Source organism: Enterococcus bulliens (assembly GCF_053761865.1).
This window is the reverse complement of record NZ_JBSMXK010000002.1, coordinates 1-115,343: the sequence shown is the minus strand read 5'-3', so window position 1 is coordinate 115,343 and position 115,343 is coordinate 1. Positions and strand designations below refer to the sequence as shown.

Below are 115,343 nucleotides of genomic sequence, written 5' to 3'. Positions count from 1 at the left end.
ACTTCATCTTGAATCCGCTGCAATAAAAAGAACTCCGCAGAATTTCGCGCCAAATCAATCGTATCTAAGTTTGGACCAAATAATAATTCACTGGTTTTATGTTGATCGTTTTTAGCTAATCCTGCAATTGGAATATCGATTCCTAATTGATTTTCCAAAACATCACGTGCCACATCGACTTGCCCTTTCCCTCCATCGATGATGATCAGATCTGGAAATGGCAATTGGTCTTTGATAACACGAGAATAACGACGATAGATCACTTCACGCATCGATGCATAATCATCGGGACCTTTCACTGTTTTGATCTTATATTTACGGTATTCTTTTTTTAATGGCTTCCCATCTACAAATACGACCATTGCGGAAACTGGGTCAGTTCCCATAATATTTGAGTTATCAAATGCCTCAATCCGAATCGGTGTGGGAATATTCATTGCTTGACCTAATTTTTCGATTGCTCCGATCGTACGTTCATTTTTACGTTGGATCAGCTCGAATTTTTCAGTTAACGAAACCCGTGCATTTTTATTGGCTAGTTCGACTAATTTTTTCTTTTCACCACGCTTAGGCTGTGTAATTCGTGTTTCAACGATCGCTTCGACACTCATTTGATCGATCGTATCTGGAATCAGTACTTCACGTGGAATAAAATGGTGATTTTCTTGATAAAATTGACCGATGAACGTCAAAAAATCTTCTTCTGCTTCATTATAAAATGGAAACATCGAAACATCTCGTTCAATAACTTTTCCTTGGCGCACGAAAAAGACCTGTACACACATCCAACCATTTTCAATCGCATATCCAAATACATCTCGATCCAATAGATCCGTTTGCGTCATTTTTTGTTTGGTCATAATCGTATCGATCGCTTGGATTTGATCACGGTATTCACCCGCTTGTTCAAATTCCATTTTTTCTGCCGCTTGGTGCATTTTCTGTTCCAATTCTTTTTGGATCGAAGTGTGTCCTCCATTTAAAAATCTTCTGATTTCTGCGGTCATTTGCGTATAAGTATCTTTAGGGACATCAAAAACACAAGGTGCCAAACATTGACCCATATGGTAATACAAGCAAACTTCTTTTGGTAACACTTTACATTTTCGCAATGGAAATAAACGATCCAATAGCTTTTTGGTCTCATTTGCAGCCCGTACATCAGGATATGGTCCAAAATAAGATGCTTTATCCTTCATTACTTTTCTGGTAATCAGTAGTCTTGGATAGCGTTCATTGGTCACTTTGATAAATGGATACGATTTATCATCTTTTAACATAATATTGTATTTTGGATCATTTTGTTGAATCAGATTAATTTCTAATACCAATGCTTCAATATCCGATTCGGTAATGATGTATTCAAAATCCTCGATTTCACTTACCAATCGTTCCGTTTTCGTATTATGGCTTCCCGTAAAATAAGAACGGACTCGATTTTTTAAGATTTTGGCTTTTCCAACATAAATAATCGTTCCATTTTTATCTTTCATCAAATAACATCCAGGTTGATCGGGAAGCAAGGCGAGTTTATGTTGAATCCGTTCGTTCATCGACTTCTTCCTTTCCAAATTCGACAAAAAAAGATACCGATTGATTCATCAGTATCTTTTATGCTTATTGATGTGCTGCAATGACTGCTTCTAATTGATCTTTAGTGTGAACACCAACAAGTTTTTCAACGACTTGACCGTCTTTTTTAAATAGGAGTGTTGGAATACTCATGATCCCAAATGATGATGGTGTTTCTGGATTTTCATCTACATCCATCTTCACGATTTTTAGTGTATCTTCATCGTATTCAGCTGATAATTGATCCAAAATCGGTGCTTGCATACGGCAAGGACCACACCAAGTTGCCCAAAAATCAATCAAAACTAATCCTTTATCTGTTTCTTGTGCAAATGTTGCATCTGTAATATTGTTTGCCATGTAAATTACCCCCATCAAGTTTATATACCTATTATAACACCGCTTTTTTTTTTCTAACACTAACTTGCTTAGTGTTATTTGAAGATGACGATGGTTGCGCCATTTCCACCTTGATTATTTGGCGCAAAGCCAAAACTTTTTACACTACGATGATTTTGTAAATAATTTACGATTCCTTGGCGTAATGCTCCTGTTCCTTTACCGTGAACGATCTTCACTTGCGGATAATTAGCTAAGATAGCCGCATCAAGATACTGATCGACTTCATTTAAAGCTTCTTCATAGCGTTTTCCTCTTAAGTCGAGTTGAGGTGAAACGTGTGCTTGTTGACTATTTTGTACCGTATGAACAGTGCGTGGTTTCGCACTTTTTTCTTGTTGCAAGACTTCGATATCTTCTTCATCGATCGTCATCTTCAAGATTCCCATTTGCACTTGCCATTGACCTTTGCCTAACGACTTGATCAATTCACCGCGTTGTCCATAAGACGTTACTTTGACTTCATCGCCTACTTTTAATGTTTTAGCAGCTTTTGCTTTTTTTAATACTTTATTTTTCTGCAACACTTCGGCATGTTGCAATTGATTCATCTGCGTTTTCGCATCGATCAATTGATGTTCTTTGATAACTTGATTTTTCCCTTCTAGTTGCATCTTGCGCAACTGACGGATCAGTTTGTCCGATTCTTCTTGAGCTTCTTTTACGATTCGATTGGCTTCTTTTTTCGCTTCTTCAATTTGAGCGTCACGTTCTGCATAAAAATAAGCTGTAGCATCATCCAGTTCTTTTTTCAAACGATTTGCTTCTTTAACCTCATCACGCAATTGAATATACTCGATTTCCGCCATTTTGCGTCGTTCTTCTAGATCAGCAATCATCTCATTTAGATCTTGACTCTCTCCATCTAAGATTTGATGGGCTTGGTCAATAATCTCATTTGGCAACCCTAAGCGTTTTGAAATCTCAAACGCGTTACTTCGACCAGGTACGCCGATCAATAAACGATACGTCGGACTGAGTGTATCGACGTCAAATTCCATCGACGCATTGATTGTTTGCGCACGATTATAGCCGTAAACTTTTAATTCTGGATAGTGTGTCGTCGCCATTACATATGCATTTTTTGCACCAATCGCATCCAAAATCGAAATCGCTAAAGCTGCTCCTTCTTGAGGATCGGTTCCTGCTCCCAATTCATCAAATAATACTAAGCTGTGTTCATCTACTTGATCAATGATGGATACGATATTGGTCATATGTGAAGAAAACGTCGACAAGCTTTGTTCGATCGACTGCTCATCACCGATATCTGCAAAAATCTGTTCAAAAATCCCCATTTGACTTTCAGCAGCTACAGGTAGTGCTAAACCAGATTGTCCCATCAGTTGCAATAATCCCAATGTTTTTAGTGTGATCGTTTTCCCACCGGTATTTGGCCCTGTGATCACGACAGCTTGATAGTCTTTACCAATCAAAATATCATTAGGTACGACTTGGGTTTGGTCGATCAAAGGATGACGTGCACTTAAAAATGCGACTTCGTTTGCTTGACTGATCGTTGGAATAGTCGCTTTCAATTGTTTTGCGTACTGCGCTTTAGCATTCATAAAATCAAATTGACCTAATACGTAAGCATTGTGATGGATCTCTTTTTGATACGGAACCAATTCTGCAGATAATTCCGCAAGAATCCGTAAGATTTCATTTTTCTCAGCCAACTGCGCTTGTCGTAATTTATTGTTTAGTGAGACGATTTGTTTTGGTTCCACAAATAGCGTTTGACCAGAAGCACTTTGATCATGAACGACTCCACCAAAAACACCTCGGTACTCTTGTTTGACTGGAATCACGTAACGTTCATTTCGAATCGTCACGATCGCATCACTTAGATATTTTGTATTATTTCCACGGATCAAGCCATCTAAAGTCTCACGAATCACTTTTTCATTGCGGCGAATCGTTTGTCTAATTTGGCGTAATTCTTCCGAGGCATCATCGGTCACACGTCCATCATCTTCAATGGCTATTTTGAGGCGCTTGGTTAATTCAGGTAATACGACCAGTTCATGATGAAACGCATATGCTCGTTCTAATTCGATCTCTAATTCCATCAGTTCTTCGAAAAAGCGCGTCACTTCACTAGTCGTACTTAACACACGTGTCACTTGAGCTAGTTCTACACCATTTAGATCCGCACCAATTTGAATACGTTTTAAATGTGGATCAATATTTTCTAATTTGGGGATCGGGATCCCGCCACGTAAGCGTTGAAGCGTTAACGCGTCGCTAGTCTCTGCTAAGCGTTGGGCAATCTTTTTTTGATTAGTCAGCGGAAATAGCTTGGCTAATATTTTTTTTCCTTGATCTGTAACCAAGTAAGAAACTAACTGTTTTTTTACTTGATCAAATTCTAACACGTCTAATATACGTGAATTCATATGTTCACCTTCTATAGTTAAATTGCGATTATATAAAAAAGCAGTCGTTTATCAACGTCCTGCCTTTTCAATTGGTCCATTTTATATAATATTGGTAATCAATAATTGATAAAACCATTTCGAGAGTATCGGAGTATGTTTTACAATGCCATATCCTAGTTCACCTTTTGCAAACCATTGTTGGATAAACGCTAACGGTACAAATGAGAGAATGTATAATAAACCAAAGAATAAGACATAGATCATCAGTACGTTGAGTATGCCAGAGACGATCCAGTCATAGCGGTTTAATAATGTAAATTCGCGCAATTTCAAAAAGAAAATGGCAATAAATTTTGTAATCAGCCAACCGAAAAACAAAAGACCGAAAAAGGCGACGGCTGCATAGTAGGCGTGCCCCAGTTCAAATCCTTGTTCCATAGAATAAAAAGCAAACGATGAATCAGGAGTGACTGACATATACGGTACATACAGTTCAATATGTTTTCCAAGGTCCTTATATTTGCTTAAGGCAATCATAAAGGAAATACTAAAGCCTACTAAGTGAATCAGTTGTAACGCAACGCCTCGTCTAGCACCATTGTAAAATGAAAATAGACAAATTAATAAAAAAAGTACTCCTAACATCATTTATCCTTTCTATCATCCCTGAGAAGATTTTTCTTTGATTGAGCGTTTACGCTCTTCATTTAAAATGCTTTGTGCCTCTAAATGATTTTGAATGACGGGATCTTTTTTACCATTCTTTTCTAACACTTGACGTGCTTCTTGTTCGATCGCTTCGATTCGTTTTAAACGATTTTCTAGTTCCACTGCTTTAATAGCAGTCTGTTTTAACTCTTCTACTTGATTCGTTAGACGCAAGATTTTTTCTTGTTTAGTCAATTGATCGGATACCGCATTGATCGCCATCAAAATTGCCGCTTGCTCTTTATCTAATTGTGGCGATAAACGATGCAATTCGGTTAATTGTTCATTGACTATTGATGTAACTAAATCCATGTGTTTGGTACTTTGTGTCCCAATGATCGTATAGGATTGATGATCAATGACCGCTTTATAACGCTTTTTTTGAATCGCCATTTTGTTAACTTCCTCCTAAAGTACCCAAAAAAAGGATACCATTCTACAACTGTTATCTATTATAATAGATAAAGGAGTTTTTTTACAGTAATATTTCCTAATAATTAAGAAACGAGTGATCCTTTTGGAAACGATAGTCTTAAAATTAACCCCGTCTGAAATCACAGCTTTAATCGACTATTATCAGGCCAGCGAAACAACGACAAAAGCACAATATGTGACGTTTAGTGCAAAATACAATCACACCACCATCACAGTATATACTTCTAACAAAGTTATGTTTCAAGGCCAACATGCACAAATTGAAGCCAAACGTTGGAAGTCTGAACTACCTGAAAAAAAAGCCGAAAAAACCAATACCACATCCACTGCTACGCTTCCTAAAAATCTTGCGACGCTCCCATTGATCGGCAGTGATGAAGTTGGAAACGGAAGCTACTTTGGCCCCTTAGTCGTATGCGCAACTTTTGTTGGACCCGAACAGTTTGACACATTGAAACAATGGGGAGTAAAAGATTCTAAGCTATTAACGGATGCACAAATTTTAGCGCTCGCACCAAAATTAAAAGCATTTCTTTTGCACCAAGAACTTGTAGTATTACCAGAAAAATACAATCAAATCCAACCCAAATACAATGCTGTGCGAATGAAAGTCGCCTTGCATAACCAAGCGATCGCTTTATTAGAAAACAAAGTGCCCGAAGCTAAAGGAGTATTGATCGATCAATTTACTCCAGAAAAAACCTATCGTAAGTATCTTGCTTTAGAAAAAAAACAAGCTAATCTCCCATTGTATTTTTTAACAAAAGGTGAACAATATCACCTTGCTGTAGCCAGTGCTTCGATTATTTGCCGTGCGACATTTTTAACAACACTAGCAGAATTATCGACACAAGCAAACATTACTTTGCCTTCTGGTGCTGGAAAAGCATCAGATGATGTCGCAGCTAGGATTATAAAAACAAAAGGGATCGATGCACTCAGATATTTCGCTAAATTACATTTCGCAAATACACAAAAAGCCATACAGCAAGCACAAAACAAAAAGTAGAGAACGAATTCTCTACTTTTTGTTTGTTTCTAAATCAGTTTCACGAACAAGATAAACTGGGCGTCGTTTGACTTCTAAGTAGATTTTTCCAATATATTGTCCTAAAATCCCCATGAAAAATAATTGAATACCACCTAAAAATAAAATGATCGAGACCATTGAAGGCCATCCGGAAGTTGGGTCGCCAAAAATCAATGTACGAATGACAATTCCAATCATCATAACGATCGCGATAATACACGAAATCACACCACCGATTGCAGACAATTGCAATGGAAAATTCGAAAAATTAATGATTCCCTCAAATGAATAGCTTAACAATTGCCAAAATGACCATGAAGTACTCCCTGCCACTCGTTCTTGGTTCTCATAAGCTAAATACGTTGTTTTAAAGCCTACCCAGCTAAAAATTCCTTTTGAAAAACGATTGTATTCAGACATTTCTAAAATCGCATTGATCATTTGACGTGTCATCAAGCGAAAATCACGTGCACCATCGACCATTTCAGTCTGTGAGATCTTATTGATAATCTTATAAAAACTTTTAGCAAAAAAACTTCTCAATGCTGGTTCGCCTTCACGATCTGCTCGTCTAGTACCGACACAGTCGTAGCCTTCTGTTGTAATCAAACGATACATTTCTGGTAATAAAGATGGTGGATCTTGTAAGTCTGCATCCATCAATGTGACCAAATCGCCTGTTGAAGCTTGAAGACCTGCATAAATCGCAGCTTCTTTACCAAAATTACGTGAAAAATCGATATAGTGGACCCTAGCTGGATCAAGCTGATGTAATCTTTTCAATTCTTTTAATGTTTGATCAGAAGAACCATCATTTACAAAAATATATTCAGGTTCGATAGGCATCTGATTTACGACCTCTTCAACCGCTTCATAAAATAATGGCAAACTCTCTTGCTCATTATAACACGGAACTACAATTGATAATTTCATTCGTTGAATCCTTTCTCATTCATTTAATTTACTAAACTAGTGCTATCATATCATCTTTTCAAAGTTTCTAGTAGTTCCATTGTCTTACTTTTAGACAATTTTGACAGCTTTCTTAAAATATGGCATGCTTTTCATGAAAAAGGAGTGGACAATATGAAAAAAATCGCAATTATCGGTGGCGGAATCATCGGTGCGGTGACAGCTTATTATTTAACGAAAGCCAACTATGCAGTAGAAGTATACGATGAAGGTATCGGACAAGCGACAAAAGCTAGTGCCGGAATTATTGCGCCTTGGCTTTCAAAAAGACGCAACAAAAAATGGTATGCTTTAGCGAAAGATGGTGCTGCTTTTTATGCAAAATTCGTGCACGATTTAGCACTAGATGAAACGATCTATCATCAAACTGGGGCTTTATTGGTGCGCCCAAAAGACAAACTCGAATCACTCGCTGAACTTGCACAAACAAGGCGGAAAGAAGCGCCAGAAATCGGAGATATCACCTTACTTGATCCAACGCGCGTTTCAACTATTTTTCCGCTCCTAAATGCACAAGCGGCTTTAATGATCTCAGGTGGCGCCAAATTGAATGGGCACGCTCTATTGATTCATCTTTACCGTCAGATTGAAGCCAATGGTGGAAAGATCATTCAGAAAAAAGCTCACTTTAAAAAAAATACTACTGGCTATCAGGTGATGACCGATACAACGACGTCTACGGTCGAGTTGATTTGTTTAACTAGTGGACCTAGAGTCAAAGAATTATTAGCACCTTTAGAGTATCACGTAGATATTCGCCCGCAAAAAGGGCAATTGATCGTCTTTGAAACGGATTTAGCAACTAAACATCTTCCTGTAGCATTATTGGACGGTGAAGCGGATTTGATTCCTTTGGCAAATGGAAAAATCTTACTGGGGGCAACTCATGAAAATGATGCGAAGTACGATCTTACGCCAACGAGCGAGGCTTTTACAAACTTGACACAATCGATTGCTCGTTTTTTAAGCTCTCCTGAAGGTCTGTTTAACACCCCATATCGCTATCAAGTCGGCACACGTGCATACACATCAGATTTTGCACCATTTTTCGATCAGCTTCCTCATGAAGAAATCTTTGTGGCTAGTGGCCTTGGCTCTTCTGGTCTAACGACAGGACCATTGATCGGCTACTTACTGGCTCAAAAAATTCAAGGGCAATCACTTGATTTGACTCGATATCAAAAACCACTAGATACCTATATCACTAAAAGCTAGAAAATCCTTTTAGCCTATTCATAGAGTGTGACAGAAGTCGTTCCTTCTTAAATAAGCCGCATCATTACAGAAAATAGTTGAATCTATTATCTGTAATGATGCGGCTTATTTTTTTAGAGATGCCCACTTTTGTCACAATCTCATTTTAATAGGGAATATTTGCTTGTAGTAAAGTTCGATCTAGAATCAAAATTTTTCGTTCGACACTTTTGATAATGTGCTCTTGTCGTAACTTTTGCATCATTCGATTGACACTACTAGCAGAAGTGATCCCACAAAAACGTGCGATTTCCTCATTCGTCACTTCAAAATCAATTAATGTCCCTTCAGGAGTTTGAACACCAAATTGTTCGCACAACTCTTCTAACTCTGCACAAATCGCGCCAAATTTACCATTCATCAACATCTGTTGCATTTTTTTCATAGTATACATCAAATAGACCCGATAGTATTCTTTGACATATTGTTGTAGTGCTGGATCTTGATTGACATCACGCCAAAATTGTTCACGCTCAATCTTATACAACGTTGCCTCAGCTGATTCGACACGAATATTAAACGGTGCTTCCACTAAAGGTGAATACTCATCTTTAAATAAAGAAACGATTTCCATGTCATTGATGTATTTTAAATTAAACTCCCTACCCTCTTTTGAAATCATACTTGTTTTCACGATGCCTTCTTTTAAGATGTAGACATAGCGATCCTTGATCCCTTCGTAAGTAAGATAGTGTTTTTTCTTTTTTTGAACAAGTAAAAACTCATGTTGCTTCAAATAGTCTTCTAAAACTGCTTTTTTCACTCTTTTTCCCCCTAAAATCTTTACTGAGTGTTTTTGCTACTCCTAGTTAACAAGAGTTTGACTAAAAAAACAATACCATTTGTTACTATTTTTTGGTAGTGATCTTATTCAATAGATTCGATCATACACAAAATCGCATGTTTGTTTCTGAAAATTTCATTATAGTAAACACATTCCAAAATACAAACAAAGGATGGATGATGATGGAAGAAAGTAGTTCACGTTTATTTAATAAGGGATTTATGTTGATCACCCTAATTAATTTTATTGTCTTTTTGATTTACTACTGTTTTGTAGTAATTACGGCTCAATTTGCCAGCCAAGAATTAAATGCTTCAAGCGCACAAGCGGGATTGGCTACGGGGATCTTTATTATCGGGACACTAGTCGCGCGACTTTATATCGGAAAAACGCTCGAATTGACTGGTCGTAAATTGATTTTACGGCTAGGCGCTTTGCTTTATGTGCTTACCACGATTGGCTATTTATTCTCGTCAACTGTCTTGTTACTTGATGGGGTACGGTTTCTAAACGGATTTGCTTATGGTATGGTATCCACTGCTGCAAATGCGATCGTGACAAGCTATATTCCTGAGAGTAAACATGGTGAAGGCATCAATTATTATGGATTGAGTACAAGTTTAGCTGCTGCTGTTGGGCCGTTTATTGGAATGCTCTTACTGCCGCTTTTTGGTTTTCGTTTTATTATTTGGGTGGCCATTTTATTATCGCTTCTCACGTTGATTTTATGCTTTACCTTCCCCGTAAAAAATATCACGTTATCGCCAAAAGAAAAAGCTGCGCTCACTGGTTGGACTTGGGATCGGTTGATTGAAAAAAAAGTATTGTTTATCTCAACGATCGCCTTTTTTATAGGTTTAGCTTATTCTAGTGTCTTAACATTTTTATCTACTTATGCAACAGAATTGAATTTAATTTCTGCTAGTGCTTTTTTCTTTGTCGTATATGCGCTATCCGTAACGTTTACTCGTCCGATGACTGGCCGATTGTTTGATGCTAAAGGTGTCGATTCTGTGATGTATCCTAGTTTTATTTTCTTGACGCTAGGATTAGGTTTATTAGCTTTTACAACAACTAGTTGGATGCTTTTAGTGTCTGGTGCGTGTATTGGTTTGGGATATGGTACTTTTATGTCTAATGGTCAAGCTGTCTGTTTGAAATCAGTCGACTTATCAAAAATCGGAATCGCACTTTCTACTTACTTCATTGGACTTGATCTAGGTTTAGGCGTTGGCCCTTACATTTTAGGGATATTGCATTCGGTGTTGTCTTATCAAGGATTATATTTATTATGTGCCTTGATTCCCGTTATTATCGCTATCATTTATCGTTTGTTTTATCATCCTGTATTTCAAGAAAGAAAGGAAACTGTCTTATGAACCAAAATGAAGAAATGATGCTATTATTGACTACACTTACACATGAGATCCATGCATTACATGAAGAGATCCATCAAATCAGAACGATCAATGCAAATTTGCAAAAAGAGCACACCCTAGTCGATCACGAACTACGATCGATCAAATTGGCTATTTTAAATGATAATATTATGGGATAAAGCAATGGATATTCGTTGCTTTATCTAAAAGAAAGCGCTATAGTAATAAAAAAGAAGATTGGAGTGTTTTGCATGACAGATTATGAGAAAAAAGAAGATCACGTACTTGACCATATCGCAAATGCGGTATTGAAATTAGAAGATGAATTGACCAAATTGGATTCGTTAGAAGAAGACGATGCCAAGAAACACGAAATCAAAAAATGGTACACTGAAAAGAAAGCCTTACATGAAATCAAGAAAATTCTTCATGAAGCTGGAAAATACGACAAATATGAAGAAAAAGAATTGGAACATTTAGATAAATATTTAGATAAATTAGACTAAAAAAGACGGTGACAGAAGTAACCCTAAAAAATAAGCCACATCATCCCGGTAGTAGGTTCACCTATTTCGGTGAGGATGCGGCTTATTTTTTAGACCACTTTTTATTAGATTATATGACAGTTTGCTGTTATATCATTTTTTAACGAAACGTTTTTTTAGTGTCATCGTCAAAATAAATACAAATGCACTAAAACATAACACAGTCGACACAGCAAAAGTCACGTGCATGCCATTGACAAATGCACCTTTATCACTGGTCAAACTAGCAATCGGCTTGTTTGCAAAAGCATGGACAGCTAGTGTTAAAATCGTCGTAGACAATCCGACACCTAATACCATTCCTAGGTTTCTTGAAAGTGCATTTAATGCACCTGCGATTCCTAAGAACCGTTTTTCGACAGCATTCATAATAATCGTATTATTTGGAGCTTGAAATAATGAATTTCCAGTTGACGATAAAATAATAGATGGAATAATGACACTTAATGGACTAGTGACTTGCCAAAATAAATAGGTCACTTGGCCACAAGTCAATAATGCCAATCCAATAATCGTCAGCACACGTTTATTAAAACGATCTGCCAAATATCCTGCCACTGGGGCTAAGATTACTTGGACAATTGGAAATACCATCATGATCAACCCTGCTTGACTGGTCGAAAATCCTTTGATCTCTTGTAAGTAAAATGGCATGATCATCGTGAAAAAAAAGGCACAGATAAATACGAATAGAGCGCTTAACAAGCTTTCATCGAATAATTCATTTTTGAATAAAGAGAGTTCAACTAAAGGATTTGATACCCGCTTTTCCCAATAATAAAACGCAATAAAGCAGATGATCGTCCCGATAAACAAACAGCCACTCAACATAACCGCACTTGTTAATAATTGGATTCCCGCATAAAAGGTCAAGATCAACCCAGCTAATAGTCCCATCCAATATAATCCAAACGTTGTTTTTGACGGTGTGTGCTGCGTGGTAAAATACGATAGCCAAAAGCTATCCCAATCAAGCCAATCGGCACATTAATCAAAAAAATCGCATTCCAATTCCATTGACTTAACAACAGTCCGCCTAAACCAGGTCCTGTGATCGCACCTAACGAGACAAAAGCGGCTAAGATCCCTAACGCTCGACCACGCTGTTGTTTTGGAAACGTTTCGGTAATGATCCCGTTACTATTGCTCATGATCATTCCTGAACCTAATGCTTGTAAGATACGTGAGGCAACGAGCATCAGTAGATTTTGGCTCAGTCCACAGCAAAGTGAACCTACAATAAAAATAATCCCCCCTACTTTATACACAGTAGTCTTTCCTAGCATGTCTCCAAGTTTACCGAAAATCAATAACGTACAACAAATCGTCAGCAAATAACTTGATACCACCCACTCACTTTGAGTTAATGGAATTGAAAGTTCTCGACTAATCGTAGGCAAGGCAATATTGACAATACTTGAATCTAAAGTTGACATAAAAATAAATACGCAAATCGTCAGTAAAATCCAGATATTTTGTTTTAATTCTTTCACAACTTTCGCTCCTTTTCCTATCCATCTTATTATGACGGATAAAAAGATGAATCGCAAAAGAATTTTAGTGATGTGACAATAGTTTTAGTTATGTGCTTTTTGTAATTTCAAGATCACTTCTTCGCTTAAAAAGGTTTCGATCGGTTGATTTTCTTGTAAGGCTTTTGAAACGAGTTCGCTTGCTTTTTGATACCCAATCAATGGTGTCAAACGTGTAGCTAAGCTCACACCTTGCTCGACTTGTTGCTGACAATGCGTTTCATTTACGATAATCCCTTCCACACACTTTGTTTGAAATACATGACAAACTTGAGTCAAGCTCTTTAGCGAAAGAAATAAATGATGAAATAAAATGGGCTCAAATGGATTCAATTCCAATTCACCAGATTGCGCAGCTAATGTAATCGTCAGATCACTACCCATAACTTGAAATGCCACTTGTTGAACGATTTCAGGAATGACGGGATTCACTTTTCCAGGCATGATCGAAGAACCTGCTTGACGTTTCGGTAGCTGAATCTCACCTAAGCCACTACGCGGACCGCTAGCCATTAACCGAAGATCATGTGCAATCTTTGATAAGGCTACGGCTAAAGCTTTTAAACTACTTGAGATCTGCACGAATTGATCAATGTGTTGCGTTGCATCGACTAAGTGATCAGCCGGATAGACTGTAAATGGCAACAATTGATTAAGTTCTTCATAAACAGCTTGTTGATAAATCGGACTAGCATTCACACCCGTACCAATCGCAGTTCCTCCTAAGTTTAGACGTGTGATTTCTTTTCGACTAGCGTATAACCGTTTTTGACAACGTAGTAAACTCGTCGCAAATGCTGAAAATGTTGTCCCAAAAGTCGTAGGCACAGCATCTTGTAACTGAGTACGCCCCATTTTTTGAGCGGTCGCGTATTCTTGTGATTTTTTATGAAACGCTTCGATCAGCGTTTCTAAAACCGTATCTAATTCCATCATGTATAAATAAACTGCGATTTTCCCAGAGCTTGGATAAACATCATTCGTTGATTGGCTACGGTTGACATCATCTAGTGGATCAAGAAATTGATATTCTCCCTTATGATGACCCAAATATTCCAAGCCACGATTTGCCAAGACCTCATTAATATACATATTTGTAGACGTTCCCGCCCCACCTTGGATGGCATCAAGTTTGCAATCTAATAAAATCGTATGGTCCAATAAATCGCGCGCAGCTTGCTTGATCGCTGTCACTTTTTTAGGATCAATCACCTCTGCTCGACCATTCGCACTCGCTGCTGCAGATTTGATCAAAATCATGGCCTGTAGCATTTTAGAATCGACTGTCGATGAACTGATTGTAAAATTTTCTTTTGCACGATACGTATGGATCCCCTCGTAAGAATCTTCATGGAGCAACACTTGGCCTAAACTATCTTCTTCAATACGCATCATCTTTTTTCCCCCTCGCTATTTATATGATAAACTATCATAAATCAGGAATTAGTGTAAGGTGATTGGCTGACTTCATTCATTATCAAAGTTCGCAATCGCTTACTTGTTTTTTATCAAAGAAAAATACCCTAAATCCAGAAAAGAGGAAAGCCATGGATCACTTAGATTATCAATTACTGACTTTATTGCAACAAGACGGACGTAGCTCGATCAAGCATTTGAGCGAACGCTTATTTATTAGTGGTCCGGCCATCTCACAACGAATCAAACAGCTAGAAGAGCAACAAGTGATTACCGGCTATCACGCTTCTTTAGATTACGAACAAACAAATCTAGCGATCAAAGCCTATGTTCAAATATCTGTTGAGCCACAGCAAAAACCACAATTCTATACCTATATTCAAGATATTCCCAATATTTTGGAATGTGATTGCGTGACTGGTCCCTATTCTATGCTCTTAAAAGTCGTCTTTCCAACGACTTCAGCATTGGATCATTTTATTAACCGTATCCAAAGTTTTGGTCGAACGAATACGCAGATCGTCTTCTCAACCCCACTACCTTCTCGTGGTTTTACATTCAAAAAAAGAGACGAGCAACTTGATTAAGTGCTCGTCTCTTTTTTTTTTCCAGTTTTGCCATGATGTACAGTCACTGGGCAAATATATTCATTTTCGGTCGGTTGTTTGTTCAACCGTTGTTCGAGTACCTCGATTGCTTGTAGCGCCATCATTTTTATCGGTTGAACAATCGTCGCAAGCTCAGGAAATAACGTGCGCATTAACGTAGTCCCATCATAACCTACGATCAGCAAGTCTTCTGGCACACGGTAGTGTTTTTGCTGGGCAATCTGATAGATCATCATCGCATCGACATCATTTGATGCAAAAATCGCTTCAACCGTTGGATGTTCCTCAAATAAACGTTGAAAAATATTTTGCTTTTCTTCATAGGAAATATTGAAATCGACAATAATCGTTTCGGGTTTCAACCCGTGAGCTTTCATCGTCGCTTCATACGCTTTACGTCGACGCATTGCCGGCGTATCTAAATCAGCTGGACCATTCGTATGTAAAATCACTTTAGCACCTTGTCTGATCAGTAATTCAGTGGCTTTTTGACCACCTAAATAATTATCTGATTCAATGATCGGAATATCTTGGTTCATCACACGATCAATCGCTACAATCGGTAAATGTTCGTATCGATACTCCTCAATTCCTTGATTATGCGCCCCTACAATTAAACCATCTACTTGTTCGTTCAGTAATTGATTTAGATAATCTGTTTCTTTTTGACGATTATTCATCGAGTTGCCGATAATGACCTTATACCCTCTTTGATAAAGCTCATTTTCTAAAATAGCAACTAATTCTCCAAAAAATGGGTTGGCTACGGTCGGAAAAATCAAGCCGATCAAATTGGTTTTTTTATTGTAAAGTTGTCTTGCTACCACGTTAGGTTGGTAATTTAATTCTTGCATCGCCGCTTCGACTTTTTCAATGGTTTCTTGACTTAAATAGCCTCGTTTGTTTAAGACTCTAGATACCGTCGTTTTTGATACATTTGCTAATTTTGCTACATCTTCTAGTTTTGGTCGCATGCTGTCACTCCTTAAAAAAACCCCCGTCATACACAAAGGCATCACGGGGCAATCGCTTATTCTTGTAACAAACGTAGTCCTAATGCAAAGTTTCCTAAAGTTGCAGATCCATTATTTTTGATCAGAGGACGTGTAATGTATTTTTCTAATGGAGGCAATTCAACGTAATCGTTTAGCATTTCAGCTGTTTTTTCACGGATCTTAGTCAACAACACGTCATTGACCACGCTACCACCAAAAACGATTTTATCTGGACGTGTAATCAGTGTTGCCTGAATCACTGCTTGAGCTAAATAATACGCTAAGATATCCCAAACTGGATCAGTTAAGGGTACGGTTTCGCCTTTTTGACCTAAACGTGCTTCAAAGGTTGGTCCAGCAACTAGACCTTCTAAACAGTCCCCATGATACGGACAGATACCGTCAAAATCTAGATCTTCTGGATGGCGTTTTACAAACGTATGTCCCATTTCTGGATGACCTGCATCGCCTAAAAGACGACCTTCAATCACTGCACCACCACCAACTCCTGTTCCGACAGTATAGTAGACAACCGAGTCGATTTTTTCATTTGTCAATGTCGACATGATGTATTCCCCATATGCTGATCCGTTTACATCTGTAGTAAACGCTGCTGGAACACCTAATGCTCGTTCCAACTGACCTAGCAAATCGGTATCTTGCCAGCCTTTTTTCGGTGTTGTCGTAATATACCCATATTTTGGTGAGTGCTTACGAATTTCGATTGGGCCAAAAGATGCTACTCCTAATGCCTCGATGTCGAATTGTTTAAAATAGTCGATTGTTTTCGCAATCGTTTCTTCAGGTGTCGTAGTTGAGATCGTCACCTGATCTTTCACACGATAGTCTTCATCGCCTACTGCACAAACGAACTTTGTACCGCCTGCTTCAATACTTCCAATTAACAAAATGGAACCCTCCTTAGATATGCGTAATAGCCTCACTTTCCAAAGCGTACAATGTATGCGCAATCGTCGTTTTTTGATCCACAGTCAAACGACATGCTAATGGCACTTCAGAATAATAACGCTCAGTAAATACCGTTTCACCATCATTGAGGAAAATCTCAATCGAACTTGTGTCGATAAATACTTGACATGAGAAAACTTTCTCCTCTTGGATTGTACCATATCGGGCTTCGTTATTGTCGTTTCTACGTAAAATTAATTCACGATTTTTTGGTTCATAACTAAGCGTGATCACTTGGGCTATATTTGTTTCAAAAGATAACGTCCAAGCTGTGTTTGTAGCCATCTGTTCAAAGTCAAATACTAATTCATGATGTCTTAATGCTGGAGCGATTTCTAGTTTCGTTTCGACAGTTTGAACGGTGTCACTTTCTTGTTCTTGACGTAAAGCAATTAATTCACGTGCTGGTTTCATATACAAATGTCCATTTTTTAAAGACAGTTCACGCGGTAACGTCAATGCACCCGCCCAGCCGTCTGCTTGCTCTGGCATGTCGCTTTCCCACATATCCATCCAACCAAATACTAGACGACGACCGTCTGGAGCTTGTGTAGTTTGTGTCGCATAAAAATCATGACCACGATCCAATTCTTTAAATTCTTTATGTGTATATGTCATGTCAGATTCATTCAACGTTCCTACAAAGTAGCCTGTTTGAAAAAGATTCAAATATTCTTTCCCACATGCTTCGATTCCTTGTGGCGATAATAATAAAACAGCTGAACCATCTAATTCAAAAAAGTCTGGGCACTCCCACATAAATCCTTCTTTAGCTACACTTTTTGCTTTCGTCATTGGACCAACATAATCCCAATTTAGTAAATCTTTAGAACGATAAACAATTACGCGGCCTAGTCCATCGTTTTCTTGACTCCCTAGGATCATGTAGTAAACACCATTTTGTTTCCAAACTTTAGGATCACGAAAATGATGCGTATTATCTGCAGGTTCTTTTGCAATTACTGGATTGTGTTCGTATTTTGTAAAATGAATTCCATCTTTACTGTAGGCCATATTTTGATTTTGCCAGAAATGATCAGGATCGTTATCTCCATAATAGTGATGTCCTGTATAAAATAAGTAAAGCGTATCATCTTTTACGATCGCGCTGCCAGAAAAACAACCATCTTGGTCTTCCACATCCCCTGGTGTTAGTGCGATCGGTAACGTTTCCCAGTGAACGAGATCTTTACTTCTCGCATGTCCCCAATGCATTGGGCCCCATTTGGCACTGTAAGGATGATGTTGATAAAAAATATGATAATACCCTTGAAAATACACGAACCCGTTTGGATCATTGATCCATCCATTACTTGCCATCACATGATAGCCTAAACGATAGCGTTCATTATTTACTTTAATAAATTCTTTTTCCATTTCAATTCCTTCTTTCTTTATCTAATCTGTATATTTTTAATTTTATTGTCGAATGAATGGATCACCTAAAACATCTTGATCGTCGTTTTTCAATAAGAATGCTGCAAAAATACCTGAAACCAATACTATCAATGAAATAATTCTAAAAGTCATAGTAAATCCAACATTGTCCCGCAAGATTCCTAATGGTGTCGATAAAATGACTTGTCCAACTTGAGCGGCAATTTGAAAACCAATCATATAAAGTGTAGCAGACAATTTCGTATCAAAATGAAGAGTGAAATAACGAAACATTGGTAAAATAAACATTGGAACTTCTAGTGCGTGAAGCATTTTGATCATCGATACAGCAACTGGACTAGTCGTTACACTACATAACCCAATACGTAAGCACATGATCGTAACGCCGATCAATAGCGTTTTCTTTACACCGATTTTGTGCATGATCAATGGAACGACGCCTAACATGGCTGCTTCACAAAAAACTTGGACAGAATTGAGTGTTCCATAAACTTGTTGACCTACTTCTTGAGAAGAAAATAGATTAGTGTAAAACCCTGGAAACATCTGTTGATCAAATACATTATAAAATGTCCAAGTAAACATGATAAAAACAATAACGACCCATAATTGCTTTAGTTTTAATAACGAAAACATTTCACCTAAAGAAGGAACTGTTGATTCTGTAGAAGCATCACTTAATTTATCAATGGCTTCACGCTCTGCTTTTGGTTTCCAAAAAAGAACGTTTACTAATAAACATAATCCAAAAAATGACCCTGCCCAAAAGTTTAAATTGGGATTAATAACGAATAAAAAGCCAGCTAACAATGCAACAATAGCATATCCAAATGATCCCCACGCACGCGCTTGTCCATACTCAAAATCAAACAAGCGACTAAACCGTTCTGAAACAGCCTCAAAGATTCCGACTGCTGAAAGATAGCCTGCAGATAACACAATTGCCCCTACAACAATACCGATATTGAATTGACTACGAAGTAACGGACCATAAACGTAGATAAAAAATGGACCGATTAAAGTAGCGATTACAGAAGAAAAAACCAAAAGTGAACGTTTGATCACTAATTTATCTTGGACAGCACCGTAGATGAACATCAAGACTAACGTCACAAGTGAATTCACTGAAAACACAGTTCCAACTTGACTACCAGACAGACCTAACCCACTTTTTGGGGTCGTTAACCATAATTGGAAAAATGACCACCAAACACCCCAAGATGCAAAGAACAACATTAACGTGACAGAACTTTGTAAATAAGATTGATTTTTAAAAGCCTTTTTTAATTTCGACATCTTCTTTTCCTCCAGATCGATTATACTAACCGGTTGACACAAAAAAATATAAGCGCTTTCTATAATTGGATTATAAATCGCTTTCAAAAACATGTCAACCGGTTGACACAAAAAAACAGAAAAAAACTCGACACCTAATAAGTGTCGAGTTTCTACTCAATTTAATTAATGGCTTCTCCGCCAGTTACACCATAAATTTGAGCCGTAACGTAACTTGCTTTATTTGAAGCTAAAAATACATATACAGGAGCTAATTCTACTGGTTGTCCTGCACGTTCTAATAATGTATTTTGTCCAAATTCAGGTAAGTCCTCTTCTGGTTGCCCACCATCTAATTGTAGTGGTGTCCAGATTGGTCCTGGTGCTACACCATTAACACGGATTCCTTTATCCGCTAATTTTTTTGCTAACCCAATCGTAAAGTTGGTTACAGCCGCATTTGTTGAGGCATAGTCTAGTAATCCTGGGCTAGGATTAAATCCTTGGATTGACGTCGTCGTCACAATTGCACTACCTGGAGGCATATGTGGTACTGCTTCTTTTACTAAAGCAAACATGGCGATAATATTCACTTTATAGGTTTCTTCTACTTGTTTCATGGTCAAGTCTTCTAAAGTTGGTTGAGAGATTTGTTGTGCAGCATTTAAAATCAATGTATCTAGTCCACCAAATTCTGAAACAACTTTTTCCACCATTTCTTTCGAGTGGTCGCCTTCTTTAAAATCATATCCTAAAAGTAGTGCTTTTCGTCCTTCTTTTTCGACGAGTTCTGCAACTTCTTTTGCATCAGTCTCTTCACCAGGTAAAAATTGAATCGCTACGTCTGCTCCTTCTCTAGCAAAAGCAATCGCAGCTGCCCGACCAATCCCAGAATCTGCACCTGTAATCAATACACGGCGATTTTCTAATTGATGGTTTCCTTCATAACTGGTTTCACCACAATCGGGAAGTGGTCCCATTTTATCGTCTAATGCTGGTGTATCTTGATCTTGCTTTGGAAATTTTTCAGTGTGGTACATTTTTCTTGGATCAACTAAATGTGGTTTTGTCATAAGTTTTACTCTCCCTTAGTGTTCGTTTTTATTATTGTTATAATAGTGACGCAATACTTGAATGAGTTTCTTTGTTTCAATAATCCATAAAGTTAACTTACTAATGATTTCCTGTGCTCGATCACTGTACTCCCCCTCTTTATATTCGAGCTAATACAATTAGATTATCGTGTTTGTGAAATTTTGGCAAAAATTTTGCTTTTAAGCGATTTACTTGACAAATTCACCTTCACATAGAGTTTTTCATTTGGTAGACTGTACACAAAGGGAGGGATTTGTTATGGAAGAACAATCATTTAGAACAGTGCCCCAAGAAATCAAAGGCTGGAATTGGGGAGCATTTATGTTCAATATTTTGTGGGGAATTGGAAATAAAACTTACTTACCGCTATTATGTTTAATTCCGATTTTTAATTTAGTTTGGATTTTTGTTTGTGGTTTTAAAGGAAACACTTGGGCTTGGCAAAAAGGGGATTATCAAGATGTTGAAACTTTTTTAGCTGTTCAAAAAACTTGGAACCGTGCAGGAATCGTCTATTTTATTATTAGTATCGCGTTATTATTCCTTTACATTTTCTTTATCGGTACCATGTTGACATTTTTTATTAACGGATTCAATGAAATTTCAAACACTTCTTATTATAATTAAACCAAAAATGGGCGTATGACAAAAAAGTTCCTTTTGAAGTACGATTTATTTTTTAGGGTGTGTGACAAACTTCTGTCACACACCCTATTTTTTAATGATTGATATCGAACATATGTCGATAGATTTCCAAAAAATTCCGACGTAATGTATGAGGATTCATCCATTGTTTTTGATCAAACTTCGCTTTAAATATTCCATTGCAATAACGACTGGTTAAATTCGATTTAAAAATGAGGTGCTGAGAAAACGTAGCTTTGGTGTATTCTCTACATTCAGCATTCAAGTTGTAATTGATGTCTTTTAATATATCCATCGCTTGTGTAATTTCTCCATCATCTAAATACTGGTTGCCTTCACTTATTTTTGCTAAATATTGATCGACTTGCTGATTGATCAATTGATCCGAAACAGTGATTTTATCAAACTGAAAGACTGTTGTCTTCATATTTTCACATTCCTCTCTTGTTGCATATTCCTTGAGACATTCCCCTATTCGAGTATACTATAACAATCAAAATTTTATAGTAAAGACTTACGTAAATAGCGAGATCACAACAAAAAGAAACATATATAACATTATTTTATAAAATATAATACTTGGTTAATTTACTAGAAACACTAGTTTAACAAGCTTTCACAAACTCATTAAATAGCTATCGTTATCGTTGGATGTATTCTGCTCATTTTATTCGTCTTTTCCAAAAAAAAAATGACCTTATTCTAACCTTACTCAGACGTTATGCTAGATACAATCCAGATAATGATGCAAAAAAAGAGAAACCCTAATTCATCAAGGTTTCTCCTAGTTATTTCTATTCTGCTTCTTCTTCGGCCATGAATAAAATTTGAATATCATCAAATTGAAAACATTATTAAATCAATCTTTTTGATAACTGTAACCTAATAAACATATCAATGAATTTCATATTAATTAAATCTAATGGCATTCAATATGGCATTCAATATGGCATTCACTAAATCTCATTGCGCTTGGGGAGTAAATATACATAAAATAAACTCGTTCTTTATTATTTAATATGAATAAATATTTAGCAAAAAAACAATACAGTAAAAAAAATACTCTTAAATTGAGCGTTCTTTCAAACAATAACTTATGTTAACTCTTCTGTTAATTCAAATATTAGTTTTATTATTTCTTCTTTTCCGTTTTTCGTTTCAGTCTTTTCTAAAAATAAATTTAGTAAACTTGAAATTTTTTGAATTCTCAAATAATTTTCAAGGATAACTAAATCGCATTCGTTTGAAGGATCTAACCTAGATATCAATTGGCTAGCTGAATCAATATTGATACTAGTATAAATAGCAAAAAATATCTCTTTAATTTCTGCTTCAAACTTTTCTTTATTTAAATTTGTTAAAAAATGGCTTATTCCTTCTGAAGAAATTATACTGTGTATTTTTTTTAATTCTTTAGTGTTATCATAGTTAAATTTTTTAATCAAATTTAACATTTTTTGTTTCTTTTCTTGATTTTCTTTTTGTTTTTTTAAATTTTGTAAATGAAAAATAGACAAAGATGTAATCACAGAAAAAAAACTACCGAAAAAAGTAAAACTAGCTTTTATATACATATCTAATAAATTTGTATTCTCATCAATTATATAACCTTTTAAGAAAATTAATAGTAATGTTCCTAGGACAGCAATTGATCCAAGGAAAGAATAGATGCAAATATAAATTGATAGACTTTTTTTATCATCTAATTCCATTTCGTACTATCTCCCAACATTTACTAAAATAATCAATTAATTCAGGATTAATTTGTGGGTTTTCTTCAACTATTTTTGATGCTGAACTTAGAGTTATTCCCTTACCTATGTCAGCATCATTTCTAGAAAGGGTTTGTTTTTTTAAAGATTTAAATTCCTTTTTCAAACATTCTGATATTTCGAAAACTAATACAAATCTGTCTGTATCCATAGAACTTCCAAAGACTTCTTCTGAACAATCATTACAAGTTAAGTCTTCTTTCAATACTTCATTACTTGAAAAAAAATTCAATGCTCCACATTCATCACACTTATATTTATAAATTATTCTAATAAAATTATTTTCTTGACTTGGAGATGAAATAGCTAAAAAAAACTTAATAGATTCTTCTAAATCTACAGAAAACATTTTAGAAAATCTATACGGACTTAAATAAGTATTGCCTTGGTTTACTTCTTCAGAAATGTATTCTCCCAACATCTTATAATTTATTTCAAATTCGAAATTTTCTCTTAAAAATTCATTGTTAGTGTAAATACCTAATAATTTGTCGTAAAGCATAGTCCTCTCTCCTTATTCTATCGAAAGAATTTTCTTTTTCGATTGCGGCGCTAGAGCTATCAACATAGTAATGTGTTATTAGTTCGTTGTTCCCAATTTTATAGTCTACTTCTACAAAAGTTAAAGCTTCATCCAAAGTTTCAGACACTCGTATATCAAAATTATCTTTATTAAACTTCCAAAATACAGATAATTTCGATAAATTGGAGTATTCAGCAATTATTTCTTTCAAGTTCCAATATAGTTTTGATTCATAAATAGGAGTTTTTTTATCATTTTTATTATCTGAACGTGTTAATTGTTTTTCGACAAAACTAAATCCAAATACATATCCTCCATCATTTATAAAAGTTTCAATAGACATTCGAGAAGCTTGATCTTGATACTTTATAGAAAGTGCTTTTTCTACAAATTTTTCAGGTTCTTTTAATAAAAAGTTTTTACTTAAAAACTCTTCTGCTTCTTCCTTTAACTGTTCTACTGAAATATTGCTGTCTACTTCTTCAACATTTCTTTTTATTAAATCTTCTGCTTTTTCTGACTGTTCTTTAAACAACTTATAAAGAGCAGATTCTAATTGAGCTTCTTCAAACTTTTTAATTTCAATTCCCAAAATCATCTTATCTATCTGATCAAAAATCGATTTTATAAGATCATATCTTTTCCCACCAAATTTCGTTTTATCTTGATCACGGATTTTCGAGAACATGCTGTCCTTTATACCTATTGAAATAATCTTACTATCTAAATTTATTCTGCAAGAAACTAGAAATTGTTTCTCTTCTTTTGTATTAGGAGTGATACATATTCCTATGTTAAAAAGACATAATAAACTATTTTGTTCTTTCCTAATTGATACAATACCTTGACTGTCATCCAAGTCATATAATTTTTTATCTAAATAACTTGAAAACTTACTAGATTGTAATTGCTCCCAAATTTCTGATAAATTTGGAATTTCGATAATTTTTTTATGATAATAAGTATCTTGATCCTGAAAAAAAAGAAATAGAAAAAATGCTTCTTCGATACTGTCTAGATCAAATTCACTTTCTTCACTATTAGAATTAATATATTGATTTAATACAGTAATTACCGCTTCTTTCCCCGTTTTACCTTCATTTTTTAATTCGATTAATTTTTTATTGTATTCAGGTATTGAAGGCTTTAAAAAGTCACTAAGCCTTTTTCCGTTAAACTTGTTTAATAAACTGTATTCGAATTTCATCTTCTTCACCCTTTGGTTTATCTGCTAATTTAATTAAAACAAAATAAAGATAAGAAAACAAGAATTTTCTTATCTTTCAGCAGATATAACCTAGGTAGAATATATCACTATAATACAGAACGTAAGTTCGTTTTTCAAGAAATATATTTGCTTTTAATCTATTATTTATAAATAAAAAGCCACTCTATAAAGAGCAGCTCATATAATCTATGCTTTTGGTACTTCTGACAATGTCGCTTTCACAATCGCTTTTTTATTGCTATCTGGAACGTACGTGCCGTATTTAATCAAGGATTGCATCACTGCTCCAAAGAAATCAGCGTTTTCTGTTAAGGTACGGTATTCATTGAAACCGGCAAAGGCTTTCCCAATGCTATCAGCCACAAAATAAGCATTTTCAGAACCCACAAAGCGTGCGTCTGGTACTTCATGCAATAAGAACCCTTTAAACATGTAATACTGGTTTGTATCTACGTTTACGCTTGAATTTTTGGCAGTTGTTGCAAGCTTGCTATCTACTAAGAAGTTATAAATATCAGACGTTACATAAGCACGTTTTACAATGTCCGTATCTACTTCATTTTGAGTAAACTCTTTATTCGCTGCATTGAATAACTCCACAACGCCTTCTTCTGTTAGTGATCCAGTAAGTGACTTAGCAGCCATACTAGAAATACGTGCTGCACAAGCTGCATCAATTAATTTAGCGATTGCAGCCGCTTGTTTTTCCATTCGCTCCGCTGTGATCTGGTCAATATCATCATTTACTGTAGCAATATCTACACCTTCATTAATAGACTTAGTCGCTTCATAATCCACTTCTTTATCCACTGATACAACTTCTTGAATTTCTCCAAGTCGTCCACCGTCAATAGGTTTAGATGTATCGTAATCATTCACTACAACGTCCATATCTGATACTTTAACCGTAAAGGCTTTTGTATTATTCTTGATGCCGTCAATCACATCTAATGCTCCAAATGAGTTGATAAAGTGTGATTTAGCCTTAAATAATACTGGTAGTAATTCTCTAAATTGTTTTGTATAAATTTTTGTTGTCATGTGTTTTCCTCCGATTAGTCGTACTTACTAGCGATTGCATCAAAAGGAGTTCTGCTTTCAGCAAAGGTATTGTTAGGATTGCCACCAACTACGATAGTCGGTCTAGGTCTCTCTTCTGATGTTTCAGTCACAATAGTAGGTACGTTCATTTTTGTAGGCTCTTCTTTAGCCTGTGGTAGTGTTTGTTCGCTAGATTTGAACAGAAATGCTTTACTTTCTTTCAAGGTCTCTAGCTGCTCGTTTAGTCCGGTAACGTCTCCATTTTCTAATTGGATTGCGTCACGATCTAGCAACAAGCTTAGTAATTCTGGATCATGTGTATCTGTATTCTTCAAAGCATACTTGATAGCAAAGTCTTTCTGCTCGTTTGTGTATTTCTCTTCTAATTCTTTTTGAGAAGTTGCAAGTGTGTTGGTTAGGCTATCCACTTCTTCTTTATATTGGTTCAGCTTGCTTTGATAGTCCTCAACGCTTTTACCGTATTCAGCCATCACTGAATCAATTTGTTCTTTGGATAGTCCTAATTCACTTAAATGTTCTCTTTTCATAGTTAGTTCCCCTTTCGTTGTTTAACGTGTTTACGATCACGATATGGCTTTTGTTCTTTAGCGTCTGCAAAGAGTAAAAAGACGATTACTATTACTTTCTTGCTTGTTGATACTCTTCTGGAAAATCTGTTTCAGCAATACAGAAATCATCAACGATCAACGTTAAATCAAATTCGCTTTGTGTTACTTCCACTTGATCTATACTGCTATAAATCTTAGGTGGGTTTTCCAATGCTAGATAGGTTTTCTCTAGCGTAGGGATTAAGATAATCAACTTCTTATTGATCCCTTTAAGTCTGATAAGTTTTTCTATTCTGGCCATTCGATTTAATAGATTTTTTTTCATCTTTTTTTGTACACCTCTGCTTGTTCAAACTTATCTGGGCGGTATACTTCAGCAATTCTACGGCCATGAAAAATAATATGAAGATTGTAATGTTTAAACGCTGCTTTTAATTCTTCTATACTGTTGTAAATGATAGGATCATCTAAAAATGATAAGTATCTACCATCAGAAGTAGGTACTAGAAATATAATTTTTCTTTGCATACCCATAGCATTAATTTTCTTTTCTACTTTGCTAAGCCTTCTCGCAAGATCTCTTCTCAATCATTCACACTCCTAAATAATCACAAAAGCGCATATAAGCATTCTCATCAAAGGTAACTTGTTCATTATCCCAATCAATCTTAGAACGTGGATATTTGCGGTTATACGCCTTTACGAACTCATCTTTGTATTGCGTATCAAAGAATACTTTGGCATCTTTCTTACTAATACGATTCGTTGGCTCATATAAAGTAAATCTCGTTTCCTCGTCTACTCGTGCTGCTATATGAGTAGACTCGTAAAATCCTAAGTCCAATTGTATAAGAGAGTATAGTAAATCGTTTATTTCTCCATCGATTCTGGCAAGAAAGTCTTCCATTCTCTTTATAAATTTTCTATTTCTACTGCTGCGCATTCATGTGAGCCTCCACTTTTTCCATTCTCACTGCTAAATCGTCTGATTCAAACGCTCTATACGCCACGTCTAGTATATTCTTAGCACTAGATACTCTAGAAGCGTGTGGTGCTTCCTTGTCATTCATAACCTCTTTTAACACGTTTACGGCTTCAACTGACGCTTGTTGTAAACGTGTGGCAACTTGCTGCATAGCATCGTTTCTTAAGGTACGGTACTCTTTCATGAATTGTTTATCTCTTAAATACTTATAACCAGTCGCTCTAGTGATCTTCGCTTTCTTTGCAGCTTCATCTACTGAAGAGGATTCTAGTAAAGCTTTTAAGAAACGATCTTGTCTTATATTCAATTCTTCCAAGCGATACACCTCCTAAGTGTTCATTTTTCCTTGTTTTTGTATATAAACGTAAAAAAGAGGGCATAGATCACTACCATTACTGATAATGTATCTATACCCTCTATTATTCATAGTCAGATATTTGCTTATTTAACTGTCTTTATTATACCATATTTTAAGTAAAACAACTATCTAATCACGCTATTTTTCGTTGTTTTATCAACGTTTCCAGACGTTTTCATACTGATAAAATTCAATGATGTATCAATTCGTGACTTAACCAGGTTACCGTCTTGTATTGCTAGTTCAATTTTACAATGATCTGAAATATTTACTCGTGATTGATTGCCATACTTATCTATAAAAATTAACTCGCTCATGTGATTCTCCTTTACTTGTTCATTTCTGCATACCAATTAGATAGGTTTACACTTTCAACAATTCGAATACGCTCTTCTGTCTCTTGATGCTGCTTCTTAAGTGATCTTAAACCCTCGATACGTTCTGATTCAGTTATAGGAACATAATAGCCACGATCACTATATGCTCCGTTACGTTTCGCCACAACTGGCGCTCCTTTTCTAATCAGATTACTGACAACTGCTTGTACTTCTCTCTTATCCAGTCCGATAATCGAACCGATCTCATAAGCTGTTCTTTTCACTTCTGAACCTCTAGGAATTAATTGTAGTACCTGTTCTTCGATAATAGATAATGTTTTCATAGGTTAATATTCTCCAGTATAGTTTATTTTTTCTAGTGTGCATTTTCAAAACTCCTTCAAGATGGTTGTTTTTAGTCGTTAGTCTACAAGTTTTTCGATTGCTTTGAATAAAATAATGTCTTGATTTTCTAGCATTCCATAAAAAGCGTCATGGCATTCATCTTCAACAGATTCTTCATTGATAATTTTATAATGCAGCGTGTACATAAGTTCATCAAAAAAAGTTAAACATCTCGATTGTGTTTGCAGCTCCTTAATCAATTCATCTTTACTTTGCTTTTGCCATTTCTCAATCTGGGTTTCAAGGATTGCTTCTTTCAAGCTATGGTATAAACTCCTAACTAATATATAGGTTTTATCTTCTTCTATACCGCCACTGTTTATGATCTCTTCATAGGCTTCTGTTTTTACGAATAAATCCCACGCTGCTTCAGCTAGTCCATTAATCATATTCTTCTGCATTTCATCTATATTATGTTTCATTTGTTGATTCTCCTTTAAAGCGTCAAATACTTGTCGCTTTTTTATTTTGTCGCCTAATTTGTCGCCTACCTCAAACCTTACTCTCTCAAGGCTTCTAGTATTCTTGGCGTCAAAGCGTCATTTTTTACTAACTTTGTCTATATTTATTTTTTAACTCATTAGTACGATATTTTTATTTTATTTTAAATTTATAAAAATAATTGACGCTTTGACGCTTTTAACTAGATAAAAGTTGATATATCAGTATATACAGAAAGCGTCAAATTAATTTTAAACTTGACGCCCATTGTCGCTTTGACGCTTGTTTATTAGCGGTTGTTTTTGTTTTGTATTTATATCTACTGGAAACTTATAATGAATATCTAAACTTTTTAATTTTTCCATATCAGATTGATAAAAGTAGTGTAAAGGAGCTAAATTTTTTCTTTCGTATTCCCAATCATTTCTTTCAACTATTACTTTTAATTCTTTGGTAAAAGTGTTTTGTTTCATTTTAGTTGGTTGATTCTCGTAGGCACTCCATGCTTGAAACAACTTAAATAGAAATTTCATAGGTAATCTTTCCGATTCCAATTCACAAAAAACATCTTCAAAAAATGCTAAAACAGCACTATTATCTATCGCTAAGTCATGGATCGCTCTTCTACTTTCTTCAGTATCTTCTACCTCTTCAAAATCAAAGTCTATGACTTGATACAGAATATATTCCAATAACTTATGATCATAGATATATTTTTCTTTAATATTTCTATTTCCGCCGTCTCCTTTATAGCTATGGTTAAATAATATAACTCTAAGTCTGCGCTGCAAGCCGTCTGATATATCATTAAACCGTGGCAAACCATTCATAGATTGAACAACAAACGGTGTTAAAGTTGTTGTAAATGGTTCTTTACCTTTAGGATTCAAAAGTACACTATCTCCAGTTACTACTGACTTAAAGTTCTCGCTTGTACTATTAAAGAATAGAAAATTATTGTCGTCTCCAATTACTAAACTCTTACCATAAGCACTGGCCAACTTAAAATCACTTTCAAATTCTTTAATTTTTAAACTAGCGGTATTCTGTTTTCCTACTAAGTTTTTTAATAGTTGTTGAAATGTCGATTTACCTGTTCTTCCTTGCTCACTTAACAGAAAAACTGAAATTTCAGATATATAATTGGCATTGATCGCTACAAAAAATAGTTGCCACAATAATTTTTCTTTGTGTGGGTCGCCGTCTGATAATTCTTTGATCCAGTTGATAAAATCCCAATCCTCAAATTGTGGTTCTGGGGCGTTTTTAACGTAGTTAGTCGCTACCTTATTAACAAATACATATTCGCTAGAAAATGGCTCTAACTGCTTCAATTTCCGGTTATAAATCCCATTGTTTACCACGATCAAATTTTTATCTTTTGTTCGTTTTCGTTCGTCACATTCATTGGTTAGATAATGGACTACCGTATTACAAGCATTTGCGTTTAGTGTTCGTTCAACTGCTAAAGATAGGCGATTGATAAAGCGCTCGCCTTTTTGATAGATACCGCTATCTAGATCATAAGCAGCTAAAGGAGAAAGTTCTGGGTTATCTTCATCAATTAAAATAAACTTACATTCACGCTTTAAAATGTCTGCAACTGCTCGTGGTGTAACATTCGGAACTTTTTCTTGACCTGTTTTCTCATTAACAATAGTGTGTTCTTCTCTCCACTGTTCGCCGGCTTCTTGCAAGCGTGATTTTAATTGTGCCATTGTATTGATTGCTGCTTGTTTATTGAGTTCTTTTTGTTCTGATTCAATAAAATCTAAAATATCTTTATGCAATCACTCACGCCCCCTTGTATGTTTTTTGATTCTACTTTTAAATGTTGCGTTTATTTCTTTCTCCGGCAGCGGTTCATCTAGAAAATTATCATTTACAACTAAAATTAATCTATAAATTGTTTCAAGATCCGCTCCAACTGCTAACATCTTAGAAATTTGTTTCATTATAAAGTCGTTACGGCTTCCACTCGTGCAGCCTTTAACCAGTTCATCTAAAAATTTTCCTGTGTATTTTTTACCTGTTTGAGTACCATAACTTGTGATATTTACTGGCTTATCTTTAACTAATAAACTAACAATCCACTGTGGCAGCGTAGCAATATCATTTATTTCTCCAATCGCTTTATATTGCCCTTTTTGTGTGATTGTCGGCGCTAATGGCACACCATATTTAATAATGTCAATACCAGTCTTTTCTTTGCTTAAAGCTTCTGAAAAAGCTTCTTGCTGCTGCTCTATATTGATACCGTCCGGCAATCTGAAAAAGAAATGTATACCGTTTTGCGGTGTGGTTTGTCTGTAAGTGTTTAATGTACTCAAACCATTGTACTTTGCAGCTAACTGTTTGAAATTTTCGATACCATTCACATCATCAATATGATTATCGCAATCAATGACAATTAAATTATGCTGCTTTAACATCAAACCAATGTTTCTAGTTGGATCATCATTCCACCATTTTTGAATTGTCTCTAAATCGTTTGTAGCGTCATTAAAGCCGTTTGAACCTTTAAGCGGTATTTTTGTATTCGGCGCTAACGGATAGATATAGAAACCGTCTTTTTGGAGTTTTAAGGCTGCTTGCGTATTGATTGCCATAAGTTACACCTCTAGTCGTTCCAACTCGTCTGCGTGCTTTTCAGCTAAACAGTAAATAGCTTCCATTGTACCGATCGTTATGTTCATCTTACGTAAATCTTCTGTATTCATATCATATAAGCTATCTATAATGCCCTCTAGACCGTTCTTGATATGGGCTGCTCGTACTGATGCTTCTTCTATTTTATTCATTTTCGTGTCCTCCAGATTTCATTTTTGTCTGAAAACAAAATTCTTCATAATCTAACGCTAAGATCATAGCAATAGGTAAATCAATGAAAAATTTTAGGTACACTGGAACTGACGAAAAAATTAATATTAAGAAAATAACTGCCAAAGTTCTTCTAATTGTGTACATATCCTTTAATCTCCATTCTAATTGGTATATAATGGAGCAAAGAATAAATAAGCTATATGCTTATCTCGTTGCCTTTAACGTCTCGCTTTGGTCGGTGGAAACGTTATTGGCTTTTTCTTTGCTCTCATTCATGTTTTAATCCTCCAACTCAAATCCTAGCAACTCGGATAAGATCATTAATCTTTGGAAAAGAAAATCTTCTGTTTCGTCTGGCTCAAAAGTTCTAAAAAATTCGTTGTGTACCATGAAATAAATTTCTTGTATAACATCTTGTACAGTGATTTCTTTTGGCAGTAGATCATTATAAGATGCTTGTTCATAAACTAAGTTATAGACTTGCTTCAATTCCTCGCCTTTTAGGTTAGCCACTTTTTCGGCTGCTTCTGCCCCAATTACTTTTACCAATGCTTTTTGAACTGCTTCTAATTGTGTTATCTCGCTCATTTTTATTTCCTCCTATTATCAAACCATTTGCAACGGACGACTTTATAACTCATTCTGTATGCTCCCCAAGCGTAGTGAGTTATTTTTTGTTTTGTGCTAAAAAATCATCTACATCTTTTTGATCTACTCTTACAATTCCGTCCACTGTAATCAACGGTAAACCGGCTCTTACAAATTTTTGAAACGTATTAAAGCTACAACCGATATACTCTGATGCTTGCGCTTTAGTCATATAACGTGGTAATTCTTGACGCTTTGTGCTAACTTGGTTAGCTTCTTGAATGGCTGCTGCTAATCTTTCTACGATTGGTTGAAATGCCGGATCAGCTAATTCTAACGATTCAATTCTTAATTCCATTTTTACTCCTCCTCTAAAAGTCACTTCATGCAACTTTACCACATTTAATATAGAGTCACTTTATGCAACTCTATGTACATAGAATATCATGTGTGTTAAACTTAATCAAGTAACTTTACGTAACTTTTTAAAAAAATGATTTCAACAAGGAGTAAAAAATGGCGGATATAGATAAAATTGAAGTCGGAAAAAGAATAAAATCCTTAAGAACAAGAAAGGGATTGACTATGGAGGAGTTCGGTAAAATTTTTGATCCAGAAGCAAGTAAAAGTATTGTTTCTAGATGGGAAAAAGGAAAAACTTTGCCTAGTAGTGAACGTTTGAGGCAGTTATCAGATACTTTTAATTTGTCTACTTATTATATTTTATATGGGAAACCTACAGAATATGATGTATTTCAAATACATGTCGATTCATTCGATGACTCTAAAATCACTAGACTTTCCGAATTAATTAATAACAATAATGTAAAACTAAATACCCAAGAATCCTATATTTTAGAACTAAAGAAAATCCTCAAAGAAGAAAATATTCCTGAAGAAATAAAATCTATATTATCAGATTTAACTAAAATTATTATTTTACAGTCTGAACCCGAAATCATAGAAAAATTCTCAAGAATATTACACTATTTAGGTAGAGAACTAGAAAATCCAGAACTTGATAATTCCTCTATTTTAAAAAAATTGGATAGTATAGAAAAAATATTATAACTCCTCCTAATATGCTCCCCAAGCGTAGTAACTGGAGGGAACAACAATGGCAACATTTAAGCAATACGACACTAAACAAGGTAAAAAATGGCAATTTCAAGCTTATCTAGGTGTTAATCCTGTAACTGGTAAACCTGTAAAAACAACTAGGCGTGGCTTCCAGACAAAAAAAGAAGCCCAACTTGCGCTGCTAAGGCTGCAAATGGACTTTGAGAATAAAGGATTACAAAAAGATTCTAAACAGACGTTTAAAGAAGTCTTTGAGTTGTGGCTTGAAACTTATCAAACGACTGTGAAAGAAGTAACATTCATTAAAACTAAAATCAAGTTTGATAAGTGGATATTACCTAAATATGGCCACATGAGAATAAAAGAAATTGACGTTTCCACAGCTCAAAAGATTGTCAATCACTGGGCAAAGACTACGGATCAGTATAGAGTGCTGCACTCTAGCGCTAGTCGTGTGTTCAAATATGCTATTAATCTAGGCATGATAGACCGTAACCCACTTGAGTATGTTCTAATGCCTAAACGTATCAAAGAAGCGCCACAAAATGAAAAAATCAAGGTATACACTAAGCAAGAATTAAAACAATTATTCCACTACTTAGACCATACCAAACCAAGCTACAATAACGATTTTAACAGTATGCTGCTTCGCTTCTTGATTTATAGCGGCTGCCGTATCAGTGAAGCTCTAGCGCTTAATTGGTCGGATATTGATTTCAATAATCAAACGGTCACGATCAATAAGACACTAAGTCAAACGAAAAATGGTTATAAGGTATCTACAACTAAAACGGCTGCAAGTAATGCTACTTTGATTCTGGACGCTGCAACCATCAGTAAACTAAAGAAATGGCAAATAGACCAAAGAAAGTATATGCTGACTTTGGGCATTACTGAACCAACTGCAATTTTTTGCGGTATTTACAAACAGACTATAACCCACCATGCAATCTATGCACGTTTAATCACAATCACAAAAGAAGCTAATGTGCCATTCTTAGGAGTACATTCCACAAGACACACACACGCTTCTCTTTTACTGGATAGCGGCGCAACAATGAAAGAAGTCCAAGAACGTTTACGGCATACAAAAATTTCTCAAACGCTATATGTCTATGGTCACTTAGCTAAAGAAACCAAAGAAAAAACGGTTGAGAAACTCGTAAAACATTTGAATTTTTAACTGATGGCATTCAATATGGCATTCAGAAAGCAAACAAAAAAGGAGAAACCCTTTTGTATCAAGGTTTCTCCTACTTATTTCTATTCTGCTTCTTCTTCGGCCATGAAGGTGTTGAATACTTCTTCGATCATGTCCCATTCTTTTTCAGTTTCGATTTGTTCTAGATCGCCTTCCATGCCGTCTTCTTTTTCAACGTAAGCATAGGCTAATAATTCTACGTCTTCATCTTCTGGAACTCCAGCTGGATAAAGTAATACGTAGTTGCGACCAAATTCTTCTTGGCCATCGATTGTTAATAGAATTTCGTATAACGTTTCGTTACCTTCGTTATCGACTAATGTGATATGTTCATGTCCTTCATGATTGTGATCATGATTGTGATCATGATTATGATCGTGTGTATGTTCTGCCATTATTTTTCCTCTTTTCGTTTTTTTAAAATAGTTTTTTACCCGGACCGTCAAGATAATTTTGTAAAATCATCACTGCAGCAACCTTATCGATTACTTTTTTACGTTTTGCGCGTGAAGTATTGGCTTGCTCCACAAGCATCCGTTCTGCTTGAACCGTAGTCAACCGCTCGTCTTGATAGTCGACAGGTAAACCAAACAATTCTTCTAACTGTTTCCCGTAAGCCATTGATGCTTCGGCACGCGGACCAATCGAATTGTTCATATTTTTAGGAAGTCCTACGACAAAACGAGAAATTTCATAATCCGCAACTAATTCTTTGACGCGATCAAACCCAAATTGGCCTTCATCTTCATTGATACGAATAATTTCAACACCTTGCGCGGTCCATCCCATTGGATCACTTACGGCGATTCCCACTGTGCGTGATCCAACATCTAATCCCATAATTCGCATTACATATTAACCCCATGATTTCCCAGATATTCACGAATCAATACTTCTAAGATTTCATCTCGTTCATAACGGCGAATTAAATTTCGTGCATCTTGATAACGCGGAATATAGGCTGGGTCACCCGAAAGTAGGTATCCTACGATTTGGTTAATCGGATTATAACCTTTTTCCTCTAGTGCAGTGTACACAATCGCTAACGTTTCGCTCACTTCTCGCTTGCGGTTGTCTTCAAAATCAAACCGAACTGTCTTATCTGTAAATCCCATAGTACGACACCTCTTTCGTAAAAGAATACTGTTCTTCTTTCCTATTGTACTAAAAATAACGAAAAACTACAATTAAATCCTTCTATTGAATACTAAAAAGTCCGATACACATATTCATTTTTAGGTGCATCGATTTTTTTGATTTTTTCTACTTTAACAGTCGGCAAATCCCTTTGGAACGGCTCATAGTAATCAGATTCAATGACGCCATCGATTGAAAACCAGTCATTATCAGCAACAGTGGCACCATCTGGTAACACGATACGTAGCCCGAATACACCTGAATCTGCCACGCAATGGATGATTCCAAAGCGGAATAAAAAGTCACCTTGATTTTTTGGCGCTTTAAATAAAAAACCTTCATAATGAATCGGGCGATTGATAAATTCACTTGGATAATTATAAATCAGTTCCATCACTTCTAAATAATTGTCATCTGTAACAATCAATTTTCCATCTTTGATGTATTTTTTGCGTAAGCCATCCATTTGTTTTTGATAATCTTCTTTATTGTAATAAATACTCGTGTTTGGCTGTAGGTACTGCGTATTCATTTCAGGATCACCCACAGATTCTTTACTAACTGGAAATTGGAATCCTTTGGCTTGTACGATCGTCGCATCTAAACTTACTGTTGGAAATAATAGACCGACAATCAGTGGTAAAAGCAGTAACGTATAGGCAATCACCTTTTGCGGTCGCGATAATTGATGGTCATGATCGTGGTCGTGATCATGCGTGTGCGCTTGTGCTTTTTTGGGATCTTCTTTGACCCAAAAATACATTTGAATCAACCCTAACAATAACGACAATACCATCGACATAATCGCTAGATATTGGTAATGGATATTGATAAATTGATCTAATTTACCAGTCAATTGTAAATACATCATCATTTGGCTGTAGCCAATCAAAATTAAACTTCGAATCATCTTTTACACCACCCAAGCAAAAATCGTGACGACAATCGCAATCAATGAGACCAGTTGGACGATAAATTTAGTTCCAAAATAACGTTTCATCATCAATAAATTTTTGATATCGACCATTGGACCAAAAACCAAAAAGGCAATGACCGGTGTTACACCAAATAAACTCAATAAGCTGCTCCCAATAAAAGCATCGGCTTCAGAACACAGCGACATAATGACTGCTAGAGCTAACATGACTAAAATCGCAAATAATTTAGTCGATCCTAATGTCAAAATAATACTAGTTGGCAAATAGACTTGTAAGCCTGAGGCAATCAATGCTCCAATAATCAAATAACGTCCAGTATCAAAAAACTCATCGATGCTGTGTTCAAACATGTGACTGATTTTTTGCATCTTCTTGACTTGAGGTTTGTGGGTACATGTTTCATTTGTCAGACTGTGTTCATGATGGGTATGAGTAGTCTGGTACGATTCTTTTAACGGATTTTTAGTATAAATATACGCCAACCAAATACCAACAACTAAAGCGACTAGTAAACTTCCTGTCACACGCAACAAGACAAATTTCCATGAATTGCTAAAAGCAATAAATGTCGAAAATAATACGATCGGATTGATAATTGGTGCCGTTAGCATGAATGGAAAAGCTGTATAGGTTGGCACTTCTTTTTTTAAAAATTGATGAACAATCGGGACGATCCCACATTCACATGATGGGAAAAACACCCCTAGGACTGACCCAACAATGATTGCTAAAAATTTATTTTTCGGTAATAGTTTATTCACACGTTCTGCACTTAAAAAGACATGCAAAAAGCCTGAGATCAAACATCCCAATAACACAAAGGGTAACGCTTCGATCACGATCGACAAAAAAATCATGCCCATCTGCAAAATCGAAGTTGGTAATGACTCAAACATAAGATTCTCCTTTTGATTTACTTTGATCCTTTTCAAAAGATACACTTAAATCGTCTAAAAAACTAGTACTGATGTATTTTTTTAATAAAATGTAAAAAACCACATACCGCTTAGAGGCATGTGGTTGTGTTTACTTATATAATTTCGTCCGTAAACGTAGTGGTATCACCAGAATGAAGGAAGTAAATCAATGTTTGGAGCTCATTGGTTAAATCAACATTTTGCACTAAAATATCACTTGATGCTGTAATTCGAGCAGGTGTGAAGTTTAAGATCCCCTTGATCCCCGCTTCGACCAATTCATTGACAACATCTTGTGAACGTTGTGCAGGAACGGTTAAAATCGCGATATCAATTTGCTGAATGGCGATCTGCTCTTTCATGTCTGTCATTGGATAAACTGGAATGCCATCGACGATTCGACCCACGATATCTGGATTCACATCAAATGCTGCACTCACACGGATACTATTACTTTGATGAAACTTATATTTTAATAGCGCGCTTCCTAAATTCCCGACACCTATTAAAGCCACATTAGTCATATGATCATCATTTAATGTACGTGCAAAGAATTGCATCAAGTCATTAACGTCGTATCCATATCCGCGTTTTCCTAACTCCCCAAAGTAAGAAAAATCGCGTCTGATCGTCGCACTATCGACTTGTACAGCTTCACTTAACTCTGTTGATGATACTTTCTTTTTCCCCGCGTCATTTAAAATTCTTAAATAGCGATAATACAAAGGCAACCGCTTAGCTGTTGCTTTTGGAATTTGATTGTCTTTCAAAATTAAAACCCTCCATTGTGAACAATTCACTAGTACAAGTGTCATGATACAAAATTCACGTGTAAAAGGCAATTTGATTGCTCAAAATTTAGCAATTTTTCACAAATTTCTTTTCACTACTTCTCACAAGTATCGCTAGTTTTAGCAAAATATGATAGACTAAGCATGCACAAATCCTATTATTACACGAATTTAAGATCAATTGCTATTACGATACAGCAAAGAAAGAGGATCCTATGATTTTATTACAAGTCAATCAAGTTGCCCGATTATTTGGTGCAGATGTTTTATTTCAACAAATTCAAATGGAAATCAGCCAACATGCTAGAATCGGCTTAGTTGGGCGTAACGGTGCTGGAAAATCCACCTTACTCAAGATTATCGCTGGCGTGGAGCAACCCGATGAAGGCGCCGTCATCAAGACAAAACAAGCAACACTAAGTTACCTAGCACAAGATACCGGACTGATTTCAGATAAAACAGTCTACGATGAAATGCTCGATGCTTTTTTTGATATTCGTCAATTAGAAGAAAAAATGCGCAAAATGGAATACAAAATGGGCGAAATTGATCCTACTACAACAGCCTATACCCAACTTTTAGCAGAATACGACCGAATCCAACATGAATTTACTGAGCGTAACGGTTACGGTTATGAAAATGAAATCCGCTCTGTCTTACACGGATTTCATTTTGACAAGTCATTTTATGACCAAGCGATTGCGACCCTTTCTGGTGGTCAAAAAACCCGGTTAGCCTTAGCGAAAATGCTCTTACAAAAACCGGATATCTTAATTTTAGATGAGCCGACAAACCATTTAGATATCGCAACACTCTCTTGGCTTGAAACCTACTTGCAAGGCTATAGCGGTGCGTTACTGATCGTCTCTCACGATCGCTATTTTTTAGATAAAGTAGTCACCGAAGTCTATGAACTTAGTCGCCATAAGATGCGCCATTACAAAGGAAACTATAGTCGTTATCTTGATGAAAAAGCTGCACAACTTGCTACAGATATGAAAGCTTTTGAGAAACAACAAGATGAAATCGCAAAATTAGAGGATTTTGTTGCGCGTAATCTAGTGCGTGCCTCTACGACAAAACGCGCCCAGAGCCGTCGAAAACAATTAGAAAAGATGGATCGTCTCGATCGGCCACAAGGTGATGGAAAGTCTGCTCATTTCTTATTCGAAGTCGAAAAACCCTCGGGCAATATCGTCTTACAAGTTGCAGATGCTGCTATTGGATATGAAGATACAGTGTTAGCCGAGCCGATCAACCTTGATATTCGCAAACACGATGCAGTCGCGTTAGTGGGCCCAAATGGAATCGGAAAATCGACTCTGCTAAAATCGATCATTCACAGACAACCGTTTTTAAAAGGAACTGCAACCTTTGGCGCTAACGTTTCTGTCGGTTACTACGATCAAGGACAAGCTGAACTTTCGCTACGCAAGACGATTTTACAAGAACTATGGGATGCGCATCCTACGCTACCAGAAGGTCAGATCCGGACTGTTTTAGGTAGTTTCTTATTTTCTGGCGAGGATGTGGAAAAACCCATCGGCTTATTAAGTGGTGGTGAAAAAGCGCGTGTTGCTTTGGCAAAACTTGCGATGGATCATGACAATTTCTTGATGCTAGACGAACCGACAAACCATTTAGATATCGACAATAAAGAAGTACTGGAAAATGCGTTGATCGATTACGATGGTACGATCTTCTTCGTTTCGCATGACCGCTATTTCATTAATCGAATCGCCTCGACGGTCGTTGAATTATCTGAAGAAGGTTCCCGTGTCTTTTTAGGTGATTACGATTACTATCTAGAGAAAAAACAAGAAGAAGCTGAGTTACGAGCATTGCTAGATAAGCCAAGTGTCGAAACAGTCGTCTCTGAAGACAAGCAAAATTTTCAACAATCAAAAGAAAAACAAAAAAAAGTCCGTCAACTGCAACGGAAAATTGATGAGATCGAAGCACAACTGTCGGATCTAGAAAATGAACATCGTCAGTGTCAAGAAGAAATGGTGAAATCAGAAAACTTGAACAATCATGTCCTCTTGCAAGAGCTGACAGAAAAAACGAATACGATCGAAGCACAACAACTCCAGTTGATGGAAGAATGGGAAACGGTTAGTTTAGAATTGGAAGAAGAATCTGTGTAAAAGCGGATGATGAGGGAAAAGATGAAAAAATTTATTGGGGATCGTGCATTTTATCTGCACGTATTAACGATCGCGGTCCCGATTATGATCCAAAATGCCATTACAAATTTCGTAGGTTTACTCGATAATTTAATGGTTGGTCAAATCGGTACCGCACAAATGTCGGGTGTCGCTATTGTCAATCAACTGATTTTTGTTTTTAACTTAAGTATTTTTGGGATCGTTTCTGCTGCGAGTATTTTTGGGACGCAATTTTATGGAAAACGAGATTTCGTTGGGATGCGTGACGCGTTTCGCTTCAAGTTAGTTGGCAATGCACTAATGTGTATAGTAGCCATCTTAGTCTTATGGTATGCACAAGATTACTTGATCTCTTTATATCTACATGGAGATACAGAGATTCAACAATTGCAACTAGCCCACGATTCCGCACGTGACTTTTTATGGATCATGTTGTTCACCTTACCTTTTTTTGCGCTCTCTCAAAGTTATGCGAGTTCATTGCGTGAAATGGGGAAAACCATTGTACCAATGTTTGCCAGTAGTACGGCTGTCATTATCAATACCGCGCTGAATTTTTTACTGATTTTTGGATTATTCGGCTTTCCCAAATTAGGTGTTGTTGGTGCTGGTATCGCAACTTTGGTGGCCCGTATTTTGGAATGTGCGATCACTGTCATTTGGGTGCACGCGCATGCAACTGAGCATCCTTTTTGTCTACACGTTTATCGGCAATTTCATATTCCGTGGTCATTGTCAAAACGTATCTTGATCAAAGGTTCTCCTTTGATGGCCAATGAAATTTTGTGGGCGATCGGCCAAACAATGATTCTCCAAGCGTATTCAGTTCGTGGATTATCTGTCATCGCATCGTTAAATATCGCCTCGACAGTTTCAAATTTGTTTAATATCGTTTATATGGCTTTAGGTAGTGCGGTAGCTGTCATTATCGGCCAATTGCTTGGATCAAATAAGATGCAAGAGGCACGTGATGCAGCTCGAAAATTATTATTTTTTGCGGTGATGAGCTGTTTCACGATCGGGATCATTATGCTAATCGTTGCCCCCTTATTTCCTGCTATCTATCAGACTGAACCCGAAGTCAAAGAACTTGCCAGTAAGTTTATTCAAATTGCAGCGATCTGTATGCCTCTTTATGCGTTTAATCATGCCAGTTACTTTATTTTGCGCTCTGGCGGCCAAACATTTATTACCTTTTTATTCGATAGCGTCTTTGTCTGGACGATCACATTTCCATTAGCTTACGTCTTGAGTATGCACACGGCACTTTCGATCGTTTTTGTTTACTTTATCTGTCAAGCGGTCGAGTGGATCAAAAGTTATCTAGGTTATCGTTTGATTCGTTCTGATGCCTGGATGAAAAACGTCACCCAAACGATTTAAAAGGAGGAGTATAATGGAATTACGTAGATTAGAAGCAAAAGACAATCAGCAGTTGGCTGATTTGATTCGAAAAAGTTTAGAAGAAGCCGATCTAGCGATTCTTGGAACAGCCTATTTTGATCCGGAATTAACTACGCTTTATTCGTATTATGATCAAGCAAAGGCTGCTTATTGGGTCATTTCCGATCAAGGAACTATTATCGGTGGGATCGATATTGCACCATTAGCCGGTGTGTTGCGAACATGCGAATTACAAAAACTGTATGTATCTTCTGCCTATCAAAAACAAGGACTTGCCCAAAAACTTATGGAAACAGCCCTTTCGTTTGCTAGTCAGCAGTATGAAGTTTGTTATTTAGAAACACATCATTCACTAGAAACTGCCTGTCGATTGTATGAACGCTTTGGATTTCAAGCATTATCTGCACCGCTTCTTGATACAGAACATCAGGCGATGGATCGTTGGTATCAAAAGAAATTTTACGCAAACTAAAAAATAGGACACAAAAAGGTGTAGTACATCACTCCTTTTTTGTGTCTTATTTTTGGTTAAGGATCGGTTAATTACGATACATCTTCAATTCTAAAAATAGATCATTATAGATTCCTAGATACTCAGGACCCAGGTCTTTGTAGACTTCCATTTTTTTCAAGGCATCTTCTGACGGATAAAATTGTTTATCTTCAGTAATGTCTTTTGGCAACAATTTCAATGCCGCTTCATTTGGTGTCGAATACCCAATGTATTCTGCATTTTGAGCTGCATTTTCTGGTCGTAGCATAAAATTGATGAAGGCATACGCACCTTCTTTATTTTGTACCGTTTTAGGAATCACGATATTGTCAAACCAAAGATTGGTTCCATCATCTGGAATGACATAGTGTAGATGCTCATTTTCAGCCATCATATCGGCTGCTTCACCTGAAAATGTCACGGCAACCGCACTTTCTTCGTTTTCCATATACATTTTGATTTCATCTGCAACAATCGCTTTGATATTTGGTGTCAGTTTTTTTAATTTATCATAAGCTTGATCTAATTGATCCATCTGTTTACTATTTAAAGAATATCCTAGACTATTCAAGCCTAATCCAATGACCTCACGCGCACCGTCAATCAACATAATATTATCTTTTAACTCTGGGCGCCACAAATCATTCCAAGACGTAATGTCTTTTCCATCGACCATCTTATCGTTATAGACGATGCCTAATGTTCCCCAAAAGTATGGAATCGAGTACCGATTATCCGTATCAAAATCAAGATTCAAAAAGCGTGGTTCGATATTTTCTAATCCGGTGATTTGTTTGTGATCTAAAGGAGTTAACAAATTCGCTTTGATCATTTTTTGGATCATGTATTCACTAGGAATCGCAATATCATACGCCGTGCCACCTTGTTGGATTTTCGTAAACATCGCTTCGTTTGAATCAAATGTGTCATAATTGACTTTATAGCCAGATTCTTGTTCGAATTTCTTCAAAAGCGCTGGATCGATATAGTCGCCCCAATTGTAAATATTTACAACCTTCGCACCAGACATTCCAGTTGACCGTTCTAATTGATGTGCGGTGGCAATCAATACAAAGATCACAGCGACAATCCCGATAATTAAAGAAGTTAATTTTCTCATCGTAAAATCGTCGCCTCCACTCTAGTCTTTTTCGCACGTTTTGGTCGATTGTCTTTACTGATAAAGTAATACCCGATCACTAATAACATGGAGAATAAAAAGACTAACGTACTTAACGCATTGATCTCTAAACTGATTCCTTGTCTTGCTCTAGAATAGATCTCCACCGATAACGTAGAAAAACCATTTCCAGTTACAAAGAACGTTACTGCAAAATCATCTAGCGAATACGTAAAGGCCATAAAATAGCCGGCAATGATCCCTGGAGATAGATATGGCAAGATGATATTTTTGACGACTTGAACTTGATTGGCACCTAAATCACGGGCTGCATCGATCATCGAATCATTCATCTCTTGTAATTTAGGCATGACCATCAAGACAACGATGGGGATACTAAAGGCAATATGTGACAACAGAACACTGAAAAAGCCTAAACTAAATCCTCGGATCCACGAGCCGATCAATGTGAAAAAGATCAAAAAGCTGGCACCGATAATAACATCTGGTGAAACCAATAAAATATTGTTTAACCCTAAAAACAGCGCGCGTGTTTTACGTTTTTTCGTGTAATAGATCATCATCGCACCGATCGTACCAATTGCTGTTGCCATCAGTGAAGATAAAAAAGCCAACATAAACGTATCAAGTACAATAATCAATAAGCGAGTATCTTCAAATACGGAACGATAATTATCCCAAGTAAAACCAGTAAATTCATTCATCGTGCCCCCATCATTAAATGAATAGTAGATCAAATAAAAAATCGGCGCATAGAGCACAATAAAGACAAGTAAAAGATAAAGATTGGACCATTTAAATGCGGTTAATTTTTTCATCTGCTTCCTCCTTTACCTTTACGCGATTCACCAGTAAAGAACATCACGATAAACATGGCAATAATCAAGACGACACCGATCGTCGATCCCATTCCCCAGTTTTGTGTCACCAAGAAATGTTGTTCGATCGCTGTTCCTAGTGTAATCACACGGTTTCCACCAATCAAACGTGTCAGCATGAATAAGGAAAGTGAGGGAATAAAAACAGCTTGTACCCCGCTTTTTACCCCACTTAAAGACAATGGAAAAATCACGCGTCGAAATGTCTCAAATGAATTCGCTCCTAGATCCCGGCTCGCACTGATCAAAGATGGATTCAATTCTTCTAATGCATTGAAAATTGGCATGATCATAAATGGCAACTCAATATAAGTCGCAACCGTTAAAAAACTAAAATCAGTAAATAAAATCTGTTCTGGTCCGATCCCAAATAACCCCAAAAAATTATTGATGCTACCGTGAATACCAAAAATCCCAATAAAAGCGTACGCTTTTAGCAATAAATTGACCCAAGTAGGCAAAATAATCAGCAACAACCATAAATTTTTATGTTTGAGTTTCGTCAAAAAGTAGGCTGTTGGATAACTGATGATCAAGGTAAATAAGGTAATCAAAAAGGCATACCATACAGAATTTAAGGTCATCGTTAGGTATTTTCCTGAAGTGAAATACGTTTGATAATTGACCAAAGAAAACTGACCATCGATGTTAAAAAATGATTGATAGACAATCAACAAGACCGGTGCGATCACAAATAGCAACAGCCAAAAAAAATACGGGATCGCATACAACGGGCGTTTTTTAGTCATGTGCTTCCTCCTATTCTTCGTAACTTTCTAGACGAGCATCAAAATCTTCTTCAGACTCATTAAAGCGCATGACGTGGATATCTTCTGGCTCAAAATCTAATCCGATCTGACTACCTTCTTTTGCTTTTTTCGTTGAATGGACCATCCATTCGTTGCCTTGTTCATCATAACAAATGATTTCATAATGAACGCCACGGAATAATTGAGTATCGACATTGACACTCAGCTTGCCTTTTTCTACTGTAGTCAGTGAGAGATCTTCTGGTCGAATCACGACTTCTACTGGTTCATTTTGACGCATGCCACCGTCGACACATTCAAAGACTTTACCGACAAATTCGACTTTATTGTCTTCAATCATCACACCATTAACAATATTGCTTTCGCCAACAAAATCTGCCACAAAATGATTAATCGGTTCATCATAAATATCCACCGGTGTCCCACTTTGAACGATCTTTCCTTTATTTAATACAAAGATTTCATCACTCATTGCTAGTGCTTCTTCTTGATCGTGTGTGACAAAAATAAAGGTGATCCCCAAGCGTTGCTGCAATTCGCGCAGCTCGTATTGCATATCTGTTCGCAGCTTTAAATCAAGCGCAGATAATGGCTCATCAAGTAATAATACTTTAGGTTCATTAACGATTGCTCGAGCAATCGCCACTCGTTGACGTTGACCACCAGACATTTCACTGATTTCTCTTGTTTCATATCCGGCTAGTTGAACAAGTTTTAAGGCCTCCGTTACTTTTTTAGCAATTTCAGCTTTAGGTAATTTTTTTATTTTAAGTCCAAACGCTACATTATCAAACACATTCATATGTGGAAATAAAGCATAATCTTGAAAGACCGTATTCACTTGGCGTTGGTTTGCTGGAACGTCATTGATTCGCTTTCCTTCAAAAAACACATCCCCTTGCGTAGCCTCTGAAAACCCTGCGATGATCCGTAAAATCGTCGTTTTCCCGCAACCAGAAGGGCCTAATAAAGTGTAAAACCTTCCCTCTTCGATTTCAAAATTGACTTTTTTTAAAATCATTTCATCATCATATTGCTTCACGACATTTTGGAATGAAATAATTGGTTTCCCCATTTGTTTCCTCCTTCTCATTTTTCCTATACACGTACTAGTACTTTCTTGTACAAAACATACTGCTTAAGAATAGAATTTTTTTCAAAAAAACACAAGTCTAGAAGGCTACGTTTTGTTAAAAAATCACGAAAATCTAACCAAATTTTCCGTTGAAAAACAAAAATTATGTTATGATATTCGTGATTTACAGATTACAAAACACAATTGTATACACTCAAGGAGGAACTCCATGCGGATCTTAGTCACTCTAGGCGGAACAAGCGAATCGATCGATCAAGTTCGCGAAATTACCAATCAATCAACCGGACAACTTGGCACGTTTATCGCCGAACAATTTTTAGCTCAAGGTGCAGTCGTAGATGCTGTCGTTACCAAGTATGCAAAACATCCCAAAATGCACCCTAACCTTTCTTTACATTTAATACACGATACTCAGGATCTCACGCATACTTTAAATCACTTGTTGCAGCTTCATCCCTATGATGCAGTCATCCATAGTATGGCTGTCAGTGATTTTACACCTAAAGTCACCTTGTCTGAAGCACAATTATTAGCCGCGATGAATGCATGGCTAATAGAACATCCTAATGAACCTTTTTGTGCTGACTGGTTTCACACACTCCATGTGCAAACTGAAAATAAAATTTCGTCTGCCACCGACCATTTGACTGTCATTTTAGAAAAAACACCTAAAGTCATCCAAATGATCAAACAACTACAACCTGATACCTTGTTAGTCGGATTTAAATTACTCGTAGGTGTTTCAAAAGAAGAACTGTTAACGGTAGCAGCTAGTGCATTGGTGAAAAATCAAGCTGATTTTGTGTTAGCCAATGATTTGAGTGACATCAATCAAAAGCAACATATCGGCTACTTGCTCAATCAAGATGGGATCGTCGCCAAAGCTACTCAAAAACCAGCTATCGCGCAGATGATCTGTAACACATTAGTCCCTATTTTAAATGAAAGAAGGAGCCAAGCATGACCAAACGCATTGTTTTAGGTGTAAGTGGCAGCATTTCTGCCTATAAATCAGCCGATTTGACGAATGAATTAACTAAAGCTGGCTATGAAGTCGATGTCTTAATGACCCAAAGTAGCCAAGCCTTTATTACCCCACTTACCTTGCAAGCACTCTCTAAACGCAAAGTACATATAAGTGTTATGGATGAAGAACAACCGGAAAAAATCAATCATATCGAGTTGGCTAAACAAGCCGATTTGTTTATCGTCGCTCCAGCTACAGCAAATATCATTGCCAAATTAAGTCATGGACTTGCAGATGATCTGATTACGACCGTTGCCTTAGCTTTACCAAACGATGTCCCTAAATTGATTGCTCCAGCGATGAACACCGTAATGTATGAACATGTCTTGACACAAAAAAATCTTGCTTCCTTAAAGGAAATCGGCTATGATGAAATTCTTCCAAGACAAGCATTATTAGCCTGTGGCGATTACGGACGAGGTGCGCTCGCGTCACTCGATACGCTCTTGGAAGCCATCCATACTAAATTTAAGGCATAATCAGGGGGAACTTGTCATGAATCGTCGATCAAAACACTTCGACTTGGTATTAACCGCATTTTTTTTAGCTATTTTATTGTTATTAGCATCTGTACCGTTTTTAGGCTTTATTCCTTTAGGACCAATTAACGCAACGACGATGCACATTCCTGTAATCATCGCTTCTATCGTATTAGGACCGAGATTGGGAGGATTTTTAGGGCTATGTTTTGGCATTATGAGCATGATCCGCTCTACTGTGATCATTACACCGCTCTCATTTGTTTTCTCACCTTTTATCGCTCCGATTGGCGCTGAACACGGAAGTCTCTTTGCTTTATTTGTTGCATTGATCCCTCGAATTTTGATCGGAATCGTTCCTTTTTATGTCTATCGCACCACGATGAAACTGACAAAAGAACGGTATCAACCAGTAGCGCTCTTTATCGCTGGGATTTGCGGTGGATTAACCAATACGATTTTAGTCATGAATGGTATCTATTTTTTCTTTCAAGGTCAATATGCACAACTGATTGGAAAAAGTGGAGCTGCAGTATATACTGCCATCAACGGTATTATTTTAACGCAAGGAATTCCAGAAGCTCTAGTCGCTGGGATCGCAACGGCGGCGATCGCTACCGTATTATTAAAATTATATCAACGAACGCAATAAAAAATAGACCTTCAGGAAATGTGGCCACTCGTTTACCGATTGTGCCACTCACCTGAGGGTCTGTTTTTAGTGTTCGCCGATAATTCGAACTTCCGTTTCTAGCGTAACATCGAATTGCTCTTTAATCACTTTTTTGATATGTGCAATTAATTGGATATAATCTGTTGCTGTCGCATGATCGATATTGACGATAAAGCCTGCGTGTTTCATCGAAATCTGCGCGCCTCCTAAAATCATCCCTTGTAATTTTGCATCTTGAATCAATTTTCCAGTAAAGTACCCTTCTGGACGTTTGAAGACACTCCCACAAGACGGATATTCAAGTGGTTGTTTTTCTTCACGTAATCGTGTCAATTCTTGTACTTTTTCATCGATCATGATTTGCTCACCTATTTTTAGAGCGAACGTCACCGATAAAATGATCCCTTTTTGTTCTTGAAGTACGCTATGTCGATAAGAAAAATCCATCTCGTCTAGCGTCAATGTCTGGATTTCTCCTGTTTCATCTAAATACTCACAGCTGACAAAGACATCTTTGATCTCCCCACCATACGCGCCAGCATTCATATATACAGCGCCACCAATACTTCCTGGTATCCCGCAAGCAAACTCTAGACCAGTTAGCGTATGTTTAGCAGCAGCTTTTGACACGTCGATCAAGCGCGCCCCTGCTTCGACCGTGATCATCGTGTGCTCGATCGTCATGGTCTTCATTTTTGTCAACATCAAGACCACTCCACGAATTCCACCATCACGCACAATCAAGTTACTCGCATTGCCTAAGACGATCCAAGGCACGTTGTGTGTCTTACAATACTGTACTACTTGTTCTACTTCATGTTTTGTTTTAGGAAAGATCAAGTAATCTGCTGGTCCGCCTGTTTTGGTATAGGTATACTTCATCAACGGTTCATGTGTCAAAATCTCCATGTTTGGAAATTCCATCGTTAATCTTGCATTGTCCATTTTGTACATTCCCTCTCTTTTTTAACATCTGTTATAGTGTAGCATGATTTGCTTGTTCTTGCCTTAATTTCCTTTAAAAGCTTAAGAAAGATTTGGATAGCTTTCATTTAAAAACAAGATTCAGTAAAATAGAGGTAAGCAAGGAGGAATACAGATGAAATTTATTTCGTGGAACGTCAACGGCTTACGCGCTGTTATGAAAAAAAACTTTATGGACATTTTCGAAGAATTCGATGCTGACTTTTTCTGTCTACAAGAAACCAAACTACAAGAAGGCCAAATCGAAATGCCGCTAACTGGCTATCATCAGTATTGGAACTATGCTGAAAAAAAAGGATATTCTGGAACGGCTATTTTTACAAAGCATCAGCCACAAAACGTTACGTATGGGATCGGAATCACAGAACATGACCAAGAAGGACGGGTCATTACTTTAGAATATCCACAAGCCTTTGTGGTAACGTGTTATACACCAAACTCACAAAACGAGTTAAAACGTTTAGACTATCGAATGGATTGGGAAGATGCATTTTTGGCATATCTAAATACCTTAAATACAAAAAAACCTGTCATTTTATGTGGAGATTTAAATGTCGCACATCAAGAAATCGATTTGAAAAATCCTAAAACGAATCAAAAAAATGCTGGATTTACGCCGCAAGAGCGTGAAAAATTTACAGTCTTATTAGAAAATGGCTATATCGATACTTACCGCACTTTACATCCTGAACAAACCGGGGCTTACTCTTGGTGGAGTTATCGTTTTAATGCACGTAAAAATAACGCTGGATGGCGAATCGACTATTTTGTGATCAGCCAAGCGTTGCAACCTTATTTAAAAGAAGCCAATCTTTACCCGCAATTACTCGGTAGTGATCATTGTCCCGTTGAATTGGTATTAGATTTAGATATTACAACATGAATTTCTTAGCATTGGACTTTGAGACAGCTTCTTCAAAACCTCACAGTGCGTGTGCGATCGCGTTGACGATGGTCCGTGACAATCAAATCGTCGGTGAATTTTTTACATTGATCAAACCAGATAGTGAATTTTCACCACATACGATTCGTATCCACCATATCACACCTGAAATGGTGCAAACAGCACCCACTTTCGATCAGGTTTGGCCTGTAATCGCGCAATATTTCAATCCACATAGTTTGATTGTTGCGCACAATGCACCATTTGACAATCGCATATTGAGTGCTTGTCTAGCTTATTATCATCTAGAACAACCTACTTATCTTACTTTAGATACAGTAAGGACGAGTCGTAAATGTTATCCTACGCTAGCCAACCATAAACTCAACACGGTCGCTGATTTTTTAGCTATCCCTCTAAATCACCACGATGCGCTAGACGATAGCCGTGTATGTGCTAAAATTTTGATCCATCAAGCACGTCATGTTGACGAATCCGTGTTGAGACCTTTTGTCTCACTCTATCCGCATCAATGAAAAAACTGTAACAGACGTGGATCGCTTAAAAAAAGCCGGATCATTTTCGATAATAGGTGCACCTATTGCGATAATGATTCGGCTTATTTACGGTATTACTTTTATACTCGCCATTCTTTTTTAATGAGTGTGACAGAAGTCTGTCACACTCATTTTTTCAAAGACATGAAAGTTACTGCTTCAAATGGCACTTGCGGCAATATCTTTGCCATTTTAAGATCATAGTGAAATCCAAATTTTTCATAAAGATGAAGAGCGGATCGATTTTCTTTTAGTACGCTTAAACCTACTTGCGTTAATGTAGACTCTAATTGTAGCCATTCTAAAGCTTCTTCAACTAAAATAGATCCAATCTGCATATTTTGATAAGCTGGAGCAACGGCCACACCGACTTCACCGATTTCTGATGTGATCTTTTGAATCGTCACTACACCAAGACATTCCGTCGTTTTAGCAATTAAAAATAGGTGTTCTGTCGACTCATAAATAACGGCTAATTGGTCCGCTAATTGATCGCTAGATAACGTATAAAGCGCGGGATCAAAATAAACGGTATCACTTACCTGACGCATTTGGTTGATAAACTCCAAAATAATCGCGGCATCTTCTGGAATGGCTTTTCGAAAACTGACTTCCATCATGCAAATTCCATAATGCGCTCATAAAAGGCTTGTGCGCGTACACCTTCGATTTTAAAAGTGAGGTGACGGATGGTATCGTCGAGATCATCTTTCGTTAAGATGATTTCTAAAAAATCTAATGGAAGTTCTTCTAGCTGACGTCCCCATTCGACTACAGTCAACCCATCTCCTTCAAAATAATCATCCAGTCCCAATTCATCCGATCCCGAAATAACACGATAGACATCCATGTGATACAGAGGTAAGCGTCCACTCTCATATTCACGGATGATCGTATAGGTTGGACTTTTGATCATTTGCTCAATTCCTAGTCCCTTTGCGATTCCTTTAGTAAATGTCGTCTTGCCCGCTCCTAGATCACCAGTCAATAGTAATACATCTTGTTTATTTGCTACTTGGCCTACATGCGTAGCAAATGCGAGTAATTCATCGATTCCTTGTAAGCGCATAAAGCATCATCCTTTCTTTTCTTGCGATGAAAAAAGGAAAGTTCATCAACTAGAACTTTCCTTTTACTTGTTTAGCTATTTAGGGTTTGCGCTGCTGTAATAATCGATAGTTTGTACACATCTTCTTCATTACATCCACGAGACAAATCAGAAATTGGTTTATTTAAACCTTGTAAGATTGGTCCAATCGCTTCGAAGTTCCCAAAGCGTTGTGCAATTTTGTAGCCAATGTTTCCTGATTGTAAATCTGGGAATACAAAGACGTTGACGTGTCCTGCGACTTCTGAATCAGGTGCTTTTAAGTTTGCTACGGCTTGGCTATATGCTGCATCAAATTGTAATTCACCATCGATTGCAAGTTCTGGTGCCAATTGTTGTGCAATTTTTGTCGCTTCCGCTGTTGCGTCTACTTGAGGCGCTTTAGCAGAACCTTTTGAAGAAAAGCTTAGCATCCCAACTTTAGGATCGATATCAAATAATTGCGCAGTTTCTGCAGAAGCAACGGCGATTTCCGCTAATTCTTGTGGTGTTGGTGCAACGTTGATCGCGCAATCTGAGAAGATATATTTTTCTTGCTCATTTCCACGCATCATTAAAAATGCACCACTTGTACGGCTGATTCCTGGTTTTGTTTTAATGATTTGTAATGCTGGACGTACAGTATCTCCTGTAGAATGGATCGCACCAGAAACTAGACCATCTGTAATGCCCATGTACGTTAACATCGTACCAAAGTAATTTTCGTCTTTTAACAATGTTTCCGCTTGTTCACGTGTCACTTTACCGTTACGTCGTTCAACAAACGCATCGACGATTTGTTCCCAACGACCACAGTTGTCTGGATCATAAATCGTTAAGTCTGAGATATTGATTCCGCGTGTTTTCGCTGCTTTTTCGATTTCCTCGCGTTTTCCAATCAATACAGGTTCAATCAATTCTTCTCCGTTCAAACGTGCCACTGCACCTAGGATACGTGTATCTGTTGCTTCTGGGAACGCAATTTTAATTCCGCGACGTACGATTCTAAATTTTAAACTATCAAATAATTCCATTAGTGAAAACCCTCCATTTTTTACACATCATTCTCACTTATCATACACTATCTACACGAAAAAAAACAGTTTTTTCCTCCTGTATTACTATTTGGTAAGAAAGTAATGATAACTCTTTAAATCATTGATACGAACTAATCAGGAATTTGCCAATCGATTGGAGTTTGACCTAATTTTACCAACGTGTCGTTTATAGTGGAAAATGGCCGTGATCCAAAAAAACCTCGATAAGCCGATAATGGACTTGGATGTGCCGCTGTAATAATTTTATGTTTTTGTGTATCAATTCTTTGGCTTTTTTTCTTTGCAGATCCACCCCATAAGACGAAAACAATTGGAGTTTGGCGTTGATTTAATGCATCAATAACAGCATCTGTAAACTGTTCCCACCCTTTTTTCTGATGCGAATTGGCTTGATGTGCTTGAACTGTCAAGACCGTATTGAGCAATAAGACTCCTTGTTTGGCCCATGCATGTAAATCGCCATGTGTCGGGGGAGTGACATGCAAATCATCTTGCATTTCTTTGTACATATTTCGTAAAGAAGGCGGAATTTTTTGGCCCTTTGTAACCGAGAACGCTAATCCATTTGCTTGGTGATCATTATGGTAAGGATCTTGCCCTAAAATAACGACCTTAACTGCTTCATAAGATGTTTGATGAAGTGCTTCAAAAATCAACTCACGAGGTGGAAAAACTTGGGTTGTTTGATAGGCTTGATCCACAAATGTCTTTAATTCACGCATCTTAGTCGTTTGACAGATAGGTGATAAAACATCTGACCAAGTATTATTCGCCATAGAATCCGACTCCTTCATCGTGCCACCCTTGATTGACTAATGCTTGTTTTTCACCGGCGTTAAATGTATAGTGATGCGTTCCTGTTTTCGCATTAGGATTATAGACACGCAAGATCTCTTTTGCTCCAGTTGAGTAAAAACTGATCCCTTCTGCTCTCCATCCAACTGAGACTAGATGATTGACTTCTTGTTGTTGCGTTGTGTAATGATGGTCACCACTATTTGGATTGTATACGCGATATACAGGATCCCCAGTCAACGAAGTATGCCACGCGATGCTCTCATAGCGCCATCCAACTGTAACCAAATGTTGTTTTTCATTCGTATCATACGTATAAAAATGCTCACCACTATTTGGATTATATAAACGATAAAGCGCGACTGAATCAGCTGACGGCTGATCATATTGTGTTAGATCATAGCTTTCGATCAAACGATTCAATTTTTGATTATACTGTGGATCGGTTGCATATTTGCCAGTTAAAAAAGCGGTCGCATCTTGATAAGTGGGCGCATTGCTTTTCCAAGCACCCGCATAATAATACACTCCCGGTGAAAAAGAGCGCGTCTTTAATTTATGCACATTATCTAGTAATGATTCATTGTAAGAAGGATACTTTTTAAACGCCGCATTGACTTTAATCCATTTATTGTTTACAAACTCCGAGGTTTCGATCATGACAGAGGCGCCGTTATAGTCTCCTTTGATTCCAAAAAGATTATGATTGGGTGGTGAAGCTAGCTTGCTTTGGCCCCAATTACTTTCAAGAATCGCTTGTGCAATCATGACTGAAGCATATAAATCATTATCTCCTGCTAAAACTCGAGCATCTTCTCCAACGCTTTCAATAAATTGTTGCTGTGCAGGTGTCGTCGCTACACTTGCAGCTTCACTTGTGATAGGTGAGATTGCATACATGCCAATTCCCAAACCAATCGCAACCGTCGTAAGCATTAATCGTTTTTTCACGTCATCTCTTCCCTTTTCTATAATCATTTTTCTAACTTTCTTCTTTATGGTACACTATCTTTGTCTACCGATGCAATTAAAAAAGGGAAGTGAATGGATATGTCTGAGTATTTTATCCAAGAACAACGTTTAGGAACAAACACCCAAACAATCGTTAAAAATCGTGAGGGACGCGCACTTTATTTGTTGATCGGACACTGGGGAAGTAAAAATGACGTTTTATCTTTATACCACATGGATGGTGCACTAGCAGCTCGGGTAAAACAAACGAGTATGTTAGTAGGTAGACGCTTTGATTTGTATCTAGATGTTCAAAAAGTCGGGACGTTAAAAAAAATATTTAATTGGCCTGGTGATTTTTATTATATCGGTCACTTGCACTGGGCAGTGTATGGCAATATCTATCATCATCAATACGCTATCCGTCACTTCAAGCGGCAAGTGATGACGATGGATAAACGACCATTTTTAAAAGAAAATTATTATGTCTTAACGATTGATGATCCAAGAGATGCTCCACTTTGTATCTGCATTGCGGCTATTATGGATTATTGGCTTTATAATCGAAAAAAAGAGGCTGAACCCTATTTCGTTCAACCTCAATTTGCTTAGCTTAGGCTAAGCTTTTTTTGCATGTGGTCATAGGTATGTCCACTTAGTTGCTGTGTCGTCACCACCCGATACCCAAATCGTTCATATAATTTTTTAGCTTTAGGATTTTTTTGATCACAACATAATCCAATGTATTCATAGCAACTTTGCTGCGCTGTTGTTTCAACACTTGCAAGTAATTCTTTTCCAATACCTTGACCACGATAATCTGCTGCGACACAAATCGAATCTAAATACCACTCATTTGGCAATGTTTCTGGATCTGTGAATAAAGCAGATGGCTCTGCAATGTGATGTTTTTGTACAATTGTTTTCCACGCATTATCGATAGCTTGCTCGTCAGCTGCTGGATATCCAAATGCTACTCCAGCAATTTTTCCTGCAACTTCTTTGACGATCGCACGCGTTTCACTATATCGATACGTTTCATCTTCCATCGCTTCAACGACGAATTCTAATAACTCGTTTTTGGTATAACGAGACACTAATGGAAGCTCCATATCACAAAAGATAACATACACTAATTCTGCCATTTGCTTACGATCTGCTGGTACTGCTTGTCGAATCATTTTTTTATTCCTTTCTATTTTAAACTAGTCCTTATTTTACTTTCTTGATATACTACATGAAGAAAAGGAGGTTTTGGCATTGAAGATACTTTATATTTCAATTTCGGGAAATACCCGCTCGTTTGCAACGCGCTTAAAAGCTTACGCGGATGCACAGGATACTCCATTTTCGCTAAAAGAGATCCACGACAATACACCATTTACCAATGAAACAGAACCCTTTGTCGTCTGTGTTCCTACCTATTTGGAAGGTGGTAATGGAATCGATTCTGGGGATCAAGAGATTTTAACAGAAGCGATGCGTGACTATATCGATTATGGCGATAATGCTCATTATTGTAAAGGGATTATCGGAAGCGGTAATAAAAACTTTAACAATCAATATTGTTTGACTGCGAAACAATACGCTGCCCAATTTCAAGTTCCGTTTCTCGGTGATTTTGAATTGCGCGGTATGCAAGATGAAATCGAAAAAATTTATCATGCGATTTTGAGCTGTTAACTTATCCACATCCAATGGATTGCTTAAAAAGTTTCACACTAAATAAAGTCATGATTCAATTGAGATAGGCGAAGATAGACTTCTTTTCTTAAAATCGAATCCTAAAAATTATTTGATTGTGAAACATCTTAAAAGGCTTTTTCAATAAGTCTTGACAAATAAAAAAACCAGATCGATTCATTTTAAACGAACAAATCTGGTTTTTTTTCATTTAGTTTACGGCTTTAAAAAAAGAATCCCGGCTGTATTGCTTCCCTGCTAAAATATCATACGTGATCATTTGATAATCACGAAAAATTGCCGCTTGTTCTGTCGTAAGCGTGCGGGTAGCTTCCCATTTTCCTTGTTGATAACTTTGATTGTTTTCTTCAGCTGGTAAAAATTGGGCAACTTGGTGTAACAATTCGTAAAAACCTGAGATCGATAATCCTTGATTGACTAATAATTCTGGCGCAAAATAGTATGGACTAAGCACTAAGTCAGTTTGATTCGAAAGAGCCTGTTTCGAATCAAAAAACATAAAGTCCGTTAAATGCATTTGTACGTCTTCATTTTGTGCTTTGATCGTGTCATCGTAAATTCCTGGCAGATGATCGCCCCAGAAAACCACAAGCGTTCGTTTATCTAAAGTCTTTAATTCTGCTAAAAAATCCACAAAAGCCTCACTACTGATATGGATATCTTCTAAATAATCTTCTGCTGCAGTTGAATCAAAGCCTTCCATTTTATAAGGATGATTATCGTATTTTGTTCCATATGGCATATGCGTTTGCATCGTGACTAGATGGACAAATTGTGGGACGTCAGTTTCTTTTAACTGGTCGACGACTTTTTCGTAGGCGCTTTGATCTGAAATATATGGATTGTTTTCTTGACGAATCGGTTCTTCAAAATCTGTTTGATCATAAAAATCGTCAAATCCCAATAAAGTGTACACTTCTTTTCGTTTATACATCGACGTATCATAAGGATGGATAGCTGTCGTTTCGTATTCTTGAGCATTTAAAAAGGATACAATTGAAGGCAATGCTTCAAGCTTAGGTACTAACATTGTATAAGGCGTGGTCATTTGAGGTGCAAGCAAACTCATCGAAAATCCCGTCAGTGCTTCAAATTCGATATTTGCGGTCCCTCCTCCATAACCTTGAGAAAGCATTTGTCCAGAAATCGTCGTTTGTTTTTGTTCACGATAACGAGTCAAAGGATCTGTAGGCAGTGTGATCCCGTTTAAGCGTGAAGGATCTGAAAAACTTTCACTCATCACGTATATGATATTCGGTTTTTCTTCACTAACACTTTGCGCCTTTGCTTGTGTGTTATAACGGGCGACGATATCTTCAATCGCTTCTTGTGAATAGCCCTCAACTTCTTCCATTGTTGGGACGAATAAGTTATATAAAAAACCACCCACAAATCCCACGTTATAATAATTCATTTCTTGAGAATACGGAATCCATAATGCCGTTTTGTTATATGCTTGACGCATTATGTTATCTTCTTGATTAAACTGACTTAAACTCACTAGCCCAAATGATGTCACACAGAGTAAACACAATCGTTTGACCTGAAACCATTTTGGTCGTTTTAAACTTAAGATCAGTTGGCACATGACCAAAAACAAAACGATCACAGCACCGATAAACAACAACCAAAAGAGCCAATTCGGGATCAAATCGCGAAACATTTGAAATTGAAACATCAAGCGAATGTCATCAGGATAGAATGGTTCATTGCGGTAGTTCATTTTTTGACTCGTCACAAATCCTGCGAGTCCGATCATAAACACATAGACGAAACTTCCGACTTTATATGACCCTAAAAAAGCACTTAAGAAAAAATAAAGTATCGCCAAACAAACACTACCTAGTAAAAATTTTTCTGTATGCCATTCAAATGCAAATTTATAAGCCAATTCTAGCGAAAAATGATTTTGGCACCATTGTAAATAAACATGTGAACTAAAAATAAGCAAGCATGCTAACAGCAGATGAAGCCATTTGGCAAGAAAAGATGTACGATACATCACGATCACTCCTAAATCAGAGAATAAAAAAAAAGAGGAAACATTGCTGTTTTCCTCTCGACGTTGTTGACAGAGTCTTCCCCAAAACTCCTGTAATGTTATTATAAGACAATCATGAAATTGTTGCAAATAAAATCCTGTTAAATTCTAAAAAATAACAGTAGAAACTTTAAAATCAGTGTTATTTTTACTTCCAAAAATCATCGAAGATCGTAATTGGTAAGTGACGTTTGTGTTGTGTTTTCCCCCACCAACGTTCGATGGTTTCTTGATCTTCTAAACTAACCGTTTTGCCTTCTAGATAATCATCGATCGCATCATATGTTACACCAAGTGCGACTTCATCGGCCACTAATGGACGGCCATCTTCCAAATCTGCAGTGGGGATTTTGGTATACAATGCTTCTGGTGCACCAAGTTCTTTTAATAACGCCTTTCCTTGACGCTTGTTTAAGCGAAATAAAGGGAGAATGTCTGCCCCTCCATCCCCATATTTAGTAAAAAATCCAGTAATGTTCTCAGCTGCATGATCCGTTCCTAAAACGGCTCCGTTGCGTTCACTTGCAATCGCATATTGTGAGATCATTCGTTGGCGTGCTTTGATATTGCCTTTATTAAAATCACTGACCGGAATTCCCGTATCTGCAATAGCTTGGACTTGTGCATCGACAGCTTCTTTGATATTCACACGAACATCGATATCTGCTTGGATAAATTCTAACGCGCGTTTAGCATCTACTTCATCAGCTTGTTCACCATAAGGTAAGCGTACGGCGATGAATTGGTAGTTAGGATTACTTGTTTCATTTCGCATTTCTTCAATCGCTAATTGTGCCAAACGTCCAGCTAATGATGAATCTTGACCACCACTAATGCCTAACACGAATGTTGTTAAAAAAGGATATCGTTTTAAATAATCTTTTAAAAAATCAATACTTTTACGAATCTCTACTTTTGGATCAATTGTTGGTTGAACGCCTAATTCAGCGATAATTTCTTGTTGTAATGTCATCTATCTTTCCCTCCAAACCCTTATTCTGCTACTTTAAAGCGTTGAACATTAGATCTTACTTCTTCGATCAAACGCATCTTATGGTTCCAGCATTCTTGTGACAAGTCAACTGGATACGGTTGCGGATTTAAATCGCGCTTGTATTCATCCCATAGCGAATCTAAACTCGCTTTTGAGTAGGCTTTGATCTCTTCTAAGGCTGGCAATTTGTAAACGAGCGTCCCTTCCTTATAAATATCTAACAGTAACGGACGTGCGTGAAAATCCTTAATTGTTTTATTGATAAACGTATGCACCGGATGGAACATAAAGAGTTCTGGCTGCATCCGAGGATCCTCGTCCCAAAGCGTAATATAGTCACCTTCTGATTTCCCATTAGAACGTCTCGTAATACGCCAGATTTGTTTCTTACCTGGAGTTGAGACTTTTTCAGCGTTACTTGATAGTTTGATTGTATCGACCATTTGACCTTGATCGTTTTCCATCGATACCAATTTATACACTGCACCCAATGCTGGCTGATCGTATGCGGTGATCAACTTCGTGCCCACGCCCCAAACATCGATTTTTGCCTTTTGCATTTTCAAACTTAAAATCGTACTTTCATCTAAATCATTTGATGCAAAAATTCGTGCGTCTTTAAAGCCTGCTTCGTCGAGTTGTTCACGAACTTTTTTTGAAATATACGCCATATCGCCACTATCGATTCTCACACCTAAAAAGTTGGTTTGGTCTTTCATCTCATTGGCTACTTTGATCGCATTCGGAACACCTGAACGCAAAGTATCATAAGTGTCGACTAAAAAAACACAATCGTGATGCGTTTTGGCATATGCCATAAAGGCATCGTAATCATTGCCATAAGATTGAACTAATGAATGCGCATGTGTCCCACTGGCTGGAATCCCGAAGATTTTACTTGCTCGGACATTACTTGTTGCATCTGCTCCACCAATAAACGCTGCACGTGTTCCCCAAATAGCCGCATCCAATTCTTGTGCACGACGGGAACCAAATTCTAATAACGGATCATCCCCAATGACTGACTTGATACGTGCAGCTTTTGTCGCGATCAACGTTTGGAAATTTACCATATTCAATAAAGCTGTTTCAATCAACTGTGCATGTGCGATCGGGCCTTCCACTTGAATTAAGGGCTCGTTGTTAAAGACTAATTCCCCTTCTTTGACTGCACGAACGGTACACGCAAATTTAAATTCACGTAAATACGCTAAAAAACCTTCTGAATATCCACCGACTTCACGTAAATACGCTAAATCTGTTTCGGTAAATGTTAAATTTTCTAAATACTGCACTAAGCGTTCAAGTCCAGCAAAAATCGCATAGCCATGTTGAAACGGCATGTCTCTAAAGTAACATTCAAACACAGCATGACGATCCGCTCTGCCTAATTCCCAATATGTCTGCATCATATTGATTTGATAAAGATCAGTATGTAGCGTTAAACTATCATCTGTATAGATATTTTGCATGCGTGCATCTCCTCTTTTTTAATCTTTCCTTATTTTATAACAGATGGATTGAAAAAAGAAGTAGAAATGTTTCTCTTCATCTATTCCCAATGATTCATTGTGAGTTTTTTTCATGCTATACTAACCTCACATAAGATTGGAGGAACTGATCATGGGAGTATTCGATGGACTTTTAGGTAACAATACAAAACCAAATACAGCTAAGGTGACACATGAATTGCAAGCGATTTTGATTGCAAATGAAACAGTCGATTTAGCATTCACTTTGATTCGAGACTTAGTCGTCTTTACAAACAAACGTTTGATCATTGTCGATAAACAAGGTGTAACGGAAAAAAGAGGCTGTGACAAATATTTGTCACAACCTCTAAAAATAGTGTTCCAAAAGTAGCTTCTTTGAAAAACAAGTCGCAGTATACCGAAATAGATGAATCGATTATCGGAAATGATGCGGCTTATTTCTTAGAGCGGCCCACTTCTGTCACAATAGTTTTTTACATCATGCCGCCCATCATTGATGGATCCATTGCTGGAGCAACTTTTTCTGGTTCTGGTTTATTCGCTACAACAGCTTCTGTTGTTAACAATAATGCCGCTACTGATGCAGCATTTTGTAGTGCTGAACGTGTCACTTTAGTTGGATCCACGATACCAGCTTCTAACATATTCACCCATTCACCAGTTGCCGCATTAAAGCCGATTCCAAGTTCAGCTTGTTTTAATTTGTCGATAATCACTGAACCTTCATAACCCGCATTTTCTGCGATTTGACGAACTGGTTCTTCTAAAGCACGTACTACGATGCGAATCCCTGTTGCCACATCGCCTTCTTCTTCTAATGCTGCTACTTTTTGAATTACGTTGACTAGCGCAGTTCCACCACCAGAAACCATTCCTTCTTCAACCGCTGCACGTGTCGCATTTAAAGCATCTTCAATGCGTAACTTCATTTCTTTTAGTTCTGTTTCAGTTGGTGCGCCAACTTTCACTACCGCTACACCGCCTGCTAATTTCGCTAAGCGTTCTTGTAATTTTTCACGATCAAAATCTGAAGTCGTTTCTGTGATTTGATTGCGGATCACTTGTACACGTGCTGCAATGGCTTCTTTTTCGCCAGCGCCTTCAACGATCGTTGTATTGTCTTTATCGACCACGACTTTGCTTGCGCGTCCTAGCATTTCGATCGATGCATCTTTTAATTCTAGACCTAGATCTTCTGTGATCACAGTACCACCAGTTAAGATCGCAATATCTTCTAACATAGCTTTACGACGGTCACCAAATCCAGGAGCTTTTACAGCGACTACGTTAAACGTACCACGGATTTTGTTTAATACTAAAGTTGGTAAAGCTTCACCATCTACATCATCTGCAATAATCAATAATGGTTTGCTTTGTTGTAAGATTTGTTCGAGCAATGGCAAAACGTCTTGAATATTTGAGATTTTTTTATCTGTGATCAAGACATATGGATTTTCTAACACAGCTTCCATTTTATCATTGTCTGTTACCATGTATTGAGAAAGGTAGCCGCGGTCAAATTGCATTCCTTCTACCACATCTAGTTCTGTTTCGATCCCTTTTGATTCTTCGATCGTAATCACGCCATCATTGCCGACTTTTTCCATTGCATCTGCAATATAACTTCCTACTTGTTCACTACCAGAAGACACTGCTGCAACTTGTGCGATAGCTTCTTTAGTATTCACGATTGATGAAATTGCATGTAGTTCTTCGACTGCGGTTTTTGTCGCCAACTCGATCCCACGACGTACACCTAATGGATTTGCACCAGCCGTTACGTTTTTCAAGCCTTCACGTACGATCGCTTGTGTCAATACAGTAGCTGTAGTCGTACCATCACCTGCGATATCATTTGTTTTTGAGGCAACTTCTGAAACTAACTGAGCCCCCATATTTTCAAAATGATCTTCTAATTCGATTTCTTTTGCAATAGTCACACCATCGTTTGTGATCAGTGGTGAGCCAAAGCCTTTTTCTAATACCACATTGCGGCCTTTTGGTCCTAAAGTTACTTTTACGGTATCTGCTAATTTATCTACTCCACGTAACATTGCTGAACGTGCATCTTCTGCAAATTTAATGTCTTTTGCCATTTTCTTCACCTCAAAAATAATTTTTTTATTCTACGATTGCAACGATATCTTTCGCTGAAAAAATCATATATTCAGTGCCTTCATACTTCACTTCTGAACCGGCATATTTTTCAAATAACACAGTGTCTCCCACTTTTACCGGAACAGGTGCTACTTCTCCATTATCGAGAAGACGTCCTTCTCCAACTGCGATCACGGTACCAGTTTGTGGTTTTTCTTTTGCTGCTGAAGCTAAGACAAACCCGCTAGCAGTTGTTTCTTCTTCTTTTGATACTTCGATCAATACACGATCACTTAATGGTTTTAACACGTTTTATCCCTCCAAAAAATAGGTTTTTAATATATTAGCACTCTCTTTAATCGAGTGCTAACTTACACAGATTATATTACTCATTTTTGTAGCAGAATGCAAGTTTTTTGAATAATTTTAAAAAATTCCCGGAAAAGCGATACCTTGTGTTTTTTTTGTTATACTAAGAGAAATGAAAGGAGAACGAGCATGTCTTTAAAAAAATATAGTCTATTGACGATTTTGATTTATGCTGTTTGCTACTTACTTCCAGCATTTTTCCCGATCAATTTAAGCTTATGGATCACCTTATTTACATATGTCCTTGGTGCAATCACGTTAAGTCTCGTCTATTTACGTCATGGATTGAGTCAATTTGAAAAACGTCCTGCCGATTGGAAACAAATCTTGACTTGGGGAATCGGAGGTATCTTTTTAGCTTTGATCCTTCAAGCCATCGCCTCTCAAATCGAAGTCGGTCTCTTTGGTGCCCCAGAGACATCGCAAAATACCGCACAGATTATCGGGTTTGTTCAATCACAGCCCTTCTTTATTCTAGCCGTCACAATCGGTGGCCCTATCATGGAAGAATTTGTCTTTCGCCGCGCGATATTATTGTCACTAGCTAGTAAGACACCACTTTGGTTTGCTATGTGTGTCAGTAGTTTACTGTTTGCACTGATCCATTTTGACGGACACTTATTGCTATATACCACGCTAGGATTGTTTTTTAGTTTTCTCTATCTCAAAACCGGTCGTATTTGGACATCGATTATCTGTCATGTCGGCATGAATACCTTAGTTGTCTTACTGACGATTTTCTTAACTTAAAAAAAGGGGGTGTGACAAACGTTTGTCACACCCCCTAAAAAGTGAATACCTAGTATTTCAGAAGCCATTTTTTCTGTCACAACTTCTTTTTAAATTGCAAATAATTCTGTCGCTCGATCCGGATCGGTATCATATAGTTTAAACGTTTCGTTGACCCCTTTATCGTATTCTTTTAGAATCGTCTCCATCGTCAGATGTGCCAACTCTTTCAAATTGTTCTCGCGACTCAAATGGCCTAAATAGATCCGTTTCGTTCGATCGCCAAGTAAATCTTTCATCGCTAACGCACCATCTTCATTTGACAGATGCCCTTTATCTCCTAGTATTCGTTGCTTTAAATTCCATGGATATGCACCCATGCGCAACATTTCTAAATCGTGATTGCTCTCGATCAGATAAGCATCTGCATCTTCAATAATCCCGCGAACGCGATCACTACAATACCCCGTATCTGTCAGTACAACAAACGATTTGCCCGCTTTATTGAATTTATAAAACTGTGGTGCTGCAGCATCATGTGACACACCAAAACTTTCAATATCTAGATCCCCTAATGTCAGCACACTTTCCATATCAAAAATATGTTTTTGCGCTACATCGACTTTACCGATCAATGGATCCATGGCTTGCCAAGTTTGTTGATTGGCGTAGACATCTAAGCCATATTTACGTGCAAGTACTCCCACACCATGGATGTGATCCCGGTGTTCATGTGTCACCAAAATCGCATCGAGATCTTCTGGTTTACGATCGACTTCACCTAGTAATGAAGTAATTTTTTTCCCACTCAATCCAGCATCAACAAGGATTCGTTTTTGTTCACTTTCGATATATAGTGAATTTCCCGAGCTGCCACTTGCTAAAATACTGACTTGAAATGCTTGGTTCGTTTTCATTACATCTGACCCCTTTTTGTTTCTTCTTTACGAGTATACGCGAAGTGCTAATAATTTTCCACCTTGCGCACAGAAGAATTCGTGATGATTCGATTACTAAAAGCATTAACCACTTCTAGTTGATGGGAGTTGTCCGCTTTTTCGATCGATACGATCCACGCAGGAATGTATACGTTTTGACCGCGTACATTTAAAATCAAGGTATAGGCTAATTGTGCCCATTCGATCGTGGATTTAACAGGTAAACGATTATTACTGTAAAGGGTTGAGATCGCTTCTTTTTCTGTATACAACGATATCGACTCTCGTAAAGGAGTGAGATTGCTAATATAGGTTTGTGTATAATTAGTATTGATGTAGTCTCCGTTTTCTTGCGTAAAATTGAAGACTAACTGACTAGAAGAATCGTTAATCGGAATGCCTTCATAAGACTGTGTCGCGATGATTTCCGTTTTTTCATCCGATAACGTAGAAAAATTACGCTGATACGTATACTCATCGCCACGAATCACACTTTTTTTCCAATAGGTTTGACTGGCATTGGCTAAGTCTTCTTCTTTTGGTACGATAAATTTATCCATGGTTTGATGAATCAAACGCGTGCCATCAAATTTTGTTTCGCCATCAGTCAATAACTGGGCATTATTTTTCTTAACTTCAGTATACAAACTTTGCATCGTTGCGGGTTTGGCGCTCAAATAATAGCCCGTCAAGCTTTGATCTGATAATGTTCCTTCGTAGCGAATACCGTCATTTTCCAACCGTTGTTCAATTGGAATCTTTTGACTTTCTGGCGATACGATCATTTGGTCGCTTTTTGATGCTTGGAAAATATTTAGTAAGAAAATATTCACACCTAAAAAAGCAATAAAGAAAATCCATTCAATTCGTCTAAATCCCATTAATGCTCACCTGCACTTTGCTGCAATTGTCGACTTAGTGCGTCTTGACTTTGCCATTTATGATCATATTTGATGTACCAAGTCGGAACGAGGTCGACAACGTTCGTATCCTTGATATCACTCCACTCATACCCAACCATAATCGCAGACACTCGACTTAAATCGAGCCCTTGTGCTTGTAAGTCTAATAAGACCGATTTATTGGAAGGAAGTTCGATCAGTTTATCCGATGGGATCGGAATTTGGATCGTATTCAAACTCGCTGCGATTTTTACTGACCATTCGTCTTGGTTTTGCGCTTTTTCTGTAAATTGCATCGACACTAGACCATCATTTTGATTGCTAAACACTGGAAAGCCTTCGACAAAAATCCGATAATTCAGTGTGTTCTCATAGCGATCAAGAAATCTTAAATTGCCATAATTCATTCCCAAGTTCCGAATATAATCGTAACTTTTCACATACAGATTATCATGGATCCCTGTAATATCGGTGTCTCGATATTCTACTAAGCGATTATCTAACTGCACGGTCATAACTTCTGATTGATCCGTCAACATCAAATCATTCGTATCATCACTAAGTGTCGCTTCTTGAGGTCTATGAAAAAAACTATCTCTAAATACCGAGTAAGGCTGCACTGTCGAGATATAACTATACAATTTCATCTGAACCGGTTGATCGACTAAATAGTGTTGCAATAATAATTCTGGTGTAAACGTCACACGTTGCCAATTGACTTTTTCTTGTTTTAAAATCGTTGCGATTTCGGATTCATCTACTGTAACGTTTGCACTTAAGTCTGATTTTTTAGCTGCATCGACAAAATGAATCGTTTTGGTTTCACTATTGTAACTCATTTGATCAAACATCAATTCTTTATCTAATAACTGCGCATCTAAGTCTAACTTGAGATCAAATAAATCAATCGCCTCATTCAGTGAGATGCGATTCATAAAAATAAAATCGAAGCCATTTTTGATGGTCGTTTTCTCAATAAATACATCAGCCGATTCGTAACTAGTCCATTTGGGCTGTTCCATTTCACTACTTCCGATCTCGCTTAAGACACTTTTGATCAATTGTTCAGAATTCGTCTCATTGGCTTGACTATCTGTTACAGAAACCAGTTGTAACGGTAAAAAAACATCCGTTAAACTACGAAAATTTTTAGTCGTCATTTCCCCTTGGGTATTGGTTTCACTTGCAATAGGTGTAGTAGCTACTGTTTTGGTCGGATTAAGCCAAATCAAGTAAGACAAGTAAAAACTTGTCACAATGGATAAACAAAGGGCGATTCTCAGTATCATTCGTTGCCATTTCATTCCCACCAATCCTCCTCATACGGTTCATAAGGTAAACTAATAAAAAATGTCGACCCATAATTTTCGCGACTTTGAGCCCAAATCGAACCGCCATGCGCTTTGATGACTTCTCGTGAAATCGCAAGTCCCAAACCAGTTCCGCCTTGCTGACGCGCTCTGGCTTTATCCACTCGATAAAAACGTGTGAAGATTTTGGTCAGATCTGCTTTTGGAATCCCTAGACCTTGGTCACGAATGCTCAACAATATGTGATTATGTGTTTCAGATAAAGAAACTGTAATTGTGCCACCATCTGGCGAATATTTGATTGCATTGTTCATAATATTGTCGATCACTTGAATCATGCGATCAGCATCGACTTCCATCCATAATTCACGTTGTGTAAACTCACGTCTGATCGTATAGCGTTTTGTTTGATTGGTGACCATCATGTCGAAACGATTTAAGACAAAATTGACCAACTCATTGAAATTGACCCATTCTTTTTGTAATTGCGCATTCCCACTATCCATTCGTGAAAGATTCAAGAGATCATTGATCATACGAATCATGCGATCGGTTTCATCTAACGTGACCTTTAGAAATTTCGGAGCAATCTCAGGATCTTGCCAAGCCCCTTCACTTAACGCTTCAATATAACTTCGCATACTCGTAAGTGGGGTACGCAGTTCATGCGAAACATTTGACACGAATTCTCGTCGTTCTTGTTCTGTTTTTTCTTGCTCGGTCACGTCATGGATCACGGCAACTAAGCCTGAAATAAAGCCAGATTCGCGACGAATCATGGAAAAATCGACACGCAAAATAAGCTGTCCGCTTTCAACTGAGTCAGATGGGCGTTCTAGTAGCAGTTCATTTTGATTTTCTAATAGATCGCGCAGCGTGTAATCTTCTTCCATATGCAACATCGTCAAAATCGATAATCCGATTGCTTCTTCTTCTGTTTTCAAATCCAGTAGCGATAATGCCATTTCATTGATCGTAATGACTTTTCCACGACGATCGGTTGCGACCACGCCATCGGTCATATGCGACAAGACACTATTCAATCGATTGCGTTCTGATTCGATCGCTTCTTGAGTCTCTTCGATTCGTTCAGCTAATTGATTAAAGGTATCTGCCAACTGGCCCAGCTCGTCTTGTGCATGGATCGCGACTTTTCCACTATAATCACCGCGAGCGATCCGGATTGCTTGTTGGCGCATCTCACCGATTGGTTGTGTAATGGAGCGTGCGATAAATAGCGCAATCACCATTGAGATCACTGCTGCAATAATCGAAGACGTAACAAAAATCAATGCGGTATTTTTGATCTGTTGATATTCTTTTTCCAAATCACTTTTGATATACAGAGCCCCAATAACCGCCTCCCCTGAAGGTGATTGGATTGGTTGCACATTGATTTGAACTCTTTTACCGTCAGGATCAACGGTAATAAAACTTTTTGCTGAAAAATCATCGATGTCGCGATAGTCATTACGTTTTCCAACTGAACTTTGATCGCTAACATCCGTCGTCGCTCTCACGATCCCTTTTTCATCCACGACACGCATTTCGATCACTTCTGCATTGTCGCTATTTTCTAGTAAGCGTTGGATGGCAGCATTTGTCGTGCTTTCATCGGTATTGTCTTGTTTACTTAACTCATTGGCCACGACGTAAGAAATCGAAGAGGCACTGTTGTTCATATCTGTAATAAAGCTATTGATGGTCGAACGTTCCAAGCCGCGAATAAAATACGCCCCGATAATCTCGATTGAAATCAACAAAATCAAGATAAATGTCAGGGCGATCTTAAAGTTCACCGACTGGAAAAAGCGAACTTTTGTTTTCATATAAGGCTTACTCCTGTTCTGGATTACGTAGGTAATAGCCAACACCACGACGTGTGACTAAGTAATTTGGATGACTTGGATTGTCTTCGATTTTTTCACGTAATCGTCTTACCGTCACATCGACTGTACGAACATCACCAAAATAATCATAGCCCCAAACCGTCTGCAATAAATGTTCTCTAGTCATCACTTGTCCGATATGTTTGGCGAGATAATGTAACAATTCAAATTCGCGATGTGTCAATTCGATCGCTTCATTGTGCTTGGTTACCATATACGCTTCAGGATGAATCGTCAGGTCCCCAATACTCAACTCGGCATTTACTGGCTCTTCTGCTTCTTTTGCACTCGTTGCGCCGCGACGAAGATTTGCCTTTACGCGTGCCACTAACTCACGATTTGAAAAAGGCTTCGTAACATAATCATCTGCACCAAGCTCTAATCCGAGCACTTTATCGATTTCTGAATCTTTAGCGGTTACCATAATGATCGGCATGTCGTACGTCTTGCGCACTTCACGCGCAACTTCTAATCCATCCATTTTAGGTAACATCAAATCTAAAAGAATTAAATCAGGTTCGACTTCACGCACCTTTTCAAGTGCTTCTTCTCCATCATATGCGGTAAATACTTCATATCCTTCTTTATTCAAATTAAACTTGACGATATCTGAAATCGGTTTTTCATCATCCACAACCAAGATTTTTTTCATATTGGCCACCTCTTTTTTCTTTCCGTTTACTTTATCTTTTCCATTATACAATATTTTGACGCGCGTTTCATCTTTCCCTAAAATCAAAAAAGAGCCTATTGGTTTGGGGAACCAATAGGCCGGAGTAAAAATGAAAAAGTGTTAGGGTTGTCTTTAATAAGACTTTGTTGGTATGAAATGACTATACCAATTAATTGTGAACAAATTATGAACAAATTCCTCGCTTTTACTTAAGGTGTTTCTTTTCAGCATCAAGTTGCTCAGATAACTGTTGGACGATCTGCGTGAGTTCTGCGACTTGTTCACTTAAACGATGCAGCTCACTTTGTTGTTCTTGTTCTTCGAGATCACTTTGATCATCTCGTTGTTTGGTCTGTTTGTCTTTAAAGTAATTGGTAATCGTTGAGGTCAACATCCCGATAAAGCCAATCCCAAACATCATCGTAACTGCCGCAATCACTCTACCCCAAGATGTTTGGGGAACAATATCGCCGTAACCTACTGTCGTCATCGTCACAATGCTAAACCAAATACTGTCAACATAGCTGATATTTTCCACGATACTATAAAAGCCACTTCCTACAAAGACAATACACGCACTAGCATAGAGCGCATAAATAAATCCATTACGATACAAAATACTATTTTTATTCTGGCCAAGTTTAGCTAATAAATTGATAATCCGAAAAATCCGATTGGCACGTGACAAAATTCCAATATTTAATAAGTTCAAAGGAATAATGGCTAGTAGATTAAAGATATTATCAAGGATATACTTGCGCTTTTTAGGTGCACGAATAAACCCAATAATATAGCTGACTGTAAAAATCAGTAAGATTCCTTGATCTAAATAGACATACGGGACCTGATCGATATTGATCATGCCTGATAAACTCAAGATAAATAAGGCAATCCAAAAAAGGGTCAGCGTAAAATCACCAAAAACATATACACGATGTAATCGTTTTTTTAACACGATAGCCTCACATCCAACTCTATTTTTTTGTCCCCATTCCCCTTTTAGTTGTAGTATAGCACAAAAAAAGAGAATGCGTATTTCGTCTTCGAAACGTCCGAAGACGCCGACAAAATACCATTCTCGTGGGTTTGGCACCCATGGGACGTGAGGGGTTCGAACCCACGACCCGCTGATTAAGAGTCAGCTGCTCTACCAACTGAGCTAACGTCCCTAAAATGAATACTTGCTTATCTTACACCCCCACTTTTAAAAAGTCAATCGCTATCTTTTATTTCATAACGCGAATTATCCCACTAATAATAGTAGGAAAAAACTTTTATTATCGTTATTTTATTTATTTTCAAAAGATATTTTTGATAAATTACACTTTTTTTAGCTGTTATTTTAGTAGTTTACTTTACAAAAAAGTCAATGCCTTGTTTAAGTACTTTTGGCAAAACACGAATGAAATCTACACAATATCCACAACGATCCTTGTTTTACTATTGTCAAGAAAAAAACAGTTTTTGACTAAAAATAAATCTCGATTTTTCGAGCATTTTTTAGTTCCTTTTTTGCTGAATTTATGATTAAATGGAATATGTTGAATCATTTCAGAACAGATCTTTAATTGATCTTATCAACAAAACATTTTTAGAATTTTTTTATGTTATCGAATAATCGAACAAACCGCACCACTTATATTCAAACACTACCGAAACACAAGTTATTGTGTTTCTTTTTTATTACAGACACAATATCTAGTGTTTTGAGGTTGACTTTACTTTCTTTTTCGACTAATATTTTTTATATCAACTAGACAGAAATTTTTCTTAGGGGGAAACGATTATGAACGTTAAATTATTCTCAAAAAACAACTGCATTCAATGTAAAATGGCGAAACGCTTTTTAACTGAAAACAATGTTGCATTTGAAGAAATCAACATCGATGCACAACCAGAATATATTGATATGTTAAAAGAACAAGGATTCCAAAGCGTGCCCGTTGTCACTTCAGATAACAGCTCAGCCATCATTGGTTTCCGTCCTGATCAATTAAAACAATTAGCTAGCTAATTCGTTTAACTTTTTTATTTGTTGGATTTGTCGGTCTTACGACTACAAGTCCACCTTTTTTATTTTATTTTACGTAAAGGTGTGTGGAATCATGAGTTTAAACTCTTTAACTGATGTTAGTTATTTTAAACTAAATAACGAAATCAACCGACCTGTTAACGGTCAAATCCCCTTGCATAAAGACAAGGAAGCATTAGCAGCATTTATCAAAGAAAATGTTGAACCAAATACGAAAACTTTTGCTTCAATCAAAGAAAAAGTGGCCTTTTTAACACAAGAAGATTATTTAGAAGAAGAATTTTTAGCAAAGTATTCTCCTGAATTTATCGAACGCTTATACACCTTTTTAGATGAACAACAATTTGAATTCAAGTCATTTATGGCTGCCTATAAATTCTATTCACAATACGCATTAAAAACCAACGATGGTGCTTATTATCTAGAAGCTTATGAAGATCGCGTGGCGTTTAATGCGTTGTATTTCGCCGATGGAAACGAAGAACTTGCTTTAGCGTTAGCGGACGAAATGATCCACCAACGCTATCAACCAGCAACTCCTTCTTTCTTAAATGCGGGGCGAAAACGCCGTGGTGAATTAGTCTCTTGTTTCTTGATCCAATTAACCGATGATATGAACTCAATCGGTCGTGGGATCAACTCGGCTTTACAATTGTCTCGTATCGGTGGCGGTGTCGGAATCACTTTATCCAACTTACGTGAAGCAGGCGCGCCAATCAAAGGCTATGAAGGTGCCGCTAGTGGCGTGATGCCCGTTATGAAATTGTTTGAAGATAGCTTTAGCTACTCCAATCAATTAGGTCAACGTCAAGGTGCAGGTGTTGTGTATTTAAACGTCTTCCACCCGGATATTATGCCGTTCTTATCTGCGAAAAAAGAAAATGCTGATGAAAAAATTCGAGTAAAGACACTTTCTTTAGGTGTCTTAGTACCAGATAAATTTTATGAACTAGCACGTAAAAACGAAGATATGTATTTGTTTAGTCCGTATAGTGTTGAACGTGAATACGGTATTCCTTTTTCTTATATCGACATTACGGAAAAATACGACGAATTGGTGCAAAACCCAAGAATTCGTAAAACGAAGATCAAAGCACGTGACTTAGAAAATGAATTGTCTAAATTACAGCAAGAATCTGGCTACCCTTATATCATCAACGTGGACACTGCCAATCGCGCCAATCCAGTTGCGGGTAAAATTATTATGAGTAACTTATGTTCAGAAATCTTGCAAGTTCAAGAACCATCTGAAATCAATGGCAAACAAGAGTATGAAGTATTAGGTACGGATATTAGTTGTAACTTAGGTTCAACCAATATCGTCAACTTAATGGATAGCCCAGACTTTGGACGTTCTGTACGTACGATGACACGCGCGTTGACGTATGTGACCGATGCGTCAGATATCGATGTTGTACCTTCGATCCAAAACGGAAATCGTTTAAACCATACGATCGGTCTTGGTGCAATGGGTCTACACACCTACTTTGCGAAAAACCAAATGGAATACGGATCAAAAGATTCTCTAGAATTTACGGATATCTATTTCATGTTGTTAAACTACTGGACGCTTGTTGAAAGCAACCAAATCGCCAAAGAACGTAATGAAAGCTTCCATAATTTTGAGCAATCAAAATATGCGGATGGCTCTTACTTCACACCTTATATCGAAGCTGATTATCAACCAAAATCAGATAAAGTAAAAGCTTTGTTTGAAGGGATCCACATCCCTACTGGTGACGATTGGAAAGCTCTATCTGAAGCGATTCAAAAAGATGGCTTGTATCATCAAAACCGTTTAGCCGTTGCACCAAATGGTTCGATCTCTTACATCAATGATACCAGTGCAAGCTTACATCCGATCACTCGCTTGATCGAAGAACGTCAAGAAAAGAAAATCGGAAAAATCTACTACCCAGCTGCACACTTATCAAACGATACGATTAGCTATTATAAATCAGCCTATGATATGGATATGCGTAAGGTCATCGACGTCTACGCTACTGCACAACGCCATATCGACCAAGGAATGAGTATGACGCTCTTTATGCGCTCTGATATTCCTGAAGGCTTGTATGAATGGAAAACGACAACCAAACAAACGACACGTGACTTAAATATCTTACGTCACTATGCTTTTCATAAAGGGATCAAATCCATTTACTATGTACGTACCTTTACCGATGATGCAGAAGAAATTGGCAGTAACGATTGTGAGAGCTGTGTGATTTAATCACGCACTCTCTCTTTTAATGAACAGGAGGACCTTTTATGTCTGAAACTTACTATAAAGCAATAAACTGGAATGCCATCGAAGATATTATTGATAAATCGACTTGGGAAAAATTAACGGAACAATTTTGGTTAGATACACGTATTCCCTTATCGAATGATTTAGATGATTGGCGTAAACTAAGCGCTGAGGAAAAAGAACTTGTGGGCTATGTCTTTGGGGGCTTAACACTTTTAGATACCTTACAGTCTGAAAATGGGATGGATGAATTAAAAAAAGACGTGCGCACGTCTCATGAAGAAGCCGTGTTAAACAACATCCAATTTATGGAATCTGTCCATGCAAAAAGTTATTCATCGATCTTTAGTACATTAAACACAAAAGCTGAAATCGACAATATCTTTGAATGGACGAATACAAACCCTTACTTACAAAAAAAAGCTGAGCGCATCAACGAGATCTATAAAAATGGAACGCCATTAGAGAAAAAAATCGCCAGTGTCTTTTTAGAGACATTTTTATTTTACTCTGGCTTTTATACGCCTTTGTATTACCTTGGAAATAATAAACTAGCGAACGTTGCCGAAATCATTAAACTAATCATCCGTGACGAGTCTGTCCATGGAACCTATATCGGCTATAAATTCCAGTTAGGTTTTAATGAACTACCAGAAGACGAACAAGCAAGTTTAAAAGACTGGATGTACGAATTGCTTTATGAGTTATATGAAAATGAAGAAAAATACACCGAACAATTATACGATGGAATCGGTTGGACTGAGGAAGTGAAAACCTTCTTACGTTACAATGCCAATAAAGCCTTGATGAACCTTGGTCAAGATCCATTGTTCCCAGATGGTGCTAGCGATGTGAACCCAATCGTGATGAACGGGATCTCTACTGGAACCAGTAACCATGACTTCTTCTCACAAGTTGGTAATGGCTATCTATTAGGTAGTGTTGAAGCGATGCAAGAAGACGATTATTTAATTGGAATGGAATAAGCAAAAGCAGTTTCTCTATGAGAAGCTGCTTTTTTTCATTTATTTATCGACAAAAAAAGCTTTCCTTTTTCAAGGAAAGCTTTTTTAAACTCAACAGAATTACTCTGCAGCGTTTTGATCTTTGAGACCGTATTTTTTGTTGAAACGATCCACACGTCCGTCTGCTTGAGTGAATTTTTGACGTCCAGTATAGAATGGATGAGAGTCAGAAGTTACTTCGACACGGATTACTGGGTAAGTGTTTCCGTCTTCCCATTCCATAGTTTCTTGTGAGTGTTTAGTAGAACCTGACAAGAATGTGAAACCTGTAGTTGAGTCTAAGAAGATTACTGGATGGTAATCTGGATGAATATCTTTTTTCATTATGCTTTTCTCCTTTGCCCTGTTTCATGTGCTGAAGCAGAGTTATTTGTTTTAATACAACAAGAGTATCTTATCATTTTTTAACGTACTTGGCAATTATCTTTTTTTATTTTTGGCATTTTTTTCAGTAAACGTCACATCTTTAAACGCCTGTAATAACGCTTCGTTTGTTGGTGTTTTTTTCATAAACCGTACAAATTGTTCCGTATATTCCAATGCGTCGCCTTGCATTTGATTACGAATGCGCCACGTCTCTTCTAGCTGACTTTCAGACATTAAGAGTTCTTCTTTACGCGTACTTGAACGTTTCAAATCGATGGCTGGGAAAATACGTCGTTCGGCTAATTGACGGGATAGATGCAACTCCATATTCCCTGTTCCTTTAAATTCTTCATAAATGACGTCATCCATTCGGCTACCGGTATCGACTAAGGCTGTCGCAATAATCGTCAAACTTCCACCTTCTTCGATATTACGTGCGGCACCAAAGAATTTTTTCGGACGATACAACGCGGCAGGATCGATCCCCCCACTTAGCGTTCGACCGCTTGGTGGCGAAACTAGGTTATACGCACGCGCAAGACGTGTAATACTATCCATTAAAATCACGACGTCACGTTTGTCTTCTACTAGACGCATCGCACGTTCTAAAACCAATTCAGACACGCGCGTATGGTTATTTGGTTGTAGGTCAAAAGTAGAGGAGACAACATCGCCTTTGACGCTACGTTCTAAATCCGTCACTTCTTCTGGACGTTCATCGACTAATAACACAATCAATTCCACATCCGGATGGTTTTTCGTGATTCCATTTGCGATTTCTTTTAAAATACTCGTCTTCCCGGCTTTAGGTGGTGCTACGACAAGACCACGTTGGCCAAAGCCAATTGGTGAAAACAAATCGATGACTCGAGAAGCCAACCGTTCTTTTGTCGTTTCTAAATGTAATTTACGATTTGGATAAAGTGGCGTCAATGCTGGAAAATGTGGACGTTGCTTTGCTTCTTCAGGGTTTTTCCCATTGACGCTATCGACATGCATCAAGCCATAGTAGCGCTCAGATTCTTTAGGTGGTCGAGCTTTTCCAGCGACTTTATCCCCATTACGAAGACCAAAGCGATTGATTTGAGAAGAAGAGATATAAATATCTTCTGCGCTTGGTCCATAATTGATTGGGCGTAAAAAACCATAGCCGTCTTGACCAATGATGTCTAAAATCCCTTCAACTAAAAAGAAGCCTTGTTTTTCAGCTTGAGCTCGAATCACAGCTAATGCCAACTCTTTTTTATTCATCTGACTGTAATATGGAATTTTAAATTGTTTTGCATACGTATAAATTTCTTTTAACGTTTTATGTTCTAATTCTGCAATCGTTAAATAATCTGCCATCCTCGTTAGTCCTCAATCATTTCTATCTGTGCGCCTAAATCCGTCAACTTTTCAACAATATGGTCGTATCCACGTAAAATGTGCTCTACATTTCGTATCGTCGTCTGACCTTCTGCCATTAATCCAGCAATCACTAAACAAGCACCTGCTCTTAAATCACTCGCTGCAACTTCAGCACCTTTTAGCTGTGCTGGTCCGTTTAACAACATAATATTGCCTTCGATCGAAACGTCTGCTCCCATACGAGCAAGTTCTGGAATATGATTGACACGTTTTTCATAGATCGTATCGGTTACTTGCGAATTGCCTTTTGCTTTCAGTAATAATGGTGTGATCGGTTGTTGCAAATCTGTTGCAAATCCTGGATATGGAAATGTCTTCACGTTCACAGGTTTTAGATCTGTCGTTTCATGGACATAAATCGAATCTTCTCCGATATCCATTTTGACACCCATTTCCGTTAGTTTCGATAAGTAACTTTCTAAATGCTCATGGATCACGTTTTGGACTTTGATTCCTTTACCAACTGCAGCAGCCATTGAGATATACGTACCGGCTTCGATACGGTCAGGAATGATCCCATGCGTACAGCCATGTAAAGTATCAACACCTTCGATACGAATGATATCCGTTCCAGCACCTTTGATGTTTGCACCCATTTTATTTAACAAGTTTGCTACATCGATGATTTCTGGTTCACGAGCGGCATTTTCTAAAATCGTTTTCCCTTTTGCTTTAACAGCCGCTAGCATGATATTAATGGTCGCACCAATGGATACCATATCTAAAAAGATGTGGGTTCCATTTAAACCATCTTCAGTTGTTTTTAAATACATTGCGCCATGCTCATTTTTCACATCCGCACCTAATGCTTCAAATCCTTTGATATGTAAATCAATCGGTCGAGGTCCTAAATAACACCCGCCAGGTAAACCTACAACTGCTTCACCAAATTTACCTAACAGTGCACCCATAAAGTAATACGACGCACGAAAACTATTGATCTTGCCAGTTGGCATTGGGATCGAGATAATCTCTGTTGGATCGATCGTTAATTGATGATTTTCAAATGAGGTTTTCACCCCCATGATTTCTAAAATCTCAATTAGTGAATGAACATCTTGAATATCTGGTACACCTTTTAACACCACGGGCGAGTCTGCTAAAACAGCTGCAGGAATCAATGCTACTGCACTATTTTTCGCACCACTGATCGTGATCTCGCCAGTTAATGGTCGATTGCCATGAATCACTATTTTTTTCATTTTATATTCACCTATGCTTTACGTTCTTATCTGCCTCATGTCTTATGACGCATCGTTCATTAGTTTACCATATTTTAGGCGAAAAAAAAAGATGACTAGCCTACGCTAGTCATCAAAAACAAGTCTTATTTAGCTTTACCAGCTGAACCAAACCAGTCAATGTGCTCTTCACAATCTTTAACGATCGCAGCTTTACCTGGAGCTAATAATTTACGAGGGTCAAATCCTTTACCTTCTAAATCTTTACCAGCTTCGATGTATTCGCGAGTTGCTTTAGCAAATGACAATTGGAATTCAGTGTTTACGTTTACTTTAGAAACACCCATTTTGATTGCTTTTTCGATTTGATCTTGAGGAATACCAGATCCACCGTGTAATACTAATGGTACATCTTGTCCAACTGCTTCAGCGATCGCTTGCAAGTGATCAAATGCTAAACCAGTCCAGTTTTCAGGGTATACACCGTGAATGTTACCGATTCCGCAAGCTAAGAAGTCAATACCAGTGCCTACCATTTGTACACACTCGTCGATGTCTGCTAATTCACCAGTACCGATGATTCCGTCTTCTTCTCCACCGATTGAACCAACTTCACACTCAACAGAGATTCCTTTAGCGTGAGCTTTTTCCACTACATCTTTAGCAAGACGTAAGTTTTCTTCAAATGGTAAGTGAGAACCATCAAACATTACAGAAGTGTAGCCTACTTCGATACATTCTAATGCATCTTCGTAAGAACCATGGTCTAAATGTAATACCACTGGAACAGTGATGTTCATTGATTCGATTAAATCTTTTACCATGTTTACAACTAATTTGTACCCACCCATGTATTTTGCAGCACCCATTGAAGTTTGGATTAATACAGGTGCTTGTTTTGCTTCAGCAGCTTCTAGAATTGCTTGAGTCCACTCTAGGTTGTTTGTGTTGTACGCGCCTACTGCATAGCCGCCTTGACGAGCTGCTTTGAAAACTTCAGTTCCTGATACTAATGGCATAATTTTTCCTCCTAAATTTAAAAACGCATTATTTGTTAAGTTTAACTTAACCAACATTGATATTTTAGCAAATTTTCCCTTTATTTCCAAGTAAAACTATCAAAATAAAAGGAGAATCTTTTTCAGATTCCCCTTTTTGGTAAAATTATGCTTCTTCGATTGCTGCACCTACGAAGGCTTTGATTAAGCTTTGAGGACGGTTTGGACGAGAAATCAATTCTGGATGGAATTGACATCCAACAAAGAATTTGTTTTCTGGAATTTCTACGATTTCTACTAAACGGTTATCTGGAGAAACACCAGAGAAGACCAAACCGTGTTGTTCGAACAATTCACGGTATTTATTGTTGAATTCATAACGATGACGATGACGTTCTTGAACGACTTCTTGATTATTATAAGCCGCTGCTGTCTTCGTTCCTTTTTTCAATTTACATGGATAAAGACCTAAACGCAATGTGCCACCTAAATTTTCAACATTTTCTTGATCTGCCATCAAATCGATAATGTTATTTTTCGTACCAGGAACGGTTTCAGCAGAGTTCGCATCTTCTAGTCCGACTACGTTACGTGCAAATTCGACACATGCCATTTGCATCCCTAAACAAATTCCTAAGAATGGAATATCGTTTTCACGTGCATAACGTGTTGCTTCAAGCTTCCCTTCGATCCCACGATCGCCAAATCCACCAGGAACTAAGATCCCATCGACACCACCTAACGCTTCATCGATATTTTCTGGTGTTAAATCTTGTGCTTTGATCCATTTTAGATCGATATCCGCATCATACGCAAACCCAGCATGTTTTAATGATTCGACTACTGAAAGATACGCATCTTGTAATTCAACGTATTTCCCAACTAAACCGATCGTCACTTTTTTGCTTAAGTTTTGTACTTTATGTTCCAATTCGCGCCATTCGGTCATATCTGCTTCTGGTGCATCCAATTTCAAATGATCACAGACGATTTGGTCCATTTTTTGTGCTTGCAAGTTTAATGGAATAGAATATAAGGTTTCCACGTCACGTGATTCGATCACTGCCTCTGGTGATACATCACAAAATTGAGCCAATTTATTCTTGATATCTTGAGAAACTGGTTCTTCTGAACGCACGACTAAGATATTTGGTTGGATCCCTAATCCACGTAATTCTTTTACGCTGTGTTGCGTTGGTTTAGTTTTCATTTCGCCTGCGGCTTTTAAGATTGGCAATAGAGTTGTGTGGATATACATGACATTATCAGAACCGACATCAGCTTTCATTTGACGCAAAGCTTCTAAAAATGGCAATGACTCGATATCTCCTACGGTTCCACCAACTTCCGTAATGATCACATCAGAGTCTGTCATAGTAGCAGCACGCATGATTTTTTCTTTGATTTCGTTTGTGATATGTGGAATCACTTGGACAGTTGCACCTAAGTATTCTCCCTTACGCTCTTTACGTAATACTTCAGAATAAATTTTACCTGTAGTCACGTTTGAATATTTGTTCAAATTGATGTCAATAAACCGCTCGTAGTGACCAAGGTCTAAATCCGTTTCCGCGCCATCATCTGTTACAAAAACTTCTCCATGTTGATATGGACTCATCGTTCCTGGATCCACATTGATGTATGGATCAAATTTTTGGATCGTTACTTTTAAGCCACGATTTTTTAACAAACGACCTAAAGATGCTGCTACGATCCCTTTACCGATTGAAGAAACCACTCCACCAGTTACAAAAATATATTTTGTCATAAATTGAAAAACTCCTTTGTCTCTATATTTCGCAGGTGAAAGCGATAAAAATAAAAGATCGCTCCCTATTCGTTTGATGGAATAGGGAGCGATGTACTATCGAACTTTCTGACTCTTTCAAAGAGTGCCCAAACAGTATATTACCTTCTCACCGACCAAAAGTCAATTTAAAAGTTTTTAATTTTTTAGGCGTAATGTGCTCGCGGACCGCCGATGTATTTAGGACGACTTGTCAATGCCGTTACGTGGGCTGAACCGATTGTTTTAATAGACGGACGAAATGGTACTTGTACGTGTTTGATGTGCATCCCGATTGCCGTATCGCCAATATCGATACCCGCTTTCGCAACTACATGTTCAACTTCAACTGGATGTGTAAATTGCTCAAATGCCGCAACAGAGCACGCTCCTCCAGCATGTAATTGTGGCACGACTGAGACGATACTCAAATCATGTGCTTCGGCATATTCTTCTTCGACAACTAACGCACGATTTAAATGCTCACATCCTTGAACGGCTAGAAAAATGCCTTTTGGTTTTAACACTGCTAAAATGGCTTCAATGATCCATTCGCCGACTTCTTTACTTGAGTGCTTTCCAATCACACCTCCAGTTACTTCACTAGTAGAACAGCCCAATACAAATAGATTCCCTGCAGTTAGTGAACCTGCTTGAAGTACTTCTTCAACTAAAGTTGTCACGTTTTTTGTTACTTCTAATTTATCCATTTTTATGCTCCTTTTTTGAATAACTGTACGCAAATGCACGTGATAACACCTTTAACAAAGGTAAACCGAGCACGATACCGACTATACTTTGGACTACATTACCTAAAAGTGACGCGACTCCAGCCGCACTTCCGTATAAAATAGTCGTTGCTAAAGCATAGCCTACGATCAAAATCACTGCACCGCAAGCTAAGCCGATTACTTGATAGCTTGTATTCTTTTGCATAAAATGCCCGACCACATACCCTTGCAGGCCATGAATGATGACTGAAAATAAGATCCATTGTGGGTATCCGGAAAATAAATCGATCAATCCACCACTCAATCCGCCAACAATTAAACCAGCTTGCGGACCAAATAATAAGGCGACTGCATAAATTCCGGCATCTGATAAATTCACAAATCCTCCAGTAGCTGGAATAGGAATAATGAAAAATAATGAAATGACGACGATCATGGCGCTCAGTAACGCATAACGTGTAAGTTGTCTCACTCTAAGTTGCCCCCTTTAGGCCAAATACTGGCAAATTGTGGTGTTACAAATACTTGATTTAAAATACTAGTTGTCACAAACTGTTTCGCATTGTGCACAGCTTTTTCTAAGGAATGACCTACTGCTAAATTTGCCGCAATCGCACTAGCAAATGTACAACCGGAACCATTAACGATCTGCTTTACTTGAATGGTCTCGCTAAATTTGATCAATTCATGTTTTGTTGCTAGATAATCGATCGCTTCTTCTTGTGAAAAACGTAAACCACCTTTAACGTAAAATGAAGTATCGTACTGCTCAACCAAATGCGTGGCCAATTTGGATAAAGCATGTTGTGTTTGTGGAAATGGACTGTTTACGAGCGTCACAGCTTCAGCTACATTAGGTGTACAAACCGTACTAAATGGACTTAATTGTTCCATCAAATAGGCACTCAATGATTCATTACTCCGTTCGTCAGTTTCTTTTAAGGCAAATACTGGATCGAGTACGACATGTGCTTCTACATGGTGCGCTAAAAATGCGCGAACAGATTGAACTTGTGCTTTAGAAACAAGCAAGCCGATCTTAATGGCGTCAAATTGGACTTCATTTAAAGAAGCAAGTTGCGCTTGAAACAACTGATCGTCAAGTGCTTTAATACTAAATCGTTGATCGACATTTGTAACAATCGAAGTCAACACGCTCATACCAAATACTTGATACGCATGATACGTCGCCAAATCCGCCTGGATACCACCACCAGCGTAAGGATCAGATCCACCAATCGTTAACACTTTTACAGGCATTGACTCACTCCTTTACGTTTTTAGCTATCATAACGGAAATTCAAATAAAAAAAAACAACCAATTGGTTGTTTTTTTCTCCATCCAATTTTAAAATAATTCCAAATACTGATCGCGTTCCCACTGTGACACACTTTGGCGAAATGTTGCCCACTCCATCTGCTTCGCACTAACAAAGTTAGCATAAATGTGTGAACCTAGCGCATCGATGATGACGCGGTCACTTGCCAACGCTCGCAATGCACTATTTAATGTGGCTGGCAGATCAAAAATATTCATTTTTGATCGTTCTTTCGCATTCATGACGTAAATATTACGATCCACCGGTGCTGGCGGCGTCATTTGATGGAAGATCCCGTCCAATCCTGCTTGCAATAGTGTCGCAATCGCTAAATATGGATTGGCCGATGGATCAACAGAACGAACTTCTAGTCGTGTCGAAATCCCTCGTGAAGCAGGTACACGAACTAACGGTGAACGATTCCGACTAGACCATGCAATATAGACAGGAGCTTCAAAGCCTGGCATCAAACGTTTATACGAATTGACTGTTGGATTACAAATCGCCGTATACGCTGCTGCATGTTCCAATAATCCAGCTAAAAAGTGATATGCGGTTTGGCTTAATCCATCTTTTGTCGTTTCATCATAAAAAGCATTTTGCCCCTCTTTAAATAGCGACAAGTTGCAATGCATACCAGAACCACTGATTCCAAAAACCGGTTTTGGCATAAAGGTCGCATGTAATCCATGTTGTCTAGCAATCGTTTTGACCACCAATTTAAAGGTTTGAATATTGTCACACGCCTCAATGGCATCTGCATATTTAAAATCGATCTCATGTTGTCCTGGTGCCACTTCATGATGTGAGGCTTCGACTTCAAAGCCGAGACGTTCTAATTCAAGGACGATATCACGACGGCAATTTTCTCCCAGATCAATGGGTGCAAAATCAAAATATCCACCACGATCGTTTAATTCAGTTGTCACTTCACCATTTTGTGCCAATTGAAATAAGAAAAATTCAGGTTCAGGTCCTAAATTAAAGGCACTAAACCCCATTTCTTGCATTTGTTGTAAGACACGCTTTAAATTCCCGCGCGGATCTCCTGCAAAAGGTGTTCCATCAGGATTATAAATATCGCAAATTAAACGAGCGACTTTTCCATGTTCGCTCTCCCAAGGAAAAACCAACCAGCTATTTAGATCTGGATAGAGATACATATCGCTTTCTTCAATACGAACAAATCCTTCAATGGAAGAACCATCAAACATCATTTTATTTTGTAAGACTTTATCTACTTGCGAAACCGGAACTTCGACATTTTTGATCGTACCCATGATATCTGTGAACATCAGACGAAGAAATCGGACGTTTTCTTCTTGGATAGATTGTTTGATACTTGTTGCGGTGTGTACTTGCTTTGACATGCTAGCCATCCTTTACTTTCTTGTTTTACCGTTTTGGTCCACGCTGTAGATAAGGGTTTTGCTGATTTAAGCCACCAGATAACCCACCTTGAGATAAGATTTCATCGTAAAAAATCCGACGAACATCATTATCTGTTAGCGATTTTTTATGTTTGATTGCTTCTTCTTCTTCTTTTTTCATTTCATAGACACGTTTGATTCCAGCCATATTTAAGCCATCTGATAAATAGTCTTTGATCTCAAGTAACACGTCGATATCATTTAACGAATACATGCGACGATTGCCTTCGCTTCTTTCAGGATGAATCAATTCTTGCTCTTCATAATAACGAATTTGACGAGCGGTTAAATCTGTTAATTTCATAACGGTCCCAATCGGAAAAACCGACATCGAACGTCGAAGTTCTTTTTCGCGCATTATCCGCACTTCCTTTCTCAAACTGTCTTTCTAGTTCAAACTATATCAATTGTTGAAAACAGTGTCAAGATTCCATGTCAGAATAACTAACATCAGAACGATTTTCAGGAGCAACAAAGCCTTTTATCTGGTATTGGCCTAACGTTTCATCATATTCTTTGGCAACTACTAATGTTTGTCGTTCTAATAGCGCAATGCGATAGGCTTCTTGATCCGTTAGATTTAACGCGTAAGGTTCGAATTGTTCCATAATCACTTGCTTCACTCCACGAGCCACTTGTACTGTACTCGATTCATCACGAGCAGAGACCAAGACATTCGGGAATAAGGTCGGCACAAATTGTGTAAGATCAAGTTTATCTACTTTATTATAGACAGTTAAAACCGGAATATGAGCTAAATCCAACTCCTTCATCAGATTCACGACAGTTTTTTCTTGGATTTGTCGATCTTCAGCTGATGCATCTACGACATGAAGCAACAAATCCATCTCGCGACTTTCCTCTAAAGTCGAATGAAAGGCATCGATCAACTGTGTTGGCAAATCTTGCATAAACCCAACCGTATCTGTCAATGTGACCATCAAACCTTCTGGCAAGCGCCACTTTTTAGTTAAGGGATCTAGCGTAGCAAACAATTGATCTTTTTCAAATGTCTTAGCATCGGTCAGTCGATTTAGTAATGTAGATTTCCCAGCATTGGTATAGCCAATCAATCCAACTTGGATTTGATGACTTTGACGACGTTTTTCGCGCGTTCGTTCGCGATGAGCTGCTAATTCCTTTAACTCTCGTTTGACTTTCGTCATACGATTGCGGATATGACGACGATCTGTTTCTAACTTCGTTTCTCCAGGACCTCTAGTTCCAATCCCAGCACCTAGACGTGACATCGCAGCCCCTTGACCTACCAGACGAGGCAGCAAATAATTCAGCTGCGCCAATTCGACTTGTAATTTCCCTTCTTTAGAGCGCGCGCGCAAGGCAAAAATATCTAAAATCAACTGCACACGATCAATCACTAATACTCCTAATCGATCAGATAGTGTTTGATGTTGTCTAGGGGTAAGTTCGTGATTAAAGATCACAACATCGATTTCTTGTGCATCTACAGCTAAGGCGATCTCAGCAAGTTTGCCTTTCCCTATGATTGTTTGACGATTTACGACAGGTCGTTTTTGTTGCAAAATATCGACTACTTCCCCGTGTGCTGCTTGGACTAATTGGTTCATCTCTGCAAGCGACGAATCAAATGTTCGATAATTTTCTTCTGTTTCGACACCAATGATCAAGACACGTTCTTCTTTCATATCGTTTCCTCCAGCCAATTCTTTAGTTCATCTAACAATTTGTCATACTCTTGTGGATGTGTCACCAAATCAAACCAATGTGCGGACAGCCGGTTACGAAACCACGTCAATTGACGTTTAGCGTATCTTCTAGAAGCCAGTTGGATCGATTCGATCGTTTCAGTTAGACTTTGTTGTCCATCAAAATAAGGTAAAAACTCTTTATAACCGATCCCTTGCCAAGCGTGAGCTTCTCTTTGTACTAGCAAACCACGAGCTTCTTCTTCTAAACCTTGTTTGATCATCCACTCCACTCGTTGATTGATTCGTTCATACAAGACATCCCGCTCAGTTGTCAATCCAATCAAATAATAATCATATAGCGCTTGTGGTTTTTGAGTAGGCGTCAAGATACTTTTGCCAGTTACTAAAAATACCTCTAGTGCGCGCAACACTTTTCGTGTATTGTTCACATGAATCGCATCAGCAGCTAATGGATCACGAGCAGCCAATCGTTGCCAAAGTTCTTCTTTCGAACAAGTACGTTCTAATTGAACCAATTCTTGTTTGATTTGTACTTGTTCAGGTGTGACCTCCCCCTCATTTCCTAGCTTAAAATCGTATAATAGCGCTTGAATATAAAGACCTGTACCCCCAACGACGATTGGGAGTTTACCTTTTTGGGTGATTTCTGTAATTTTTTGCCGTGCGTGTTGTTGAAATTCAGCGACCGAATAACGTTCGCTCCACTCACAAATATCGATCAAATAATGTGGCACTCCATCCATTTCTTCTGGTGTTACTTTAGCTGTCCCAATATCTAATTTACGATATACTTGCATCGAATCGCCACTAATGATTTCACCATTTAACGCTCGTGCTAGTTGAATACTAAGTGCTGTTTTTCCGACTGCTGTCGGGCCAGCGATCACTATAACTTTCTCCACATGCTTCTTCCTTTTCTCGTTTTTAGAAACGAATAAAGCTGATCTGCACATGTACAGATCAGCCTTAAACGAATCGACTATAATGGTTTTGAAAAATACGTATACGGTTGATCCGTCATTTGTTGTACTTGATTTTTTCGTTCGTAGATCATTTCTTTAATCTCATCAGAAAAACTTTCCATCAACATTCGGCCACCTTTAAATGCATATCCACCATATTGAACGGTTTCTTCAGGCGATAATACAACTTTACGCGTTGCAATCTTTTTGAAAAATTCTTCAACAAAATAATTTGGTAAATAAAAACTGTTTTGTGCTGTAAAAGACTGCAAGTAAATATAATCATCAACTGAAATATAGCAATCGTCAAACGCATCAAAACTAAGATATTTATCCATCATTACCATACGTTTTTCTAAAATCTCATTGATTTTTTTATTTAATAAGACTAATGTTTCGATTTCGCGAATTCGATGGTCAAGCTCGCGTTGACGTTTTTCTTTACGCTCATCGTAACGGATTCGTAAATTGAAGGTAAATGTGACGATCCCTGCACCTACGAACACGCCGATAATTCCCATAATAAAAGCTATCATCTACAAATCCTCCTCAACTTCTCTTCTTATTCTAGCATTTTTTTAGGAATTTGACACGAAGTTTACGCAGGTTTTTTTATTTGACCTTTATTGACCTTGTGTGTATACTTACTCTTAGGTTTTCACCCTAATTTGTGTTAAACTAATTTCATTCTATTAAAGGAGGATTTTTCAATGAATTTAATCCCTACAGTTATTGAACAATCATCAAGAGGCGAACGCGCTTATGACATTTACTCACGTCTATTAAAAGACCGAATCATCATGTTAAGTGGACAAGTAACAGATGACTTAGCCAACTCTATTATTTCACAGTTACTATTTTTAGATGCACAAGATTCTGAAAAAGACATCTACTTGTATATCAACTCTCCTGGTGGTAGTGTTACCGCAGGACTTGCGATTTACGATACGATGAACTTTGTAAAAGCAGATGTGCAAACCATTGTAATGGGAATGGCTGCGTCAATGGGTAGTTTCTTATTAACAGCAGGTACAAAAGGCAAACGTTTTGCTTTGCCAAATGCTGAAATTATGATCCACCAACCATTAGGTGGCGCTCAAGGTCAAGCAACTGAGATCGAAATTGCAGCACGCCACATTTTAAAAACACGCGAACGCTTAAACAGCATTTTAGCTGAACGCACAGGCCAACCAATCGAAGTCATTGAAAAAGATACTGACCGCGATAATTTCATGACCGCTACTGAAGCAAAAGAATATGGTCTGATCGATGAAATTTTAGTAAATAAAAAATAAAAAGAGACTGTGACAGCTGCTTGTTTTTGAAAGCGTGATTGCGAACACATCATGTATTCCTTTTTAGGGGGATGACAGATTTCTGTCATCCCCCTCTTTTTTACGTTTGTTTAATATAACGGCCCGATTGAAATTCTTTGGCTAACGTCACATAATGCGCTGTGTTTTCGTGATTTGCCTGAATCTCTTCTTTTGTCAGTGGGCGAATGACTTTTGCTGGACGACCAAATGCGAGTGAATTTTCAGGAATAACGGTCCCTTTTGTCACTAGAGAACCTGCGCCGATCAAGCTATTTTCCCCAATTACAGCACTATCTAAGATGATCGAACTCATCCCAATCAATGCGCCACGTTTGATATGACATCCATGGAGCATGCATTGATGGCTGATTGTGTCCGACATGGATAATCGTTCCATCTTGGATATTCGAACGATCTTTGATCACAATTGGTGCCACGTCACCACGGAGTACGCTGTGAAACCATACGCTACTGTGCTCGCCCAACGTCACATCACCTACGACGAGCGCTCCTTCTGCAATAAAACTCATTTGATTTCCTCGCTTTCTATTCTTCTGCAAATTGACTATTGTAAAGATTGCTATAAAATCCTCCTTTAGCCAACAAGCTTTCATGAGTTCCTTGTTCGACAATGGACCCTTGATCTAATACTAAAATCAAATCAGCTTCTCGAATCGTTGACAAGCGATGGGCAATCACAAAACTCGTTCTCCCTGTCATGATTTTTTCCATCGCACGTTGGATCAGTTGCTCTAAACGCGTATCGACTGAACTCGTCGCTTCGTCTAAAATCAAGATTTTGGGATCTGCTAAAATCGCTCTAGCAATCGTGAGCAATTGTTTTTGGCCTAAAGAAACATTTTCTCCTTCAGCGTTGATGACCATTTCATAGCCATTTGGCATCGTACGAATAAAATGATCGACATTGGCTGCCTTGGCCGCGTCTACAATTTCATAATCGGATGCATCAAGACGGCCAAAACGAATGTTATCTGCAATTGTCCCTTCATACAACCAAGCATCTTGTAAGACCATTCCAAATTGTTGTCTGACAGCTTGCCTTGAAACAGTCTTCGTATCGACACCGTCGATCTTGATTGCACCTGAGTCAACATCATAAAAACGCATCAATAAATTGATCAATGTTGTTTTCCCAGCACCTGTAGGTCCGACGATCGCTACTGTTTGTCCAGCTTTAACCTCTAGATTGAAATGTTTGATCAATGGTTTGTCAGAATGATAGGAAAACGAAACATCTTCAAAGCTAACAGCTCCAGTAATTGTTTGAGGCAACTGATTGTCTTCACCAGCTGTAGATTCTTCTACTTCATCTAAAAAGCCAAATACGCGTTTTGACGCTGCCGAAGCACTTTGTAACAATGCAGACAATTGTGTGATATTTCCTAGAGGCTGACTGACTTGCCAAATATATTGGATAAACGCTTGTAATTGTCCGACAACCAACACGCCAGCGATGACATAATACATTCCCAATACTGCCATTACGACATAAGTCAAATAAGAAGTCAGTTGTACAAAAGGCATCATCAAGCCCGAGATTACGGTTGCTTTAAACCCAAATTGCCGTAATTTTCCATTGACTTCATGGAACTCTGTGACTGTTTCTTGTTCACGTCCATACATTTTTAAGACGCTAAAGCCCGTCATATTTTCTTGGACAAAACCATTCATGGATCCTAGCGCATTTTGCATTCGATTGAAATAGACTTGTGATTTTTTAACAATAAATCGCGAAATAAAATACGAAACCGGAATCATAATCAAACTGACGATTGCCATAAAGACATTGATATAAAACATCAACGCTACTGCAAACACAATACTTAAAATCGCTGAAAATATCCCAATCAACGCTTGTTGCATCGCACCACTTAAAGCATCGACGTCGTTGGTCACACGAGATAAGATATCTCCTTGCTTTTGACTATCAAAATAAGACATAGGTAACCGATTGATTTTTTGTTCGATATCATGACGTAAATCTCGCATCGTCGATTGCACGACATTAGTCATCATCACACCGGCTAATAATTGACAAATCCCATAAGAAAAGCCGACAACTAAAATCCAAAATAAGGTTTGTTTGATATAAGCAAAATCGACAGGATTTCCTTTGGTCAAATCTTGAGCGATTTTCGTAGTAGGCAATCCGATCACGTAAGGTAAAATCCCATTAAACGCTGCACTAGCAAACGTCAACAACAAGACGATAAAAAATCGAATCTTGTAAGGCTTTAAATAAGCTGTAATGCGAAAAAGTGCTGTTAATTGTTTCATTTGCGTAATTCCTCCTCGCTTAATTGTGAGGATGCAATATCGTAATAAACCGAACATGAAGCCAATAATTCTTCATGTGTGCCGATACCTACGACATTTCCTTCATTCAAAACGATGATTTGATCTGCTTGACGAATCGTTCCCACACGTTGGGCTACGATCAAGACCGTCGCATCTGTTGTGACTGGTCGTAACGCTTCACGTAAGGCCGCATCTGTTTTATAATCTAATGCTGAAAAACTATCGTCAAAAATATAGATTTCTGGTTGACGAATAACTGCCCGGGCGATCGCCAAACGTTGTTTTTGTCCGCCAGATAGATTCGAACCACCTTCAGAAATTTTTGTATCGATCCCTTCAGGTAAACGTGAAACAAATTCAGTGGCCTGCGCGATCTCTAACGCACGATAGATTTCTTCGTCAGTAGCATCTGATTTACCGTAACGCAAGTTTTCTGCAATCGTTCCATTAAACAATAACGCTTTTTGTGGAATATAGCCGATTTTTTGACGCAAGTAAGCTAAATCATAAGCAGATGTTTCATAGCCATCAATCAAGACTTTCCCATGGGTCGGATCAAAAAAGCGTGGCAATAATTGAATCAATGTCGATTTTCCACTTCCGGTACTGCCGATAAAAGCTACTGTTTGTCCTGGATGTGCGTCAAACGATACATCTCTGATCACTGGCGATTCACTGTCTCCTGGATACGCAAACGTCACGCGTTCAAAAGCGATCTCTCCTTTAGTTGTTGTCTCTTTAATCCCATTTTTAGGACTTTGAATCGTCGGTGTGGCCTGTAAGGCCTCTTCGATTCGGTTAGCAGAAACAGCTGCTCTAGGATACATCATAAACACGGTCGCAAAGAGCATAAATGAAAATAGTGCATGAAAAATGTACTCAATAAATGCGATTAGATTTCCGACTTCTAAATCGCCTGCATTGATTTGAATACTTCCTTGCCAAATAATCAAGACCATCACCGTATTAAATAAAAAGAAAAACGCTGGTTGCGTGATTGCCATAATCCGAAATAAACGCTTAGAACTTTGTGTGTATTCTTGATTGATCGCAGCAAATCGTTTTTCTTCAAAAGGTTCATTGACGAACGCACGGATCACACGTAACCCAGATAGTGTCTCACGCAGTGTCGCATTGACTTTATCTAAGTTTTTTTGCTGCTTAACAGATAAAGGATCTGAGATCTTCGCAATGATCACAATCCCAACTAATAAAAAGGGCAATGCTCCAAAAACATACCAGCCCAATGAAGCACTCGTTTTAAACACAAGTACCAAACTAGAAATAAACATGATCGGTGTAACTAAGCCCATTCTTAACGTACTTTGTAAAAACAACATGATTTGATAGGCATCATTGGTCACTCGCGTAATCAATGAAGATACGCCAAAACGCTCGTATTCATAATGTGAATAGGTTTGCGTTTTTTGAAACAATTCATTACGAATATCTGCTGTAATATTGGATGTGATTCTTGCTGTCGAGATTCCTAATCCAATATTCATACATACTCCAACAATCACGATTCCCAACATCCACCAGCCCATTTTCTGGACATATGCAAAATCATTTTGTCGTAAACCGACGTCGATCATTTGCGCAAGTAGTGTGGGTAATCCTAATTCGATCAAAATAAACCCAAACGCACAAATGAAGTTCACACCTAACAATCCTTTGTACGCTTTCGTGTAGCGCCACATGACTTTCACTACGAATTCCCTCCTTTATAACAGTTCCTTTTTACTATAGCACAGTCATTTTTGAAAGAAAACTTTTAGCTAGACCAAAGAGTTTAGTTGCTTTCTATACTTATTTTTCTTTTTATGCTAAAATATGGATACGTATAGGATAAACTTATCCTAGTATCCGGTTGAACGAATTTAGCAAACAATATGAAGGCGAAGACAAGGCTTTCTCTTGTTTTAGACATCCGTGTTTAAACCAAGTATCGTGTAAATTCTAGGTCCCTTAGACCTTATTTTGTGTTGACTAAATCACGTCCCCAAATTAAACAACTGCATGACGCAGATAAAGGAGTTCATATTATGATTTATAAAGTTTATTACCAAGAGACAAAAGAAAGAAACCCAAAGAGAGAGCAAACACAAACGCTTTATATCGAAGCAGATTCAGACGTTATCGCACGTCAACTTGTTGAAGAAAATACCCCATACAACATCGAATTCGTACAATTACTAGATGGCAATCATTTAGAATACGAAAAAGAAAACACTGATTTCCAACTTAAGGAGTTTTAAAATGAAAGTCTCACTAAAAAATAATGAGACTGGCGTATTTGGTATCGGTGGACTAGGTGAGATTGGGAAGAACTGCTATGGGGTTCAATTTCAAGATGAAATTATCATTATCGATGCAGGGATTAAATTTCCAGAAGACGAGCTTCTAGGAATCGATTATGTTATTTCGGATTATAGTTATATCGTACAAAATATCCAAAAAGTAAAAGGATTGGTGATCACTCACGGTCATGAAGATCATATCGGTGGAATCCCTTTTCTATTACGTCAAGCCAACATCCCGATTTATGCTGGGCCACTTGCTTTGGCTTTGATCACTAATAAATTAGACGAACATGGCTTGTTGCGTGATGCAACGTTACATGAGATCAATGAAGATACAGTAATTCGTTTTAGAAAAACCTCAGTCAGTTTCTTTAGAACGACACATAGTATTCCTGACGCTTTAGGTGTCGTTGTCAAAACACCTTCTGGAAATATCGTCGCAACAGGTGACTTTAAATTCGATTTTACACCTGTGGGCGAGCCAGCAAACTTACACAAAATGGCGCGTATCGGTGAAGAAGGCGTGTTGTGTTTACTTTCAGATAGTACCAATGCTGAGATTCCAACCTTTACAAAATCTGAAAAAACAATCGGTTCTTCGATCATCAAGATTTTTGAAAAAGTTGAAGGTCGTATTATCTTTGCCAGTTTTGCCTCGAATATCTTTCGCTTGCAACAAGCTGCTGATGCGGCCGTTGCGACAGGCCGTAAAATCGCTGTCTTTGGTCGTAGTATGGAAAATGCTATCGTCAATGGTCAACGTTTAGGCTATATCAATGTTCCTAAAGGCACGTTTGTTGATGCACACGAACTCAATCGTTTACCTGCAAATGAAACGATGATCCTTTGTACCGGATCTCAAGGTGAACCAATGGCTGCACTTAGTCGTATCGCCAATGGTACGCATCGTCAGATCCAAATTCATCCAGATGATACGGTCATCTTTTCAAGTTCACCTATTCCTGGAAATACAACAAGTGTGAATCATTTGATCAACTTATTGCTTGAATCAGGAGCACATGTGATCCATGGAAAGCTAAACAACATCCATACTTCAGGTCACGGTGGTCAAGAAGAGCAAAAATTGATGTTGCGCTTAATGAAACCTAAATTCTTTATGCCCGTTCATGGAGAATTTAGAATGTTAAAAATCCACACCAAGTTAGCCCAAGCAACTGGTGTCCCAAAAGAAAATTGTTTTATTATGGAAAATGGCGACATGCTTGCTTTGACGGCAGATAGTGCACGCCTTGCTGGTCACTTTAACGCAAGCGATGTTTATGTCGATGGAAATGGTATCGGAGATATCGGAAATGTTGTGTTACGCGATCGCCGCATTCTCTCTGAAGAAGGATTGGTTTTAGCCGTTGCAACTGTCGATATTGCGAAAAAAGAAATTTTAGCTGGACCTGAAATTTTATCTCGTGGATTTGTCTATATGCGTGAATCAGGTGAAATGATCAATGAAGGCCAAACGATCTTATTCCGCGCTCTACGTGAAGCGCTACGTCAAGCTGATTGCACAGAGCATAAATTAAAAGAAGCGATGGCTTCGGCATTACAACCGTTCTTATTTGAACAGACCGAACGTCATCCAATGATCCTAGGGATGATTATGACCCCAGACGAATTAAAAGCATAATTAAAAAAGCTCATTTCAAAATGAAATGAGCTTTTTTGCTACAATGATCTATGCTTTAGTAACATTTGCTGCTTGAGGACCACGTTCTGATTCTTCAACGTCAAATGTTACAGTTTGACCTTCTTCAAGTGTTTTAAATCCATCGCTTTGGATTGCTGAAAAGTGAACGAATACATCGCTACCGTCTTCACGCGTAATAAAACCAAAACCTTTTTCTGCATTAAACCATTTTACTGTACCTTGTTCCATGTAAATAACCTCCTCATGCAAAAGCATAAAATTAGCGTAAATTGCTCGTGTAAGACAGAGGCCTGACAACACTTGCTTTCATATCTTGTGCAAACAAATTACACCTAATATATTACACGTGTATTTGTTTTTTTGCAATAGGATTTCCACGATTCACACTAAATGATCCCTTCTTCTTTCAAACTAAAATACGTATGATCTCCAATAATAATATGATCTAAAAGTTCGATTCCCATCAATACCCCACATTTTTTCATACGCTTTGTAAATTCATCATCTTGCGTTGAAGGATGTGGATCCCCACTTGGATGATTATGTGCTAATAAGATACGCGCAGCACTATGACGGACAGCACCTTTAAAAATTTCTCGTGGATGTGCAATCGACTGATTCAACGAACCGATAAAGATCGTTTCTTTGGCAATCACTTCATTTTTTGTCGTTAAATAAAGACAAACTAAGTGTTCTTGTCGTAGATCTCGCATTTCTTCGATCAATGCTGTAGCAATCGCATAACTTGATGTGATCTTTCCAAACGTGACTTGTGCAGTTTGGTGTATCCGTCTTCCCAATTCGATGATTGCTTTTAATTCGATAGCACGAACAGCACCGATTCCTTTAACCGACTGTAATTCAGATAATGTAGCATTGCGTAAAGCATACATGGTGGGAAATCGTTCGATTAATGCAGCGACGATTTCGTCGACTGAAGCTTGTTTGTTCCCACTTCTAAAAATAATCGCGAATAATTCTGCATTGGTCAACTGGACTTCCCCACATAAGACTAATCGTTCACGCGGGAGCATATGGAGTACTTGTTCCATTTTTTTCACCTCTTTACTGATAAATACGCAAAAAACCACAGAATCAATCTGTGGTGTACGTTAAATCAGGTGATGTTCAGCTAAATATTCTGGAACATCTAATAGACTCGCCAAAACGGCTTCCATTTGCATCTCCACAGTAGGTGGCAAGAGATCTGGAATCATAATGACAGCCATTTGTGCTTGGTTGGCTGCTAAGATCCCATTATGGGAATCTTCTAATACCAACATCTCACTGACATCTGTTTGAAAATACTCTTTTGCAGCTAAAAATAATGCCGGATCAGGTTTTGCTTGTGCGACATCGTCTGCCGTAAAAATCGCATCAAAACGTTCCAGTATTCCTTGTTTTTGCAACAGCTTTTCGACCAATCCCCGTGTATTGCTGGATGCAACACACGTTTTGATTTTTCGGTCATGGCAAAAGTCTAACAATTCGATTACCCCTGCTTTTAATTTCCCATCGCCTTGTTCAAACATCTCTAAACAACAGTCATAACTTTCCGTAATGAAACGTTCTACTAATTCTTTTCCATGTAATTCATCGTATTGTTCATGGTACCAACGATACAGATCCTCATCAGACATGCCTAAGCCATTTAGATAAGTTTCTTTCGTATAGTCAAATTGATACTGATCTGCGATTTTTTGACTACCTGCATAATAGACTTGCTCCGAATCGATCAATAGACCATCCATATCAAAAATAATTAATTTCAATTTAGTCATGCTCTTCCTCCATCAAGGTTAGAATAAATGCCCGAACTTCAGCCACAAAATAAAGCGATCCTGTGATCAATAACAAATCATCTTCTTGCATTTTTTCTAATAATTCACCTAATCCAACTTGCCATAGCGAAACCAAAGACAAGCGTTTTGGTGCGCGATCACATAGGCTCTCTTTTAAAGTCAAGGCTTTTGGAAAGTCAAATGTCGTCAATAAAATTTCACTATTTGGAATCTCCAACAATTGATCAATCATGGCATCGACTGGTTTCGTTTCTAAAGCAGAAAATAGGACATAGATTTTATGTGCCGGAAATTCTTTTTGACTGTTTTCAACTAGCCGAGCCATAGCATGTTCATTATGTGCGCCATCCACAACAATCAGCGGTTGTCTACTTAATCGCTCCATTCTAGCTGGCCAATAAGCGTTTTTTAAACCTCGGCGAATCTCTTTTTCACGAGGGTTTAACTTCATTTGTTGACAATACGTTAAAAAGGCAGCTAACGCAACACTCGCATTTTCAATTTGGTGTCGGCCCATTAATGGAATGTAGAGCTCTTTCATTCGCCCCTGTTCATACTCAAACGTCCACCATTCCCCCCATTGACTATCAGTGTGTTCATATACTGGGGTAAATTCTTCACCATAACAACTCAGTGGTGCTTTTTTTTCAATTGCTATTTGTTTTAAAACAGATAAAGCCGGTTCGACTACATTGCCAATAATAACTGGAACATTTGATTTTATGATTCCACCTTTTTGATAGGCGATCTCTTCAAGCGTATTGCCTAGAATGTCCATATGATCCATCCCGATCGTAGTGATGACACTAACACGCGGCGTGATGACATTTGTGGAATCGTATAATCCACCTAGCCCAACTTCAATCACGGCTACATCGACTTGTTGCTTGGCAAAATATAAGAACGCACATGCTGTCAAAATTTCGAATTCTGTGATCCCTTTTAAAGCTGGATCTTGATCGAGCGTGTCAACGATTGGCACGATTTGGTTAATAAGCTCAAGCAAATCCTCGTCTGAAATAAATGTTTGATTGATCTGAATACGTTCATGGAATCGCTCGATATAAGGAGAGGTAAATGTTCCGACATCGAGGCCTTGTTCTGCCAATAACGCACGTAAAAAACTGACTGTTGAGCCTTTTCCATTCGTTCCAGCAACATGGATCGTTGGAAAGGTTTCTTGTGGTTGTCCGCACAATAAAAGCAAGCGCTCGATACGACTTAATCCTGGTCTAGTTCCAAATTTTTTACGGCTATGAATCCATTCAATAGCATCTTCTACTGTTGTATACATGATTGTGCCCTCCATCAGTTATAAAGCAAAAAGATGACAGAGCAAGTGCTGTCATCTTTTAAACTTTCAAAGAATTATAAACTGCGTAATTGTACGATACGATCTGTCACAGCTTGTTGTTTTTCTAAGTAGTCGATCTCTTTGGCTTTTTCTTGAGCAACGACTGCCTCTGGTGCACTTGAGACAAAACGTTCATTAGCTAGTTTACCTTGGACGCGTTTTACTTCTTTTTGCCATTTGTCTAGCTCTTTTTCCAAACGCGCGATTTCTTCTTCGACATTGATCAATCCAGCTAATGGCAAGTAAATCGTAGCCCCTGTCAATACAGCTGACATCGCAAGTTCTGGTGCATCTAGTGTACTTGAGATGATCAGTTCTTCTGGATTACAGAACCGTTCGATATAGTTTTTATTGGTTGTTAAGAACGTGTTGATCTCTTCATCAGACGTTTGGATCAATAACGTAATCGGTTTAGATAATGGTGTATTCACTTCAGCACGAATGTTGCGGACTGAACGAATCAACTCACTTAGTACTTCCATTCCTTTAACTGCCTGAGGATCATCAAAAGCCGAATTTTCAACCGGATAAGCAGCCACAACCAAAGAAGTTCCTTCATGCGGTAGTTTTGACCAGATTTCTTCTGTAACAAACGGCATGATTGGATGCAATAAGCGTAAGATTTGATCTAGTGTATAAACCAAAACAGCTTGGTTCATCGCTTTTGCTTGTTCATCTTCCCCGTAAAGCGTCTCTTTACTCATTTCGATATACCAATCACAAAAATCATCCCAGATGAAATTATACAATTGACGACCAGCTTCACCAAATTCAAAGCGATCAAACAATTCCGTGACTTTCCCAATCGTTTCATTCAACCGAGATAAGATCCAGCGATCGGCTACTGATTTTTCGCCTTCGATCGATAGATCTGCTAGCGTTTTACCTTCTGAATTCATCAAGACAAAACGTGAAGCATTCCAAATCTTATTGATAAAGTTCCAAGCTGCGTCCATTTTTTCATAACTAAAACGAACATCTTGGCCTGGCGCTGAACCATTCGACAAGAACCAACGCAATGCATCGGCACCATATTTTTCAATGACTTCCATTGGATCGATCCCATTGCCGAGTGATTTGCTCATTTTACGTCCTTGTTCATCACGGATCAATCCATGGATCAACACATTATTAAATGGACGTTCATTCGTAAATTCTAAACTTTGGAAAATCATTCGACTCACCCAGAAGAAAATAATGTCGTAACCAGTTACTAAAGTATTCGTTGGGAAGTAACGTTTAAAATCTTCCGCATTTTCATCTGGCCAACCCATTGTTGAAAATGGCCATAAAGCAGAACTAAACCAAGTATCAAGTACATCGTTGTCTTGGTGCCAATTTTCAACATCTTCTGGTGCTTGCATCCCGACATAGATTTCGCCGGTTTCATTATGATACCAAGCGGGGATACGGTGGCCCCACCATAATTGACGTGAGATCACCCAATCGTGGACATTTTCCATCCAACGTAGGAATGTTTGATTAAAGCGTGGCGGGAAAAATTCGACTGCATCTTCTGTTGTTTGATTCTCCATCGCACGTTTGGCTAAAGGTTCCATTTTCACAAACCATTGAGTGGATAAACGAGGCTCAACAACAACACCAGTACGTTCAGAGTGACCGACACTGTGCATCATTTTTTCAATGCGAACTAAGCGACCGGCTGCTTCTAGATCTTTCACGATCTGTTTACGTGCAGCAAAACGATCCATTCCAGCGTATTTTCCTGCTAATTCGTTCATCGTAGCATCATCATTCATCACATTTACACGTGGTAAATCATGACGGTTGCCGACCTCAAAGTCATTTGGATCGTGGGCCGGTGTAATTTTAACAACTCCTGTTCCAAATTCCATATCGACGTATTCATCGGCAATAATCGGGATTTCCTTATTGATCAAAGGCAATACAACATGTTTGCCAATTAATGCTTGATAGCGTTCATCTTCAGGATGTACAGCAATCGCTGTATCTCCAAGTAGCGTTTCAGGACGAGTCGTCGCAATCTCCACTTGCCCAGAACCATCAGCTAACACGTAGCTCATATGATAAAAGGCACCTTCAATATCTTTGTGAATCACTTCGATATCGGATAACGCTGTCCGCGCTTGTGGGTCCCAGTTGATGATATATTCTCCACGATAAATCAATTCTTTTTCGTAAAGTTTCACAAATACTTTACGCACAGCATCAGATAAACCATCATCCAAAGTAAATCGTTCACGACTGTAGTCTAGTGAAAGGCCTAGTTTTGCCCATTGTTCACGAATATGACCAGCATATTCTTCTTGCCATTCCCATACTTGATCTACAAATTTTTCACGGCCAAGATCATAACGCGAAATCCCTTGTTCACGTAACTTTTCTTCTACCTTTGCTTGTGTCGCGATCCCTGCATGATCCATACCTGGTAGCCATAACGTATCGAATCCTTGCATCCGCTTTTGTCTGATAATCATGTCTTGTAGTGTCGTATCCCAAGCATGACCTAAATGTAATTTTCCTGTTACGTTTGGTGGCGGGATTACGATCGAGTAAGGCTTCGCCTTTTTATCCCCGCTTGGTTTAAATAGATCTTGTTCAAGCCAAGATGCATAGCGGCCACGCTCGACATCTTGTGGTTGATACTTGCTTGATAATTGATTGTCTGTCATATTGTTCCTCCTTATTTTTCCATAAAAAAAGTCCTAATGTGCTTGACACATTAGGACGTAAATTACGCGGTACCACCTAAATTGCAGAGATTTCTGCCACTTTCATGACGTGTAATAACGGACACGACCCGATATTTCTTACTCTAGCTTCAGAAATACAACTCACAAGCTACCTTCTGTTAAGCGTGACAAAAACCTCTCAGCCTTAGGGTTTTCTTTCTATAGACACTGGCTTTAACATACTCCTCTTGTTCCTCGTTTGACTACATTTTACACAGTCGTTTCTCAAAAGTCAATCACGTAAAGCCTTTGCAACAGATAATGCTTGTTCATAATCTGGTTCATTACTCATTTCCGAAACGATTTCACGATGACGAATAATGCCATCTTGATCCAAAACAAAAATAGCACGAGCATATAACCCTAATGAGGGCATCAAAAGATGATATCCTTCATTGAGTGTTTTTTCTGGATCATGCAACATCGTCATCTCTACACCTTCTTGGCCACACCAAGTAGCTTGTTCCTCTTTTGTATTAATAGAAATCGTCAAAAAGTGAACATGATCTAGACGACTCGCTTCTTCATTAAAACGTTTAGTTTGTAAAGCACACACACGGGTATTTATATCGGGAATCACGCTAATAATCACAGGTTGTCCTGCTAGTGTTGACAAGCTAACTACTTGGTCATTTGCATCATATAATTGAAATTCTGGGGCTTTCTCGTTTACTTCTGGTTGTCTACCAGGTACTTCGACTGTTTCCCCTTTTCGTGTAATAAACATTGATTCCACTCCTTTTATCTTTGACTACATATTCAGTATACGGTAGATAAAGATAAAAAAACAATCATTCTGCTTTAATTTTTTCTTTTTGGTTCATCATAGAATCAAAGAAAATCAAGGTTTGTAATTCAGTCGTTAAATCGATATATTGAATGTGGATACGTTTTGGGACCTTCACACGGTCTGGAGCAAAGTTCAAAATCGCTGTAATCCCCGCATCGACGATTTGATCGATTGCTACTTGTGAATATTGACTTGGTACAGTCGAAATCGCAATCGTGATCTGTTCTTGTTCGATGACGTCTTTTAATTCATCCATACCATGCACATAATAGCCTGAAATCGTTTCGCCAATCAAATTTGGGTCATTATCAAAGACACAAACAATTTGTAAATTCTCATTGCGTCGGAAATTATTATTGGCTAATGCTTTTCCTAAGTTTCCAAATCCGATCAAAGCGATTCGTTTTTTCTGATCGCTTTCTAACAAATCAGTAAATACTTCAACTAAATAAGGAACATCATACCCATATCCACTACGCCCAAGCTCACCTACATAAGAAAAATCACGACGTATCGTAGCAGAAGGAATTTGCGTGATTTGTGCAAAATCTTTCGACTTAATTCGACCAATTCCTGATTCATCAAGCATATTTAAATAGCGTAAGTATAAAGGCAATCGTTTTGCTGTCGCTTTTGGCAATTTTTTGTGTAATTCTTTTCCCAATGCTCTCACCTCTTGTTAATCTTTTCACATATAAGTGTATCATGGTTCACGCTAAAGTGCAAATTTTCACGAAATAAAAAAGGAGTGTAACAGACTTCTGTCACACTCCTTTTTTTATAATAATTCATCAAATTCTAAAGATGCATCTTCTGCTTCAACCAAAATCTCTTCAAACTTGAGATGTGCTAAGGCACGCTCCATTAAACCAGCAACGTCGATACGCGCTTCATACTTTTGCACTTTATCTAGTTGTGGACGCGTTTTAGGCTGTGGCGGCGCAAAAATCGTACAGCAATCTTCAAAAGGCTGAATCGCAATTTCAAACGTATCGATTGCTTGTGCAATCTCAATGATTTCTAATTTATCCATCGTTGCCACTGGACGTATGATTGGTGTATGCGTGACTTCATTGATGGCTACCATACTTTGTAATGTTTGTGAAGCGACTTGCCCGAGTGATTCACCATTGATAATCACCAATCCTTTTTGCATCTCACGAATCGCATCTGTTAAACGCAACATCATCCGACGTGTAATCGTCATCCAGTAAGCTTGGGGAATACAGCGTTTGATTTCTTCTTGAATTTCGGTAAAGGGAACTTCGATAAACGAGATCGCTCCACCATAAGGGGTCAATTTTTTGGTCAAATCTTTGGCTTTACGTAATGCTTGCTCACTTGTATAAGGTGGGCTAGCAAAATGGACAGCTTCTAATAAGACCCCACGCTTCATGGCTAAATATCCTGCAACAGGGGAATCAATCCCACCTGATAACATCAACATTCCCTTACCAGACGTACCAACAGGTAAGCCACCTGCACCTTTGATCGTTTCACAAGATAAATACGCACCATCAAGTCGAATTTCAACTCGCAAATTAATATCTGGTTGCTTCATTTGTACATCAATGTCTGGGAATAGATCGATAATTGCATTTCCTACTAATACATTCAATTCACCACTATTTTTTTCAAAACTGTGATCACTACGTTTAGCAGTAACTTTGAAACTTTCTTTACCTGTATAGCGTTCTTGCATCATTGTTTGCGCCATTGCTACAATTTCAGCACTGTTTTTTTCCACACGGATACTTGGTGAAAAATTTTGGATCCCAAATACTTTCTCCAGTTTGGGAATGATCTGTGCGCTATCTTCTCCATTTAATAATAAATGCATTCGATCACGTTCAGCATTGATTTTGACGTTAGGGAATGCACCTAATGTTTGACGTACATTTTCAGCCAATTTCATAATAAACTTACGACGGTTCTTTCCTTTAGTGGAAAGTTCCCCATATCGCACCATAATTTCTGTATATCTCACGTGGACACTCCTTATCCTACTTTTAAAAATTTTTGATAGATTTGATTAAAAATAATCATAAACTGCTCGACTTCTGCCATCGTATTTTGTTCATCCAAACTGATTCGAACTGCACACGTCGCCAATGATTCTTCAACTCCCATTGCGTAAAGAGTACTACTTGTCAATTTATTGCGACTTGAACATGCACTTGTCGTCGAAATGAAGATTTGTTTTTCTTCTAATGCGTGGACTAGTACTTCTCCTCGAATCCCGCGAATTGCAAAGCATAAAATATGATCTGCATAATCAGCACCTTCTGAAAAAATCGTTACTTTATGGTATGGCGCCAGTGCGGAAATCAAAGCAGCTTTTAAACGCGGCAGTTGCTGCGTCTTCATCAGCGCACGTTCATTTGACAAACGTAATGCGCGTGCCATTGAAACGATAGCTGGGACATTTTCTGTACTGCTACGGTAATTCTTCTCTTGTCCACCACCACTAAGTAAAGCAGCTAATTTGCGGCCTTCACGCCAAAATATAAATCCTACACCTTTAGGCCCATGAAATTTGTGCGCTGAGAACGTTGCAAAATCCACTCGTTCAGTCAACCATTGCGCTTGACTTAATTTAGTGATCGCTTGAACTGCATCCACATGAAAATGGATTTTTGGATAGGCCATTAGCACTTCACTAATTGCTTGAATCGGCTGGATCGCACCAACTTCATTATTGACTGCCATGACAGAGACCAAGATGGTTTCTTTTCGAATCAAACGTTTTAAGGCTGCCACTTGGACAATACCATATTCATCTACAGGAACTTCACTAATTTCAAAACCTAATTGTGCCAACTGTTTTGCTGACTCTTTGACAGCTGGATGTTCAACACTTGAGATAATCAAATGATTCCCAAATTTCCGCTTTTCTAGTGCTGTCCCTTTTAACACCCAGTTATCCCCTTCAGTTCCACCACTTGTGAAGAAAATTTCTTTATCCTTCACACCTAGTGACAGGGCAATTTGCTTACGTGCTTGCTCTAACAGCCGTTTCGCTTGATTTCCTAGTTCATGCAAACTGGAAGGATTTCCCATAATTCGCTGGCTGGTTTTTATGTACGTATCGAGTGCTTGGGGGTCAATTGCCGTTGTTGCACTATTATCAAAATAAATCACAGTTGTTTTTCCTCACTTTCGAAATTCTTATCCATTATACGGCCCCATGATCATTCTTTCAAGTCATCTCATTTAACTCTTTTTAAACCCTCATCACTTACTTAGAAAAAAAGTAGACACAGAAAAATTTCTGTGTCTACTTTTTGATTATACTAAATCTGGATGTTCAAAGTAAAAATCTTCAATTCGCTTAAATGCACCAGGTTCAACTTGTTCTAAAGCTGTCCCAATACTATCTAATGCTTCTTGATAACGATATTCGTCTTTGAAAAGATCTAAACTACGATCGATGGCTGCTTTGATTTCTGGATGTGAATGACGATAACGATTAGCATATTGCAACATTTGCTCCGTTAATGCTGCTGCATCAACAAATGAATGTGTACGGTCTGTTAATTCAATCATATCTTCATCACAAATCGTAATCATTTTATTGATTTGATCCATATCGATTCGGATTTTATTCAATGATTTATTCAATTCTTCTACACGATCTGTGACCGTAAAGAAATACTCTAAATAATCACCTGGTAAACCTGGTAAACGTTGCTTTTCGACAAAACGTTTTAAATTACGTAATGTAAATTCGTAATGTTCCATTTTCTCTTGTGCTACTTTCTCACCTTCGCGCAATTCATGAATGCCCTCATCAATTGCAACTTGTTGATTTTCGATTGAATCTAAAATTTGGAATGCGTCTTTCAAGAAGGCTTGAACTTCAGTGAATGGCAATTCGTGATGTTCGATTTGTGGAGCTAGCCCTTCATTGCGACGAGACAATTCTTCAATTTCAGATTGAAACGCTCTTACTTGACCAAGTTCGTTATGATTTAAAGCATAACTTTGTGCTGTGTGATCGAGTTCGATCAATAGTTGACGATTGTTGCGAATCGAGTGATTGATATAATCTACAAGCACTTTACGATTACGCAGTACGTATTTTTTGGCTTCATATTCTTTTTCCATAAACGTATATAGGCCATCGATTTGATCATGGATTTCTTTAGAGGCTGTCTCGACTTCATCTAAAGAAAGTTTTTGTAACGCGTCAAGTTCGTTTTGGACTTTATGATCGATTGCCTCGATATCCGCCAACACATGATCTTCAGGGAAGACATAGTTTTCTTGGATCATCTTTTTGTATCCGGATTTTAGATCTGCCAATTGATCTGGAAATTGTTTTTTCAATTCTTCAGCTAAAGGAGGGATCCGTTTCATTGTTGTTTCCAACGCATACGTATCTTTTTCAGCATTCGCTAATACTTCACGCGCTTCAACTGGATCACCAGAAGTGTTTAACATAACAAATTTTGCAAATTCACTTTCCACTGTTTTTGCTTGTTTTTGCAATTCAGCAAATGCCGGTTCAAATTTATCTGACTCTTCGCGCAATTCTGTTTTAAGTTCTTCATAAAGATCTAGCGCATTTTGGACCGCAACTGAATTGCGTTCTTCTGTCTCGCGTAATTCTTTTAATCCTTTACGAACCTCTTGAGCTTGTTTTTCCATGGCATCCATCGTTTGCTCAGCATCTTCGACTGCTGCTTTAGCTTTAAAGAATTTCAATGATTCATTTAAGCTTTCAACTTCAAAGATTTGACTTTCCAGTTCAGCAAATGAAGTGGTTGAAAGATCGGTCCATTTTTGTTTCCACTCACGAAATGTATTTTGGCTTTGGCCAACCAAATGCATTTTTTTGATTTCATCGATTTCTTCAAGGACTGGTAAATCAAATAAAACTTCTTTACGTTTTTCTAGTGCGTCAAGTTTTTCTTGATTTTTCTTTCTAATAAAATAGCCCACTAAATAAAAAGCTGCGACTATAACTAGAATCACCACAACCAAACCGACGACTCCGTTTTTTCCCATTCACGGTTCCTCCAATTTTCAAACTTTCGCTTTAAGTCCGATGATTACACAATCGAACCATGATCGGACGAGAAGAAAGGCATTTCTTCAAAATAAAGACATCTACATTAAATTATACCATAAAGGACCCCTTCGTTCACTAATCTACTTAAAAAAAAATTCATTTTCTGATTTACTGATTTTTCTCATCAAATCTTCGGAATATTTTAAGAAAAGTATTGATTTATTAGGTTCAAAACTGTACCCTAGATGAAAATGATTGAAAACAAAGGACGGACGATATGAAAGTAGCAAAATTTGGTGGAAGCTCGCTAGCTTCTGCGCAACAAGTTGCAAAAGTTGTTGCGATTATTCAAGACGATGAAACACGACGCGCAATCGTAGTTTCAGCACCCGGAAAACGAACAAAAGAAGATACAAAAGTAACTGATCTATTGATTGCACTACATCAAGCGATTTTAAATAAAGAAGATACGAACACACTAGTCGAGGCGATCTATCAGCGCTATGTGGAAATCGGATCGTTCTTTGATGTAGCACAAACAGTCTTAGATGAAATCCATCAAGATTTAACCAAATTGACTTTACACGAAGAATTCTACACACCTTATTTTTATGATCGTGTGTTGGCTAGTGGCGAAAACAATAATGCTCGCTTGATCGCAGCAGTGTTAAATACGCAACAAGTCAATGCGCGCTACGTCAGTCCACAAGAGTTGGGCATGTTAGTCAGTGAAGAACCACAAAATGCTCAGATTCTCCCAGAAGCATATAAACGGATTGCAAAATGGCAAAATGCGGAAGAAATTTTAGTGATCCCCGGCTTTTTTGGCGTCACAAAAAAAGGAGAAATCTGCACATTTTCTCGTGGCGGTTCAGACGTTAGCGGCGCGATCGTTGCCGCTGGATTAAAAGTCGATTTATATGAAAACTTTACCGACGTCGATGGAATATTTGCTGCAAATCCCAATTATGTCCATCAACCAGAATTAATCAATGAGCTAACTTATCGCGAGATGCGCGAATTAGCCTATGCTGGGTTTGGCGTCTTTCATGAAGAAGCGCTAATGCCTTCGTTTAAAGCACATATTCCAGTAGTGATCAAAAACACCAATAACCCTACACATCCTGGGACCAAAATCACGAACTCACGTGACACTACACACCAGCCAGTAGTTGGCATCGCAAGTGATGAAGGATTTAGTATGATCTATATCAGTAAGTACTTGATGAACCGTGAAGTTGGATTTACATTGCGGGTATTGAAGATTTTTGAAACATTCGGATTGAATTATGAACACATGCCTTCTGGTATCGATGATATTTCGATCATTTTGCGCGCTGATCAGCTGACAGATATTTTGGAAGAAGAATTACTGCGTAAGATCGCTTATGATATCGACCCTGATGAATTGCGGATCACACACGATCTTTCAATGGTCGTCGTAGTCGGCGAAGGGATGCGCCAGCGCGTGGGAATCACTGCTGAAAGCACAGCTGCACTTGCTCGTAAACAAATCAATCTTGAAATGATCAACCAAGGTGCATCTGAAGTGAGTATCATGTTTGGTATCCATAAAGAACAAGAACAACTTGCGATTCGCAATCTCTATTATACGTTTTTCGACTAAAAAAACCGCTCCTTAATGACTAGATAAGCCATTAGGGAGCGGTTTTGTGTGCAATAAACCAAAGTGTTCCATCGCTTCACAAATCCCATCATCTTGATTTGATTTTGTGACATAATCCGCCACAGCCTTCACACGTGGACTTGCATTGCCCATGGCTACACCAATCCCGGCAGCTTGCAACATCCCCATATCATTTTCGTGATCACCAAACACCATAATTTCTTCCAAAGAAATATTGGTAAATCGGCCAAACATTTGAATACCGACAATTTTATTGCCATCTTTAGGAACGATATCTACTGAATAAGGATTGGAACGCAATACGTCGACATAGTCCAGTTGTAGTAAACGAATTTCTTCTTTTGTAGTCGTCAAGACGACACATTGATAGACTTTTTCTTGGCTTGAGAGTAGGCGTTGAATCTTTTTAGGAACATTTTTTGTTTTAAAATAAGAAAGTAGACGTCCTGTTTGTTCTAATGGGAGCCATTTTGATAAAAGTGGGAGCCATGTCGAAAACGGACGTTTGTGCCCAACACGAATCGACCAGCTGCCAATTTTCTGCGTTTTTGTTTCAAAGATGATCTGTTTTTTTTGTTTTGCCATAAAGACTGCCAATTCTTCCAAACGCTCTGTCGAAAAAGTTCGTTCATAAATCGATACTTCTGCCATTTCCACCAATGACCCATTATAACTAACACACACATCGATTGGTAAATCTTTAATCAAGCGTTCGATCTCAAATGGTGCCCGTCCTGTCGCAACGCCGCAGAAGATCCCTTGACTTTGAGCCGTCTCAATGGCTTGACGAGTAGACTGGCGAATATGTCCTTGACTAGTTAATAGTGTGCCATCGATATCAAAAAAAATCGCTTTGATCGTTTTCATCGGCTCAACCTCCTTTTAAAATAAATCTAATTGTGTTGGATTTAATTCTTGATAGGTAATTTGTAATTGTTGGATCAATTGCTGGGCATTCTCAGCAGCATCCCCACCGGAATTATTATTAAAGATCACTGCAATCTCTTTGGTTTTTTGCTGACACGCTCGAATCAATTCTGCAAATTCATGTAATTCCTCTGCTGAATAGCGATAAAGCGTCCGAAATTTTCGTGCATCAACTCCTGTGTGCATCCAACCAGCATCATTACGACCGTGTAAACGTAACAAAGTAAACTCTTGATTGGTGATCGTAGCATCTAGTGGGATTGTTGTTGGTAATTTTTTAGGTTCATCGACTAGCGCCAAAGACAATTGATTGGCATACATGAATCGGTACATTTGCTGAGTATAACGCTCATCATACCAACTTCGATGCCGAAATTCAATTGCCAAGGGAAGTGTAGCAAATATTTTTTTGATTTCTTCTAGGTATAAAACATGTTCGTTTGTACACGTAAAACGGGCGGGAAATTGGGCTAATAAGCAAAATAGTCGACCCGATTGTCTAAGCGGTTCAATATGTTCTAAAAAACGTTTTGCTAGCGTGAGCAAACTCTCCTCTGCTTCCAATTTGCGATGAGTTGTAAATACACCTGGAACCTTTAAAATGAACCGAAATGCAGCCGGAGTTTCTCGCAACCATTTTGCAACTGCTTGTTTTGTTGGAATAAAATAAAAACTGGTATCTAATTCAACGATCGGAAAATGGCTGGCATATTCCGTTAAGGATGTTTTACTTTTTTGAGAGAGCGTTTGGTGTTCTTCAAAACCTGTACAGCCAATATAGATCATCTTCCTCACATCCTTTTATGTAAATTTTCTATTTTCATGAAATTCCCTCTTGTATATCTAGTAGGGCTTGCGTATACTTTTTACACGATGACCAAAAAGGAGCCGATATAATGAAACAAATTTTAGTCTTACACACAGGTGGTACGATTGCGATGAAAGAAGATGCAACGGGAGTTTCGCCCGATGCGATCAATCCTTTATTAAATACGACGTTATCTATCCCAGATACCATTACACTCACGGTAGAAGATTTTTTGAATGTACCTAGTCCTCATATTACCTTTACCGAAATGATTGCCTTAAAACAACGGATCCAACAAGCAAAAGCAGAAGGTTTTGATAGCGTTGTCGTCACGCATGGAACAGATACCTTAGAAGAAACAGCCTATTTTCTAGATACGACGATTGGTGATCTGCTCCCCATCGTTTTGACTGGTGCAATGCGTTCTAGCAATGAAATCGGCAGCGATGGACTGTACAATTTTGCCAATGCCCTACGTGTTGCCGAATCAGAAGAATCACTTGGTAAAGGCGTGATGGTCGTCTTAAACGATGAAATCCATACCGCACGTTACGTTACCAAAACACACACGACCAATGTAGCAACCTTTAGAACACCTACCTTGGGCCCTATTGGAATTATCACCAAACATCGGATTTTATTTATGATGGAATCATTAGATACATTACGCTATGATGTCAATGAAATGGACGGATTAGTGCCGATCATTAAAGCTTACGCTGGTATGACAAGTGAATTTTTTGATATTCTAACACAAACGAATATCGATGGAATCGTCATTGAAGCATTAGGTGCAGGCAATTTGCCCCCTGCAACACTACCAGCGATTCAACTTTTATTAGACCAAAATGTTCCTATCATTCTGGTCTCACGTTGTTTTAACGGAGTCGCTGAACCAGTTTATGGGTACCCAGGTGGGGGTAAGGAATTGGAAAAAATGGGTATTATTTTTTGCAATACCGTCAATAGCCAAAAAGCGCGAATCAAATTGTTAATTGGTAAACATGCACAATTATCGGATTCTGATTTCCGAACCTTTATTCAAAAATAAACGAACGCGTGCGTTCGTTTATTTTTTTTCCCATAGAATTTCTGCTTCACAGCATCGTTCTTCTCCAACTTGAATCAAATGGCGTGTACAAAGTGTATCTGCTTGCACTTGTGCAAGACTATCGACTTGATTGCCATAAGCGACTTCTTTTTCATAACGAATCGTAATCGACTTTGCCACATGAGAGGTCAAAAATTCATAGCCTAAAGCATCTAGAATCCAGTTAAAGTAAATTGCATTATTGACATGTTGATTACTATCGATATCATAAAATCGAACCCGATAAGGTGTGTTGGTACATGCTTTTGTTTTGTCTAATTTGGTCAATTGGCCGAACCGTCGAATTTTACTGATTTTTTGACTTTCAAACGGCGCAATAATCTCTTCAGTTACACGACTCATCTTACGACTTTCAAGATCCATCAGTGCAAAAACAGAATCGATTTTGACCAATTCATTCCCTGATTTGTCATGAAACCAAAATGTGCGGTAACAAAAATATTTATTATACTCTTGTGCTTTTGTTGTGACATGAACTGTTTCACCGACTCGAGGTAACCGTGTGATTACTACATGATAATTGGTTAAAATCCACGTCACACCAAATGTTTGAATCACATCTGTACCACGTTCTAGTTGATCACTTTGTTCTTCAGAAACACGAATCGAGATACTAATCAACATTGGGATCGTCATGGCTCCCATCCGATCACATTCATAATATACAACCTCATGCGTACGTGTGAATTCTTTTGCCATATGTATTCCCCCTACTTTTTTCAAGTATAACACATTCCTAATTTACGACATGTTCTATTGATTTTTAGACAAAAAAAAACATCCACTATGGATGCTTTCAAACTCCGGCAGTAGGACTCGAACCTACGACATCATGATTAACAGTCATGCGCTACTACCAACTGAGCTATGCCGGAATAACTACTTTTATAATATAACAATTTCACTACAATTGCGCAAGTCTTTTTTTAATTTTTTTCAAATTTTTTTGACATTACTCCTTTTTTTTTCAAATCGCCGTACAATAAACACAACAAGGAGGTTTACATGATGAAAAAATGGTATTGGTCAATTGCTCTTTTGATTGGGTTTATCTTTCCAAGCGCAGCCTATGCTACAGCACAAACAAATTCAGTACAACGTGCTCCGATGACAACTAGTCAATATGATGCACAGTTAAAAGCAGCACATTTTGTTGGAACAGCATTGATCCTTAAAGATCAGCACATCATTTTAGCTAAAGGATATGGGGCTCAAAATCAAGCACTGAACATCGAAAACTCAGTCGATACGAAATACCAAATTGGCTCAATTCAAAAAGCCTGGACTGCGGCCTTGATTGGGCAGTTGATCAGTCAACATAAGTTGCGCTTCTCAACATCCTTAGCTACATTTTATCCTCAAATTCCACACAGCAACACGGTTACGATCAAACAGATGCTAGATATGGTCAGTGGCTTGCATTTGACCAAAAAGCCAACGACTCACTACTCAGAAACAGAATTACTAGATTATTACGTCAGTCATACGACATATAAAACACCCAAAAAATTTGTGTATAGTCCTATCAATTATCATTTGTTAGCAGGGATTATACAACAACTCACTCACATGTCTTATTGGGATGCACTACGTACGATGATTGTCGAACCCTATCATTTAATGAGCGTCACGTACTATCCAGACTGGTTATCCCAAGTGGATCATAGTGAAAGCTACAAGCCGCAAGCAAACGATCCTTATCAAAAGCTAGTTCCCTTTTCGTTTGATACCTATCAAAAAGAACTTGGAACTGGAAATATCGGAATGAATATTACCGATTTAGCAACTTTTTACCGTTTATACTTCCATCATCAATTTTTTTCAAAACAAGTTGCAGCAGAACTTTTCGCTCCACTATACCAAGAAGCTTATACGAGTGGAATCTATAATTATAAAGACTACTATCGTGCACGTGGTGAGATACAACAGCAACAAACCCTAGCGCTAATGACACCAGATACTCACGACCTTGTCATCTTGATGTCAAATGCTCGCGAAGATACCTCGCAGATGAACGTGATTGGTTCGATCTTTTCCGAACTCACACAACAATCGATTGATTTTAAATAACGAATATAATATTATATGCTCCGTAATTTTTGACATGATTTTCTTTTTAAGATATGATTAAATTAATCATTTAGAAATATTCGTTACGATTATTTTTAAGTATGTTTATCATTAAATAACAAGGGAGGAAAATTATGTTTTATTCAGGAATGGCACTTTTATTTCTATCTATTGTTAGTTTGATTTGGTTAATCGCGGCCTTCGTACGTAAAACAAACAAAAAAATTCCAGGGATTGTCTTTGCACTAAGTCTAATTGGGTTTTTGATCATTGTCACTATTACTGGAACGACTAGTGAACCTGCAAACCAAAATACGACTCCTTCAGAACTATTGTCTGATTATTCATCGTCAAGTGCAACGACTGAAACTAGTACAACAACTAGCCAAACAGAAAGTGAAATCGCAAAGAAAAATGATGATATTTTGAAAGCGACTTTTGATGATTACAACGATGACAATTATGTTGATGCAACTGGAGCGGAAGTCATCACAAATGATGATGGATCGATCAAATACGTGCAATTAAACGTAAACAGTAATTGGAAAGATTTAACTAAAGATGAGCAAAATAAATATGTCGAACTTTTAAAAACTATCTCTAATCCATTTAAGGATGGTGAAACGTATCCTTATATGCAAATCCAATCTGAAGGAAATCTTGTCGCTCGTTCAGGTGCACAAGACACCTCTGTAGTCACAATCGTTAACGAGTAACAACCCTAATTTAGGCGTTGTTACTTTTTTTGAGTTGCAATTTTGACTTTTGTCTTTTTCCATCGTAAACTTAAGGTACCGAAAAGCCGTTTGGGAACAAATACATGTATCCGCTTAAAAAAAGGAGTGAGGATATTATGTTTTATACTGGACTCGTAGCTATTTTTACCTTAATCATTAGTTTTTTTGGTTACTTTATTCATTTTTCACTACACAACCAAAACGCTTTCCTCTAATCTTATTCGCCTCTGCCAGTTTTTTTCTTTTTTTATCGTTTGCAATTGTTCCTAAAGCACCTTCTACCTTTTCCGATGAATCTACAATCAAAAAACAAGTTACTGAGCTTTCTGACAAAGCTCAAACCAAATTATCCAACTTGTTCACAAAATACCATAATGAAGAAACAGCTCATGCCAAAGCTGCCTCAATCTCTTTTTATCCAGATGGGCAGATTCGTCATATTCAGCTCGATGTTAGCGATAAGTGGCACACACTAACGGCCACTGAAAAAGCAAACTATCTTACATTTTTAGAAAAAATTGGGCAAGCTTTTTCTGACAATAAACGCCTTCCTTTTTTACAAATTCATTCAGAACAGCAAGTAGTTGCTAGATCTGGTGCACAAAATTCTGCAAGCTTTCATATTTTCAAATAAAAATGGCTCTATAATTTAATGGACTGATGAATTGAATTCAATTCATCAGTCCATTAAATTATAGAGCCCAGATTTCTCTACTTCCTCTGATTTGTAAAATTTCTCTTCATCAGTCCTTATTGACAAAGAGCCATAAAAATAAGCGAAGAAACGAGATAACTCACTTCTTCGCTTATTTATTTACTCCGGCAGTAGGACTCGAACCTACGACATCATGATTAACAGTCATGCGCTACTACCAACTGAGCTATGCCGGAATGATTACAGCATGGCAACGTCCTACTCTCACAAAGGGAAACCCTTCACTACAATCGGCGCTAAGAAACTTAACTTCTGTGTTCGGCATGGGAACAGGTGTATCCTTCTCGCTATCACTACCACACTATTTTGGAACAAAGCCACTTGACGGGCTTGAACCGTCGACCTCATCCTTACCATGGATGCGCTCTACCAACTGAGCTAAAGCGGCAAACTTGGGTGAATTATTTAAAAGAAATAATTTCTTTACTCCGGCAGTAGGACTCGAACCTACGACATCATGATTAACAGTCATGCGCTACTACCAACTGAGCTATGCCGGAATAATTACAGCGTGGCGACGTCTTACTCTCACAAAGGGAAACCCTTCACTACAATCGGCGCTAAGAAGCTTAACTTCTGTGTTCGGCATGGGAACAGGTGTGTCCTTCTCGCTATCGCCACCACACTATTGAGTGATTCACTCAAAACTGGATAGAAGTAAATTCGTCAAAACTCGTCGAGTTTTTCATTTTATTGGTTAAGTCCTCGATCGATTAGTATCAGTCCGCTCCGTACATCACTGCACTTCCACTTCTGACCTATCTACCTGATCATCTCTCAG

General features: G+C 37.9%; 120 protein-coding genes, 5 tRNA genes, 3 rRNA genes, 2 pseudogenes and 1 other annotated feature (1 of these 131 running past the window's edge). Of the genes and pseudogenes, 32 read left to right on the top strand and 98 right to left on the bottom strand.

Annotated elements, in window-relative coordinates:
* From uvrC to zapA, 5 genes are all read right to left on the bottom strand, one after another.
* Nucleotides 1–1,553, bottom strand: partial view of an excinuclease ABC subunit UvrC gene (uvrC, locus tag ACWOEC_RS01955; RefSeq protein WP_455305583.1) — the 5' portion only. It extends 235 nt beyond the left edge of the window; only the first 1,553 of its 1,788 coding nucleotides appear in the window; its start codon is at nucleotides 1,551–1,553; the stop codon falls past the left edge of the window.
* Nucleotides 1,554–1,617: 64 nt separating this feature from the next.
* Nucleotides 1,618–1,932, bottom strand: coding sequence for a thioredoxin (gene trxA / locus ACWOEC_RS01950; RefSeq protein WP_455305582.1), 315 nt, complete (start codon nucleotides 1,930–1,932; stop codon nucleotides 1,618–1,620).
* Nucleotides 1,933–2,006: 74 nt separating this feature from the next.
* Nucleotides 2,007–4,370, bottom strand: a complete 2,364-nt coding sequence (locus ACWOEC_RS01945) for an endonuclease MutS2 (protein ID WP_455305581.1) — start codon at nucleotides 4,368–4,370, stop codon at nucleotides 2,007–2,009.
* An 81-nt stretch (nucleotides 4,371–4,451) separates the two neighbouring features.
* Nucleotides 4,452–5,000 (bottom strand): CvpA family protein, encoded by a 549-nt coding sequence (locus ACWOEC_RS01940; RefSeq protein WP_455305580.1) that lies wholly within the window; start codon nucleotides 4,998–5,000, stop codon nucleotides 4,452–4,454.
* A gap of 12 nt (nucleotides 5,001–5,012) precedes the next feature.
* Nucleotides 5,013–5,453: a cell division protein ZapA gene (gene zapA, locus ACWOEC_RS01935; RefSeq protein WP_297077122.1), complete on the bottom strand. Its 441-nt coding sequence runs from the start codon at nucleotides 5,451–5,453 to the stop codon at nucleotides 5,013–5,015.
* 124 nt (nucleotides 5,454–5,577) lie between these two features.
* Here zapA and rnhC point away from each other — a divergent pair, with 124 nt between their 5' ends.
* On the top strand, nucleotides 5,578–6,504 hold the full coding sequence (gene rnhC / locus ACWOEC_RS01930; RefSeq protein WP_455305579.1) for a ribonuclease HIII: 927 nt from the start codon (nucleotides 5,578–5,580) through the stop codon (nucleotides 6,502–6,504).
* Between the two features lie 12 nt (nucleotides 6,505–6,516).
* Here rnhC and ACWOEC_RS01925 read toward each other — a convergent pair whose 3' ends face one another.
* Nucleotides 6,517–7,458 (bottom strand): glycosyltransferase family 2 protein, encoded by a 942-nt coding sequence (locus ACWOEC_RS01925; protein ID WP_297077118.1) that lies wholly within the window; start codon nucleotides 7,456–7,458, stop codon nucleotides 6,517–6,519.
* A gap of 153 nt (nucleotides 7,459–7,611) precedes the next feature.
* On the opposite strand from ACWOEC_RS01925, the gene ACWOEC_RS01920 reads away from it, so the two are divergent.
* Nucleotides 7,612–8,712, top strand: coding sequence for an NAD(P)/FAD-dependent oxidoreductase (locus tag ACWOEC_RS01920; protein WP_455305578.1), 1,101 nt, complete (start codon nucleotides 7,612–7,614; stop codon nucleotides 8,710–8,712).
* A gap of 145 nt (nucleotides 8,713–8,857) precedes the next feature.
* Here the strand turns inward: ACWOEC_RS01920 and ACWOEC_RS01915 are convergent, their stop codons facing one another.
* On the bottom strand, nucleotides 8,858–9,514 hold the full coding sequence (locus ACWOEC_RS01915; RefSeq protein WP_455305577.1) for a Crp/Fnr family transcriptional regulator: 657 nt from the start codon (nucleotides 9,512–9,514) through the stop codon (nucleotides 8,858–8,860).
* Between the two features lie 203 nt (nucleotides 9,515–9,717).
* Here ACWOEC_RS01915 and ACWOEC_RS01910 point away from each other — a divergent pair, with 203 nt between their 5' ends.
* The 3 genes from ACWOEC_RS01910 (at nucleotide 9,718) to ACWOEC_RS01900 (ending at nucleotide 11,420) form a co-directional block, all read left to right on the top strand.
* Entirely contained in the window at nucleotides 9,718–10,914 is a 1,197-nt protein-coding gene (locus ACWOEC_RS01910) for an MFS transporter (RefSeq protein WP_455305576.1), read from the top strand.
* Nucleotides 10,911–11,093 (top strand): hypothetical protein, encoded by a 183-nt coding sequence (locus ACWOEC_RS01905; protein WP_297077110.1) that lies wholly within the window; start codon nucleotides 10,911–10,913, stop codon nucleotides 11,091–11,093. Before ACWOEC_RS01910 ends, ACWOEC_RS01905 begins: the two co-directional genes overlap by 4 nt.
* Before the next feature lie 72 nt (nucleotides 11,094–11,165).
* Nucleotides 11,166–11,420, top strand: coding sequence for a hypothetical protein (locus tag ACWOEC_RS01900; RefSeq protein WP_455305575.1), 255 nt, complete (start codon nucleotides 11,166–11,168; stop codon nucleotides 11,418–11,420).
* A gap of 132 nt (nucleotides 11,421–11,552) precedes the next feature.
* Here ACWOEC_RS01900 and ACWOEC_RS01895 read toward each other — a convergent pair whose 3' ends face one another.
* From ACWOEC_RS01895 to ACWOEC_RS01885, 3 genes are all read right to left on the bottom strand, one after another.
* The gene (locus ACWOEC_RS01895; RefSeq protein ID WP_455305574.1) at nucleotides 11,553–12,356 is read right to left on the bottom strand and encodes an MFS transporter; all 804 of its coding nucleotides are present in this window, start codon (nucleotides 12,354–12,356) and stop codon (nucleotides 11,553–11,555) included.
* A complete protein-coding gene (locus ACWOEC_RS01890; protein ID WP_455305573.1) occupies nucleotides 12,344–12,952 on the bottom strand; it encodes an MFS transporter in 609 nt (202 codons plus the stop codon). The genes ACWOEC_RS01895 and ACWOEC_RS01890 overlap by 13 nt, the downstream gene beginning before the upstream one ends.
* A gap of 84 nt (nucleotides 12,953–13,036) precedes the next feature.
* The gene (locus tag ACWOEC_RS01885; protein WP_455305572.1) at nucleotides 13,037–14,386 is read right to left on the bottom strand and encodes an aspartate ammonia-lyase; all 1,350 of its coding nucleotides are present in this window, start codon (nucleotides 14,384–14,386) and stop codon (nucleotides 13,037–13,039) included.
* 152 nt (nucleotides 14,387–14,538) lie between these two features.
* On the opposite strand from ACWOEC_RS01885, the gene ACWOEC_RS01880 reads away from it, so the two are divergent.
* Nucleotides 14,539–14,994 (top strand): Lrp/AsnC family transcriptional regulator, encoded by a 456-nt coding sequence (locus ACWOEC_RS01880; RefSeq protein ID WP_297077102.1) that lies wholly within the window; start codon nucleotides 14,539–14,541, stop codon nucleotides 14,992–14,994.
* On the opposite strand, the gene ACWOEC_RS01875 is transcribed toward ACWOEC_RS01880, so the two are convergent.
* From ACWOEC_RS01875 to ACWOEC_RS01855, 5 genes are all read right to left on the bottom strand, one after another.
* Nucleotides 14,991–15,989, bottom strand: a complete 999-nt coding sequence (locus tag ACWOEC_RS01875; RefSeq protein WP_455305571.1) for a LacI family DNA-binding transcriptional regulator — start codon at nucleotides 15,987–15,989, stop codon at nucleotides 14,991–14,993. The genes ACWOEC_RS01880 and ACWOEC_RS01875 overlap by 4 nt on opposite strands.
* 56 nt (nucleotides 15,990–16,045) lie before the next feature.
* Complete coding sequence (scrK, locus tag ACWOEC_RS01870) at nucleotides 16,046–16,918, bottom strand: fructokinase ScrK (RefSeq protein WP_455305570.1); 873 nt, start codon at nucleotides 16,916–16,918, stop codon at nucleotides 16,046–16,048.
* Nucleotides 16,919–16,931: 13 nt separating this feature from the next.
* Entirely contained in the window at nucleotides 16,932–18,356 is a 1,425-nt protein-coding gene (locus ACWOEC_RS01865) for a glycoside hydrolase family 32 protein (protein ID WP_455305569.1), read from the bottom strand.
* Nucleotides 18,357–18,398: 42 nt separating this feature from the next.
* Nucleotides 18,399–19,673, bottom strand: coding sequence for an oligosaccharide MFS transporter (locus ACWOEC_RS01860; RefSeq protein WP_455305568.1), 1,275 nt, complete (start codon nucleotides 19,671–19,673; stop codon nucleotides 18,399–18,401).
* Between the two features lie 161 nt (nucleotides 19,674–19,834).
* Nucleotides 19,835–20,725, bottom strand: a complete 891-nt coding sequence (locus ACWOEC_RS01855; RefSeq protein ID WP_297077089.1) for an SDR family oxidoreductase — start codon at nucleotides 20,723–20,725, stop codon at nucleotides 19,835–19,837.
* A 280-nt stretch (nucleotides 20,726–21,005) separates the two neighbouring features.
* On the opposite strand from ACWOEC_RS01855, the gene ACWOEC_RS01850 reads away from it, so the two are divergent.
* Entirely contained in the window at nucleotides 21,006–21,374 is a 369-nt protein-coding gene (locus ACWOEC_RS01850; protein ID WP_297077086.1) for a ribonuclease G, read from the top strand.
* Between the two features lie 91 nt (nucleotides 21,375–21,465).
* On the opposite strand, the gene ACWOEC_RS01845 is transcribed toward ACWOEC_RS01850, so the two are convergent.
* The 18 genes from ACWOEC_RS01845 to ACWOEC_RS01760 all read right to left on the bottom strand — a co-directional run bounded on the left by ACWOEC_RS01845 (nucleotide 21,466) and on the right by ACWOEC_RS01760 (nucleotide 32,800).
* Nucleotides 21,466–21,819, bottom strand: a complete 354-nt coding sequence (locus ACWOEC_RS01845; protein ID WP_455305567.1) for a hypothetical protein — start codon at nucleotides 21,817–21,819, stop codon at nucleotides 21,466–21,468.
* Between the two features lie 667 nt (nucleotides 21,820–22,486).
* Nucleotides 22,487–23,104 carry a hypothetical protein gene (locus tag ACWOEC_RS01840; RefSeq protein WP_455305566.1) on the bottom strand — a complete coding sequence of 206 codons (618 nt, stop codon included), beginning with the start codon at nucleotides 23,102–23,104 and terminating at the stop codon, nucleotides 22,487–22,489.
* Nucleotides 23,091–23,666 (bottom strand): hypothetical protein, encoded by a 576-nt coding sequence (locus ACWOEC_RS01835; RefSeq protein ID WP_455305565.1) that lies wholly within the window; start codon nucleotides 23,664–23,666, stop codon nucleotides 23,091–23,093. The genes ACWOEC_RS01840 and ACWOEC_RS01835 overlap by 14 nt, the downstream gene beginning before the upstream one ends.
* Entirely contained in the window at nucleotides 23,632–24,894 is a 1,263-nt protein-coding gene (locus ACWOEC_RS01830; protein WP_455305564.1) for a hypothetical protein, read from the bottom strand. Before ACWOEC_RS01830 ends, ACWOEC_RS01835 begins: the two co-directional genes overlap by 35 nt.
* A 207-nt stretch (nucleotides 24,895–25,101) precedes the next feature.
* Complete coding sequence (locus ACWOEC_RS01825) at nucleotides 25,102–25,956, bottom strand: phage major capsid protein (protein WP_455305563.1); 855 nt, start codon at nucleotides 25,954–25,956, stop codon at nucleotides 25,102–25,104.
* Between the two features lie 14 nt (nucleotides 25,957–25,970).
* Entirely contained in the window at nucleotides 25,971–26,504 is a 534-nt protein-coding gene (locus tag ACWOEC_RS01820) for a phage scaffolding protein (RefSeq protein ID WP_455305562.1), read from the bottom strand.
* Nucleotides 26,505–26,595: 91 nt separating this feature from the next.
* On the bottom strand, nucleotides 26,596–26,850 hold the full coding sequence (locus tag ACWOEC_RS01815) for a hypothetical protein (RefSeq protein ID WP_455305561.1): 255 nt from the start codon (nucleotides 26,848–26,850) through the stop codon (nucleotides 26,596–26,598).
* Nucleotides 26,847–27,113, bottom strand: a complete 267-nt coding sequence (locus ACWOEC_RS01810) for a hypothetical protein (RefSeq protein ID WP_455305560.1) — start codon at nucleotides 27,111–27,113, stop codon at nucleotides 26,847–26,849. Before ACWOEC_RS01810 ends, ACWOEC_RS01815 begins: the two co-directional genes overlap by 4 nt.
* Before the next feature lie 4 nt (nucleotides 27,114–27,117).
* Entirely contained in the window at nucleotides 27,118–27,468 is a 351-nt protein-coding gene (locus ACWOEC_RS01805; RefSeq protein WP_455305559.1) for a hypothetical protein, read from the bottom strand.
* Complete coding sequence (locus ACWOEC_RS01800) at nucleotides 27,455–27,835, bottom strand: phage replication protein (RefSeq protein WP_455305558.1); 381 nt, start codon at nucleotides 27,833–27,835, stop codon at nucleotides 27,455–27,457. The genes ACWOEC_RS01805 and ACWOEC_RS01800 overlap by 14 nt, the downstream gene beginning before the upstream one ends.
* 158 nt (nucleotides 27,836–27,993) lie before the next feature.
* Nucleotides 27,994–28,185, bottom strand: a complete 192-nt coding sequence (locus ACWOEC_RS01795) for a hypothetical protein (RefSeq protein WP_455305557.1) — start codon at nucleotides 28,183–28,185, stop codon at nucleotides 27,994–27,996.
* Nucleotides 28,186–28,196: 11 nt separating this feature from the next.
* Nucleotides 28,197–28,529 (bottom strand): hypothetical protein, encoded by a 333-nt coding sequence (locus ACWOEC_RS01790; protein WP_455305556.1) that lies wholly within the window; start codon nucleotides 28,527–28,529, stop codon nucleotides 28,197–28,199.
* 78 nt (nucleotides 28,530–28,607) lie between these two features.
* On the bottom strand, nucleotides 28,608–29,012 hold the full coding sequence (locus tag ACWOEC_RS01785; RefSeq protein WP_455305555.1) for a hypothetical protein: 405 nt from the start codon (nucleotides 29,010–29,012) through the stop codon (nucleotides 28,608–28,610).
* Between the two features lie 270 nt (nucleotides 29,013–29,282).
* Nucleotides 29,283–30,821 (bottom strand): DNA primase family protein, encoded by a 1,539-nt coding sequence (locus tag ACWOEC_RS01780; protein WP_455305554.1) that lies wholly within the window; start codon nucleotides 30,819–30,821, stop codon nucleotides 29,283–29,285.
* Nucleotides 30,822–31,640: a bifunctional DNA primase/polymerase gene (locus ACWOEC_RS01775; RefSeq protein WP_455305553.1), complete on the bottom strand. Its 819-nt coding sequence runs from the start codon at nucleotides 31,638–31,640 to the stop codon at nucleotides 30,822–30,824. It abuts the gene before it with no gap.
* A gap of 3 nt (nucleotides 31,641–31,643) precedes the next feature.
* Nucleotides 31,644–31,832 carry a hypothetical protein gene (locus tag ACWOEC_RS01770; RefSeq protein ID WP_455305552.1) on the bottom strand — a complete coding sequence of 63 codons (189 nt, stop codon included), beginning with the start codon at nucleotides 31,830–31,832 and terminating at the stop codon, nucleotides 31,644–31,646.
* A 301-nt stretch (nucleotides 31,833–32,133) separates the two neighbouring features.
* A complete protein-coding gene (locus tag ACWOEC_RS01765) occupies nucleotides 32,134–32,442 on the bottom strand; it encodes a hypothetical protein (RefSeq protein WP_455305551.1) in 309 nt (102 codons plus the stop codon).
* Between the two features lie 79 nt (nucleotides 32,443–32,521).
* Nucleotides 32,522–32,800 (bottom strand): helix-turn-helix domain-containing protein, encoded by a 279-nt coding sequence (locus ACWOEC_RS01760; protein WP_455305550.1) that lies wholly within the window; start codon nucleotides 32,798–32,800, stop codon nucleotides 32,522–32,524.
* A 158-nt stretch (nucleotides 32,801–32,958) separates the two neighbouring features.
* Between ACWOEC_RS01760 and ACWOEC_RS01755 the strand changes: the two genes are divergently transcribed.
* Both ACWOEC_RS01755 and ACWOEC_RS01750 read left to right on the top strand, forming a co-directional pair.
* Entirely contained in the window at nucleotides 32,959–33,513 is a 555-nt protein-coding gene (locus tag ACWOEC_RS01755; protein ID WP_455305549.1) for a helix-turn-helix domain-containing protein, read from the top strand.
* A gap of 46 nt (nucleotides 33,514–33,559) precedes the next feature.
* Nucleotides 33,560–34,705 (top strand): tyrosine-type recombinase/integrase, encoded by a 1,146-nt coding sequence (locus ACWOEC_RS01750; RefSeq protein ID WP_455305548.1) that lies wholly within the window; start codon nucleotides 33,560–33,562, stop codon nucleotides 34,703–34,705.
* An 80-nt stretch (nucleotides 34,706–34,785) separates the two neighbouring features.
* Here ACWOEC_RS01750 and ACWOEC_RS01745 read toward each other — a convergent pair whose 3' ends face one another.
* The 6 genes from ACWOEC_RS01745 to ACWOEC_RS01720 form a co-directional block, all read right to left on the bottom strand.
* Entirely contained in the window at nucleotides 34,786–35,118 is a 333-nt protein-coding gene (locus ACWOEC_RS01745) for a DUF1292 domain-containing protein (protein WP_455305547.1), read from the bottom strand.
* A 22-nt stretch (nucleotides 35,119–35,140) separates the two neighbouring features.
* The gene (ruvX, locus tag ACWOEC_RS01740) at nucleotides 35,141–35,572 is read right to left on the bottom strand and encodes a Holliday junction resolvase RuvX (protein ID WP_297077078.1); all 432 of its coding nucleotides are present in this window, start codon (nucleotides 35,570–35,572) and stop codon (nucleotides 35,141–35,143) included.
* On the bottom strand, nucleotides 35,572–35,838 hold the full coding sequence (locus ACWOEC_RS01735) for an IreB family regulatory phosphoprotein (RefSeq protein WP_297077075.1): 267 nt from the start codon (nucleotides 35,836–35,838) through the stop codon (nucleotides 35,572–35,574). The genes ruvX and ACWOEC_RS01735 overlap by 1 nt, the downstream gene beginning before the upstream one ends.
* Nucleotides 35,839–35,930: 92 nt before the next feature.
* Nucleotides 35,931–36,770 carry a TIGR03943 family putative permease subunit gene (locus ACWOEC_RS01730; protein WP_455305546.1) on the bottom strand — a complete coding sequence of 280 codons (840 nt, stop codon included), beginning with the start codon at nucleotides 36,768–36,770 and terminating at the stop codon, nucleotides 35,931–35,933.
* Nucleotides 36,771–36,773: 3 nt separating this feature from the next.
* Entirely contained in the window at nucleotides 36,774–37,694 is a 921-nt protein-coding gene (locus ACWOEC_RS01725; RefSeq protein WP_455305545.1) for a permease, read from the bottom strand.
* 134 nt (nucleotides 37,695–37,828) lie between these two features.
* Nucleotides 37,829–38,485, bottom strand: a complete 657-nt coding sequence (locus ACWOEC_RS01720; protein WP_297077067.1) for a redox-sensing transcriptional repressor Rex — start codon at nucleotides 38,483–38,485, stop codon at nucleotides 37,829–37,831.
* 236 nt (nucleotides 38,486–38,721) lie between these two features.
* Between ACWOEC_RS01720 and ACWOEC_RS01715 the strand changes: the two genes are divergently transcribed.
* From ACWOEC_RS01715 to ACWOEC_RS01705, 3 genes are read left to right on the top strand one after another with little or no spacing between them, the layout of a single operon-like run.
* Nucleotides 38,722–40,653 carry an ABC-F family ATP-binding cassette domain-containing protein gene (locus ACWOEC_RS01715; RefSeq protein ID WP_455305544.1) on the top strand — a complete coding sequence of 644 codons (1,932 nt, stop codon included), beginning with the start codon at nucleotides 38,722–38,724 and terminating at the stop codon, nucleotides 40,651–40,653.
* Between the two features lie 21 nt (nucleotides 40,654–40,674).
* On the top strand, nucleotides 40,675–42,057 hold the full coding sequence (locus ACWOEC_RS01710) for an MATE family efflux transporter (RefSeq protein WP_455305543.1): 1,383 nt from the start codon (nucleotides 40,675–40,677) through the stop codon (nucleotides 42,055–42,057).
* A gap of 13 nt (nucleotides 42,058–42,070) precedes the next feature.
* Entirely contained in the window at nucleotides 42,071–42,550 is a 480-nt protein-coding gene (locus ACWOEC_RS01705; protein ID WP_455305542.1) for a GNAT family N-acetyltransferase, read from the top strand.
* A 67-nt stretch (nucleotides 42,551–42,617) separates the two neighbouring features.
* On the opposite strand, the gene ACWOEC_RS01700 is transcribed toward ACWOEC_RS01705, so the two are convergent.
* From ACWOEC_RS01700 to ACWOEC_RS01685, 4 genes are read right to left on the bottom strand one after another with little or no spacing between them, the layout of a single operon-like run.
* Complete coding sequence (locus ACWOEC_RS01700; protein ID WP_297077056.1) at nucleotides 42,618–43,691, bottom strand: ABC transporter substrate-binding protein; 1,074 nt, start codon at nucleotides 43,689–43,691, stop codon at nucleotides 42,618–42,620.
* Complete coding sequence (locus tag ACWOEC_RS01695) at nucleotides 43,688–44,530, bottom strand: ABC transporter permease (RefSeq protein WP_297077054.1); 843 nt, start codon at nucleotides 44,528–44,530, stop codon at nucleotides 43,688–43,690. Before ACWOEC_RS01695 ends, ACWOEC_RS01700 begins: the two co-directional genes overlap by 4 nt.
* On the bottom strand, nucleotides 44,527–45,339 hold the full coding sequence (locus tag ACWOEC_RS01690; RefSeq protein ID WP_455305541.1) for an ABC transporter permease: 813 nt from the start codon (nucleotides 45,337–45,339) through the stop codon (nucleotides 44,527–44,529). The genes ACWOEC_RS01695 and ACWOEC_RS01690 overlap by 4 nt, the downstream gene beginning before the upstream one ends.
* A 10-nt stretch (nucleotides 45,340–45,349) precedes the next feature.
* Entirely contained in the window at nucleotides 45,350–46,435 is a 1,086-nt protein-coding gene (locus ACWOEC_RS01685; RefSeq protein ID WP_455305540.1) for an ABC transporter ATP-binding protein, read from the bottom strand.
* A 229-nt stretch (nucleotides 46,436–46,664) separates the two neighbouring features.
* On the opposite strand from ACWOEC_RS01685, the gene coaB reads away from it, so the two are divergent.
* Genes coaB through ACWOEC_RS01670 form a run of 3 tightly spaced genes read left to right on the top strand, consistent with a single transcriptional unit; the run spans nucleotide 46,665 to nucleotide 48,614 of the window.
* Nucleotides 46,665–47,420 carry a phosphopantothenate--cysteine ligase gene (gene coaB, locus ACWOEC_RS01680; protein WP_455305539.1) on the top strand — a complete coding sequence of 252 codons (756 nt, stop codon included), beginning with the start codon at nucleotides 46,665–46,667 and terminating at the stop codon, nucleotides 47,418–47,420.
* The gene (gene coaC / locus ACWOEC_RS01675; protein WP_455305538.1) at nucleotides 47,417–47,962 is read left to right on the top strand and encodes a phosphopantothenoylcysteine decarboxylase; all 546 of its coding nucleotides are present in this window, start codon (nucleotides 47,417–47,419) and stop codon (nucleotides 47,960–47,962) included. Before coaB ends, coaC begins: the two co-directional genes overlap by 4 nt.
* 16 nt (nucleotides 47,963–47,978) lie before the next feature.
* Nucleotides 47,979–48,614, top strand: coding sequence for an ECF transporter S component (locus ACWOEC_RS01670; protein WP_455305537.1), 636 nt, complete (start codon nucleotides 47,979–47,981; stop codon nucleotides 48,612–48,614).
* Nucleotides 48,615–48,680: 66 nt separating this feature from the next.
* On the opposite strand, the gene murB is transcribed toward ACWOEC_RS01670, so the two are convergent.
* Nucleotides 48,681–49,580 carry a UDP-N-acetylmuramate dehydrogenase gene (gene murB, locus ACWOEC_RS01665; RefSeq protein ID WP_455305536.1) on the bottom strand — a complete coding sequence of 300 codons (900 nt, stop codon included), beginning with the start codon at nucleotides 49,578–49,580 and terminating at the stop codon, nucleotides 48,681–48,683.
* 154 nt (nucleotides 49,581–49,734) lie between these two features.
* Here murB and ACWOEC_RS01660 point away from each other — a divergent pair, with 154 nt between their 5' ends.
* Both ACWOEC_RS01660 and ACWOEC_RS01655 read left to right on the top strand, forming a co-directional pair.
* Nucleotides 49,735–50,502 carry an exodeoxyribonuclease III gene (locus tag ACWOEC_RS01660; RefSeq protein ID WP_297077034.1) on the top strand — a complete coding sequence of 256 codons (768 nt, stop codon included), beginning with the start codon at nucleotides 49,735–49,737 and terminating at the stop codon, nucleotides 50,500–50,502.
* Nucleotides 50,499–51,038, top strand: a complete 540-nt coding sequence (locus ACWOEC_RS01655; RefSeq protein ID WP_455305535.1) for a 3'-5' exonuclease — start codon at nucleotides 50,499–50,501, stop codon at nucleotides 51,036–51,038. Before ACWOEC_RS01660 ends, ACWOEC_RS01655 begins: the two co-directional genes overlap by 4 nt.
* Nucleotides 51,039–51,187: 149 nt before the next feature.
* Here the strand turns inward: ACWOEC_RS01655 and ACWOEC_RS01650 are convergent, their stop codons facing one another.
* The 5 genes from ACWOEC_RS01650 to ACWOEC_RS01630 all read right to left on the bottom strand — a co-directional run bounded on the left by ACWOEC_RS01650 (nucleotide 51,188) and on the right by ACWOEC_RS01630 (nucleotide 54,899).
* On the bottom strand, nucleotides 51,188–51,676 hold the full coding sequence (locus tag ACWOEC_RS01650; RefSeq protein WP_455305534.1) for an N-acetyltransferase family protein: 489 nt from the start codon (nucleotides 51,674–51,676) through the stop codon (nucleotides 51,188–51,190).
* The gene (gene tsaE, locus ACWOEC_RS01645; protein ID WP_455305533.1) at nucleotides 51,676–52,128 is read right to left on the bottom strand and encodes a tRNA (adenosine(37)-N6)-threonylcarbamoyltransferase complex ATPase subunit type 1 TsaE; all 453 of its coding nucleotides are present in this window, start codon (nucleotides 52,126–52,128) and stop codon (nucleotides 51,676–51,678) included. Before tsaE ends, ACWOEC_RS01650 begins: the two co-directional genes overlap by 1 nt.
* A gap of 71 nt (nucleotides 52,129–52,199) precedes the next feature.
* On the bottom strand, nucleotides 52,200–53,180 hold the full coding sequence (gene pta / locus ACWOEC_RS01640; RefSeq protein WP_297075617.1) for a phosphate acetyltransferase: 981 nt from the start codon (nucleotides 53,178–53,180) through the stop codon (nucleotides 52,200–52,202).
* A gap of 134 nt (nucleotides 53,181–53,314) precedes the next feature.
* Complete coding sequence (locus ACWOEC_RS01635) at nucleotides 53,315–53,998, bottom strand: uracil-DNA glycosylase (protein ID WP_455305532.1); 684 nt, start codon at nucleotides 53,996–53,998, stop codon at nucleotides 53,315–53,317.
* Nucleotides 53,970–54,899: a glucosaminidase domain-containing protein gene (locus ACWOEC_RS01630; protein ID WP_455305639.1), complete on the bottom strand. Its 930-nt coding sequence runs from the start codon at nucleotides 54,897–54,899 to the stop codon at nucleotides 53,970–53,972. Before ACWOEC_RS01630 ends, ACWOEC_RS01635 begins: the two co-directional genes overlap by 29 nt.
* Nucleotides 54,900–55,049: 150 nt before the next feature.
* Here ACWOEC_RS01630 and ACWOEC_RS01625 point away from each other — a divergent pair, with 150 nt between their 5' ends.
* Nucleotides 55,050–55,562 carry an LURP-one-related/scramblase family protein gene (locus ACWOEC_RS01625; RefSeq protein WP_455305531.1) on the top strand — a complete coding sequence of 171 codons (513 nt, stop codon included), beginning with the start codon at nucleotides 55,050–55,052 and terminating at the stop codon, nucleotides 55,560–55,562.
* Here the strand turns inward: ACWOEC_RS01625 and ACWOEC_RS01620 are convergent.
* Nucleotides 55,559–56,131: a GNAT family N-acetyltransferase gene (locus ACWOEC_RS01620; protein WP_455305530.1), complete on the bottom strand. Its 573-nt coding sequence runs from the start codon at nucleotides 56,129–56,131 to the stop codon at nucleotides 55,559–55,561. The genes ACWOEC_RS01625 and ACWOEC_RS01620 overlap by 4 nt on opposite strands.
* A gap of 79 nt (nucleotides 56,132–56,210) precedes the next feature.
* Between ACWOEC_RS01620 and nrdI the strand changes: the two genes are divergently transcribed.
* Nucleotides 56,211–56,633, top strand: a complete 423-nt coding sequence (gene nrdI, locus ACWOEC_RS01615) for a class Ib ribonucleoside-diphosphate reductase assembly flavoprotein NrdI (RefSeq protein ID WP_297075634.1) — start codon at nucleotides 56,211–56,213, stop codon at nucleotides 56,631–56,633.
* Between the two features lie 211 nt (nucleotides 56,634–56,844).
* Here nrdI and ACWOEC_RS01610 read toward each other — a convergent pair whose 3' ends face one another.
* The 3 genes from ACWOEC_RS01610 to ACWOEC_RS01600 all read right to left on the bottom strand — a co-directional run bounded on the left by ACWOEC_RS01610 (nucleotide 56,845) and on the right by ACWOEC_RS01600 (nucleotide 61,161).
* Nucleotides 56,845–58,656 (bottom strand): LTA synthase family protein, encoded by a 1,812-nt coding sequence (locus tag ACWOEC_RS01610; protein WP_455305529.1) that lies wholly within the window; start codon nucleotides 58,654–58,656, stop codon nucleotides 56,845–56,847.
* A 187-nt stretch (nucleotides 58,657–58,843) separates the two neighbouring features.
* A complete protein-coding gene (gene nadE / locus ACWOEC_RS01605) occupies nucleotides 58,844–59,668 on the bottom strand; it encodes an ammonia-dependent NAD(+) synthetase (protein ID WP_455305528.1) in 825 nt (274 codons plus the stop codon).
* Nucleotides 59,669–59,688: 20 nt separating this feature from the next.
* A complete protein-coding gene (locus tag ACWOEC_RS01600) occupies nucleotides 59,689–61,161 on the bottom strand; it encodes a nicotinate phosphoribosyltransferase (RefSeq protein ID WP_455305527.1) in 1,473 nt (490 codons plus the stop codon).
* Nucleotides 61,162–61,312: 151 nt separating this feature from the next.
* Here ACWOEC_RS01600 and ACWOEC_RS01595 point away from each other — a divergent pair.
* Nucleotides 61,313–61,501, top strand: a pseudogene (locus ACWOEC_RS01595) (PH domain-containing protein); the annotation flags it as partial.
* A gap of 154 nt (nucleotides 61,502–61,655) precedes the next feature.
* On the opposite strand, the gene groL reads toward ACWOEC_RS01595, so the two are convergent.
* Together groL and groES are read right to left on the bottom strand one after the other, a co-directional pair.
* Nucleotides 61,656–63,278 carry a chaperonin GroEL gene (gene groL, locus ACWOEC_RS01590; RefSeq protein WP_455305526.1) on the bottom strand — a complete coding sequence of 541 codons (1,623 nt, stop codon included), beginning with the start codon at nucleotides 63,276–63,278 and terminating at the stop codon, nucleotides 61,656–61,658.
* A 25-nt stretch (nucleotides 63,279–63,303) separates the two neighbouring features.
* Nucleotides 63,304–63,588, bottom strand: a complete 285-nt coding sequence (gene groES / locus ACWOEC_RS01585) for a co-chaperone GroES (RefSeq protein WP_297079747.1) — start codon at nucleotides 63,586–63,588, stop codon at nucleotides 63,304–63,306.
* 189 nt (nucleotides 63,589–63,777) lie between these two features.
* On the opposite strand from groES, the gene ACWOEC_RS01580 reads away from it, so the two are divergent.
* Nucleotides 63,778–64,398 (top strand): CPBP family intramembrane glutamic endopeptidase, encoded by a 621-nt coding sequence (locus ACWOEC_RS01580; RefSeq protein WP_455305525.1) that lies wholly within the window; start codon nucleotides 63,778–63,780, stop codon nucleotides 64,396–64,398.
* Between the two features lie 89 nt (nucleotides 64,399–64,487).
* Here ACWOEC_RS01580 and ACWOEC_RS01575 read toward each other — a convergent pair whose 3' ends face one another.
* The 7 genes from ACWOEC_RS01575 to ACWOEC_RS01545 form a co-directional block, all read right to left on the bottom strand.
* Nucleotides 64,488–65,294 (bottom strand): MBL fold metallo-hydrolase, encoded by an 807-nt coding sequence (locus ACWOEC_RS01575; RefSeq protein WP_455305524.1) that lies wholly within the window; start codon nucleotides 65,292–65,294, stop codon nucleotides 64,488–64,490.
* A gap of 47 nt (nucleotides 65,295–65,341) precedes the next feature.
* Entirely contained in the window at nucleotides 65,342–66,196 is an 855-nt protein-coding gene (locus tag ACWOEC_RS01570) for a two-component system regulatory protein YycI (RefSeq protein WP_455305523.1), read from the bottom strand.
* Nucleotides 66,196–67,521 (bottom strand): YycH family regulatory protein, encoded by a 1,326-nt coding sequence (locus tag ACWOEC_RS01565; protein ID WP_455305522.1) that lies wholly within the window; start codon nucleotides 67,519–67,521, stop codon nucleotides 66,196–66,198. The genes ACWOEC_RS01570 and ACWOEC_RS01565 overlap by 1 nt, the downstream gene beginning before the upstream one ends.
* Nucleotides 67,518–69,356 carry a cell wall metabolism sensor histidine kinase WalK gene (gene walK, locus ACWOEC_RS01560; RefSeq protein ID WP_455305521.1) on the bottom strand — a complete coding sequence of 613 codons (1,839 nt, stop codon included), beginning with the start codon at nucleotides 69,354–69,356 and terminating at the stop codon, nucleotides 67,518–67,520. Before walK ends, ACWOEC_RS01565 begins: the two co-directional genes overlap by 4 nt.
* A 7-nt stretch (nucleotides 69,357–69,363) precedes the next feature.
* Nucleotides 69,364–70,068, bottom strand: a complete 705-nt coding sequence (gene yycF, locus ACWOEC_RS01555; RefSeq protein ID WP_297079734.1) for a response regulator YycF — start codon at nucleotides 70,066–70,068, stop codon at nucleotides 69,364–69,366.
* Between the two features lie 226 nt (nucleotides 70,069–70,294).
* The gene (locus ACWOEC_RS01550) at nucleotides 70,295–71,044 is read right to left on the bottom strand and encodes an ion channel (RefSeq protein ID WP_455305520.1); all 750 of its coding nucleotides are present in this window, start codon (nucleotides 71,042–71,044) and stop codon (nucleotides 70,295–70,297) included.
* A gap of 141 nt (nucleotides 71,045–71,185) precedes the next feature.
* Nucleotides 71,186–71,258: transfer RNA gene (locus ACWOEC_RS01545), tRNA-Lys, on the bottom strand.
* A gap of 617 nt (nucleotides 71,259–71,875) precedes the next feature.
* Here ACWOEC_RS01545 and nrdH point away from each other — a divergent pair.
* The 3 genes from nrdH to nrdF all read left to right on the top strand — a co-directional run bounded on the left by nrdH (nucleotide 71,876) and on the right by nrdF (nucleotide 75,358).
* A complete protein-coding gene (nrdH, locus tag ACWOEC_RS01540) occupies nucleotides 71,876–72,103 on the top strand; it encodes a glutaredoxin-like protein NrdH (RefSeq protein WP_455305519.1) in 228 nt (75 codons plus the stop codon).
* A gap of 91 nt (nucleotides 72,104–72,194) precedes the next feature.
* Nucleotides 72,195–74,354: a class 1b ribonucleoside-diphosphate reductase subunit alpha gene (gene nrdE / locus ACWOEC_RS01535; RefSeq protein ID WP_455305518.1), complete on the top strand. Its 2,160-nt coding sequence runs from the start codon at nucleotides 72,195–72,197 to the stop codon at nucleotides 74,352–74,354.
* A 38-nt stretch (nucleotides 74,355–74,392) separates the two neighbouring features.
* Entirely contained in the window at nucleotides 74,393–75,358 is a 966-nt protein-coding gene (nrdF, locus tag ACWOEC_RS01530) for a class 1b ribonucleoside-diphosphate reductase subunit beta (protein ID WP_297076895.1), read from the top strand.
* Nucleotides 75,359–75,457: 99 nt separating this feature from the next.
* Here nrdF and ACWOEC_RS01525 read toward each other — a convergent pair whose 3' ends face one another.
* The 13 genes from ACWOEC_RS01525 to ACWOEC_RS01465 all read right to left on the bottom strand — a co-directional run bounded on the left by ACWOEC_RS01525 (nucleotide 75,458) and on the right by ACWOEC_RS01465 (nucleotide 87,807).
* Entirely contained in the window at nucleotides 75,458–75,721 is a 264-nt protein-coding gene (locus ACWOEC_RS01525; protein ID WP_455305517.1) for a type B 50S ribosomal protein L31, read from the bottom strand.
* Nucleotides 75,722–75,817: 96 nt separating this feature from the next.
* On the bottom strand, nucleotides 75,818–77,110 hold the full coding sequence (gene rho, locus ACWOEC_RS01520) for a transcription termination factor Rho (protein ID WP_297076610.1): 1,293 nt from the start codon (nucleotides 77,108–77,110) through the stop codon (nucleotides 75,818–75,820).
* A gap of 5 nt (nucleotides 77,111–77,115) precedes the next feature.
* Nucleotides 77,116–78,375, bottom strand: a complete 1,260-nt coding sequence (locus ACWOEC_RS01515) for a UDP-N-acetylglucosamine 1-carboxyvinyltransferase (RefSeq protein ID WP_297076606.1) — start codon at nucleotides 78,373–78,375, stop codon at nucleotides 77,116–77,118.
* A gap of 125 nt (nucleotides 78,376–78,500) precedes the next feature.
* Complete coding sequence (locus ACWOEC_RS01510; RefSeq protein ID WP_297076603.1) at nucleotides 78,501–79,373, bottom strand: class II fructose-bisphosphate aldolase; 873 nt, start codon at nucleotides 79,371–79,373, stop codon at nucleotides 78,501–78,503.
* 145 nt (nucleotides 79,374–79,518) lie between these two features.
* Nucleotides 79,519–81,120: a CTP synthase gene (locus ACWOEC_RS01505; RefSeq protein WP_455305516.1), complete on the bottom strand. Its 1,602-nt coding sequence runs from the start codon at nucleotides 81,118–81,120 to the stop codon at nucleotides 79,519–79,521.
* 185 nt (nucleotides 81,121–81,305) lie between these two features.
* Nucleotides 81,306–81,848 carry a TIGR01440 family protein gene (locus tag ACWOEC_RS01500; protein ID WP_455305515.1) on the bottom strand — a complete coding sequence of 181 codons (543 nt, stop codon included), beginning with the start codon at nucleotides 81,846–81,848 and terminating at the stop codon, nucleotides 81,306–81,308.
* Complete coding sequence (locus ACWOEC_RS01495; protein ID WP_455305637.1) at nucleotides 81,841–82,305, bottom strand: ECF transporter S component; 465 nt, start codon at nucleotides 82,303–82,305, stop codon at nucleotides 81,841–81,843. Before ACWOEC_RS01495 ends, ACWOEC_RS01500 begins: the two co-directional genes overlap by 8 nt.
* A 32-nt stretch (nucleotides 82,306–82,337) precedes the next feature.
* Nucleotides 82,338–83,129, bottom strand: a complete 792-nt coding sequence (locus ACWOEC_RS01490; RefSeq protein WP_455305514.1) for a hydroxymethylpyrimidine/phosphomethylpyrimidine kinase — start codon at nucleotides 83,127–83,129, stop codon at nucleotides 82,338–82,340.
* An 88-nt stretch (nucleotides 83,130–83,217) separates the two neighbouring features.
* A complete protein-coding gene (gene glnA / locus ACWOEC_RS01485) occupies nucleotides 83,218–84,558 on the bottom strand; it encodes a type I glutamate--ammonia ligase (protein WP_455305513.1) in 1,341 nt (446 codons plus the stop codon).
* A gap of 25 nt (nucleotides 84,559–84,583) precedes the next feature.
* Nucleotides 84,584–84,976 carry a MerR family transcriptional regulator gene (locus tag ACWOEC_RS01480; protein ID WP_297079854.1) on the bottom strand — a complete coding sequence of 131 codons (393 nt, stop codon included), beginning with the start codon at nucleotides 84,974–84,976 and terminating at the stop codon, nucleotides 84,584–84,586.
* A 64-nt stretch (nucleotides 84,977–85,040) separates the two neighbouring features.
* Nucleotides 85,041–86,285 carry a GTPase HflX gene (gene hflX, locus ACWOEC_RS01475; protein WP_455305512.1) on the bottom strand — a complete coding sequence of 415 codons (1,245 nt, stop codon included), beginning with the start codon at nucleotides 86,283–86,285 and terminating at the stop codon, nucleotides 85,041–85,043.
* Entirely contained in the window at nucleotides 86,282–87,211 is a 930-nt protein-coding gene (gene miaA, locus ACWOEC_RS01470) for a tRNA (adenosine(37)-N6)-dimethylallyltransferase MiaA (RefSeq protein WP_455305511.1), read from the bottom strand. Before miaA ends, hflX begins: the two co-directional genes overlap by 4 nt.
* 77 nt (nucleotides 87,212–87,288) lie before the next feature.
* Nucleotides 87,289–87,807, bottom strand: coding sequence for a hypothetical protein (locus ACWOEC_RS01465; RefSeq protein ID WP_297079860.1), 519 nt, complete (start codon nucleotides 87,805–87,807; stop codon nucleotides 87,289–87,291).
* A gap of 174 nt (nucleotides 87,808–87,981) precedes the next feature.
* On the opposite strand from ACWOEC_RS01465, the gene clpP reads away from it, so the two are divergent.
* Nucleotides 87,982–88,566, top strand: a complete 585-nt coding sequence (clpP, locus tag ACWOEC_RS01460; RefSeq protein ID WP_297079863.1) for an ATP-dependent Clp endopeptidase proteolytic subunit ClpP — start codon at nucleotides 87,982–87,984, stop codon at nucleotides 88,564–88,566.
* Between the two features lie 100 nt (nucleotides 88,567–88,666).
* On the opposite strand, the pseudogene ACWOEC_RS01455 reads toward clpP, so the two are convergent.
* The 3 genes and pseudogenes from ACWOEC_RS01455 to ACWOEC_RS01445 all read right to left on the bottom strand — a co-directional run bounded on the left by ACWOEC_RS01455 (nucleotide 88,667) and on the right by ACWOEC_RS01445 (nucleotide 92,615).
* Nucleotides 88,667–89,117 (bottom strand): annotated as a pseudogene (locus tag ACWOEC_RS01455) (gamma carbonic anhydrase family protein).
* A 16-nt stretch (nucleotides 89,118–89,133) separates the two neighbouring features.
* A complete protein-coding gene (locus ACWOEC_RS01450) occupies nucleotides 89,134–90,885 on the bottom strand; it encodes an ABC transporter ATP-binding protein (protein WP_455305510.1) in 1,752 nt (583 codons plus the stop codon).
* Complete coding sequence (locus ACWOEC_RS01445; protein ID WP_455305509.1) at nucleotides 90,882–92,615, bottom strand: ABC transporter ATP-binding protein; 1,734 nt, start codon at nucleotides 92,613–92,615, stop codon at nucleotides 90,882–90,884. The genes ACWOEC_RS01450 and ACWOEC_RS01445 overlap by 4 nt, the downstream gene beginning before the upstream one ends.
* Nucleotides 92,616–92,951: 336 nt before the next feature.
* Here ACWOEC_RS01445 and ACWOEC_RS01440 point away from each other — a divergent pair, with 336 nt between their 5' ends.
* Nucleotides 92,952–93,164 carry a DNA-directed RNA polymerase subunit epsilon gene (locus ACWOEC_RS01440; protein ID WP_297079870.1) on the top strand — a complete coding sequence of 71 codons (213 nt, stop codon included), beginning with the start codon at nucleotides 92,952–92,954 and terminating at the stop codon, nucleotides 93,162–93,164.
* A 1-nt stretch (nucleotide 93,165) separates the two neighbouring features.
* On the top strand, nucleotides 93,166–94,851 hold the full coding sequence (rnjA, locus tag ACWOEC_RS01435) for a ribonuclease J1 (protein ID WP_297079872.1): 1,686 nt from the start codon (nucleotides 93,166–93,168) through the stop codon (nucleotides 94,849–94,851).
* A 48-nt stretch (nucleotides 94,852–94,899) separates the two neighbouring features.
* On the opposite strand, the gene ACWOEC_RS01430 is transcribed toward rnjA, so the two are convergent.
* From ACWOEC_RS01430 to ACWOEC_RS01385, 10 genes are all read right to left on the bottom strand, one after another.
* Nucleotides 94,900–95,100: a cold-shock protein gene (locus ACWOEC_RS01430; protein ID WP_455305508.1), complete on the bottom strand. Its 201-nt coding sequence runs from the start codon at nucleotides 95,098–95,100 to the stop codon at nucleotides 94,900–94,902.
* A gap of 158 nt (nucleotides 95,101–95,258) precedes the next feature.
* Nucleotides 95,259–95,924, bottom strand: a complete 666-nt coding sequence (radC, locus tag ACWOEC_RS01425; RefSeq protein ID WP_455305507.1) for a RadC family protein — start codon at nucleotides 95,922–95,924, stop codon at nucleotides 95,259–95,261.
* Between the two features lie 60 nt (nucleotides 95,925–95,984).
* On the bottom strand, nucleotides 95,985–96,653 hold the full coding sequence (locus ACWOEC_RS01420) for an HAD family hydrolase (RefSeq protein ID WP_455305506.1): 669 nt from the start codon (nucleotides 96,651–96,653) through the stop codon (nucleotides 95,985–95,987).
* Nucleotides 96,646–97,968 (bottom strand): bifunctional folylpolyglutamate synthase/dihydrofolate synthase, encoded by a 1,323-nt coding sequence (locus ACWOEC_RS01415; protein WP_455305505.1) that lies wholly within the window; start codon nucleotides 97,966–97,968, stop codon nucleotides 96,646–96,648. The genes ACWOEC_RS01420 and ACWOEC_RS01415 overlap by 8 nt, the downstream gene beginning before the upstream one ends.
* 74 nt (nucleotides 97,969–98,042) lie before the next feature.
* Nucleotides 98,043–100,682, bottom strand: coding sequence for a valine--tRNA ligase (locus ACWOEC_RS01410; RefSeq protein WP_455305504.1), 2,640 nt, complete (start codon nucleotides 100,680–100,682; stop codon nucleotides 98,043–98,045).
* Nucleotides 100,683–100,730: 48 nt separating this feature from the next.
* Nucleotides 100,731–100,947, bottom strand: a binding site (T-box leader).
* A gap of 27 nt (nucleotides 100,948–100,974) precedes the next feature.
* Nucleotides 100,975–101,469 (bottom strand): thiol peroxidase, encoded by a 495-nt coding sequence (tpx, locus tag ACWOEC_RS01405; protein WP_455305503.1) that lies wholly within the window; start codon nucleotides 101,467–101,469, stop codon nucleotides 100,975–100,977.
* 64 nt (nucleotides 101,470–101,533) lie between these two features.
* Complete coding sequence (locus ACWOEC_RS01400) at nucleotides 101,534–102,196, bottom strand: redox-sensing transcriptional repressor Rex (protein WP_455305502.1); 663 nt, start codon at nucleotides 102,194–102,196, stop codon at nucleotides 101,534–101,536.
* Nucleotides 102,197–102,310: 114 nt separating this feature from the next.
* Nucleotides 102,311–103,519 carry a tRNA uracil 4-sulfurtransferase ThiI gene (gene thiI / locus ACWOEC_RS01395; RefSeq protein ID WP_455305501.1) on the bottom strand — a complete coding sequence of 403 codons (1,209 nt, stop codon included), beginning with the start codon at nucleotides 103,517–103,519 and terminating at the stop codon, nucleotides 102,311–102,313.
* 11 nt (nucleotides 103,520–103,530) lie between these two features.
* Complete coding sequence (locus ACWOEC_RS01390) at nucleotides 103,531–104,673, bottom strand: cysteine desulfurase family protein (RefSeq protein ID WP_455305500.1); 1,143 nt, start codon at nucleotides 104,671–104,673, stop codon at nucleotides 103,531–103,533.
* Nucleotides 104,674–104,820: 147 nt separating this feature from the next.
* Nucleotides 104,821–106,542, bottom strand: a complete 1,722-nt coding sequence (locus tag ACWOEC_RS01385) for a septation ring formation regulator EzrA (protein ID WP_455305499.1) — start codon at nucleotides 106,540–106,542, stop codon at nucleotides 104,821–104,823.
* Nucleotides 106,543–106,823: 281 nt separating this feature from the next.
* On the opposite strand from ACWOEC_RS01385, the gene ACWOEC_RS01380 reads away from it, so the two are divergent.
* Nucleotides 106,824–108,173: an aspartate kinase gene (locus ACWOEC_RS01380; RefSeq protein ID WP_297079893.1), complete on the top strand. Its 1,350-nt coding sequence runs from the start codon at nucleotides 106,824–106,826 to the stop codon at nucleotides 108,171–108,173.
* A gap of 12 nt (nucleotides 108,174–108,185) precedes the next feature.
* Here ACWOEC_RS01380 and ACWOEC_RS01375 read toward each other — a convergent pair whose 3' ends face one another.
* Nucleotides 108,186–109,061, bottom strand: coding sequence for an HAD-IIB family hydrolase (locus ACWOEC_RS01375; protein ID WP_455305498.1), 876 nt, complete (start codon nucleotides 109,059–109,061; stop codon nucleotides 108,186–108,188).
* A 15-nt stretch (nucleotides 109,062–109,076) separates the two neighbouring features.
* Complete coding sequence (locus ACWOEC_RS01370) at nucleotides 109,077–109,907, bottom strand: DUF72 domain-containing protein (RefSeq protein ID WP_455305497.1); 831 nt, start codon at nucleotides 109,905–109,907, stop codon at nucleotides 109,077–109,079.
* A gap of 110 nt (nucleotides 109,908–110,017) precedes the next feature.
* Between ACWOEC_RS01370 and ACWOEC_RS01365 the strand changes: the two genes are divergently transcribed.
* Nucleotides 110,018–110,980: an asparaginase gene (locus ACWOEC_RS01365; protein WP_297079900.1), complete on the top strand. Its 963-nt coding sequence runs from the start codon at nucleotides 110,018–110,020 to the stop codon at nucleotides 110,978–110,980.
* An 18-nt stretch (nucleotides 110,981–110,998) separates the two neighbouring features.
* Here the strand turns inward: ACWOEC_RS01365 and ACWOEC_RS01360 are convergent, their stop codons facing one another.
* Nucleotides 110,999–111,739: an acyl-ACP thioesterase domain-containing protein gene (locus tag ACWOEC_RS01360; RefSeq protein WP_455305496.1), complete on the bottom strand. Its 741-nt coding sequence runs from the start codon at nucleotides 111,737–111,739 to the stop codon at nucleotides 110,999–111,001.
* 102 nt (nucleotides 111,740–111,841) lie between these two features.
* A tRNA-Asn gene (locus ACWOEC_RS01355) sits at nucleotides 111,842–111,915 on the bottom strand.
* Nucleotides 111,916–112,048: 133 nt separating this feature from the next.
* Here ACWOEC_RS01355 and ACWOEC_RS01350 point away from each other — a divergent pair.
* From ACWOEC_RS01350 to ACWOEC_RS01340, 3 genes are all read left to right on the top strand, one after another.
* Nucleotides 112,049–113,110 carry a serine hydrolase domain-containing protein gene (locus ACWOEC_RS01350; RefSeq protein ID WP_455305495.1) on the top strand — a complete coding sequence of 354 codons (1,062 nt, stop codon included), beginning with the start codon at nucleotides 112,049–112,051 and terminating at the stop codon, nucleotides 113,108–113,110.
* 134 nt (nucleotides 113,111–113,244) lie between these two features.
* A complete protein-coding gene (locus tag ACWOEC_RS01345) occupies nucleotides 113,245–113,826 on the top strand; it encodes a hypothetical protein (protein ID WP_455305494.1) in 582 nt (193 codons plus the stop codon).
* Nucleotides 113,827–114,202: 376 nt separating this feature from the next.
* A complete protein-coding gene (locus ACWOEC_RS01340) occupies nucleotides 114,203–114,481 on the top strand; it encodes a hypothetical protein (RefSeq protein WP_455305493.1) in 279 nt (92 codons plus the stop codon).
* Between the two features lie 183 nt (nucleotides 114,482–114,664).
* Here the strand turns inward: ACWOEC_RS01340 and ACWOEC_RS01335 are convergent.
* The 6 genes from ACWOEC_RS01335 to ACWOEC_RS01310 all read right to left on the bottom strand — a co-directional run.
* Nucleotides 114,665–114,738, bottom strand: a tRNA-Asn gene (locus tag ACWOEC_RS01335).
* Between the two features lie 9 nt (nucleotides 114,739–114,747).
* Nucleotides 114,748–114,863, bottom strand: a 5S ribosomal RNA gene (rrf, locus tag ACWOEC_RS01330).
* A 14-nt stretch (nucleotides 114,864–114,877) separates the two neighbouring features.
* A tRNA-Thr gene (locus ACWOEC_RS01325) sits at nucleotides 114,878–114,950 on the bottom strand.
* A 38-nt stretch (nucleotides 114,951–114,988) separates the two neighbouring features.
* Nucleotides 114,989–115,062: transfer RNA gene (locus tag ACWOEC_RS01320), tRNA-Asn, on the bottom strand.
* Between the two features lie 9 nt (nucleotides 115,063–115,071).
* Nucleotides 115,072–115,187: ribosomal RNA gene (gene rrf / locus ACWOEC_RS01315) — 5S ribosomal RNA — on the bottom strand.
* A 68-nt stretch (nucleotides 115,188–115,255) separates the two neighbouring features.
* Nucleotides 115,256–115,343, bottom strand: a 23S ribosomal RNA gene (locus tag ACWOEC_RS01310); the annotation flags it as partial.

Coding starts and splice junctions, on each gene's coding strand:
- ACWOEC_RS01750 (WP_455305548.1), top strand. CDS start 33,560: ATGGCAACATTTAAGCAATACGACACTAAACAAGGTAAAAAATGGCAA.
- ACWOEC_RS01660 (WP_297077034.1), top strand. CDS start 49,735: ATGAAATTTATTTCGTGGAACGTCAACGGCTTACGCGCTGTTATGAAA.
- ACWOEC_RS01480 (WP_297079854.1), bottom strand. CDS start 84,976: ATGCGCGAAAAAGAACTTCGACGTTCGATGTCGGTTTTTCCGATTGGG.
- ACWOEC_RS01835 (WP_455305565.1), bottom strand. CDS start 23,666: ATGCTTTACGACAAATTATTAGGTATTTACACTAACAATGAATTTTTA.
- hflX (WP_455305512.1), bottom strand. CDS start 86,285: ATGAAAGAAGAACGTGTCTTGATCATTGGTGTCGAAACAGAAGAAAAT.
- ACWOEC_RS01820 (WP_455305562.1), bottom strand. CDS start 26,504: ATGAAAAGAGAACATTTAAGTGAATTAGGACTATCCAAAGAACAAATT.
- ACWOEC_RS01365 (WP_297079900.1), top strand. CDS start 110,018: ATGAAACAAATTTTAGTCTTACACACAGGTGGTACGATTGCGATGAAA.
- groL (WP_455305526.1), bottom strand. CDS start 63,278: ATGGCAAAAGACATTAAATTTGCAGAAGATGCACGTTCAGCAATGTTA.
- ACWOEC_RS01785 (WP_455305555.1), bottom strand. CDS start 29,012: ATGAAACATAATATAGATGAAATGCAGAAGAATATGATTAATGGACTA.
- ACWOEC_RS01410 (WP_455305504.1), bottom strand. CDS start 100,682: ATGACAGACAATCAATTATCAAGCAAGTATCAACCACAAGATGTCGAG.
- ACWOEC_RS01575 (WP_455305524.1), bottom strand. CDS start 65,294: ATGAAAACGAACCAAGCATTTCAAGTCAGTATTTTAGCAAGTGGCAGC.
- coaB (WP_455305539.1), top strand. CDS start 46,665: ATGCGGATCTTAGTCACTCTAGGCGGAACAAGCGAATCGATCGATCAA.
- ACWOEC_RS01745 (WP_455305547.1), bottom strand. CDS start 35,118: ATGGCAGAACATACACACGATCATAATCATGATCACAATCATGATCAC.
- ACWOEC_RS01360 (WP_455305496.1), bottom strand. CDS start 111,739: ATGGCAAAAGAATTCACACGTACGCATGAGGTTGTATATTATGAATGT.
- nrdE (WP_455305518.1), top strand. CDS start 72,195: ATGAGTTTAAACTCTTTAACTGATGTTAGTTATTTTAAACTAAATAAC.
- ACWOEC_RS01350 (WP_455305495.1), top strand. CDS start 112,049: ATGAAAAAATGGTATTGGTCAATTGCTCTTTTGATTGGGTTTATCTTT.
- ACWOEC_RS01565 (WP_455305522.1), bottom strand. CDS start 67,521: ATGAAATGGCAACGAATGATACTGAGAATCGCCCTTTGTTTATCCATT.
- ACWOEC_RS01465 (WP_297079860.1), bottom strand. CDS start 87,807: ATGATAGCTTTTATTATGGGAATTATCGGCGTGTTCGTAGGTGCAGGG.
- ACWOEC_RS01795 (WP_455305557.1), bottom strand. CDS start 28,185: ATGAGCGAGTTAATTTTTATAGATAAGTATGGCAATCAATCACGAGTA.
- ACWOEC_RS01430 (WP_455305508.1), bottom strand. CDS start 95,100: ATGGAACAAGGTACAGTAAAATGGTTTAATGCAGAAAAAGGTTTTGGT.
- ACWOEC_RS01855 (WP_297077089.1), bottom strand. CDS start 20,725: ATGACAAAACCACATTTAGTTGATCCAAGAAAAATGTACCACACTGAA.
- ACWOEC_RS01375 (WP_455305498.1), bottom strand. CDS start 109,061: ATGAAAACGATCAAAGCGATTTTTTTTGATATCGATGGCACACTATTA.
- ACWOEC_RS01685 (WP_455305540.1), bottom strand. CDS start 46,435: ATGGGGAAACCAATTATTTCATTCCAAAATGTCGTGAAGCAATATGAT.
- ACWOEC_RS01345 (WP_455305494.1), top strand. CDS start 113,245: ATGTTTTATTCAGGAATGGCACTTTTATTTCTATCTATTGTTAGTTTG.
- ACWOEC_RS01760 (WP_455305550.1), bottom strand. CDS start 32,800: ATGGAATTAAGAATTGAATCGTTAGAATTAGCTGATCCGGCATTTCAA.
- zapA (WP_297077122.1), bottom strand. CDS start 5,453: ATGGCGATTCAAAAAAAGCGTTATAAAGCGGTCATTGATCATCAATCC.
- ACWOEC_RS01610 (WP_455305529.1), bottom strand. CDS start 58,656: ATGTATCGTACATCTTTTCTTGCCAAATGGCTTCATCTGCTGTTAGCA.
- yycF (WP_297079734.1), bottom strand. CDS start 70,068: ATGAAAAAAATCTTGGTTGTGGATGATGAAAAACCGATTTCAGATATC.
- ACWOEC_RS01620 (WP_455305530.1), bottom strand. CDS start 56,131: ATGATTCGACAAGCAGTACCAGCAGATCGTAAGCAAATGGCAGAATTA.
- ACWOEC_RS01650 (WP_455305534.1), bottom strand. CDS start 51,676: ATGGAAGTCAGTTTTCGAAAAGCCATTCCAGAAGATGCCGCGATTATT.
- ACWOEC_RS01500 (WP_455305515.1), bottom strand. CDS start 81,848: ATGGATAAATTAGAAGTAACAAAAAACGTGACAACTTTAGTTGAAGAA.
- murB (WP_455305536.1), bottom strand. CDS start 49,580: ATGGACAATGCAAGATTAACGATGGAATTTCCAAACATGGAGATTTTG.
- ACWOEC_RS01670 (WP_455305537.1), top strand. CDS start 47,979: ATGAATCGTCGATCAAAACACTTCGACTTGGTATTAACCGCATTTTTT.
- nadE (WP_455305528.1), bottom strand. CDS start 59,668: ATGACATTACAACAAGAAATTATCGCTGAATTAGGCGTTCAACCAACA.
- coaC (WP_455305538.1), top strand. CDS start 47,417: ATGACCAAACGCATTGTTTTAGGTGTAAGTGGCAGCATTTCTGCCTAT.
- ACWOEC_RS01380 (WP_297079893.1), top strand. CDS start 106,824: ATGAAAGTAGCAAAATTTGGTGGAAGCTCGCTAGCTTCTGCGCAACAA.
- ACWOEC_RS01510 (WP_297076603.1), bottom strand. CDS start 79,373: ATGCCATTAGTATCAGGAACTGAAGTTTTCAAAGCAGCTCGTCAAGGC.
- ACWOEC_RS01710 (WP_455305543.1), top strand. CDS start 40,675: ATGAAAAAATTTATTGGGGATCGTGCATTTTATCTGCACGTATTAACG.
- ACWOEC_RS01945 (WP_455305581.1), bottom strand. CDS start 4,370: ATGAATTCACGTATATTAGACGTGTTAGAATTTGATCAAGTAAAAAAA.
- ACWOEC_RS01875 (WP_455305571.1), bottom strand. CDS start 15,989: ATGCGACCAAAACTAGAAGATGTAGCAAAATTAGCAAATGTATCAAAA.
- ACWOEC_RS01920 (WP_455305578.1), top strand. CDS start 7,612: ATGAAAAAAATCGCAATTATCGGTGGCGGAATCATCGGTGCGGTGACA.
- ACWOEC_RS01450 (WP_455305510.1), bottom strand. CDS start 90,885: ATGAAACAATTAACAGCACTTTTTCGCATTACAGCTTATTTAAAGCCT.
- ACWOEC_RS01900 (WP_455305575.1), top strand. CDS start 11,166: ATGACAGATTATGAGAAAAAAGAAGATCACGTACTTGACCATATCGCA.
- ACWOEC_RS01440 (WP_297079870.1), top strand. CDS start 92,952: ATGATTTATAAAGTTTATTACCAAGAGACAAAAGAAAGAAACCCAAAG.
- nrdH (WP_455305519.1), top strand. CDS start 71,876: ATGAACGTTAAATTATTCTCAAAAAACAACTGCATTCAATGTAAAATG.
- ACWOEC_RS01925 (WP_297077118.1), bottom strand. CDS start 7,458: ATGAAATTATCAATTGTAGTTCCGTGTTATAATGAGCAAGAGAGTTTG.
- ACWOEC_RS01765 (WP_455305551.1), bottom strand. CDS start 32,442: ATGAGCGAGATAACACAATTAGAAGCAGTTCAAAAAGCATTGGTAAAA.
- ACWOEC_RS01885 (WP_455305572.1), bottom strand. CDS start 14,386: ATGATGCGTATTGAAGAAGATAGTTTAGGCCAAGTGTTGCTCCATGAA.
- ACWOEC_RS01825 (WP_455305563.1), bottom strand. CDS start 25,956: ATGACAACAAAAATTTATACAAAACAATTTAGAGAATTACTACCAGTA.
- rnjA (WP_297079872.1), top strand. CDS start 93,166: ATGAAAGTCTCACTAAAAAATAATGAGACTGGCGTATTTGGTATCGGT.
- ACWOEC_RS01805 (WP_455305559.1), bottom strand. CDS start 27,468: ATGCGCAGCAGTAGAAATAGAAAATTTATAAAGAGAATGGAAGACTTT.
- ACWOEC_RS01840 (WP_455305566.1), bottom strand. CDS start 23,104: ATGGAATTAGATGATAAAAAAAGTCTATCAATTTATATTTGCATCTAT.
- ACWOEC_RS01830 (WP_455305564.1), bottom strand. CDS start 24,894: ATGAAATTCGAATACAGTTTATTAAACAAGTTTAACGGAAAAAGGCTT.
- ACWOEC_RS01635 (WP_455305532.1), bottom strand. CDS start 53,998: ATGAAGGAGTCGGATTCTATGGCGAATAATACTTGGTCAGATGTTTTA.
- ACWOEC_RS01790 (WP_455305556.1), bottom strand. CDS start 28,529: ATGAAAACATTATCTATTATCGAAGAACAGGTACTACAATTAATTCCT.
- ACWOEC_RS01370 (WP_455305497.1), bottom strand. CDS start 109,907: ATGATCTATATTGGCTGTACAGGTTTTGAAGAACACCAAACGCTCTCT.
- ACWOEC_RS01725 (WP_455305545.1), bottom strand. CDS start 37,694: ATGTTTGAGTCATTACCAACTTCGATTTTGCAGATGGGCATGATTTTT.
- ACWOEC_RS01525 (WP_455305517.1), bottom strand. CDS start 75,721: ATGAAAAAAGATATTCATCCAGATTACCATCCAGTAATCTTCTTAGAC.
- ACWOEC_RS01630 (WP_455305639.1), bottom strand. CDS start 54,899: ATGTATGCAATCTCACCTATCACAAGTGAAGCTGCAAGTGTAGCGACG.
- ACWOEC_RS01865 (WP_455305569.1), bottom strand. CDS start 18,356: ATGGAAAAAGAATTTATTAAAGTAAATAATGAACGCTATCGTTTAGGC.
- ACWOEC_RS01385 (WP_455305499.1), bottom strand. CDS start 106,542: ATGGGAAAAAACGGAGTCGTCGGTTTGGTTGTGGTGATTCTAGTTATA.
- ACWOEC_RS01690 (WP_455305541.1), bottom strand. CDS start 45,339: ATGACTAAAAAACGCCCGTTGTATGCGATCCCGTATTTTTTTTGGCTG.
- ACWOEC_RS01755 (WP_455305549.1), top strand. CDS start 32,959: ATGGCGGATATAGATAAAATTGAAGTCGGAAAAAGAATAAAATCCTTA.
- radC (WP_455305507.1), bottom strand. CDS start 95,924: ATGGAACAAGTACTCCATATGCTCCCGCGTGAACGATTAGTCTTATGT.
- pta (WP_297075617.1), bottom strand. CDS start 53,180: ATGGAATTATTTGATAGTTTAAAATTTAGAATCGTACGTCGCGGAATT.
- ACWOEC_RS01415 (WP_455305505.1), bottom strand. CDS start 97,968: ATGTATACAACAGTAGAAGATGCTATTGAATGGATTCATAGCCGTAAA.
- ACWOEC_RS01490 (WP_455305514.1), bottom strand. CDS start 83,129: ATGCCTGTAAAAGTGTTAACGATTGGTGGATCTGATCCTTACGCTGGT.
- ACWOEC_RS01735 (WP_297077075.1), bottom strand. CDS start 35,838: ATGGGATTTACAGATAAGACAGTTCGGTTTGATTTTGAAGACAACCGC.
- ACWOEC_RS01880 (WP_297077102.1), top strand. CDS start 14,539: ATGGATCACTTAGATTATCAATTACTGACTTTATTGCAACAAGACGGA.
- ACWOEC_RS01695 (WP_297077054.1), bottom strand. CDS start 44,530: ATGAAAAAATTAACCGCATTTAAATGGTCCAATCTTTATCTTTTACTT.
- ACWOEC_RS01505 (WP_455305516.1), bottom strand. CDS start 81,120: ATGACAAAATATATTTTTGTAACTGGTGGAGTGGTTTCTTCAATCGGT.
- ACWOEC_RS01905 (WP_297077110.1), top strand. CDS start 10,911: ATGAACCAAAATGAAGAAATGATGCTATTATTGACTACACTTACACAT.
- ACWOEC_RS01700 (WP_297077056.1), bottom strand. CDS start 43,691: ATGAGAAAATTAACTTCTTTAATTATCGGGATTGTCGCTGTGATCTTT.
- ACWOEC_RS01570 (WP_455305523.1), bottom strand. CDS start 66,196: ATGGGATTTAGACGAATTGAATGGATTTTCTTTATTGCTTTTTTAGGT.
- ACWOEC_RS01515 (WP_297076606.1), bottom strand. CDS start 78,375: ATGAAAAAAATAGTGATTCATGGCAATCGACCATTAACTGGCGAGATC.
- ACWOEC_RS01580 (WP_455305525.1), top strand. CDS start 63,778: ATGTCTTTAAAAAAATATAGTCTATTGACGATTTTGATTTATGCTGTT.
- ACWOEC_RS01815 (WP_455305561.1), bottom strand. CDS start 26,850: ATGAAAAAAAATCTATTAAATCGAATGGCCAGAATAGAAAAACTTATC.
- nrdF (WP_297076895.1), top strand. CDS start 74,393: ATGTCTGAAACTTACTATAAAGCAATAAACTGGAATGCCATCGAAGAT.
- trxA (WP_455305582.1), bottom strand. CDS start 1,932: ATGGCAAACAATATTACAGATGCAACATTTGCACAAGAAACAGATAAA.
- ruvX (WP_297077078.1), bottom strand. CDS start 35,572: ATGCGAATTATGGGATTAGATGTTGGATCACGCACAGTGGGAATCGCC.
- ACWOEC_RS01910 (WP_455305576.1), top strand. CDS start 9,718: ATGGAAGAAAGTAGTTCACGTTTATTTAATAAGGGATTTATGTTGATC.
- ACWOEC_RS01770 (WP_455305552.1), bottom strand. CDS start 31,832: ATGAATAAAATAGAAGAAGCATCAGTACGAGCAGCCCATATCAAGAAC.
- ACWOEC_RS01860 (WP_455305568.1), bottom strand. CDS start 19,673: ATGTCGAAATTAAAAAAGGCTTTTAAAAATCAATCTTATTTACAAAGT.
- ACWOEC_RS01600 (WP_455305527.1), bottom strand. CDS start 61,161: ATGCAAAATATCTATACAGATGATAGTTTAACGCTACATACTGATCTT.
- rho (WP_297076610.1), bottom strand. CDS start 77,110: ATGGCAGATTATTTAACGATTGCAGAATTAGAACATAAAACGTTAAAA.
- ACWOEC_RS01845 (WP_455305567.1), bottom strand. CDS start 21,819: ATGAAGACAACAGTCTTTCAGTTTGATAAAATCACTGTTTCGGATCAA.
- glnA (WP_455305513.1), bottom strand. CDS start 84,558: ATGTCAAAGCAAGTACACACCGCAACAAGTATCAAACAATCTATCCAA.
- ACWOEC_RS01655 (WP_455305535.1), top strand. CDS start 50,499: ATGAATTTCTTAGCATTGGACTTTGAGACAGCTTCTTCAAAACCTCAC.
- ACWOEC_RS01715 (WP_455305544.1), top strand. CDS start 38,722: ATGATTTTATTACAAGTCAATCAAGTTGCCCGATTATTTGGTGCAGAT.
- tsaE (WP_455305533.1), bottom strand. CDS start 52,128: ATGCGCTTACAAGGAATCGATGAATTACTCGCATTTGCTACGCATGTA.
- ACWOEC_RS01775 (WP_455305553.1), bottom strand. CDS start 31,640: ATGGCAATCAATACGCAAGCAGCCTTAAAACTCCAAAAAGACGGTTTC.
- ACWOEC_RS01495 (WP_455305637.1), bottom strand. CDS start 82,305: ATGATCGTCGTCATTTCATTATTTTTCATTATTCCTATTCCAGCTACT.
- tpx (WP_455305503.1), bottom strand. CDS start 101,469: ATGTTTATTACACGAAAAGGGGAAACAGTCGAAGTACCTGGTAGACAA.
- ACWOEC_RS01850 (WP_297077086.1), top strand. CDS start 21,006: ATGGAAGAACAATCATTTAGAACAGTGCCCCAAGAAATCAAAGGCTGG.
- ACWOEC_RS01625 (WP_455305531.1), top strand. CDS start 55,050: ATGTCTGAGTATTTTATCCAAGAACAACGTTTAGGAACAAACACCCAA.
- ACWOEC_RS01895 (WP_455305574.1), bottom strand. CDS start 12,356: ATGGGACTATTAGCTGGGTTGATCTTGACCTTTTATGCGGGAATCCAA.
- ACWOEC_RS01940 (WP_455305580.1), bottom strand. CDS start 5,000: ATGATGTTAGGAGTACTTTTTTTATTAATTTGTCTATTTTCATTTTAC.
- ACWOEC_RS01730 (WP_455305546.1), bottom strand. CDS start 36,770: ATGATTCGAAGTTTAATTTTGATTGGCTACAGCCAAATGATGATGTAT.
- clpP (WP_297079863.1), top strand. CDS start 87,982: ATGAATTTAATCCCTACAGTTATTGAACAATCATCAAGAGGCGAACGC.
- ACWOEC_RS01705 (WP_455305542.1), top strand. CDS start 42,071: ATGGAATTACGTAGATTAGAAGCAAAAGACAATCAGCAGTTGGCTGAT.
- ACWOEC_RS01420 (WP_455305506.1), bottom strand. CDS start 96,653: ATGACTAAATTGAAATTAATTATTTTTGATATGGATGGTCTATTGATC.
- walK (WP_455305521.1), bottom strand. CDS start 69,356: ATGAAAACAAAAGTTCGCTTTTTCCAGTCGGTGAACTTTAAGATCGCC.